Origin of the sequence: Phenylobacterium sp. LjRoot97, assembly GCF_964254345.1 — a bacterium.
Lineage (GTDB): Bacteria > Pseudomonadota > Alphaproteobacteria > Caulobacterales > Caulobacteraceae > Phenylobacterium.
This window is the reverse complement of record NZ_CAXUTH020000001.1, coordinates 54303-163797: the sequence shown is the minus strand read 5'-3', so window position 1 is coordinate 163797 and position 109495 is coordinate 54303. Positions and strand designations below refer to the sequence as shown.

The window sequence follows — 109495 nt, the reverse complement described above, 5'->3', positions numbered from 1 at the left end:
GACATCCAGGACGAAAAAGGCGCGATGCTCGAGAAGCGCTTCCCCGGCAAAGTCGCCTACGCCCACTGCGACGTCACCAGCGAAGCCGAGATCGAAGCCGCGCTGCAGAAGGCCAAGACCGAGTTCGGCGGCCTCGACATCCTGTTCAACAACGCCGGCATCTCCGACCGCATGACCTCGATCGGCGAGATCACCGCCGACGGCTGGAGCTGGATCTTCGACATCCTGGTGCGCGGCCCGGCGCTGGGCATGAAGCACGCCGTGCCGCTGATGCTGGAGCGCGGCGGCGGCTCGATCGTCAACACCGCTTCGATCGCGGGCCTGCAGGCCGGCTTCGGCCCCATCGCCTATTCGACCGCCAAGGCCGGCGTCATCCACATGAGCCGCGTGGCCGCCGCGCAGCTGTCGCCGCAGAAGATCCGCGTCAACGCCATCTGCCCCGGCCTGATCGCCACCTCGATCTTCGGCGCCTCGTTCGGTCTGCCGCGCGAGGTCGCCGACCAGATGGCCGCCCGCGTCGCCGAGAACGCCGCCGCAGCCCAGCCGGTGCCGAAGGCCGGCCTCCCGGACGATATCGCCCAGGCCGCGCTCTACCTCGCCTCCGACGCCGCCGCCTTCGTGTCCGGCACCCACATCGTGGTCGACGGCGGCATCACCGTCGGCGGCCGCCACTCGTGGGACGCCGCCATGGTCTCGCCGTTCGCCACCATCCTGGGCGACCTGACGCCGCCGGCGCAGTCTTGAGCGAGAGCGCCGGAAAGCCGCGTCTGGACCACAACGTCGAGGGGGCCCTCTGGATGGTCGCCTCGGCGCTCGGCTTCACGGCCATGACCACCCTGATCAAGTATCTGGGCGACGACTATCCGGCCGCCCTACAGACCTTCTATCGGCAGCTGGCCGGCTTCATCGTGCTGCTGCCGATCATCCTCAAGCGCCGCGGCGCGGCATTCGCCACCACGCGGCCGGGCATTCTGATCTTCCGCTCGGCCGCCGGCACCCTGGGGATGATCCTGTCGTTCTACGCCTTCCAGAAGATGCCGTTGGCCGACGCCAACGCGCTCTCCTTCACCCGCACGCTCTGGCTGGTGCCGCTGGCCGCCCTGGTGGTTCGCGAGACGGTCGGGCCGTTGCGCATCGGCGCGGCCGTCGTCGGGTTCATCGGCGTGCTGATCATGCTGCGCCCTGGCGCGGGCGGCGAGTTCGCCATCGGCTGGCCCGCGGCGGCCATGCTGGCCTCGTCCTTCCTGTTCGCCCTGACGATCACCGGCATGAAGGTGATGACCCGCGACCATTCGCCCACCGTGCTGCTGGTCTGGGCCGCGACGCTCGGCTTGGTCATGGGCATCCCTGGCGCCTTCTTCACTTGGCGCTGGCCCGAGCCCTTCGACCTGCTGCTGCTCGGCGCCATGGGCGTGCTCGGGACCATCACCCAGGGCTGCTACATCAAGGGCATGGCGATCGGCGACGCCGCGGCGATGGCGCCGATCGACTACATCCGCCTGGTGTTCACGGTGATCGTCGGGGTGACCCTGTTCCACGAGATCCCGACCATCTGGACCATCGCCGGGGCCGGGGTTGTCGTCGCCTCGACCCTGCTGATCACCTGGCGGGAGGCCGCGTTGAACCGGGCAGCCCGCAAGGCCAGCGCCGGACACGAGACCGCGGGCTAGTCCTCCTGGCGCTTCATGCGCTCGAGGATCTCCAGGGCCTCAGCCTTGTGCCTGGGCTTCAGGTGGCGGCCGACGACGGCCAGCAGGGCGGCGAACACCGCCGCGTCGTCGGTGAATCCCACCACCGCCAACACATCTGGGATCGCGTCAGTGGGCAGCACGAAGTAGGCGAGCCCCGCCATCATCATCGCCCGGGCCGCGGTCGGGGTCGCCGGATCCCTGGCGCAGAACCACACCGACAGGGCGTCGCCGGCGAATGGGATCTTGGCCGCCACCCGCCGGATCTTCGGCCAGAAGCCGCGGGCCACGCGGCGTTCATTGACCCGCGCCACGGCCGGGGTGAGCGCCCGCGAGGGGTCGAGGGCCTGCTGGGCGTCGAAAGCCTCGCCGTTGACGTGGGGTGACGCTTTTGAGTCCGCGCTCATCGGGCTAAAGCCTCGGATAACGAGATCCTATTAGACGTGAACGGGAGCCAAGCGTCCATGAAACTCGATTCCTCCATCGCTGCGGTCGTCACCGGCGGCGCCTCCGGCCTCGGCGAGGCCACCGTCCGCGCCCTCGCCGCCCAAGGCGTCAAGTGCGCCATCTTCGACATGAACGAAGCCAAGGGCGAAGCCGTCGCCAAGGAAGTGGGCGGCGTGTTCTGCAAGGTCAATGTGACCTCCGAGGAAGAAGTCGACGCGGCCTTCGCCAAGGCCCGCGCCGCGCACGGCCAGGAGCGCATCCTGGTCAACTGCGCCGGCACCGGCAACGCGATCAAGACCGCCAGCCGCGACAAGCAGACCGGCGAGGCCAAGCACTTCCCGCTCGACGCCTTCAACCTGATCATCCAGATCAACCTGGTCGGCACCTTCCGCTGCATCGCCAAGTCGGCGAAGGGCATGCTGGATCTCGAGCCGATCGACGGCGAGCGCGGCGCGATCGTCAACACCGCCTCGGTCGCGGCCGAGGACGGCCAGATGGGCCAGGCGGCCTATTCGGCCTCCAAGGGCGGCGTGGTCGGCATGACCCTGCCCATCGCCCGCGACCTGTCGGGCGACGGCATCCGCGTGAACACCATCCTGCCGGGCATCTTCAACACCCCGCTGATGAACGCCGCCCCGCCGCAGGTGAAGGAAGCCCTGGCCCAGTCGGTGCCGTTCCCCAAGCGCCTCGGCAGCGCCGAGGACTACGCGTCGCTGGCTCTGGAAATGATCACCAACGGCTACTTCAACGGCGAGGACGTCCGCCTCGACGGCGCCATCCGCATGGCGCCCCGCTAAGGGACCTGGCGAGGGCCGCCCGACCCGGCGGCCCTCGTGACTTTTCAGTGACGCTTTACCTCGCGGCCATTTAGGCGTTCCGTATCGCCTGAACTTCGTGGGGGGCTTAGAAAGCGCCATGATGGGTCGATGGGCGCAGCGGTTCGCCACTGCGATGGAGCGCCCTGTCCTCGCCTATGGAGCTGCGCTCGGCGCCGTCGCCGCCGCCGCCCTGCTGCGCGCCGCCACCGGCGCGGTGATGGCCCAACCGCCCAACTACATGACCTTCTATCCGGCCGTGCTGTTCGCCACCCTGGTGGCCGGCGCACGCGGGGGCTTGGCCGCGACGCTGGTCAGCGCCCTCCTGGTCGCCGCTCTCTGGCTCGATGCCCAGCAGGGCGTGTTCACCGCCATATTCATCGCCACCGCCGCCGCGACGGTGCTGATCGGCCGCGCGATCCGCACCGCGGTCCTGCGCGGCGTCGAAGCCGAGGAGCGCTTCCGCATCTTCCAGGAACAGGCGCGCGAGGGCTTCGTCATCGTCGAACCCGTGCGCGACCAGGGGCGGATCGTCGACTTCCGCTGCTCCTACGCCAACCCGGCCGCCGAGAAGATGTCCCGGGCCGGCGCCCGCGGGCTGAAGGGCCGCCGGATCAGGGAGGTGCTGCCCGACGACAACGGCCGTCTGATGTTCGATCGCCTGGAGGCGCTCTACCACGCAGGCGGTTCGGACGACGTCGAGGTGCGCCGGGTCATCGGCGGCAAACCGCTGTTCATCCGATCCAGCGGCGTGAGGCTGCCCGACGGGCTGGCCGTGTCATTCCGCGACGTCACCGGTCAGCGACAGTCCGAGCAGGCCCTGCGAACCGGCGAAGCGCGGGTCCGCGCCCTGCTCGACAGCCTGCCCCAGCTGATCTGGTCGACCCGCGGCGACGGCTATTGCGACTATCTCAGCCCGCAATGGATCGAGTTCACCGGCGTGCCGGCCGAGGGCCATTTCGACACCGGCTGGCAGAATTCGATCCATCCCGAAGATCGCGACGCGGTCTCCCAGGCCTGGATCCAGGCGGTGAACGGGGGGCTGCCCTACGACGTCGAGTATCGATTGCGGCGGTACGACGGGGTCTGGCGTTGGATGACCGCCCGCGCGTCGGCCGTGCGCGGCGACGACGGCCGCGTCACCCGCTGGTTCGGCACCAGCAGCGACATCACCGAGGTGGTGCAGGCCCGCACCGAGCTCGAGGAACGCGTCGCCGTCCGCTCGCGCGAGCTGGAGCGCAGCCTGGCCGAGCGCGCCGAGACTGAGGCGGCCCTGGCGCAGGCCCAGCGGCTGGAGACCGTGGGACGGCTGACCGGCGGCGTCGCCCACGACTTCAACAACCTGCTGACCGTCGTCATCGGCGGCCTGGACATGATCTTGCAGCACCCGGATGACCGCTCACGGGTCGCCCGGCTGGCCGAGGCCGCGCTCGCCGCCGGCCGGCGCGGCGAGCAGCTGGTGCGCCAGCTGATGGCCTTCTCGCGCCGCCAGGAACTGAAGCTGGAGCTCGTCGACGTGCCTGGCCTGATCGAGCAGATCGAGCCGCTGGTGCGCCGCGCTATCGGCGAAGACCTCAATCTGACCATCCGCCACGACGGCGCAGTCGGACTGAGCCGGCTCGATCCAGCCCAGTTCGAGGCGGCGCTGCTCAATCTCGTGGTCAACGCCGCCGACGCCGCGCCGCCGCAGGGAGGCGACATCGAGATCGCCCTGCAGCAGCGGCGACTGGCCGACGGCGAGGTCGCCGGCGCGGCGGCGGGGGACTATGTGAGCGTGGCGGTGTCCGACAACGGCGCCGGCATGGCGCCAGATATCCTCGCGCGGGCGTTCGAGCCATTCTTCACCACCAAGGACGTCGGCAAGGGCACCGGGCTAGGCCTCGCCCAGGTCTATGGGTTCATCAAGCAGGTGGGCGGGGCGGCGGCGATCTCTTCCTCCATCGGGTTCGGCACCACCGTCACCCTCTACCTCCCGGCGGCCAAGGCCGAAGCGGCGAGTCAAACCGTGAAGCCGGCGCCCAACGAGGGTGAATGGGCCCGCGGGGCCCGCGTTCTGCTGGTCGAGGACGACGCCGCCGTGCGGGCGGTGACGGAGAGCCTGCTCATCGATTTCGGGTGCCGGGTCGAGGGGGCGCCGGACGGGCCGACCGCGCTTGGCCGGCTGCAGTCGGGCGAACGGTTCGACCTGCTGATCTCGGACATCGTCATGCCGGGCGGCATGAGCGGAGTCGAACTGGCCCGCGCCGCGCGCGCGCGCGATGCGCGGCTGCCGATCGTCCTGACCAGCGGCTATGCCGGCGAGCGGCTTGGCGAGGGGGCCGAGGCCCTGGCCTGGCCGTTGCTGCGCAAGCCCTTCCGCGCCGAGCAGTTGAGCATGGCGGTGCGCGAGGCGCTCGAGCGCGGCCCGGTCGAAGCCTAGGCGTCAGCGGCGGACTCGACGCCGTCCTTGCGCAGGGTCCGGACCTGGAACGTGCCCGCCGGCGACGGCCGCAGGATCGCCTGCTCGGGCCGAGAAAGGTTGAGCCAGGCCATGCCGTCGGAGGGCGCGAGGGTGACGATCTGGCGGTCGTGATACGGCGCAACGTCTGAACCCGGCGCCGTGGTCAGCAGGCTGAAGCAGCCGTCCTTGACGACCCCGGCGATCCAGAACCAGGGCTCGCCGGCCATGGTGAAGAGGTGGCGGTCCTTGAGCTTCACCCCCGCGGCGGGCGCCGTGTATTCGATGAAGCCGTCGGCCAGCGCCAACACCCGGTCGCTGCGCGAGAAATCCCGCCCTTCCGAGCGGAAGTTGAACACCGGCGCGCCGCGCGGACCCGGCCACGCCCAGGTCATCATCGTCCCCTCAAGGCCGCTGTCGCCGCCGCGGACGACGAAGGCGCTGTCGCGAATGCGGATCGCAGGCTGGGCGTCGAGCATGTTGGGGATCCGCCCGTCCTGCCATTTGAACAGCGGCAGGCCCCGCCGGTCGAACTCCTCGATCGCGTCCTTGAGCAGCTTGTGGCGCTGGAACTCGTTGCACATGGCGCCAGCCTAGCGCGCTGATCGCAAACGAAAAGGGCGGCCGCGTCGCCGCGGCCGCCCTTCCCGATTTTGGTCCGACTGGAAGCCTTAGGCTTCTTCAGAGGCGGCCGGCTCGTCCTTCTTGGACAGATCTTCGCCGGTCTCCTGGTCGACGACCTTCATGGAGAGGCGGGTCTTGCCGCGGTCGTCGAAGCCCAGGAGCTTGACCTTCACGGCTTGGCCTTCCTGCAGCACGTCGCCGACCTTGGCGACGCGGTCGCTGGAGATCTGCGAGACGTGCACCAGGCCGTCCTTGGCGCCGAAGAAGTTCACGAAGGCGCCGAAGTCGACGATCTTGACGACCTTGCCGGTGTAGATGGCGCCGATTTCCGGCTCCGAGGCGATCGACTTGATCCACTCGCGGGCGGCATCGATCTTGTCCTGGTCAGCGGCCGCGATCTTGATGGTGCCGTCGTCGCCGATGTCGACCTTGGCGCCGGTCTTTTCCACGATCTCGCGGATGACCTTGCCGCCCGAACCGATGACTTCACGGATCTTGTCGACCGCGATCTTCATGGTTTCGATCTTCGGGGCGAACTCGCCCAGCTCGGCGCGCGGGGCTTCCATGGCCTTGGCCATTTCGTCGAGGATGTGCTTGCGGCCACCCTTCGCCTGCTCCAGCGCCTGCTTCATGATCGCTTCGGTGATGCCGGCGATCTTGATGTCCATCTGGAGCGAGGTGATGCCGTCCTCGGTGCCCGCGACCTTGAAGTCCATGTCGCCCAGGTGATCTTCGTCACCCAGGATGTCCGACAGGACCGCGAAGCCGTCCGATTCCAGGATCAGGCCCATGGCGATGCCGGAGACCGGCTTCTTCAGCGGAACGCCCGCGTCCATCAGAGCCAGCGACGAGCCGCAGACCGAGGCCATCGAGGACGAGCCGTTCGACTCGAAGATCTCGGAGACCAGGCGGATGGTGTAGGGGAACTCTTCGGTCTTCGGCAGCATCGGGCGGATCGCCCGCCAGGCCAGCTTGCCGTGACCGACTTCGCGGCGGCCCGGAGCGCCCATGCGGCCCGTCTCCCCGACCGAGAACGGCGGGAAGTTATAGTGCAGCATGAACTTCTCGTAGTACTTGCCTTCCAGCGCGTCGATCAGCTGCTCGTCGTCGCCGGTGCCCAGGGTGGCGACCACCAGGGCCTGGGTTTCCCCACGCGTGAACAGAGCCGAACCGTGAGCGCGCGGCAGCACGCCGACTTCCGAGACGATCTGGCGAACCTTGTCGACGGTGCGGCCGTCGATGCGGATGCCCGTGTCCAGGATGTTGCGACGAACGACGTCGGCTTCCAGTTCCTTGAACACGCCGCCCAGCTTGGCCGGGTCAACGCCGGTCGGGTTGGCGTCGGACTTGGCGAACTTTTCGGTCGCCTTGGCCTTCGCGGCCGAGACGGCGTCGTGACGCTGGCCCTTGGCGACGATCTTATAGGCCGCGGCCAGGTCCTTGCCGATCAGCTTCTTGACGTCGGCCTTGATGGCGTCGGTGTCGTCCGGGGTGAACTCGAAGGGTTCCTTGGCCGAGTGCTCGGCCAGTTCGATGATCGCGTCGATCACCGGCTGGATGCCGGCATGGGCGAACATCACGCCCTTCAGGACCTCATCTTCGCTGAGCTCCTGGATTTCAGATTCCACCATCATGACCGCGTCGCTGGTCGAGGCGACGACGAGGTCCATCGAGGACTCCTTCATCTCGTCGAGCGTCGGGTTCAGGACGTACTCGCCATTGACCAGGCCGACGCGCGCAGCGCCGATCGGGCCCATGAACGGGGCGCCGGAAATCACCAGGGCGGCCGAGGCGGCGACCAGGGCGACGATGTCCGGATCATTTTCCAGGTCATGCGCCAGCACGGTGGTGACGACCTGGACTTCGTTCTTGAAGCCCTTGACGAACAGCGGGCGGATCGGACGGTCGATCAGGCGCGAAGTCAGGGTTTCCTTCTGGCTCGGCGCGCCTTCGCGACGGGGGAAGGAGCCGGGGATCTTGCCCGCGGCGTAGAATTTTTCTTGGTAGTTGACGGTCAGCGGGAAGAAGTCCTGCCCCGGCTTCGCGCTCTTGGCGAAGACGGCGGTGGCCAGAACCATGGTCTCGCCATAGGTAGCCAGGACCGCGCCGTCAGCTTGACGGGCCATGCGGCCGGTTTCGAGGGTCAGCGTCTTGCCGCCCCACTCGATGGTCTTGCGCTTGATATCGAACATGTTTGCTTCTTTCTCATCCCGCGGGCGTATTCCCAACGGGGGCGGACAGGGTCGGGGTTCCGAAATCCTCTCCAAACGATCAGGCGATGAGGATTGCTGTGGAACCCTCGGCGTGTAGCGGGCGCCCCTGACTTGGACCACCCGGATCGCCGCTTTGTTCCCTTCGGCCTGTCGCGAAGGAAGCGGCGCAGTAGATATGACCTGATACGCAAAGCCCCCGGTTTCCCGGGGGCTGACCTCTCGGTCCTTAGCGGCGCAGGCCCAGCTTTTCGATCAGCGCCTGATAGCGGCCCTCGTCGGACTTCTTCAGGTGGTCGAGCAGCGAACGACGCGCAGAGACCAGCTTCAGCAGGCCGCGACGCGAGTGGTTGTCTTTCTTGTGGGTCTTGAAGTGCTCGGTGAGGTTGGAGATCCGCTCAGAGTAGATCGCCACCTGCACTTCAGCGCTTCCGGTGTCACCGGCCGAACGGCCGTGGGTCTTGATGAGCTCAGCTTTGCGCTCGAGAGTAATCGACATCGGCTAGTCTCCGCTCTTTTCCAGATGAAAGACCCGCGAAGGCTCGAGCTTGCCCGCACGCATCTCGCAGAGCGCCACCACGACCCCGTCCGACATGGCTGAAACGGTTCGAGTCCCGGGGCTTAACCGGGCCTTCAGCGCTTCGACCTGTCGGGGAACGAGAACGATCGGCCGTCCCTGCTTCAACTTGAAAGCGTCTTCGGCGGTCACGGCCAGCTCCGGGATGTCGTCCAGGGCGGTCTCGACCGGAAGCAATGCCTCCAAGCAGCCGGCCTTATGGCTCAAATCTTCCAACAATTCCAGCGTTATCGCCGAGTCCTCGCTGAACGGGCCGACACGGGTGCGCCGCAGAGCGCTGACGTGGGCGCAAGCCCCCAGCCGCTCGGCGATGTCGCGGACGATGGCCCGGACATAGGTGCCCTTGCCGCACTCGACCGCGATCTCGATGTGGTCGACGTCGGGGACGTCGATCACCCGCGCGTCGTAGATCGAGACTTCGCGCGCCTTGAGCTCGACCGTCTCGCCGGCGCGGGCCAGATCGTAGGCCCGCTCGCCGTCGACCTTCACGGCCGAGAAGGCCGGCGGGACCTGCTGAATGTCGCCGATGAACTCCGGCAACACCGCTGCGACCTGCTCGGGAGTCGGACGCACGTCGGAGGTCGCGGTCGTCGCGCCCTCGCGGTCGAAGCTGGCGGTCGTGCGGCCCCACTCGATCGTGAAGCGGTAGGCCTTGTCGGCGTCCATCAGGAACGAAACGGTCTTGGTCGCTTCGCCCAGGGCGATCGGCAGGATGCCCGTGGCCAGCGGATCGAGCGTGCCGGCATGTCCGGCCTTCTGGGCATTGAAGATCCGGCGCACGCGCCCGACGGCCTGGGTCGACCCCAAGTCGTACGACTTGTCGAGGTTGACCCAGCCGGAGATGGCGTCGCCCTTCTTGCGACGCGCCATCAGTCTTCGTCCTTCCAGGAATCCGACGGCGGCTGCGGCGTCAGGTCCTGGGCGACGCGCGGATCGTCGAACAGACGGCCAATGCGGGCCGCTTCGTCGAAGCTCTCGTCGTGCAGGAACTTCAGGTCCGGCGTAAACTTCATGTCGATCAACCGCCCCAGACGCCCGCGCAGGAACTTGGCGTGGCGGTTCAGCGCCTTGACCACGTCGCCGGCATGTTCGCCGCCGAGCGGTTCGATGAAGCAGACCGCATGGCGCAGGTCGGGGCTCATCCGGATCTCGGTCACGGTGACCGAGACGCCGACGAGCGCCTCATCGTTGAAGTCCTCCTCCCGGAGGATATCGACCAGGGCGTGGCGCATCAGTTCGCCGGCGCGAAGCTGGCGCTGGGAGGGGCCCGCCGGGGCGGCGCGACCCTTGGGGGAAGAGCGTTTCATGGACTTGCCTCTAACGACCTGGCGCGCGGATCGGACGCGGCGGCTCAGGAGAAGGGCGCGCTTCTAGGCGCGCGAGGTCAAGAAGTCCAGGCCTTAGCCCGCGCCGGTCCGCTCCCTGAAGAACGCAATGACGCGGGCCTCGGCCTCCTTGGTAGGCCCGTCTTCGGCCAAATTGATGGTCAGCACCGAGTGCGGGTGCTTCAGGCCGCCGGGCACGGCGTGCTTCGGATCGATCTCGATCGCCTCGAACTTTTCGCCGAACTCGCGCTTGTAGCTGTCGAACCGGGCGTCGGGCACGAAAGGGTCGCCATGGAAGCGCAGGCCGATCATCGACAGTCCCTCCTCGTCGAACCGCTTGCGCGCGCAGCTGACCTCGGCCGGTGAAGCGCCGATCCCGGCGGCGCGCTCCGGCTTGCTGGCGCCCAATGGCAAAGATGGCTGCGAGAGCACCGGGGCGACGACCGACGGCTCGGTCATCATCGCCAGGGCGAAGCCGCCGGTGAAGCACATGCCGACCGCCCCGACGCCCTTTCCGCCGCACTCGGCGTGGGCTTTGCGCGACAGCGCCTTCAGCCACTCGACGATCGGGCTCGACTTGTCGGACGCCCAGACGTTGAACTCGCGCCGGATGCAGATACCGCCCAGCATGGTCAGGGCGCTGAGCGGGTGGCTGGCCGGCCGTCCCGGCTCGCCGAAAAGGTGCGGGCAATAGACGGTCATGCCGGCCGCCGCGACGCGGTCGGCGAACCGAATGACCAGCGGATGCAGGCCCGGCATCTCGTGGATGACGACGACCGCGGGCCCCGAACCGCGCTTGTAGACGTTGCGCCTCCAGCGCCCGTCGTCGAAGGCGAACTTCTCGTACTGAGCCAGCGCGGCTTCGTGACCCATCGCACCCTCCCCTAACGCCGTTCGGCGGGAAGCTTAGCCCTAACGGGCCTTGGTGCGCAGCATGGAAAGATCGCCCTCGAAGCCGGACAGGCGCCAGGTCCCCTGCTCCTCGGTGAAGGTCAGCAGGCACGGGCCGTCCTTCTTGCGCGGCACGCAGACCTGGCCCTCGCCGACCGTCTTGAGCTGGCCGCCGATCACCATCGGGCCGGGCAGCGGCTTGGCCGCGTCGTAGCCGTAGTAGGCGGCGACCGAGCGGAACACGTTCGGCTGGAGCAGGGCCTCGCCGGCCAGGTCCGCCAAGGTCGGAGCGATCAGCGCGCCGAGGGCGGCCAAGCCGTCGTTCGCCCCTGACTTGCGCGTCTCGGCCATCATCCGGGTTTCGATCTGCCGCTTGAGCGCGGGGCGATCAATATGGGCCTCAAAAGCCGCCTTGTCGTTGTCGCGGATCGAAACCAGCAGGGCATGAACGTCAGCCGCGGCGTCGTAGCGTTGCGCGGTGGCGCAGGCCGAAAGGGTAAGCGCGGCCAGCGCCAGGATCAGTACTCTCATCAGGGGGTCGCCATGTGTTGGGTGTAGCGCAGCATGTCGGTGTCGTATCCCAGGGCCTTCACCCGCGCCAACAGCGCGTTGCGTTCGGCCTCCGACGGCCTTGGATCGCGGGTCAGCAACCAGAGGAAGCGGCCCGAGCCCTCCCCGACGATCGCCCACTTGTAGTCGTCGTCGCGGTCGAGCACCCAATAGTTGGTCAGCAGAGCGGGGCCAAAGAATGACACCTTGAACTTGGCCCCCAATCGGTCGCCCGCTGGCCGCGCCTTACCCTCGGACACCTTGACCGGACCACGAACAGAGTCCTTGCGGCAGCTGTTCTTCACCGACACTTCGCCCCCGGGCCGCACGGCGTATTCCGCGGTTACCGCCTCGCAGCCGTGTTCGAAGCGGTTCTCGTAGCGGGCGAACTCGTACCAGAGCCCGAGATAGCGGCTCAGTTCGACCGGCTTGGCAGGCTCGGGAACCTCATTGTTGCCGACCGGACCTCCAGCGCAGGCGGCGATGACCAACGCGCCGAGGGCGGCGGCGAGAAACGGACGCATGGCGGCTCCTGGGTTACGCCTCAGTTGGAATGCCCGCCGCCGCGAATGGCTCCGAACGCAAAAGGCCCCCGGTTTCCCGGGGGCCTGATGACTTGGATGCGGCGTGGCCTAGAGGCTGCGCGCGACCTCTTCGAGGTTGAAGCACTCGATGACGTCGCCTTCCTTGATGTCCTGGAAGCCCTCGAAGAACATCCCGCACTCGACGCCCGAGCCCACTTCGGCGACTTCATCCTTGAAGCGCTTGAGGGTCCGCAGGGTGCCCAGTTCCAGGACGACGATGTCTTCGCGGATGATCCGGACGCGAGCGCCGCGGCGAACCACGCCCTCGGTGACCCGGCAACCGGCGACACGGCCCACCTTGGTGATATCGAACACCTGCAGGACCCGCGCGTTGCCCAGGAAGGTTTCGCGTTGTTCCGGCGCCAGCATGCCCGAGAGCACGCCTTTGATGTCGTCGATCAGGTCGTAGATGATCGCGTAGTAGCGGATCTCGACGCCTTCACGTTCGGCCAGCGCCTGCGCCTGCTTGGAGGCGCGGACATTGAAGCCGATGACCGGCGCGCCCGATCCCTTGGCCAGCATGACGTCGCTTTCGCTGATCGCGCCTGCGCCCTGGAGGATGATCCGCGCGCGGACCTCGTCGGTGGCCAGCTTGTCCAGCGAACCGACGATGGCTTCGGCCGACCCCTGCACGTCCGCCTTGATGATGACCGGCAGCTCCGAGATCTTCTTGTCCTGAAGCTTGGCCATGAAGTCGGCCATGGTGACGCCGCCAGCGACCGGCGAACCGGCCTTCTCGCGCTTCACGCGGGTCCGATACTCGGTGAGCTCACGGGCGCGAGCTTCGTTTTCCACGACCGCGAAGGGCTCACCCGGGCCGGGCGTACCGTCGAGGCCGAGGATCTCCACCGGCACGGACGGGCCGGCCGAGTCCAGCTGCTCGTCGCGTTCGTTCAGCAGGGCGCGAACCCGGCCGAAGTTGGCGCCGGCCACGACGATGTCGCCGCGCTTCAAGGTGCCGCGCTTGACCAGCACGGTCGAAACCGCTCCGCGGCCGCGATCGAGCTTGGCCTCGATGACCGTGCCGTCCGCGGTGCGGTCCGGGTTGGCCTTCAGGTCCATCATTTCGGCCTGCACCAGGATCGCCTCGATGAGGTTCTCCAGGCCAGTCTTCTTCAGGGCCGAGACTTCGATGATCTGGGTGTCGCCACCAAGGCTTTCGACGACGATCTCGTGCTGCAGCAGCTCGTTGATCACCCGCTGCGGATTGGCGTCGGGCTTATCCATCTTGTTGATGGCCACGATGATCGGAGCGCCGGCCGCCTTGGCGTGCTGGATGGCTTCGGCCGTCTGCGGCATGACGCCGTCGTCAGCCGCCACGACCAGGACCACGATGTCGGTGACGTCGGCGCCGCGGGCCCGCATCGCCGAGAAGGCGGCGTGGCCAGGGGTGTCGAGGAAGGTCACCGCTTGGCCGTCGGCCAGACGCACCTGATAGGCGCCGATATGCTGGGTGATCCCGCCATGTTCGCCGCCGGCGACGTCGGCCGAACGCAGGGCGTCCAGCAGCGAGGTCTTGCCGTGGTCGACGTGGCCCATGACCGCCACGACCGGCGGGCGCGGAACCAGGTTGTCGTCGATATCCTCTTCGCCGATGAAGCCTTCTTCGACGTCGGCTTCCGAGACGCGCCTCACGGTATGGCCGAACTCGGTGGCCACCAGCTCGGCGGTGTCGTTGTCGATGACGTCGTTGATCTTCAGCATCACGCCCTGACGCATCAGGAACTTGATGATCTCGACGCCGCGGGTCGCCATCCGGTTGGCGAGTTCCGCCACGGTGATGACGTCCGGGATGACCACTTCGCGCGCGGCGCGGGCCTGTTCCTGGCCGCCGCCCTTGCGCTTTTCACGTTCACGTTCGCGCGCCCGGCGGACCGAGGCCAGCGAACGCATCCGTTCGACGGCGCCCTCATCGTCACCGGCCACGGCCTGGATGGTGAGACGGCCTTCACGGCGCTGAGCGGCGCCCTTCACACGGCTGATCGCCTTGTTCGGGGCGTTCGCGGCGGCCTTGCGGCGCGTATCCTCGTCGTCGTCGGGCCGGCGACCGGCTTCCCCAGGTCGGGGCGCCTGGCGAGCGGCGCGCTGGATTTCCGGCGTAGCCGGCGGGGCGTTCGGAGCCGCGCCGCGCGGCGGGCGCGGACCGCCGGGACGGTCGCCCGGACGACCGCCGCCCGGCGCCGGACGCGGCGCGAGGGCGGAGTAGCGGACGGGTTCGCCGCTCGGACGCGGACGATCACCCTGCGGACGATCACCATGCGGCGGACGATCACCCTGCGGGCGATTGCCTTGCGGACGGTCGCCCTGCGGGCGCGGGCCGCGGTCGTCGCGCGGCGGACGCGGAGCGTCGGCGCGTGGGGCCCGCTGGCCGAAGTTCATGTTCTCGTAGCGGCCCGGCGCGCGCTCCGGACGATAGGTCGTCGTCGTCGGACGATCGTCGCGACGCTCGCGGGAGGGTTCGTAGGTGCGGGTCTGACCCGGCGCGCCGCGATGGCTGTCCGAACGCGGACCATCCGAGCGCTGCCCCTCATGACGCGGACCTTCGTGGCGCGGCGCTTCGGAGCGCGGAGCCTCCGAGCGAGCGACGGGGGCCTGAGGCGCCGGCGGCGTGGGCGCTGGCGGGGGCGCTGGGGTCGGAGCCGGGGTCGGCGCAGCAGGCGCTTCGGCGCGGGGCGCTTCCGGAGCCGGCGCCGCAGGCGGGGCGACCGGCGCGGGCGCTTCGACAGGCTTCGCGGCGGCGGCGGCGGCCGCAGCGGCCGCGGCGCGGGCCGCTTCGGCTTCGTCGCGAGCGCGGTCCTCACGGGCGCGCTGCTCGGCGGCCTGGCGAGCCTGATGCTCGCGCGCCAGCTCGATGGCGCGCTGACGGGCGCGTTGTTCGTCGGCCGACAAGCCCGAACCGTCGTTCGACGATCCGCCCTGCGACGGACGCGGCGAGGAAGGTTGCGGCGAGTAGGCGCGCTTCTCGGCCGAGGACGGGGCAGCAAGGTTCCCCGCCGGCGCGGCATGCGTGCGCTGGCGCTTGGTCTCCACGACCACAGTCTTGGAGCGACCGTGGCTGAAGCTCTGCTTCACCGTGCCCGCGCTGACCGATCCAGCCCCACGGGGCTTGAGGGTCAGGGGAGCTCGCCCGCCAGGGGCCCGGCCGTTGTCGTTCTCGTCGCTCATGCGCTCGCTTTACATATCAGCCGGGACGGTCCCGACCACGGACATTCCAATAGCTCTAGGCGCGCGAAACCGGTTCAGGTTCCGCCCGCCTCAGGAGGCTTTTCCTCGCGCCAACTCTCTGGAAGGAGCGGGCGGAAGCCAGATAGTCTCCGGACGTCTTTCGTCCAGCGATCGGCGCCGCGCCCCGCAAGGAAGGTGGTGTGTATCACATTCTCGGCCCCCAAGGCCAAACCCAATTCCTCAGCGTCGAAGAGTCCGCAAAGCTGCGGCGGTTTGGGTGACTTGCGGGCCACATTCAGGATCTTGCGGCGGCCGTCCGCGGCGCCGTCGGACGCCTCGATCAACCACGCGGCCTTGCCTGCGTTCAGGGTCGAAGCGACCTTCTCGAACCCGGAGATAAGCTCGCCAGCCCGTTTCGCAAGCCCAAGGCCATCCAGGATTCGGCGCCGCAGGAGGGATTCGACCTGATCGGCAAGATCCGCCGGCGGAGCGAGCTTGGCCTTGGCGGCGCGGGAAAATGCCCCCTTCTTCACCGCCGTCTCGACCGACACACGGTCGGCGGCGACCCAGAGTCCGCGCCCTGGCAGCTTGCGCGCCAGATCCGGAACCACAAGGCCGCCAGGACCGGCGACGAACCGGACGAGCGCGGCCTCGTCCATCACCTGGCCCGAGACGATGTCCCGCCGTTCCCGCGCGGCCTGCGCGAGAGTCCGCGGGGCCGCCGTCCCGGCCGTGATGCAAGTGGACGCGCTCACCTGGGCTTAGGCCTCCGGAGTTTCTTCGGCTTGGACGTCGCCTTCGACTTCGGCCTCGGCAACCTCGGCGTCCGCGTCGGCTTCGTCGACGTACTCTTCTTCGATTTCCGGCTCAGGCGGGACCTCGACCCAGCCCATGGCGATGCGCGCGCGCATGATCAGGGCCTCGGCCTCGGCGGCGTCGAGGTTGAAGCTCTCGAGAATGCCCGGCTCGCGCACGCGCTCGCCGTCGCGGTTTTCGAACCAGCCGCGCAGGTCGTCCGGGATCAGGCCAGCCAGATCCTCGACGTTCTTCACGTCGCCCTCGCCCAGCGCCACCGCCATCGGCAGGGTGACGCCCTCGATCTCGAGCAGGCCGTCCTCGACGCCCAGAGCGTTGCGCTTGGCGTCGTACTCGGCCGCGATCTTCTCCAGGAACTCGCGGGCGCGGGTCTGGATTTCGTCGGCGGTGTCTTCATCGAAGCCCTCGATCGCCGCGACTTCCGACGCGTCGACATAGGCCACGTCCTCGACCGAGGCGAAGCCTTCGGTGACCAGCAGCTGGGCGATGACCTCATCGACGTCCAGGGCTTCCTGGAACAGCGCGGTGCGCTCAGTGAACTCACGCTGACGGCGCTCGCTCTCCTGGCTTTCGGTCATGATGTCGATCTGCCAGCCGGTCAGCTGGCTCGCGAGACGAACGTTCTGGCCGCGACGGCCGATGGCCAGCGACAGCTGTTCGTCCGGCACCACCACTTCGACGCGCTCGTCCTCCTCGTCCATGACGACCTTGGAGACTTCCGCCGGAGCCAGGCCGTTGACGATGAAGGTCGCCTCGTCCGGGCTCCACTGGATGATGTCGATCTTTTCGCCCTGCAGCTCGGCCACCACCGCCTGCACGCGCGAACCGCGCATACCGACGCAGGCGCCGACCGGGTCGATCGAGGAGTCGTTCGACACCACGGCCATCTTGGCGCGCGAACCCGGGTCACGGGCGACGGCGCGGATCTCGATGACGCCGTCGTAGACTTCCGGCACCTCCTGCGCGAACAGCTTGGCCATGAAGCCGCCGTGGGCGCGCGACAGCAGGATCTGCGGGCCCTTGGTCTCGCGGCGGACGTCGTAGATGTAGCAGCGGATCCGGTCGCCGATGTTGAAGTTCTCGCGCGGGATCGACTGGTCGCGGCGCATGATGCCTTCGCCGCGACCCAGGTCGACGACGGTGTTGCCGTACTCGACGCGCTTGACCACGCCGTTGACGATCTCGCCGACGCGATCCTTGAACTCTTCGTACTGACGCTCGCGCTCGGCTTCGCGGACCTTGCCGGTCACGACCTGGCGGGCCATCTGGGTCTGGACGCGGCCGAACTCGAACGGCGGCAGGATTTCTTCGTAGATCTTGCCGACGAAGGCGTCCTTGTCGCCGCGCAGGGCGTCAGCCAGGCGACGCACGCCGACCGGCTCTTCCGGAATGCCGTCCTCGGATTCGAACACCGCCTCGTCGTCGATGACCGTGATCACGCGCTTGACCGTCGTCTCGCCGGTCTTGGGGTCGATGCGCACGCGGATGTCGTGCTCGGCGCCGTACCGGGCGCGCGCGCCCTTCTGGATCGCTTCCTCGATCGCCTCGATCACGACTTCCTTGTCGATCGACTTCTCGCGGGCCACGGCCTCGGCGATCTGCAACAACTCAAGCCGGTTGGCGGAAATGCCGGTCAGGCTCATCGGTTTGCGTCCTCTTACTCAGGGGTGTCTTGGTCGGCCTCGGAGCTCAGGCGGGCGGCTCGCTCGTTCGCGCCGCGCTTCATGAGTTCGTCGGTCAGGATGAGTTTAGCGTCCACGATCCAGTCGAACGGGATCATGGCGGTGGATTCTTCGCCTTCGAGGTCGATGCCGATGGCGTCGCCCTCGACGCCAGCCAGCACGCCGCGGAACCGCTTGCGGCCTTCGGCGACGCGGTCGAGTTCGATCCGCGCCTCGAAGCCGTCGTAGTTCTCGAAATCCTTGAGCCGGGTCAGCGGCCGGTCGACGCCGGGCGAGGAGACCTCCAGCGTATACTCGCCGGCGATCGGATCGGCGGCGTCCATCACCTCGGAGATCGCACGCGACAGCCGGGCGCAGTCCTCGACGACCATTTCGCCCTCAGGCGTCTCGGCCATGATCTGCAGCCGGCGGGTTTCCTCCCCGCCCATCAGGCGCAGGCGGACGATCTCGTAGCCTGCAGCCTCCGCGACGGGGTCGAGGAGCTCCAGGAGCCGACGGTCTTCAGCGGTCTTGCCACGCATAAGCTTGGCTGCTCTCCGGCAACAAAAAAGCGGCCGGGCCGAAGCCTGCCGCTCGTATGCGCTATCCAGCGCTAACGGACGATGTAGCGCCTATATAGCGCGCGGCCATTGCTTTGTCAGCCCCTAGCCGCACAGGCCCCAATTCGGCGCTTTTACAGTTTTTCGGGCGGCAATCAGCGCGCGGCCCCTTTTCGCCGGGACCTGAATGGTCCACAGACGGCGCCCTCAACTCTTGTGTCGCCAAGGTCCTTCCTTCCTATGGACATCTCCAAGATCCCCACGGGCGTTAACCCGCCCTACGACGTCAACGCCATCATCGAGATCCCGCAGGGCGGTGAGCCGGTGAAGTACGAACTCGACAAGGACAGCGGGGCCATCATGGTCGACCGCTTCCTCCACACCGCGATGTACTATCCGGGCAACTACGGCTTCATCCCGCACACCCTGTCGGACGACGGCGACCCGATGGACGTGCTGGTCGTCGGCCCCACCCCCGTGGTTCCGGGCGCGGTGATCCGCGTGCGGCCGATCGGGACGCTGATGATGGTCGACGAGGCGGGCGGCGACGAGAAGATCCTCGCGGTGCCGGTCGACAAGCTGCACCCGTTCTATGCGGGCGTGGATTCCTGGCGCGGCCTGCCGGCCATCCTGACCGAGCAAATCGCCCACTTCTTCCAACATTACAAAGACTTGGAGAAGGGCAAGAGCGTCGAGATCGTGCGCTGGGCCGACCCGGAAGAGACCGGCGACCTGATCCGCCAGGGCATCGAGCGCGCCAAGGCGGCGGGCAAGGGCCAGCCAGGAACGTGACGATAGGGGCCGCCGTCGGCAGGTTTCGACGGCGGCCTTCCAACTACCTTCTGATGAAGTCGAAGAAGACCGGCTCGCAATCGCCCAGCCGCTTTTCTTCGTACCGCGTGGTGATGTGGTCGGCGGGCGCGACGCGCCAGTCGTCCGCCTTCTGCGCCGGCCAGTCGAAATCCGGCGAGGCCAGGATCCGCTCCAGCGCCCAATCGGCATAGCCCGCCACGTCGGTGGCGAAGCGCAGGCGGCCGCCCGACCTCAGCACCCGGGCCAACTCCACGACCATTTCCGTCTGTACGATCCGGCGCTTGTGATGGCGCGCCTTGGGCCAGGGGTCCGGGAACAGGATGAACACCCGATCGAGGCTGGCGTCGGGCAGCCGGGCGGCCAGCTCGCGGGCGTCGCCATCGTGGATGCGGACGTTCTTCAAATCCTGCTCGGCCACGTGCCGCACGGCGCTGGCCACGCCGTTGAGGAACGGCTCGCAGCCGACGATCAGCACGTCGGGCGCGCGGGCGGCCTGGCTGGCCATGTGCTCCCCGCCGCCGAAGCCGATCTCCAGCCACGCCTCGCGGGCGCCGGCCAGAAGCGTTCGCGGGTCGAACGGCCCCTCAGGCGGCCGCAGCGCGGGCAGCAGGTCTTCGACCAGGGCGGCCTGGCGCGGCTTGATCGGCCGCGACTTGATCCGGCCGTAGGACCGCATCAGCGGGTGTTGGTTGTCTTCCATGCGCGCGCTCTACAACGACGAAGGCCGCCGCGCGAGTGCGCGACGGCCTTCGGATATTCCAAACCCGATGTGGATCAGGCCAGGCTCTTCAGCTGGTCGACCAGATCGGTCTTTTCCCACGAGAAGCCGCCCTCGTTGTCCGGCTGGCGGCCGAAGTGGCCGTAGGCGGAGGTGCGGGCGTAGATCGGACGGTTCAGGCCGAGATGCTCGCGGATGGCGCGCGGCGTGGCGCCGCCGATCATCTGCGGCAGGGCCAGCTCCAGCTTCGCCGGATCGACCTGGCCGGTGCCGTGCAGGTCGACATAGAACGACAGCGGGTCGGAGACGCCGATCGCGTAGCTGATCTGGATGGTGCACTTGCGCGCCAGGCCGGCGGCCACAACGTTCTTGGCCAGATAGCGGCAGGCGTACGCGGCCGAGCGGTCGACCTTGGTCGGATCCTTGCCGGAGAACGCGCCGCCGCCGTGCGGAGCCGCGCCGCCGTAGGTGTCGACGATGATCTTGCGGCCGGTGAGGCCGGCGTCGCCGTCCGGGCCGCCGATCAGGAAGCGGCCGGTCGGGTTGACGTGCCACTTGGTCTTCTTGGTGACCAGGCCGCTCGGCAGGACGCTCTCGACGTACGGCTTGATGGCCGCGGCCAGGCGCTTCGAATTGACGGTGTGGTCGCCGATCTTCTTCTTGTGCTGGGTCGAGACGACGATCTTCAGGATCTCGACCGGACGGCCGTCCTGATAGAGCAGCGTGACCTGGCTCTTGGCGTCCGGCTCAAGGAAATCGGCCTCGCCCGAGTGACGGACCTCGGCCAGCTTGTGCAGAATGTCGTGCGAGAACTGCAGGGTGGCCGGCATCAGCGACGGGGTTTCGTCGCAGGCGTAGCCGAACATGATCCCCTGGTCGCCCGCGCCCTCTTCCTTCTTCTCGGTCGAGTCGACGCCGACGGCGATGTCGGCGGACTGCGGGTGCAGGAAGTTGGCGAACTTGGCCTTTTCCCAGTGGAAGCCCTTCTGGGCGTAGCCGATGTCCTTCACCGCGGCGCGGACCTTGGGCTCCAGGCCGGCCAGGATCTCCTTGGTCATGGCCTTGTTCTCGGCCTTGGAGGCGCCCGGCTTGCCGGCGCGGACTTCACCGGCCAGCACGATGCGGTTGGTGGTCACGAGGGTCTCGCAGGCCACCCGGGCCTCGGGCTCCACCGACAGGAAGGCGTCGACCACCGTGTCGGAAATACGGTCGGCGACCTTGTCAGGATGGCCTTCGGACACGCTTTCGCTGGTGAAGATGTAGGAGGAACGGCTCAAGAGGTAGCTCCGGTAACGGGCAGGCCGCGGCGCAGGGCGGCCCCATTTGGACGTCGCCGGAACCTATAAGGAAATCTTTATATCCCGCAAGCCGCGTCGCTCGACACGCGATAGCTGGTCGCGGGCCAAGAGCCAGCCCGACCCGCGCCGGATTGACGAGCTCGGAGCGTGTCGGCCAGCCCTTTCACAGGCCGGCGGCGCGGTTGATGGCCGCCCCGACGCTCGAATAGTCACCGTCAAAGTGATGTCCGCCGCCGAGCTTGATCGGACGGATCAGGCCCGCGGGGAAACTCGGGCAGGCGGCGTCCTGCTCCTGATCCCCGTACAGGCAGACGATCGGCAATCCCTTCAGCCTGGCGAGGGTCGGCGCGATGGGATAGGCCGTCGGACCGTTCTGGTTCAGCCAGTCGGTCGGATGGAACTCCAGCTCCCCGTCGCTATCGAGACCCAGCAGGGCCACGAGGCGGACGTGGGCGCGCAGGTCTGCCGGCAACTGGGCGACGATTGCAGGCAAGGCGTCCGCACCGAACGAGTAGCCAGCCAGGACGACCTTCGTCTTGCCCCAGGCCGTCATGTAGTGCTCGAGCACCGCTGCAAGATCGGACGCCGCCTCGGCGGGCGTGCGGCGAGTCCAGAAGTAGCGCAGCGAGTCATACCCCACGACCGGTACGCCGACCGTGCCGAAGCCGCTGGCCAGGCCCTTGTCGATGCCCGCCCAGCCGCCGTCGCCCGAGTAGAACACCGCCATGGTGTCGCCCCGCCCCGCGGCCGGGAGCTCCACCAGCGGCAATGCGGCCAGCCTTGCCCCCGCCGCCGCCTGCGGTCGCGCCGCCGGCGGATAGAACGAGGCGAAGGCCTGCGCGAATTGCGGCGCCCAGTTGGCGGGGACCGAATAGCCGTGCCCCACTTTCGGCAGGTCGATCACCCGAGCGTTGGCGGTCTGGGCGATAAAGGCATGGGTCGCCGCCGGCAGGCAGGTCAGATCCTGGCCGCCTTGCATGGCGACGAACGGCGTCGTCAGCTTCCGCGAGGGCCCGTAGATGAAGCCCAACTTGGCGTCGATCGTGTGAGTGAGGCCGCCGTCGCCTGCCGCCAACGGCTTTACGGTCTTCAGGTCGGGGCAGAACCCGAGCCCGATCGCGCCCTGGAATATGCCGGAGGGCGCCTGCGCAGCCGTGCCGTAGGCAAGGGTGGCGCCCGACGAGTAGCCGACCACCACCGGACGATGATAGCGGGCGAAGCCCAGCGACTTCTGGACGGCCTGAGACAGGCTGGAGAAGTCGCCCGCGGGGTAGATCGCTGCTCCCTTCGCCGCCTGGGCCGTCCGCAGGTAGTGGCGGATATCGACCCCCACCACCGTGGCGTCCATGCCCGCCAGCTGACGCGCCATGTCGACCACGCCCAGGTTCCAACCGCCGTCGCCGGAAATGAAGACGACGAAGCGGTCCGGCTCGCGGCCGGTCTTGTAGATGGTCACCGGGCCGGCCGCGCCGAAGCTATAGGCCGTTTCGGCGAGCTTGGGCGCGCCGCCCCCGCTCGCGGCCTGGAGCGCCTGAGACAAACCGGGCGCGGGTCCGGGCCTGGCGCCGACGGCCGCAGCCGATCCGACGGTGAGCGCGACGACCGCCGCGCCGGCGACAAACGCACTCGACCAGCTCATGGCGGGTCTCCCGATTTCCGCGCGGCGGCAGCCGCGCGTCATCCTTGTGCCACGCCAGCCCCTAAGCGGCCTCGCCGCCGCCTTACGGGTTTGTGAGGCGAGGCGGCCGGGCGATCAGCCGCGTCACGTCGACGATCGCAGCCGCGATGCTGGCGGGCGGCGCGGCCAGATACCGGGGGGTCCACACGGGGTCGAACTTGGCCTTGAACGCCCACAGGCCCTCGAACCCGTAGAACCGGTTTCCGCGCCTCGCGAACTCCGCGCCGATCCGATGCCAGAGAGGGGCCAGGCGATGATCGGCCAGCCCGGACAGCGGCGCCATGCCGAGGTTGAACCACTTGAAGCCCTGAGCCTGGGCCCAGCCGATCATCTCCACGAACATGAAGTCCATCACCCCATGCGCAGCCCCTGGCAGGTGCCGCATCAGGTCGACCGACGCCTCTTCCCGTCCCCCTGTCCAGACATTCGCGAAACCGACGATCCGGCCCTCCATCCGGACCAGAGCGATGGGCTCGCGGCGCAGCAGTTCGGGGTCGAAGCTGCCGAGCGAATACCCCTTCTCCTGGCCGCCGTGTTCCAACAGCCAGGCGTCGGAAATGACCTGCAGTTCCCGCAGCAAGTCGTCGGCGACAGGCGGCTGGACGATCTCGAAACTCAGCCCCTCCCGCACCGCCTTGGCGTGGGTCTGGCGCAGGTTCCGGCGCCGCCCGCCGGCCAGACTGAAATCCGACAGCTGCACGCGGGCCTCTTCGCCCATCTTCAGCAACGACAGCCCGAGATCCAGATAGTCGGTCAGCCAAGCGGGACTGGCGTGATAGATCACCACGCGCGCGTCGGCGCCGTCCGCCATCTCCTTGAAGCGCCACAACAGCTTGCGGGCGGCCTCGCGATCGCCGACCGGATCGCCCATGGCGATGAGGCTCCGCCCTTCTGCGCCGTACATGATGAAGGCGCTGTCGTCCTCGGATCGAAGCAGCGCCTTATCGCCGGTCAGAGCCAGGCGGGCGGTGGTGTCCGGCGAGGCCTCGACCAGCGGACGGATCGCCGCCAACTGGGCCGCGTCGGCGAGGTCGGCGCGCGGGCCGCCGGCGCGAGCGAGCGTCCACGACCCCACCGCCAGCAACGCCGCGCCAAGGAAGGCCAGGCTGCGCAGGAACCGCGAAGGATCGGCGTGATATCCGACCTGGGCCCAAAGCCGCCCCTCGTAGGGGGTGTCGTCATAAACCCAGGCCCCGAGCGCGGCCGCGCCGAAAACCACCGCAAGAACGCCGAACACCCACCAGGGCGCCAGGTGATCGCCGCGCCAGGCGCCGCGGCGGGGGAAGCTGTCACGGGAGAGCAGCAAGCCGGCCGCCAGCGCCGCAGCGCTGATCGCCGGCCCGATGTCCAAGCCCCGCAGCAAGGCGGTGGAGGCTCCAACAAGGGCCGCCGCCGCAGCGATCCAGACCGCCCGGGCGCGCCGGCGGAACAGCCCCAGGGAGGCGCCCATCAGCACCAGTCCCGAAACCAGGGACAGCAGGTGGCTGGTCTCCAACACCCCGAGCGGCACCGTATCGCGCAGCACCGCCAGCCGGTCGGGCGCGATGCGCCCGACCGCCGTGAGGATCAGGACGGCGCCCAGGGCGAAGGCGGCCGCGGCCGAGACGGGGGCGGCGACAGCCCGCCAGACGGCGATGGGCCGAGCCAACTTGAACCCCGGCGCCATTCCGTGCGCGGCCAACATCGCGCCGGCGACCACCAACGGCCCGATGTAGTAGATCAGCCGATAGCCCAGGAAGGCGGCCGTCAGCGATGCCCGCGACACCGTCGGCAGCATGGCCAGCATTATGCCTTCGAAGACGCCGGCCCCGCCGGGGACGCTCGACACCAAGCCGGCCACCGTCGCCGCCACATAAGCCCCGATGAACGTGGGGAACCCGACGCCGGTGTCCGGCAGCAGCGCCCAGACGACTGCGGCGGTGACCGCGTTGTCGACCAGGCCGAGCAGGACCTGCCAGATCGCCATGACCGGCGTGGGCAGCGACATGTCCCGCCCGGCGATCCGCACCCGTCCGCGAACGACGCCGCAGGCGAGCACGTAGCCGACGACGACCGCCAGCAAGGCGATCCCGAGCACTCGCCCCAGAAGCGGATGCAGGTTCAGAGCCGCGATCGGCAGGTCGGGCCGGCTGACCAGGGTCAGGCCCGCCAGCACGACGATGCCCAGGCCGAACGACACCGAACAGAACACGCTGGTCTGCCCCACCATCGCCAGGGTCGCGCCGTGCCGCCCATAGAGGCGCGCGCGCACCGCTCCGCCGACCAGCAGCGCAAAGCCGATGGTGTGGGCGAAGGCGTTGGCGCAGAACGATCCCATCAATACGGTTCGGAAAGGCACCTGGGCTCCCGCCCACCGCAGCCCAACCCATTCCATGGCCGCCAACAGAGCGTAGCTGGACAGGGCGAACCCCGCCGCGGCGGCCAGCCGGCCCGGGCCCCAATCGACGATCTCGGCGGTGACCTGCGCCACGGTGAGGCCGTGCAACTCGCGCCAGAGGATCACCGCCGCGACGGCCAACAGCGCGACCGGCGCCAGGCGCGGTCCCCAATGTCTGACGTGGCTCATCATAGGCCGAGCTTCCGGCCTCGCGTCGGCGATCACAAGAGCCATGGTTCTCGCCCCGGGATTAACCCCAGGATCAAGCTGATCGCTCAGGCCCGCCGGATCCTGACCCGCAGCCTACAGATTTCTCAGTCGGCGATCCGACCGCCGCGCGAGGCGTTTGGCGAACATCATCGTTGCGGAGATCCCCTCATGCTGATCGCTGCGCTCGCGGCCGCGCTCGTCACCGCCGCCCCGCCCGCGCCGCCGACGTCCGACGCCTTCGCCTCGGCCGAGTTCGGCGTCGTTCACGTGCTGGCGCCGTCGAGAGCGCAAGGCCTCGCGTTGGTCCTCTCGGGCGACGGCGGCTGGAAGCCGGAGGAGGCCAGCGGCCGGACCGCCGAAGCCCTTGCCGGCCGAGACCTGCTGGCCGTCGGCATCGACGTGAACCAGGTCTTCGCCGCGATGGGGCGTCCTGACGCTCCCTACGATCTCGGCGCGGCGCTGGCGCGCCTGTCCGACGAGGCGAAAGCCCGCTACGCCGTCACCGGACCGGTCACGCTGTCAGGCTACTCGGCCGGGGCGACGTTGGCTTACGCGGCCTTCGCCCAGAGCCCGCCGGGACGCTTCTCAAACCTTCTGACCGAAGGCTTTTGCCCGGACCAAACGAGTCCGCGACCGGTTGGAGACGGCTCAGGCCACACGATCGCTTACCGCAAGCACGCCGTCCCCGGATGGATCTATCGTCCAGCGCCGACGCCGGGCCGCTGGGCGCTGATCGAGGGCGCCCGTGAGCACCCGTGCCGGGGCGGCGACGTCGCCGGCTTTGCGCGCGCCGTCCCTGACGCCCGCCTTTGGATCGTCAAGGGCCTAAGCCATGGCTTCGGCCCGCCAGCCGCGTTGACGCCGAGTCTCGACCGGGCGGCGGCCTGGATCGCGGCGACGGGCTGACGTCGCCGGATCAGTCTTCGAGCAGCGAGGGGTCTTCTTCGACCATGGCGCGAACCAGGTCGAGGATGCGGCGTCGCACACGCGGCGGGGTGATCCGTGGGAAGGCGCTGGCCAGTTCGACGCCCTCGGGCGTCAGGAGGAACGCCTGCAGATGAGCCTGACCGCCGGGCGAGCCGTCGGCGCCGATGGTCGCGGTGTCGGCGAGGCCTTCGAAGAAGTAGGCGGTGGAGGTCTCGAGCGCGCGAGCCATCTCGTAGAGCTTGGAGGCCGACACCCGGTTGGCCGCCCGCTCGTACTTCTGGACCTGCTGGAAGGTCAGGCCGATGGCCTCGGCGAGCTTCTCCTGACTGACCCCTAATTCCTTGCGACGAAGTCTGATGCGGAGACCGACATGCACGTCGATCGGGTTTGGTACGCTGTCGAGGTCCTTGGACATGGGCTCACCCTAAACGAGCCTCCACTGACGCGTCAAAAACCTGACCAACTCGTCAATTGCGCTCTATTCGCCGATCTAACTGTCGAATTCCGACCATGGCCAGCGAAAGGAGCAACATCATGGCGAAGCCTGCTTCGCTGATGAAACTGTAGATTGTCCGAGCCCGTGGAGCGGGCAACCGAGCGTCGATTACACCCGATTTTCCGAGTCCCAACTCAGCGTCCGGAACGATCCGGCCCTGGGCGTCGATGACCGCCGAGACGCCGGTCGGCGTCGCCCGGATAATCGGCAGGCCGCTCTCGATGGCGCGGTAGCTGGCGATGTTCAGATGCTGCCACGGACCGCTCGTCGCCCCGAACCAGGCGTCGTTGGAGACGTTCAGCAGCCACTGCGGCCGCACGCCGGCGCGGGCGGCGGCGTTCTCGGCGAAACGCGGGAACAGCGCCTCATAGCAGATCAGCGGCTGCAGCGGCGGCAGGCCCTGGGGCGAGATCGGCCTCGGCGGCGGGCCGGCGGTGAAGTCCTCGGGCATGTGCACCAGGCTTCTGATGCCCAGCCTGGTCGCCAGATCGCCGAAGGGCAGGAACTCGCCGAACGGCACCAGCCGATGCTTGTCGTAGACGCCGGTGACCTTGAGACCGTCGGGCAGGCCGCGCAGGGCGACGAGGCTGTTGAAGTAGTCGGCCCGGCCCTGGGCGTCGAACTGCACGCGGTTGGCGCCGAGCAGCAGGGTCTGGCCCGGCGCGACCGCCTGGCCGAAACGCGGCAGGTAGGGGCTGCCGGGGGCCAGCAGGTCGTCGATCACCGCCGGCAGCGCGCCCTCGGGCCAGACGATGATCTCAGGGGTCGGGTCGCCAGGCTTGCCGCGTGACAGCGTGACATAGGCGTCGACGATGGCGTCGAGGTTCTCCGGCTTCCACTTGTCCTTCTGGTCGATGTCGGCCTGGACGATGCGCACCAGCGGCGCGTCGGGTCGGGCCGCCGGCGCGCTGGAGAGGCGCGTCATGCCGAACGCGAACATTCCCGCCAGCGCCAGGACCGCCAGCGCCGGAGCGGCGAAGCGGCGGCGCGGCGAACCGGCGTCGAGCACCAGAGCGAAGCTGGCGGCGATCGCCACCGTCAGCCAGCTGAGGCCGTAGGGTCCGACCACCGAGGCGAACTGCGAGATCGCGCCGCCGGCGGTCCAGGTCTCGCCCGGGAGATTCCAGGGAAAGCCGGTGAAGATGTGCGAACGGACCCATTCGAGCAGGGCCAGGGCGCCGGCGAACACCAGCACCCGGCCAGGGCCGCGGACGTCGGCGAGCCTATAGAGCAGCGCCGCCAGCCCCCAGAACAGCGCCAGCCCCCCGGCCATCAGCAGCAGGGCGAACGGGGCCATCCAGCCATGGGCGGCGGCGTCGACCAGGAACGCCTCGGTGATCCACCAGACCCCGACCGCGAAGTAGCCGACCCCGGCCAGCCAGCCGCGGAAGAAGGCCGAGCGGCGCGGCCGCGGGCCGGTCGTCTCCACCATCCGCATCAGCAGCGCATAGCCGAGCAGGCCGGGCAGCAGGCCGAACGGCGGATGGGCGAGCCCGGCCGCGACGCCGGCGACGAGCGCCAGCAGCCGCGCGAGCCAGGGAGACGGGGTTTTCAGATCAGACCTCTTCGCCGGACGGCGCCGTCACCGGCGCGAACCGCACCCGCTTTACACGCCGGGCGTCGGAATCCAGCACCTGGATTTCGAAGCCGGCCGGGTGGGCGATGACCTCGCCGCGTTGCGGCACGCGCCCGGCCAGGGCCGAGACCAGGCCGCCGACGGTGTCGATCTCCTCGTCCAGTTCGCCGGGGGCCAGATGCTCGCCGAGCGCGGCCTCCAGCTTTTCCAGCGGCGCGCGGGCGTCGACCTCATAGACCCCGCCGGCGCGCGGCGTGATGGATGAGACGGTCGCCTCGTCGTGCTCGTCGTCGATGTCGCCGACCACCGCCTCGACCAGGTCCTCCATGGTCACCAGGCCGTCGGTGCCGCCGAACTCGTCGATGACCATGGCCATGTGGGTGCGTTCGGCCTGCATGCGCAGCAGCAGGTCGGCGGCGCGCATCGAGCCGGGCACGTAGAGCGCGTCGCGGCGCAGCTTCTGGAGCACCAGGTCCGAAGGGCCCGGGCGACGGCCGCGCCCGGCCAGCAAGCGGAAGATGTCCTTGACGTGGATCACCCCGACCGGGTCGTCCAGCGTCTCGCGGTAGATCGGCATCCGGCTGTGCTCGGACTCGGCGAACAGCTCGACGACCTCGGCGAAAGGGGTGGAAAGCTCGACCGCGACGATGTCGACGCGGGGCGTCATCACGTCGGAGACCCGGAGGGTCTGAAAGGCGGCCGCCTGCTCTACGAGGCCGTTCGGACCCGAAATGGGGCCCGGCGGCGGCGCTTCGGCCCGGCCGGCGCGAAGTTTGCGAAAGAACGCCCGAATCCCCCGGCTTCGACTAGGGGGTTCGGGCGGACTGGATATCCCGTCCGAAGAGTTAGCCATGGTCTCCCTGCTCAGCCGCGTAGGGGTCTGGAACCCCGAGCCCGGCCAGGATGACGCGCTCTAGGCCTTCCATGTGTTCGGCCTCGGCGTCGGTCTCGTGATCGTATCCTAAAAGATGCAGCACGCCATGCGCCACCAGATGCTGCAGGTGGTGCGCGAGCGGCTTACCCTGTTCGCTCGCCTCGCGGGCGCAGACCCCGAACGCCAGGGCGATGTCGCCGAGATGTCCCTCAGGGTTTTCCGGGGCCGGAAACGACAGGACGTTGGTCGCGTAGTCCTTGCCGCGGAAGCGGGCGTTGAGGTCGCGCACGCTCTCGTCGTCGGTCAGCAGGATGGTCACCGCGTCGCCGTCGAATTCGGTCTGCCGCAAGGCCGCCGCGGCGGCGGCCTGGACGAGATCCTGCGCCTGCGGAGCGGCGGCGACCCAGGCCTCGTCCTCGATCTCGACGTCGATCAAATCGCGCGTCCGCTCTTGGCCGCGTCGGCGTCGTAGGCGCGAACGATGCGTTCGACCATCGGGTGACGCACGATGTCCTCGGCCGTGAAGCGGTTGACCCCGACGCCCTCGACGCCCTCCAGCAGGCCGACCGCGTGAGCCAGGCCGGAGTCGGCGGCGTTGACGAGGTCGATCTGGCTGGGGTCGCCGGTGACCGCCATGCGCGAGCCCTCGCCGATGCGGGTAAGGACCATCTTCATCTGCAGGCGGGTGGTGTTCTGCGCCTCGTCGATGATGATGAAGGCGTGGCTGAGCGTGCGGCCGCGCAGGAAGGCGATCGGCGCGACCTCGATCTCGCCCTTCTCCCGGCGTCGGCGCAGCTGTTCAGCGCCGAGAATGTCGGTCAGCGCCTCCCAGACCGGCGCCATGTAGGGATCGACCTTCTCGTTCATGTCGCCGGGCAGGAAGCCGAGCCGCTCGCCCGCCTCCACCGCCGGGCGGCTGACGATCAGGCGATCGACCTCGCCGCGCAGCAGCAGGCCTGCGCCGTGGGCGACGGCGAGGAAGGTCTTGCCGGTGCCGGCCGGGCCGAGACCGAAGACCAGGTCGCACTTGGTGAGAGCGTCGAGATAGCGCGCCTGGCCGGGGGTGCGCGGCGCCACCTGGCCGCGGCGGCCGCTGGGCAGGCCGCCGGCCGGCGCCTTGCCGGTCCCCGCGCGCGCATTGCCGATGGCGACCCGCACGTCGGCCTCGGTGACCTCGCGGCCGGAGTCGGCCTGGGCGGCCAGGGCGGAGACGACCTGCTTGGCGCCGGCGCGCGACTTGGCGTCGCCGTCGATGGAGACCCCACCGCCCGGCGTTTCCATCAGCACGTTGAAGGCGTCTTCGATCAGCGCCGCGTGACGGCTGGCGGGGCCAGCCACCGCGCGGGCGGCGTCGTCTGAAAGCGGGATGTACTCAGGCCGGCTCACGCGGTCTCCATCTCGAGCACGCCGCCCAGGCTCATCTTGTGGGCGGTCTCGATGCGCACCGGCACGATCTGGCCGATCAGGCGCTCAGGGCCCTCGACGTGGACGGCCTGAAGGTAAGGGCTTCGGCCCGACAGCTGGCCAGGATGGCGACCAAGCTTTTCGAACAGCACCGGCAGCACCTTGCCGACCTGGGCGGCGTTGAAGGCGCGCTGCTGCTCGTCGATCAGGGCGTTGAGGCGCGCCAGGCGCTCCTCCTTGACCGCCTCGTCCACCTGGCCCGGCAGGGCGGCGGCCGGCGTGCCGGGACGGCGCGAGTACTTGAAGGTGAACGAGGCGGCGTAACCCACCTCGCGCACCAGGCTGAGGGTCGCCTCGAAGTCGGCGTCGCGCTCGCCCGGGAAGCCGACGATGAAGTCGCCGGACATCGCGATGTCCGGCCGCGCGGCGCGGATCTTCTCGACCAGGCGCAGATAGCTCTCGGCCGTGTGGGCGCGGTTCATCGCCTTGAGGATCTTGTCCGATCCCGCCTGCACCGGCAGGTGCAGATAGGGCATCAGCTGCGGCAGCTCGGCGTGCGCCTCGATCAGCGCCTCGTCCATGTCGGCCGGGTGGCTGGTGGTGTAGCGGATGCGGTCCAGGCCCTCGATCTTCGCCAGCTGGCGCGCCAGGCCGGCAAGACCGCCCTCCCCGGCATAGGCGTTGACGTTCTGGCCGAGCAGGGTGACCTCGCGCACGCCCTTGGCGGCCAGGTCGCGGGCCTCGGCCAGGACGGTTTCGACCGGCCGCGACCACTCGCCGCCGCGGGTGTAGGGCACGACGCAGAAGGTGCAGAACTTGTCGCAGCCTTCCTGCACGGTCAGGAACGCGGTCACGCCCTCGGGATTGCGCTCGACCGGCAGGGCGTCGAACTTTTCGTCGGCCGCGAAGTCGGCGGCCAGGCGCTCGCCGCGAGCGCGGTGGGCGCGAGCGATCAGCTCGGGCAGCTGGTGATAGGCCTGCGGGCCGACCACGAGGTCGACGGCCGGCTGGCGCAGCATGATCTGCTCGCCCTCGGCCTGAGCCACGCAGCCGGCCACGGCGATGGTCATCTTGCCGCCGGCCTGGGCGCGCGCCAGCTTCATTTGCTTGATGTAGCCGAGCTCGGAATAGACCTTCTCGGTGGCCTTCTCGCGGATATGGCAGGTGTTGAGGACGACGAGATCGGCGTCTTCCGGGGTCGAGGTGACGCCATAGCCCAGCGGCGCCAGCACGTCGGCCATGCGCTCGCTGTCATAGACGTTCATCTGACAGCCGTAGGTCTTGATGAAGAGGCGCTTGGTGGGCGCAGAACCGGTCATGCCGGGGTTATGGGGTTGCGAGCGGCCCCACGCAAGTTTTCCACCTGACGCGGGGACGGCGCGAACCGCGCCTCAGTCCTCGATCGGCACGCCGTAGAGTTCGAGCCGGTGGTCGACCAGCTTGTAGCCGAGCTTGCGGGCGATGGCCTCCTGCAGCGCCTCGATCTCCTCGTCGACGAACTCCACGACCTTGCCGGTCTTCATGTCGATCAGGTGGTCGTGGTGGACCTCGGTGGCTTCCTCGTAACGCGAGCGGCCGTCGCGGAAGTCGTGCCGGGCGATGATGCCGGCTTCCTCGAACAGACGCACCGTGCGGTAGACGGTGGCGATCGAGATGTGCGGGTCGACCTCGTGCGCACGGCGGTACAGCTCTTCCACATCGGGGTGGTCATGTGCGGCCGACAGCACGCGCGCGATGACGCGACGCTGCTCGGTCATTCGCATGCCCTTCTCGACGCAGAGGCTTTCGATCCGATCCACGACAGTCTCCTCGGTATTCAACTCGCCACAAGGATAGGGCGACTAGGCCTCGCGGCCAAGGTCGAGACGCATAACAACCGCGTCGGCCGCTCCTGCGGCGCCGCGATCGTAGTAGCCACGGCGCAATCCGGCCCGTTCGAAGCCGGCGGCGTCATACAAACCGAGGGCCGGCAGGTTGTCGTGCGCGACCTCCAGGAACATGACGTCGGCCCCGGCCATGCGCGCCGCGCCGGCCGCGGCGTCGACCAGGGCGCGGGCGAGGCCGCGGCGGCGGGCGCCCGGATCGACCGCCAGCGTCAAGATCTCTGCCTCGCCGGCGACGGCGCGGCAGAGGATGAAGGCCAGCGGGGTCTCGTTCTCGACCAGCAGGGCGAAGCCGCCCGGCCCGTCCAGCAGCTCGGCGATCTCGGCGGCGGACCAGGCATGGTCGAAGGCGACGGCGTGAATCTGCGCCAGGGCCTGCGCCTCGTGCCCCCAGGCGCCGCGAAGTTTCATTCGGACAGGCTCTTGCCGCCGGGCAGCTTGGCGTCCGGCGCGCGCAGATAGAGCGGGCGCGGCGGGACCGGGCTGCGGCTCGCGCCGAGCGCGGCGACGGCGGCCGGGTCGGCATGGTCGAGCGTAATCGCGCGGGCCGAGGGCCGCATCTCGGCGAGCAGCGCCGCGCCGGTCCCGACCAGGATGTCAGGGGCCAGTTCGGCGACCCGCGCGGCGGCGGTCTCGATCGGCAGGGCGTCCGGAGCGCTGACAGCTGCGCCGTCGGCGAAGGCCTGCAGGTAGACCTGGCCGCGCTTGGCGTCGAGCACGGCGATCACCCGGCCCTTGTGGGGTTGGGCGAGGGCCTCCAGCGAGCCGACGCCGACGGCCGGAACGCCAAGCGCAGCCGACAGGCCCTTGGCGAAGGCGAGACCCACGCGCAGGCCGGTGAACGAGCCGGGGCCGACGGTGACGGCGATGCGGTCCAGTTGGTCGAAGCCGACGCCAGCCTCGGCCATGATCTCGGCGACCAACGGCGCCAGGCGCTCCTGGTGGCCGCGGCTCATCGGCTCGATTCGGCCGGCCAGCACCGCGCCGTCGCGAACCACCGCCGCCGAACAGGCGAACAGGCAGGTGTCGAGCGCCAGGATCATCACGGCTGGCTCGGGCTCCAGCAGGACGCCAGGCGACGCAGGCCCGCGTCGATCCAGCCGGCCATCGGCGAGCCGCCCTCGCCACGCACCTCAAGCTGCACCGGATAGGGCGAGGTCGCGAAGCGCGCGTCCTCGGCCCAGAGCAGATAGCTGTCGGCGTTGGCCGAAGCGGCGGCCGGCGGCGGCTTGATCCCGATGCCCGGAACCTCGATGCGCGGGACCGGAAGTTTCTCCAGCCCGGCCACGGCGGTGGTCAGGGCGGGGCAGGTCCGCGCCGCCGCCCAGCTGATGACGGCGCCCTCGCCATCGCGGGTCTCGACCCGGCGGGCGATGGTCTGCCCCTCACGCAGGTAGAGCGAAACGCCGGTGACGCTGCGGTCGGCGCGGTAGACGGCGAAGGCGCCCCACGGGCGCACGCCCTCGAGCGAGACGCCCTTGAGCACCGGCCAGTCGTCGTCGCTGGCGGCGGCGGGCGCGGCCAGCGCGGCGGCCCCGGCCAGCGCCAGGATCAAGGTCCGGATCGCCCCCACGCGGTTCGCCCTACAGCGTCTGCTCGACGCGGGTGACCTCGGGCACATAGTGCTTGAGCATGTTCTCGACCCCGGCCTTGAGCGTGGCCGACGACGACGGGCAGCCCGAGCAGGCGCCGCGCATGTGCAGCCAGACCACGCCGGTGTCGGCGTCGAAGCGGTTGAACAGGATGTCGCCACCGTCCTGGGCCACGGCCGGGCGGATGCGGGTGTCGAGCAGGTCCTTGATCTCGGCGACCACCTGGGCGGTCTCGCCCTCATAGACCGCCTCGTCATGACCGCCGGCCTCGGCGGCGCTCTCGACGAACAGCGGCCGGCCCGAGGTGAAGTGGTCCATGATCGCCGCCAGCACCGGCGCCTTCAGCAGCGGCCAGTCATGGTCCGGGTCCTTGCCGACGGTCACGAAGTCGGACCCGAAGAACACCCGGGTGACGCCCTCGATGTCGAACAGCTCGGCCGCCAGCGGCGAGACCTGGGCCTCGTCCATGTCCCGGAAATCGCGCGAACCCTCGGCGAGGACCTCGCGGCCGGGGAGGAACTTCAGAACCTCGGGGTTCGGGGTGGCTTCGGTCTGGATGAACATGCGCCAGATGTGGCGCTTTGGACGTCGAATCGCAAGCGTGGCGGAACGTCAGGCCAGATCGGCGATCTCGTCGTCGGTGAGGTCGCCGGGCACCACCGTCACCGGCAGCTTGCGGGTTCCCCACTTCACGCCGTCCTTGGCGATGGACGAGACGAGCGGGCCCGGGCCGCGGCCCCCGACCGAGGCGGCGAGGACCAGGATCTTGATGTCCGGGTCCTCGGAGATGACCTTGCGCAGCGCCTGGCGGGTGCTTTCGGCGTGCATGATGATGAACTCGGGCGGCATGCCGGTCTCGGCGATGACGAACTCGGCCATCTTGTGCAGGACGGCCTCGGCCTCCTCGCGGGCCTGGCGCTCGATCTCCTCGCGCACGCCGCTCCAGTGCTCGAACACCGCCGGCTCGATGACCCGCAGCAACGCCACGTGACCCCCGGTCGAGCGCGCGCGCCGGCAGGCGAAGCGCAGGGCGGCCTGGAACTCCGGACTGTCGTCGGCGATGACGAGGAACTTGCGTTGGCTCATGGCGCGGACGGTGGCCTGCGTGGGGGTTCTGCGCAAGCCGCCTTCAGCGGTAGGGTTTCAGCCGACGCCGATCAGGCGCCCCAGAAGCCGACGATCTTGCGAACCTCGGCCAGGGTCGGGGCGGCGGCGGCGCGGGCGCGCTCGGCGCCGGCCGCCAGGACGCGGTCGATCTCGGCCGGGTCGGCCATCAGGCGTCGCATCTCGTCGCCGACCGGCCCGAGCTTGGCGACCGCGAGATCGGCGAGCTTGGGCTTGAAGGCGCCGAAGCCCTGGCCGGCGAACTCGGCGAGCACTTGCGCCGAGGTGCGACCGTCGAGTGCGGCGTAGATGCCGACCAGGTTTTCAGCCTCCGGCCGCGCCTTCAGCTCTTCGAGGGTTTCCGGCAGCGGTTCCGGGTCGGTCTTCGCCTTGCGGAGCTTCTGGGCGATGACGTCGGCGTCGTCGAGCAGGTTGAGCCGCGAGTTGTCCGACGGATCGGACTTGCTCATCTTGGCCGCACCGTCGCGCAGCGACATGATCCGCGCGCCCGGCCCCTGGGTCATGGCGTCGGGCAGCGGGAAATAGCCCGGGACCTCGAAGTCGTGGTTGAACTTCGCGGCCACGTCGCGGGTCAGCTCGAGATGCTGGCGCTGGTCGTCGCCGACCGGCACCTGGGTCGCCTTGTAGAGCAAGATGTCGGCGGCCTGCAGCACCGGGTAGGTGTAGAGGCCGACGCTCGAGCGCTCCTTGTGCTTGCCCGACTTCTCCTTGAACTGGGTCATCCGGTCGAGCCAACCGAGGCGAGCGACGCAGTTGAAGATCCAGGCCAGCTCGGCGTGCTCCGGCACCGCCGACTGCGGGAAGATGGTCGCGACCTTGGGATCGAGGCCGGAGGCGAGGTAGGCGGCGGTGATCTCGCGCACCTGGCCGGCCAGCAGCTTCGGATCCTGCCACACGGTGATGGCGTGCATGTCGGCGACGAAGATGAAGGTCTCCACCTCGTGCTGGAGGCGGGCGAACTTCACCAGCGCGCCGAGATAGTTGCCGAGGTGCAGGGCGCCGGACGGCTGGACGCCGGACAGCACGCGTTGGGGACCCGTGTAGGCGGGGGGAGCTTGGTCAGTCATGGGATCGGCTTCCAAAGGAAGTGGACAGGCAGGCGCGCAGGATCGCGCCGGGAAAGGCGGGGATCAGGCGCTACGCCATCGCCACGTGTTTTGTCCGCTAGCCATGGCTCAGCGAATAAGGCCTGAGGGCCGTGACCGCAAGCCCGTCAGAGGTCGGCCGAAACCGCCGCGTCGCCCGGGCGCCGCCGCAGGGCGGTCCTGATCTCGCTGGGGGTGATGCCGCGGAAGGCCAGCAGCAGCAGGCCATAGACCGCCACCCCGACGGCGGCGACCGCGAGCACGGCGATCTCCTTGGCCCCGAGGCCGACGAAGTGGAAGCCGCGCAGCGGCGCCTCCAGCCAGTCGCGCTCGTGCGAGGCGAAGGCCAGCAGGGCGCCGAACGCGGCGCTGGCCGCGACGATGCGGCCGATGCGGCTCCAGGCGGCCTTGGTCGGCGAATAATCGCCGCGCTTGGCCAGCAGCAGCACCATCTGGGCGACATTGATCCAGGCCGCGGCGCTGGTCGCCGCGGCGATGCCCTTGACCCCGATGACCTGGAACAGCGCCAGGCCGAGCACGATGTTCACCGCCACCGAGATCAGACCGAAGCGCATCGGCGCCTTGGTGTCGGCGCGCGCGAAGAAGGCCGGCTGCAGCACCCGGGCGAGCACGAAGGCCGGCACGCCCCAGCCGTAGTTGAGCAGGATCCAGCCGGTCTGGCGGGCGTCCTCGATCGTGAAGGCGCCGCGGGTGAACAGGCCGTCGATCAGGAAGAACGGCATCGCGATCAGGGCCGCGGCGGCCGGCGCGGTCAGGGCCAGCGAGAAGATCACCGCCTGGTCGGTGGCGGCCTGGGCGTCGTCATGGTCCTTGGCCTGGATGGCGCTGGAGAGCCGCGGCAGCAGGGCGACGCTGACCGCCACGCCGATCAGGCCGAGCGGCAGCTGGTAGAGCCGGGCGGCGACCTCGGTCCAGGCGCGGCCTCCGGCGACTTGAGAGGCCAGGATGCCGGAGATGAAGATGTTGATCTGCACGGCGCTGGCGGCGATCGCCCCAGGCACGGCGAGCGCGATCAGGGCCTTGATCTCGGGCGTCAGCGAGGGCCAGCGCAGGCGGATGTGGGCGCCGCACTTGCGCGCGCCCCACCACAGCAGCGCGGCCTGGAACACGCCGGCGATCGGAATGGCGATGGAGGCGGCGTAGGCGGCCAGGATCGGATCGTCCTGTGGGATCACCGCGATCAGCATCACCAGGTTGAGGATGGTCGGGAAGATGCCGGTGATGATGAACCGGCGGTGGGCGTTGAGCACGCCCGACAGCAGCGCCCCGATCGCCATGCACGGCAGATACGGCATGCTGATCTGGGTCAGCACGATGGCGAGCTTGAACTTGGCCGGATCCGAGGCGTAGCCCGGATTGATCACGTACATCAGCCACGGCATGGCCAGCTGCGCGGCCAAGGTGATGGCGATGGTGGCGGCCGCCAGGGTGGCCAGCGCGTCGGAGGCGATGCGATCGGCCTCGGCCTGGCCTTCGCCGGTCAGGGTCTTGGTGTAGGACGGGATGAAGGCCGAGGAGAACGCGCCCTCGGCGAAGATCCGCCGGAACAGGTTCGGGAAGGCCAGGGCGGTGTAGTAGGCGTCGGCGGCGATGGTCGCGCTGGCGCCCAGCCGCGCGGTCAGCACCAGATCCCGCGCCAATCCCATGAACCTGCTGATCAGGGTCAGGCCCGACAGCAGCAGGGAGGAGCGGATCAGTCCGCTCTTGGCGGCAGGAGTGGCGGCTGCGGTCACGGGGCTTGGTGTGCGCTTATGCGGCCGCACCGGTCAAGCCGCCCCGTCAGCGCGCGACGCTAGCGCGCGCCTTCTGCAGGTTGGCGCGTGGTTTCGGCGCCGCGGCCTCGACCTCCTCCAGGGCCGCCATCAGATGGGACTTGAGCGCCGCCATCCGCTTGGGATCGGTGAGCTTCCCGCCGTCGCGCTCGATCACGTAGAAGGCGTCGACCGCCCGCTCGCCGTAGCCGTCGATGTGGGCCGAGAGGATCGACAGCCCGGCGTCGGCGAGGTTGCGGGCCAGCGCCACCAGCAGGCCGGGCCGGTCGCGGCCGGACGCCTCGACGACGGTCGAGACCTCGGAGGCCTCGTTGTCGAGCATCACCGTCGGGGTGATGGTGAACGCCGCCGCGCGACCAAAGTCGGTCACCCGGCGCGGTTCGGACTTGGTCAGCTCGCCGCGGCCGGCCGCCGCCAGCGCGTCGGCCAGCTTGGTCAGGGAGCGCGGATTGTCGGCGCCGTAGGCCGCGCCGGTCGCATCCTGCACATAGAAGACGTCGAGCGCCTGGCCCTGGCGGGACGTGAACACCCGCGCCCCGACGATGTTGGCGCCGGCGGCGGTGACCGCGGCGGCGAGGTCGACGAACAGGCGCGAGCGGTCGGGGGCGGCGATGACCACCTCGGAAGCATTGAGGCCGGCGCGGATGTGGCCTTCGGCGGCCGCGCCGCTGTCGGCCGCGCGGCGGGCGAGGCTGGCGTGGACCAGGATCTCGGCGTCGGAGAACGAGGTGAAGTAGGCGTCTTCCATCGCCTGCACCCAGTCGGTGGCGGCCGGATCGGCCGTGATCAGGCGCACGCGCGCGTCGTAGGCGGCGTTCTCGTGATAGCGGCGGATGGCGGCGGCGGCGTCGGAGCCGCGACCGCCGCGGAACACCGCTTCGGTGGCGCCATAGAGCTCGCGCATCAGCTGGCCCTTCCAGCCGTTCCAGACCCCCGGCCCGACGGCGCGGATGTCGGCGACGGTCAGCACCAGCAGCAGGCGCAGCCGCTCGGGCGTCTCCACGATGCGGGCGAAGTCGGCGACGGTGCGCGGGTCGGAGACGTCGCGCTTCTGGGCGTAGTCGCTCATCACCAGGTGATGCTCGACCAGCCAGGCGACCATCTCGATGCGCTTGCGGTCGAGGCCCAGGCGTTCGCAGGCCGAGCGCGCGGCGCGGGCCCCGGCCTTTTCCTGGCCCCCCGCCCCGCCCTTGCCGGTGTCGTGCAGCAGCATGGCCAGGAACAGCGCCTCGCGGTCGTCGATCAGCGGCATGACCGCGGTCGACAGCGGGTGGTCCTCGGCGAAGCGGCCGTTGGCGATGTCGGCGATGACGCCGACGGCCCGCAGGGTGTGTTCGTCCACGGTGTACGAGTGGTACATGTTGAACTGCATCTGGGCGACGATGCGGCCCCACTCCGGGATGAACCGGCCGAGCACGTCGGCGTCGTTCATCATCGACAGCGCCCGCTGCGGATCGCGGCCATGCGCCAGGATGTCGAGGAACACCTTGGCCGCGGCGGGGTCGCGACGGACCTTGGACCCGATGATGCTGGCGCAGCGGCTGGCGGCGGTGAAGGCGTCCGGATGGAGGTCGAGATCGCGCTGGTCGGCCAGCCGGAACAGCCGCAGCAGGTTGACCGGATCGGCCTCGAACACCTGCGGCCCGTCGACGTTCAGGCGACCGCCCTCCTCGTGGAAGCCGGGATCCAGCTTCTTGCGCTTGGCCCGGCCGCGGCCGGGGATCAGCCGCGACAGACCCTTGGGCTGCTGCTTGATCTGCTCGGCCTCGAGCTTGGCGGCGAACACCCGGGTCAGGGCGCCGACCTCCTTGGCGATCAGGAAGTAGCGGCGCATGAACCGCTCGACCGCCGGCGCATCGCCACGGTCGCCATAGCCCATCCGGCGGGCGATCTCGGGCTGCAGGTCGAAGGTCAGCCGCTCTTCCGGGCGGCCGGTGGCGAAATGCAGGTGGGAGCGCACCGCCCAGAGGAAGTCGAACGCCTTGATGAAGGCGGAGACCTCCTTGCGATCGAACATGTCCAGCTGGACGAAGCCGTCGACGTGGCTGACCGGGTGCAGGTACTGGGCGATCCAGAACAGGGTGTTGAGGTCGCGCAGCCCCCCCTTGCCTTCCTTGACGTTCGGCTCGACCAGGTAGCGGCTGGCGCCGGCCCGCTCCTGGCGGATGTCGCGCTCCTTGAGCTTGGCGGCGACGAACTGGGCGGCGGTGCCCTTGACCACCTCGGCGCGGAACCTCTGGACCAGCTCCTCGGCCAGGGCGGCGTCGCCGCTGAGCTGGCGCGCCTCCAGGATCGAGGTGCGGATCGTGTAGTCCTCGCGGCTGAGCTTCAGGCACTCCTCGACTGTCCGCGAGGCGTGGCCGACTTTGAAGCCGAGGTCCCAGAGCGCGTAGAGCATGTACTCGATCACGCTCTCGGTGTGGGCGGTCTGCTTGTAGGGGCGCAGGAACAGCAGATCGAGGTCGGAGAACGGGGCGAGCGTGCCGCGGCCGTAGCCGCCGACCGCCATCAGCGCCAAGCGTTCGCCCTCGGTCGGGTTGCGGGCCCGGAACACGTGGACGGTGGTGAAGTCGTAGAGCGCGGTGACCACCTCGTCGGTCACGCCCGACAGCAGCCGTGCGGTCTCGATGCCGCCGGCGCCGTTCTCCAGCCGCTCCTTGGCGATCATCCGGCCGCGGAACAGGGCCTGCTTGAGGATGTCGAGCGCCCGGCGGCGCTGTTCCTGTTCGTCGCCGGCGGCGTCGAGGGCGGCGGCGGAGAGCTGGGCGCGCAGGCGCACGCCGTCGACGACGTATTCCAGGCGGGTGGGTCGAAGGCGAGGCGGCATAGCGTCGATATAGTCACTTCCGGAAGCTGCGGCATCCTCTCCTCTGAGCCGGGCCGCGACCAGGGCAAACCGAAACCGGCGGCGCAGCGCCGAGAAGACCGATGGCGCCTGAAAATCGTCCCGACCGCAGGTAGAGCGACGTCTCAAGCTTCAGTTTGCAGACTTCGTCGCTAGGACTTGGGCTGATTGGGAAACTGCTTACCCATCCTTAACCACGGCCGCCCAAGGACTGCGGCAGCGGCTTATGGTGGAGTGGATTATGACGGGTAAGAGCCTGGACGGGCGCCTGGAGTTCATGCAGGTGACGCCGCAGACCCGCAAGACGCTGCGAGCGGCGCAACCGCTGATCTCCGAGAAGCTGCCCGGCGCGCTCGACCACTTCTACGCCCAGGTCCGGGCGACGCCTGAGACCAAGGTGCACTTCCGCGACGACGGCCACATCACCAAGGCCCAGAACGCCCAGCTGCGCCATTGGCAGGGCATCGCCTCGGGCGAGTTCACCACCGACTACGCCAAGTCGGTCCAGACCATCGGCGCCGTGCACGCCCGCATCGGACTGGAGCCGCGCTGGTACATCGGCGGCTACGCGCTGGTGCTGGAACAGCTGGTCCGCGCCGTGGTCGCCGAGAAGGGCGCCAAGGGCTTCGGCGCCAAGGCCAAGAACGCCGAACTGGCCGAGACGCTGTCGGCGCTGATCAAGGGCGCCATGCTCGACATGAGCCTGGTGCTGGACGTCTATTTCGAGGCCGCCGAGGCCGACCGCGCCAAGGCAGAGGCCGAGAAGGCCCGCTCGGCCGCCGAACAGGCGACCGTAGTCCGCAGCCTGGCCGCGGCGCTGTCGGGCCTGGCTCGCGGCGACCTGACCAGCCGCATCGAAACCCCGCTGTCGGGCGACTACGCCCAGCTGCGCGACGACTTCAACGGCGCGGTCGGCGAACTGCACGGCGCGATCGCCGCGGTGGTCGATTCCGTGTCGGCGGTGACCGCTACGGTCGGCCAGATGAAGAGCTCGGGCGACGACCTCGCGCGCCGCACCGAGAACCAGGCCGCCAGCCTGGAGGAGACCGCCGCCGCGGTCGAAGAGATCACCGTCACCGTGCAGCGCGCCGCCGAGACCGCGCGCCAGACGTCCGGCGCCGTCGCCGACGCCCGCAAGGAAGCCGAGACCAGCGCCCCGGTCGTCGAGGCCGCGATCTCGGCCATGGGCCAGATCGAGGACAGCTCCAAGCAGATCAGCCAGATCATCGGCGTGATCGACGAGATCGCCTTCCAGACCAACCTCCTGGCGCTCAACGCCGGCGTCGAGGCGGCCCGCGCCGGCGAAGCTGGCAAGGGCTTCGCGGTCGTCGCCTCGGAAGTGCGGGCGCTGGCCCAGCGCTCGGCCGACGCCGCCAAGGAGATCAAGGCCCTGATCAGCGCTTCGAGCGAACAGGTCAGCCAGGGCGTCAATCTGGTCGGCGAGACCGGCGAGGCCCTGGGCCGCATCGTCGGCCGGGTCAGCGAAGTTCACGGCCTGGTCGCCGACATCTCCAGCTCGACCCAGGAGCAGGCCATCGGCCTCGGCCAAGTCAACAGCGCCGTCAACGAGATGGACCGCGTCACCCAGCAGAACGCCGGCATGGTGCTGGAGACCGCCAACGCCGCCGCCGACCTGGCGCGCGAGGCCCAGAACCTGTCGCAGCTGATCGGCCGCTTCCGGCTGGCGACCGGCGCCTCGGCCGCCGCCCGCCGCGCCGCCTAGGCCCGCGCCATCAGATCGGCCAGCCGCTCGCGGCCGGTCCAGAGCGCCGCCCTCCAGCCGCGCGCCTGGGCCGCCTCCACGTTGGCGGCCTTGTCGTCGATGAAGAACAGGTCCCCGGGCGCATAGTTGGTGCGCGCCTCGATCGCCGCATAGAACCCGTCGGCCGGCTTGGCGTGGCCGAGGTCGGCCGCGTAGTGGATGGCGTCGAAGCGATCCTTCAGCCCCATCTCGTTCCAGAGATAGGCGGCGCGCTCGTGCTCCTGCACGGTCGCCAGGTGCAGCGCGTATCCCTGGGCGCCGAGTGCGGCGAGTTGGTCCAGCAGGTCATGGTCCAGGTGACTGTCGTTCTCGAACCAGTAGGCGCACAGCTGGTCGCAGGTCAGGTGCGGCGCGATCTCGGCGAGCACCGGCGCCAGACGCTCGCGCAGGACGGCGCGGCCGTGCACCACATCGTCGAAATGCGGCGCGAAGAACGCCTCCTGCAGCCGCGCCTTGGAGAGCCCCAGGTCGCGCTCCAGATGGACGGCCCAACCGGCGGGGTCGGGATGGACGACGATGACGCCGTCCACATCGACCATCAGCGCCTTCACCGCATCAGTTCCTTCAGCCGATAGAGCGCGGCCATCGCCTCGCGCGGGCTCATGCCGTCGAGGTCGAGGGTCTGGAGCTGCGCCTCGACCTCGCTCGGTCCGAACGCGGGCGCCTCCGGCTCGGCCGCATGGGCGGCGAACAGCGGCAGGTCTTCCAGGTGCGCGGGCGCGCCGGCCTCGCGTTCCAGCCGATCAAGGACTTCACGCGCACGGACCACCACCGCCGGCGGCACGCCGGCCAGCTTAGCGACCTGCACGCCATAGGAACGGTCGGCGGGACCAGGACCAGCCTCGTGCAGGAAGATCAGGTCGCCGTTCCACTCCTTGGCCTTAAGCGACAGGTTGGAGACGTGGGCCAGCCGGTCCTCGAGCACCGCCAGCTCATGATAGTGGGTCGCGAACAGGCCGCGGCAGCGGTTGGTCTCGTGCAGCGCCTCGGCGCAGGCCCAGGCGATGGCCAGGCCGTCATAGGTGGCCGTGCCGCGGCCGATCTCGTCGAGGATGACCAGCGAGCGCGGCGTCGCCTGGGTGAGGATGGCGGCGGTCTCGACCATCTCGGCCATGAAGGTCGACCGGCCGCGGGCCAGGTCGTCGCCGGCCCCGACGCGGCTGAACAGCCGGTCGACGACGCCGATCCGCAAGGCCTTGGCCGGCACATAGCAGCCGGCCTGGGCCAGCACCGCCAGCAAGGCGTTCTGGCGCAGGAAGGTCGACTTACCGGCCATGTTCGGCCCGGTGACGATCGACAGCCGCGCGGCCGCCGCGCCGGCCCCGTCGAGCGCGCAGTCGTTGGGGGTGTAGGGGTCGCCGGCCCGCTTGACCGCGGCCTCGACCACCGGGTGGCGGGCGGCCTGGGCCTCGAACACGGTCGAGCGGTCGACCACCGGCCGCGCGGCGCCGACATCGTCGGCCCACTCGGCCAGCCCCGCCGCGACGTCGAGCCGCGCCGCGCCCTCGGCGGCCGCCTGGATGGCCTTGGCGATGCGGATCGCCGCCTCGCGCCAGGCCTCGAAGGTGGCGACCTCCATGGCCAGGGCGCGCTCGGCGGCCTGGGCGATGCGGGCGTCCAGTTCGGCCAGCTCGACGGTGGTGAAGCGGACCTGGTTGGCCAGGGTCTGGCGGTGGATGAAGGTGGTGTTGAGCGGCGCGCTCATCAAAGGCTCTGCTGCCTTGGCTGTGGCCTCGACGAAATAGCCGAGCACGGCGTTGTGGCGGATCTTCAGCGCCACACCGCTTTCGGCGGCCAGCCTGGCCTCGAGCTGCAGGATCACCTTGCGGCTGTCATCGCGCAGGGCGCGGGCCTGGTCGAGCTCGGCGCGGACCCCGGCGGCCACGAAGCCGCCGTCGCGGGCCTGGGCCGGCAGGTCCTCGCCCAGGCCTTCGGCCAGCATGCGGCGGAAATCGGCCAGTTCGAGATCGGTGGTCGGATGCAGCGCCGCCAGGGCGCCGGCGATCTCGGCCGGGGCCGGATCCAGCGGCTCGGGCGCGGCGAACAGGCCGAAGATCGCCTCGCCGCCCGCCAGGCCGGCCTTCAGCGAGCCGAGGTCGCGCGGGCCGCCGCGGCCGAGCGCCAGCCGCGACAACGCGCGGGCCATGTCGCCCATGCCGCGCAGCTGATCGCGCAGCTTGGCGCGCAACGGGCGGCGCTCGCAGAACCATTCGATGGCGTCGAGGCGCGCATCGATGGCGGCCGGGTCCAGCAGCGGCCGGGCCAGCCGCGAGGCCAGCAGGCGCGCGCCAGGCGCGGTGATGGTGCGATCGATGGCGCCGAGCAACGAGCCGTCGCGCGAGCCGGAGGTCGACTTCTCGATCTCCAGGCTCGATCGCGTGGCCGGATCGATGGCCATGACGTCGGCCTCGCCCGCCCGTCGCGGGGCGGTCAACGCCGGCAGCTTGCCGGCCTGGGTGGTCTCCAGATGCGCGGCGATCAGGCCCAGGGCCGAGATCTCGGCGCCAGTCAGCTCGCCGAAGCCGTCGAGGGTCTCGACGCCATAGAGCCGCTTGAGCCGCGCCTCCGAGGCCGAGGGCTCGGACAGCGCCGAGGGCATCGGCTGGATCAGGCCGCCGGCCGACTTGAACGTCGACGTCAGCGTCTCGTCGGCGAACAGGCGGTCAGGGACCAGGGTCTCGGACGGGCCGAGCGCGGCCAGGGCCGAGGCCAGGCTGTCACGCGACAGCGCCATGCACTCCACCTCGCCGGTGGAAAGCTCGACGCTGGCCACCGCCGCGGCGCCGGCGCGGACGGCGACGGCGGCCAACCGGTTGGCCCCGCGGGCGTCGAGCAGGCCGTCCTCGGTGAGGGTGCCCGGGGTGACGACACGCACGACGTCGCGGCGCACGATGGATTTCGAACCGCGCTTCTTGGCCTCGGCCGGGTCCTCGGTCTGTTCGCAAAGCGCGACCTTGAAGCCGGAGCGGACCAGCTTGGCGAGATAGGCCTCGGCTGCATGCACCGGCACCCCGCACATCGGGATGGGCGCGCCGCCGTGATTGCCGCGCGCAGTCAGGGTGATGCTAAGCGCCGCAGCGGCCTTCTCGGCGTCCTCGAAGAACAGCTCGTAGAAGTCGCCCATGCGGAAGAACACCAGCGCGTCGGGCTGGCGGGCCTTGGCCTCGAAGAATTGGGCCATGACCGGCGTGGCGCCGGTCGGATCGGGAATGGCGGAGGTCGGGGCGTTCATGGGTCAGCGGAAGCTAATGGCGCCCGCGCGATCCGTCAGCCCCTGACAGCCGCGTGAGGCCCCTTGAACCAGGGCCTGCGACTTCCAAGCTGTGGCTAAGTGAGGAGCCGCACTTGCCGCACGTGATCTTTCCCGCCGGACCGGACGACGCCGAGGACCTGGCGCGCGTGCACATCACCGCCTGGCGCGAGACCTATCAGGGGCTGCTGCCGGACTCCTACCTCGCGCGCATGTCCGTGCCGGTCTATGCGCGGCGCTTCCGCGCCGGACTGCTGCGTCCGGCCGAGAGGGAGGCGACGCTGGTCGCCGCCGACCGGTCGCGGCTGGTCGGCTACGCCTCCGGCGGGCCCTCGCGGTCGCAGCGGCCGGGAGAAGCCGAGGTGATGACGCTCTACGTGCTGAAGGCGGCGCAGGGGCAAGGTCTTGGCCGTGAGCTGATGGTTGGCATGGCGCGGGTGTTCGCGGCCAACGGCGCGACCAGCCTGATGCTGTCGGTGCTTCGCGACAACATTCCCGCCCGGCAGTTCTACGAGCATCTCGGCGGGTTGGCCGACGCGCCGCGGCGCGAACCCGGCCCGGGCGGCGTCACCCACGAGGTCAGCTATCGCTGGCCCGACATCCGCAGCCTGACCGGCGGCTAGGCGGCCAGCTTCGCCACGACCGCGCGCGCCATCGCCGCGACCACGCGCTGGGCCGCCTCCACCGACAGCCCCTGGTCCTCGCGCAGGCGACGCCAAACGTCGAAGCTGAGCGCCAGGTCGAGGGCTTCCAGCAGATCGCCGTCGACCGGCGCGACGCCTTCGAGATGGCGCAGCAACAGTTCACGCTGCCGCGCGACGAAGGCTTGGTGGCCGGCGGTCAGGCTGGGCGAGCGGGAACGGTTGGCGTCGGCGAAGGCCTTGGGCCGGGCGAGCTTTTCGAACACCACGGCGCGGCGCGCGACCAGCTGGTCGAGACGCTCGGCCAGGGTTCCGCGGATCGGCTCGTCGTAGATCGGGCCAGGCGCTCGTCCATGACCTGCTGCAGGCCGCGGTGCAGGCCCTCGACGTCGTTGAACAGCCGGAAGACCGTGCGCACCCCGACCCCGGCGCGAACCGCCACGGCCTCGGCCGAGGGTTGCACCTCGCCGGCCTGGATCAGGTCGACCATCGCCTCGAGGATGCGCGCGCGGCTGGCGACGGCGCGCTCGCGGCGGCCGTCCCGTTTCTCAATGGCTTCGACTGTGACGCTCATCTGCCGTTGATAGCCCGAGCGGGACGCCAGCGCGACGGGGTCAGCCGCCGGTGACGTCGTCCCAGAACTGTTTGGCCTTGCCGATGAAGTTGGCCGACTTCGGATGCTGCTGCTCGCCGCAGATCTCGACGAACTCGCGCATCAGCTCCTTCTGGCGGGCAGTGAGCTTGGTCGGGGTCTCGACAAACAGCTCGACCACCAGGTCGCCGCGGTCGCGCGAGCGCAGCGACGGCATCCCCTTGCCCTTCAGCCGCACGGTGCGGCCGGTCTGGGCGCCTTCCGGCACCTTGACCTCGATGCGGCATGCGCCGTCGCAGTTGTCGCCGCCCATCAGGCACGGGGCCTCGATCTCGCCGCCCAGCGCCGCCACCGCCATCGGCACCGGCACCGTGCAGAGCAGGTCCAGGCCGTCGCGGTCGAAGAGGTCGTGCGGACGCACCGACAGGAAGATGTAGAGATCGCCGCGCGGCCCGCCGCGCGCCCCGGCGTCGCCCTCGCCCGCGAGGCGAATGCGCGCGCCATCGTCGACGCCGGCCGGAATGCGGACCTGCAGGGTGCGCTGCTTGCGCACCTGACCGTGGCCGCTGCAGTCCTCGCAGGGGTCGAGCACCAGGCGGCCGGAGCCGCCGCAACGCGGACAGGCGCGCTCGATCGAGAAGAAGCCTTGGCTGGCGCGCACGCGGCCCGCGCCGCCGCAACCGCCGCAGACAGTCGGACTGGTGCCCGGACGCGCGCCCGAGCCGTCGCAAGTCTCGCAGTTGATCGAGGCCGGCACGGTGATCTCGACCTCGGAGCCGGCGTAGGCCTGCTCCAGCGTGATCTCCAGATCGTAACGCAGGTCCTGGCCGCGGGCCGGGCCCGAGCGCTGGCGGCCGCGGCCGCCGAACATGTCGCCGAAGACGTCGCCGAACACCTCGTTGAAGATGTCGTTCACGTCGTGGAACTGGGCGCCGCCCCCGCCGCCCGCAGCGCCGTTGACGCCGGCATGGCCGAACCGGTCGTAGGCCGCGCGCTTCTGGGGATCAGAGAGGACCGAATAGGCCTCGTTGATCTCCTTGAACCGGCCGGCCGCTTCCTCGCACCCGCCATTGCGGTCGGGGTGGTGTTCCATGGCGAGCTTACGGAACGAAGACTTGAGCGCAGCTTCGTCCGCGCTCCGTTCCACGCCGAGGATCTCGTAATAATCCCGCATGCTATGTCAGAGGTTCAAATTGATCTGAGAATTGAGGTGGGATGATCCCCGCCCGACTGCAAGGCTTATTCCAAACCGGAGCAGACGGAGATTTCCACTGGGGGCGCCCGAACCGATGGCGGTCGTCTCGCAGAATTTGCGGATGACCGCCATCGGGCGGAACGTCACGCCGACTTCTTGTCGTCGTCGGAGACTTCTTCGAACTCGGCGTCGACCACATCGTCGGCCGCCGCGCCGCCCTCGGGCTGCTCTTCCGAACCGCCTTGCTGGGCCGCATACATCGCCTCGCCCAGCTTCATCGAAGCCTGGATGAGGGTCTGGGTCTTCGCCGCGATCGCCTCGGCGTCGTCGCCTTCCAGCTCCGACTTCACATCGGCCAGCGCGGTTTCGATGGCTTCCTTGTCGGCGCCCTGGATCTTATCGCCGTGCTCGGCCAGGGCCTTCTCGGTGGAGTGCACCACCGCCTCGGCCTGGTTCTTCGCCTCGACGGCCGCCTTGCGCTTTTCGTCGTCGGCTTTGTTGGCCTCGGCTTCCTTGACCATGTTGTCGATGTCCGCGTCCGAGAGGCCGCCATTGGCCTGGATGCGGATCGACTGCTCCTTGCTGGTCGCCTTGTCGCGCGCCGACACGTTGACGATGCCGTTGGCGTCGATGTCGAAGGTGACCTCGACCTGCGGCACGCCACGCGGGGCCGGCGGGATGCCGACCAGGTCGAACTGACCCAGCATCTTGTTGTCGTGCGCCATCGGGCGTTCACCCTGGAACACGCGGATGGTCACGGCCGACTGGTTGTCGTCAGCGGTCGAGAAGGTCTGCGAGCGCTTGGTCGGGATCGTGGTGTTGCGTTCGATCAGCGGGGTGAACACGCCGCCCAGGGTTTCGATGCCCAGGGTCAGCGGGGTCACGTCCAGCAGCAGCACGTCCTTGACGTCGCCCTGCAGAACGCCGGCCTGCACCGCCGCGCCGAGCGCGACGACTTCGTCCGGGTTCACGCCCTTGTGGGGCTCGCGACCGAAGAACTCCTTCACGGTCTCGACGACCTTGGGCATGCGGGTCATGCCGCCGACCAGGATCACTTCGTCGATGTCGGTCTTCTTCAGACCGGCGTCCTTCAGCGCCTGCTCGCAGGGGCCGACGGTGCGGGCGACCAGGTCTTCGACCAGGGCTTCCAGCTTCGCGCGGCTCAGCTTGATGTTCAGGTGCAGCGGGCCCGACGCGTTCATCGAGATGAAGGGCAGGTTGACCTCGTACTGGGTGACCGAGGACAGTTCCTTCTTGGCCTTTTCGCCTTCTTCCTTCAGGCGCTGCAGGGCCAGCTTGTCGTTCCGCAGATCGACGCCGGTTTCCTTTTTGAACTCGTCGGCGAGGTACTCGACGATACGCATGTCGAAGTCTTCACCACCGAGGAAGGTGTCGCCGTTGGTGGCCTTCACCTCGAACACGCCGTCGCCGATCTCGAGGATCGAGACGTCGAAGGTGCCGCCGCCGAGGTCGTAGACGGCGATCTTCTTGCCGTCGTTCTTCTCGAGGCCGTAGGCGAGCGCCGCGGCGGTCGGTTCGTTGATGATGCGCAGGACTTCCAGGCCGGCGATCTTGCCGGCGTCCTTGGTCGCCTGACGCTGGGCGTCGTTGAAGTAGGCCGGGACGGTGATGACCGCCTTCTCGACCTTCTCGCCGAGGTGCTGCTCGGCGGCTTCCTTCATCTTCTGCAGGATGAAGGCCGAGATCTGCTGGGGCGAGTAATCCTTGCCGTGGGCCTTCACCCAGGCGTCGCCGTTCGGACCCTTGACGATGTCGTAGGGCACCATGCCCTTGTCCTTCTCCACCAGCGGATCGTTGTACTGGCGACCGATCAGACGCTTGATGGCGAACAGGGTGTTGGACGGGTTGGTGACAGCCTGGCGCTTGGCCGGCTGGCCGACGAGGCGCTCGCCGTCGTCGAGAATGGCGACGACCGACGGGGTGGTGCGCACGCCCTCGGCGTTCTCGATCACTTTCGGCGCTTTGCCGTCCATGATGGCCACGCACGAATTGGTCGTGCCCAGGTCGATGCCGATGATCTTGCTCATATCGAGTCTTGCTCGCTCCTGAATGGCGGACGCCGGTTTGAGGGCCTTCGTTTGAAGCACCCCGGTTCTTCTCGGCATCCCCGGTTCGAATAAGGGCTCGGCCGGTTAACCCATGGGGCAACCAGCGTCGAGTCGCGATATGGGATCACATGCACCCGCCGCAAGTGCGCAATGACCCTAGATCGTGCGGGGTCTTCCCCCGAGCGGCTCGGGCCAAGCCTCTAAAATCCCTGCATAAGCTGTGCTGTCGTAAGGCGCGGCGCCGCCGCCGGCGGCCAGATAGGCGTGCTGGACGACCATCGCCTGCTGCTCGATGTTGAGTTGAGAAAATGACCGGCCGTCCGCCAAATCATATGCATAGGCGGCCCGGCCGTCGCCGGCGCGGAGCTTGGCGAAGGGCAGGAAAACCCCGTGCTGCGCCTGCCAGACGTGCACCAGTTCGTGCACCAGGACCGAGCGCAACCAGAGCGGGGCGGTCGAAAAGTCGGCCAGGGCCGAAGCCGCCGGCCACACCACCAGTCCGGCCGACGGGACGAAAGGTCGCGGCCAGACCGGCAGGCTGAGAATTCTGACACGGTCCGGGTCGAGACCTGCGCCGAACACCTGCGCGCACAGGTGGTGCTCGCCGGCTGTGAGCCGGCGCGCCCGCAGGGGCGGCATGCACAGGTCGCTGGCGGCGCGGGACGTCATTGCGCCTATATGAGCACCAATGAGCCTTTCGACGACCAGTGGATTTCGCCTGCTGCCCGGCCGGCTGTCGCCCGCCGCCCAGGCCGAACTGCTGGACGCGGTGACCGCGGGCCTGGGCGACGCGCCGCTGGTCCACCAGGCGACGCCCAGCGGCAAGCCGATGAGCGTGGCGATGAGCAGCTTCGGCGATCTCGGCTGGACGACCGACGCCAGGGGCTATCGTTACGAGCCGCGGCACCCGACCACCGGCAGGTTCTGGCCGCCGATCCCCACAATCCTGACGGATCTCTGGCGCGAGCTCGCCGACCCGGAGGTTCCGCCCGACGCCTGCCTGATCAACTTTTATAACGCGCAGGCGAAGATGGGCCTGCACCAGGACAAGGACGAGGCCGACTTCCGGTTTCCGGTGCTCTCGGTGTCGCTCGGCGACACGGCCGTATTCCGCATCGGCGGCCTCAAGCGCGGCGATCCGACGACCTCCGTGCGGCTGTCGTCAGGCGACGTCTGCCTGCTGGCCGGCGAGGCGCGGCTCTATCACCACGGGATCGACCGCATCCTGCCGGGATCGTCGCGGCTGGTGCCGGGCGGCGGGCGGTTCAACCTGACCCTGCGGCGGGCGGCGGCGAGCTAGTAGGGCGGCTGCTCGGGCGGCGGCGTGAGGCCGTCGATCAGGTCGCCGACGCGATCTTCCTCGGGCGGCGGCGTGGTCGGGGCCTTCGGCGCCGGCGCGGCCTTGAGCTCGGGCGCCTTTTCGACCGGAAGCGGCGTCTGCTCGGTCGGCTCGGCGGGCATTTCCTCTTCCTTCTTGGGCTCGGGGGCCAGTTCGGAAGGGGTCAGCACCAGGTCCTCGAGCGGCTGGGCGTCGCTGGCCTGGATCGGCGCGCCGCCGCCAGCCGCCTCGCCGGGCAGCCTCGCGCGTTCCGGAGCGCCGCGCACGCCGAGAATGAACCCGCCCACGGCGCAGAGGCCGAGGATGACGGCGACGAACCGCAGGACGCTTCGAGGCATGCTCCACATGCGGCGAACCTAGATGGGCTTGGCCAAAACGGAAACGGGATTTTGCGGGTACGGCCGCGCTTACGGCCGGGCTTGGTAAACGCCTCTTAACCCTCGTCCGGGCAAACAGGGGGTTACTGAAATCAGGAGCTTGGAATGGCGCGGGCGGCGCGAAAGACGGGTGTCGAGCTGGGGATGCACATCGCCGGTCTGGCCTGGTCGCATCCGGCGACGGCGCGGCTGCGCGGCGGCATCGTCGCGGCGGCCGGCCTCGCCCTGATCATCGCCCTGGCGACCTACAACGCCGCCGATCCGAGCCTGAACGCCGCCTCGGCCCTGTCGCCGACCAACGCCCTGGGCGCGCCCGGGGCGACCGCCGCGGATGTCGGCATCCAGTCGCTGGGCCTGGCCGCCGGCGTCGGCGCCCTGTTGATGGTGGTGTTCGGCCTCGGCCGCGCCACCACCCCGCAACCGGACCTGACCCGCCGCAAGGTGCGCCTGCGGGCCGCGATCGGCCTGCTCGGCGTGATGGCGCTGGCCGGCCTGCTGAGCGCGCCGCCGGCCCCGGCCGCCTGGCCGCTAGCCAAGGGCCTCGGCGGCTTCTGGGGCGACGGGCTGTTGCACGCCATCGCCGGCCTGTTCGCCTACGCCCACATTCCCGGCGGCGTGCTGATCGCCGCGCTGCTGCTGCTCGCCGGCGCGGCGGCCGGGCTCGGCTTCGCCATCGGCGTGCGCCGCTCTGAGCTGACCGCCAGCATCGAGTGGGTCCGTGCGACCCTGCAGCAGATGCGCGAGGAGCCCGCCCAGCCGGCCAAGCCCGCCCGCGCCCCGGCCGCGCGCCGCGCGAAGGCCGCAGAGCCGGCGGCGCCGGCTGCGGCGCAGCGCCAGGCTCCCGCCGCCCCCGCGGTCGAACCCGCCGCTTACGCCCAGGACGACGACGAGATCGACGACACCGTCGCCAGCCCGGTGGCCATCAAGCAACCGAAGCCGGCCCCCAAGGACTCCGGCCGCGAGCAGCGCGAGGCCCAGGGCGCGTTCGACTTCGTCAAGACCAACGGCTTCGCCCTGCCCGAGCTGGCCATGCTGGCCAAGCCCAAGCCGCGCGCCTCGATGTTCGACGAAGGCGCCCTTCGCCAGAACGCCCAGCTGCTGGAAAGCGTGCTGGCCGAGTTCGGCGTGCGCGGCACGATCGACCAGATCCGCCCGGGTCCGGTGGTCACCCTCTACGAACTGGTGCCCGCGGCCGGCGTGAAGTCCGCGCGGGTCGTGGCCCTGGCCGACGACATCGCCCGCTCGATGTCGGTCGCCGCCTGCCGGGTCAGCGTCGTGCCCGGCCGCAACGCCATCGGCATCGAGCTGCCCAATGCGCGGCGCGAGACCGTCTATCTGCGCGACCTGCTGGCCAGCGCCGAGTACGAGCGCTCGACCCAGGCCCTGCCGATGGCGCTGGGCGAGAACATCGGCGGCGAGCCCTACATCGCCGACCTGTCGAAGATGCCCCACCTGCTGATCGCCGGCACCACCGGCTCGGGCAAGTCGGTCGGCGTCAACGCGATGATCCTGTCGATCCTGTACCGGCTGCCGCCGGACCAGTGCCGGTTCATCATGATCGACCCGAAGATGCTGGAACTGAGCGTCTATGACGGCATCCCGCACCTGCTGGCCCCGGTCGTCACCGACCCGAAGAAGGCCATCGTCGCGCTGAAGTGGACCGTCCGCGAGATGGAGGACCGCTACCGACTGATGTCGAAGATCGGGGTGCGCAACGTCGCCTCGTACAACGAGCGCGCCAAGGAGGCGGCCGCCAAGGGCGAGCACTTCGAGCGCACGGTGCAGACCGGCTTCGACGACAGCGGCCGGCCGATCTACGAGAGCGAGCGGATCGACCCCAAGCCGATGCCCTACCTGGTGGTGGTCATCGACGAGGTCGCCGACCTGATGCTGGTCGCCGGCAAGGACGTCGAAGGCGCAGTGCAGCGCCTGGCGCAGATGGCCCGCGCCGCCGGCATCCACCTGGTCATGGCCACGCAGCGCCCGTCGGTCGACGTCATCACCGGCACCATCAAGGCCAACTTCCCGACCCGGATCTCCTTCCAGGTCACCTCGAAGATCGACAGCCGCACCATCCTGGGCGAGCAGGGGGGCGAACAGCTGCTGGGCCAGGGTGACATGCTCTACATGGCCGGCGGCGGCCGCATCACCCGCCTGCACGGCCCGTTCGTCTCCGACGAGGAGGTCGAGGCGGTGGCCAAGTTCCTGCGCGCCCAGGGCGAGCCGCAGTACCTTGAAGACATCACCGCCGGCGGCGAAGAGGACGGCGAGGACGGCGGCGGCTTCGGCGACGAGGGCGGCGGCTCCGGCGACGACCTCTACGACCGCGCCGTGGCCGTGGTCACCCGCGACCGCAAGGCCTCGACCAGCTACGTCCAGCGCCGGCTGCAGATCGGCTACAACCGCGCCGCCTCGCTGATCGAGCGGATGGAGAACGAAGGCGTGGTCAGCCCCGCCAACCACGCCGGCAAGCGCGAGGTGCTGGTCGGCGCGGCTCCGTAGGCCTCCAATTCCTCCCCCGCTGGGGGAGGTGGCGTGCGCAGCGCGACGGAGGGGGCCTGCTGAGTCAGTTGTCCCCCTCAGTCAGCCATTCGGCTGACAGCTCCCCCAGCGGGGGAGCAATTGGGAAAACTTCTAGCCCACCGCCGCCGCGACCGCTGCGCCGAGCTCGCCGGGGAACACCCCGCTCATGCCCTCGATGGCGGTGTTGGTCAGGGCCACCACCGTGGTCTCGCGATCCGGCACGATCTGCCAGGAGTGGCCGTAGACCCCGCCCCACAGCACCGTGCCCTGGCGCAGCGGCGAGCCGGCGACGGCCGGATCCTTCAAGACCGCGCCGGCGTAGCCGAAGCCCCAGCCGGGCCCGTGGGTGGTGACCACCAGCTCGCCGATCTGGTTGCTGAGCATCGCAGCGGCCGAGGCCGACGAGAGGATCGGCCCGCCGCCGGTGCGCACGGCCTCGAGCAACTTCAGGACGTCGCCGGCCGTCCCGACCATGCCGGCGCCGCCCGATGGGAACGACGCGGGCCGCGTCGCGCGGGCCGGCGAGTAGCGGATGCCCGAGAGCTCGAAGAACGGCGAGACGTCCGGCTCCTGCATCGGGCGCGGCGGTTGGCCGTCGATATAAGGGGTCGCGAGTTGGTCGGCGCTGGCGACGTAGAAGCCGCTGGCGTCCATGCCCAGTGGGCGCAGGATCAGTTCGTCGATCAGCTGCGGCAGCGGCTTGCCGGCCGCCTGCTCCATGGCCGCGCCCAGTACGTCGAGGCTGACCGAATAGTTCCAGGCCGCGCCCGGCGGGAAGAACAGCTCGATCTGGCGGAGCCGCGCGAGATTGTCGGCCATGCTGCGGTCGGGCAGGTCGAGGCCGTCGGAGACCCCGGCCGCCAGGTACGGACCGCCGTCCGGCTGCAGGAAGCCGTAACTGAGCCCGCTGGTGTGGGTGAGCAACTGGCCGATGGCGATCTCGGCGGGCGCGCCCCCGGGACCGTTCGGCCGGAAGTCCGGCAGCCAGCGGCTGACCGGCGCGTCGAGAGCCAGCTCGCCGCGCTCGGCCATCGCCAGGGCGGCGGCGGCGACGATGGGCTTGGTGACCGAGGCCAGGCGGAAGACGGTGTCCTGCGTCATCGGCAGACCGCGCTCGCGGTCCGCATCGCCGGCGGCGCGGGCGTAGACGAGGTCGCCGCCGCGGGCGACCAGCACCGCCGTGCCGACGATCCGTCGATCGGCCAGCGCCCGGTCGATGACGTCGTCGAGGCTGGCGTCGAGGCTTTGGGTCATGGCGCGCTCCATCCGGTTTCCAAATCAGATGGACGGCGGAGCTTGCTGCGCAAGCCTGTCGTGGCGTCAGCCTCCAGCCCTGAGGCAAAGAAAAGGCCGGAGCGGCGAACCGCTCCGGCCTGATCCGTAGCTTTCTTGAGCGCCGGCGCTATTCGGCGGCCTGCGCCTGGACGCCGAGGCGGCGGCTGAGCGCGGCGTGCTGGTCCCAGAGCTCGGCCGGCAGCCGGTCGCCGAACTTCTTGTAGAATTCGGGGATCAGCGCGGCTTCCTCGGCCCAGACCTCGGCGTCGACCGAGAGCAGGGTTTCGAGGGCTGCGTCGGCGATGGTCACGCCGTCGAGGTCCAGCGACTCCTTGCTCGGCACGCGGCCGATCGGGGTGTCGACGGCGGCGGCGTCGCCTTCCAAGCGGCCGAAGATCCACTTCAGCACGCGGGCGTTCTCGCCGTAGCCCGGCCACAGGAACTTGCCGTCGGCGCCCTTGCGGAACCAGTTGACGAAGTAGATGCGCGGCAGCTTGGCGGCGTCGGCGTTGGCGCCGACCTTCAGCCAGTGGCCGAAGTAGTCGCCCATGTTGTAGCCGCAGAACGGCAGCATCGCGAACGGGTCGCGGCGCAGCTCGCCGACCTTGTTCTCAGCCGCAGCGGTGCCTTCCGAGGCGACGTTGGCGGCCAGGAACACGCCGTGCTCCCAGTCGAAAGCCTCGGTCACCAGCGGCACGGCGCTGGCGCGGCGGCCGCCGAACAGGATGGCCGAGATCGGCACGCCGGCCGGATCGTCCCACTCGTCGGCGATCACCGGGCACTGGTCGGCCGGCACGGCGAAGCGCGCGTTCGGGTGCGCGGCGGGCTCGCCCATCTCGGGCGACCAGGCGCGGCCCTTCCAGTCGATGAGGCCTTCCGGCGGCTCGTCGGTCAGGCCTTCCCACCAGACGTCGCCGTCGGCGGTCAGGGCCACGTTGGTGAAGACGGTGTTGGCGTGCAGGGCGTCGACCGCGTTCTTGTTGGTCGCGTTGCCGGTGCCCGGCGCGACGCCGAAGAAGCCGGCCTCCGGATTGATCGCATAAAGGCGGCCGTCTTCGCCGAAGCGCATCCAGCAGATGTCGTCGCCGACGGTCTCAGCCTTCCAGCCGGGGATCGTCGGCTGCAGCATCGCCATGTTGGTCTTGCCGCAGGCGCTCGGGAAGGCGGCGGCGACATAGCGCACCGCGCCCTGCGGCGAGGTCAGCTTGAGGATCAGCATGTGCTCGGCCAGCCAACCCTCGTCGCGGGCCATCACCGAGGCGATGCGCAAGGCGTAGCACTTCTTGCCGAGCAGAGCGTTGCCGCCGTAGCCCGAGCCGTAGGACCAGATCTCACGGCTCTCGGGGAAGTGGACGATGTACTTCTCTTCGTTGCAGGGCCACGGCACGTCGGCCTGGCCTGCTTCCAGCGGCGCGCCGACGGTGTGCAGGGCCGGCACGAAGAAGCCGTCGTCGCCGAGCATGTCGAGGGCGCCCTGGCCCATCCGGGTCATGACCCGCATCGAGATGGCGACATAGGCGCTGTCGGTGATCTCGACGCCCAGGGCGGAGATCTTCGAACCGAGCGGGCCCATGCAGAACGGCACGACGTACATGGTGCGGCCGCGCATGGCGCCCTTGAACAGGCCCTGCAGCTTGGTCCGCATTTCCTGCGGGTCGAGCCAGTTGTTGGTCGGACCGGCGTCGGACGGGTCCTCCGAGCAGATGAAGGTCCGGCTCTCGACCCGGGCGACGTCGCGCGGATCGGAGGCGGCGTAGAAGCTGTTTGGCCGCTTTTCCGCGTTGAGCGGCTGGAGGGTGCCCGACTTCACCAGTTCGGCGGTCAGGGCGTTCCACTCCGCATCGGAGCCGTCGCACCAATGAACCCGGTCGGGCTGGGTGAGTTCAGCGACTTCACGTACCCAGGCCAGGAGTCCGGCATGTTTGGTCGGGGCCTCGTCGAGACCCGGAATGGCCAAGCCCATCAGGCTGCGCCCCTTATGTTACCCACGCGTCATGCCAGCCGCGGAAGCCCTCTGGCGGGGTCTCTCAGACGGCCGACGGCCCGGTGATATGTACGATTTTTGACGCGCACAAGCTTGCTGCACTGCGGAATCGCCCCTGAGGGGGTGAAACGCCGCCCATCCGGGGTAAGTTTTTGCTCACGTTCGCGTGGGACGGCGCCCGTGCAGGTCGAGCGAACAGGGGGAGGCGACGATGAGCTCCAGACAGATCCAGTGGGCGCTGGCCAGCGTGTTCTTCGTGCTGGGGGGCTGGTGCCTGGTCTCGCCGTCCAGCGTCATGGCCCTGACGATCACCCCGCAGTACCGCTCGGACGACTTCATCGCCTTGTTCGCCATCGGTTGCTTCGGGGCGCAGGCGATCCTGGCCGGCCTGTTCGCGGCGTTCTCGCGGTTCACGAAGGCGACGTTCCTGGCCTATGGCGTCGCGCTGCTGCCGTTCTTCGTCTTCAACTACTGGTTCTATGTGGTGACCCCGGTGCTGACGCTGGTCGGGCTGCTCGACGCCGTCGGCAATGTGATCATGCTGGGCCTGTGCGTCGCCGGCTGGCGAACGGCGCCGCGCAACTAAGCGCCAGCTTCGCCGTTCTTGCGCCCTATTGAGGCCCACGGCGCCGTATAGAGGTCGCCGAAACCGGAGTTCGCCCTCGCATGACCCGACTGACCCGCCGCGCCCTGGCGCTGGGCCTAGCCGCCCTGCCCCTCCCCGCCCTCGCACAGCGCGCGCCCGCCGCGCCGCTGTCGGCTGCGGACAAGGCGCTGGTCGACCGCGCCGCGGCCTATCTCGAGGGCTTGACCGAGGCCAAGGGACGGTTCGTGCAGACCGACGCCCGCGGGACGATGACCCAGGGCTCGCTCTACCTGAAGCGCCCGGGCAAGGCCCGGTTCGAATACGACAAGCCCTCCGGCCTGCTGGTGGTGTCCGACGGCGGCAACGTCTCGATCGCGGACTCGCGGCTGAAGACCTTCGACGCCTATCCGCTGATGGCCACGCCGCTGTCGATCTTCCTGGCCCGGCAGATCCGTCTCGATCGCGGGATCAACGTGACCCGCGTGGCGCGGCTGGCCGACGGCTTTTCGCTCACCGCGCGGGACGGCAAGAAGCAGGCCGAGGGGCAGATCACCCTCACCTTCTCCGACAATCCGCTGGCGCTGGTCGGCTGGACGGTCACGGACGCTCAAGGCGCGTCCACGCGCATTCGCCTGACCAGCCTGACCAAGACCAGCGGCCTGGCGCCGTCGTTGTTCGTGCTGAAGGATCCGCGGCCGAAGAACGTCGGCCGTTCCAAAATGTGACACATTCACAACAGGCAATATGCCGCGTGATTTTTGATTGACTTTTTCTCGTCGTCAGTGGCATTAATGACACTATTGGGGCTGCGCGATCGCGACCCCTTTCCGTGCCGGACCCTATCCCCTCCCGGCGGCGGCATGAGAGACACACTTTACGCCCGGGCTTCTCCAGTGCCCGGGCGTTTCTTTTTGCCCGAACCCCCTTAGACATCGCCCCATGCGCCTTCGCCTCTCCACCTGGAACGTCAACTCCGTGCGCCTGCGGGCCGAGCAAGTGGCCCGCTTCGTCGACGAGCAGGCCCCCGACGTGCTCTGCATGCAGGAGATCAAGTGCCAGGAAGGCGAGTTTCCGCGCGCCGCCTTCGAGGCCGTCGGCCTGCCGCACATCAAGATCGCCGGTCAGAAGGGCTGGCACGGCGTGGCCATCGCCTCGCGACTGCCGATCGAGGACGCCGCGCCGCTGGACGTCTGCCGCGAGAAGCACGCCCGCTGCGTCGGCGGCAAGGTGGCCGGGGTCGAGATCCAGAACTTCTACATCCCAGCCGGCGGCGACATTCCCGACCGCGAGCTCAATCCGAAGTTCGACCACAAGCTCGACTTCTTCGAGAAGTTGACCGCCGAGATGTCGCGCCGCGATCCGAAAGCGCCGCTGGCCATCGTCGGCGACCTGAACGTCGCGCCGGGCGAATTCGACGTCTGGAGCCACAAGCAGATGTCGAAGATCGTCAGCCACACGCCGATCGAGCTCGAGGCCTTCGCCAAGCTGAAAGCCAGCCTCGACTTCATCGACCTGCCGCGCGAGGCGATCCCCGACCCCGAGAAGCTGTTCTCGTGGTGGAGCTACCGCGCCGCCGACTTCCGCAAGTCGAACCGCGGGCTGCGGCTGGACCACATCCTGGTGACGCCCGGCCTGAAGGATGCGGCGTTCCACACCGGCAAGGCCGCCTCGCGGGTGCATGACGACGTGCGCGAGTGGGTGCGGCCCAGCGACCACGCGCCGGTCAGCGCCGACTTCGCCGTCTAGAACTTCGGCGCAACCTTCGGGATCACGCAGGTCGGCACGCCGTCGCGCGTGGCGACGCTCGCCGGCCGGCCGACGCCGGGCGCGAAATAGAAGGCGCCTTTGTCGGTGGTCACCACGACCAGCGCCGGACCGCTGAACTGGCAGACCGGGACGAAGTCGTTCCCCGCCCCGCCGGCCTTGACGATGCTGCAGTCGGCGTGGCCGTAGCGGCGCTCATAGCGGATGTCGTTGGTGATGAAGGCGTGCTGGGCCTTGGCGCCGCGCGCCTCGTACTCGGCCTTGGTCAGCACCGCGCACGGCTCGCCCTCCAGCGCCCCGGCCGGCAGGCTGGCGGTGGATTGCTCGATGATCGTCGCCCGGCGGAAATGGGACCCGACCGCCAGGACGATCACGCCCACCACCACCGCGCCGATCAGCATCAGCGGAAAGGCGCGTGCGATCGTCCATTTCTTCTTCGCCACGCCGCGCCCCCGAAACGCTGCCTTACGGAGCCAACCGATAGCCGCCGGCCTCGGTCAGCAGCAAGCGGGCGTTGCCGGGATCGGGCTCGATCTTCTGGCGCAGGCGATAGACGTGGGTTTCCAGGGTGTGGGTGGTGACGCCGGCGTTGTAGCCCCAGACCTCGGCCAGCAGCTCCTCGCGCGAGACCGGCTTTTCGCCGGCGCGGTAGAGGTACTTGAGGATGTTGGTCTCTTTCTCGGTGAGCCGGATCTTCTTCTGGTTGGCGTCGACCAGCATCTTCGCCGAGGGGCGGAACTCGTAGGCGCCGAGATGGAACACCGCGCCTTCGGACTGTTCGGCGCTGCGCAGCTGGGCGCGGATGCGGGCCAGCAAAACCTGGAACTTGAAGGGCTTGGTCACATAGTCGTTGGCGCCGGCTTCCAGGCCGGAGATCTGGTCGTCGTCGGCGGCGGCCGCGGTCAGCATGATGATCGGGGCGACGACGCCCTTCTCGCGCATCTGACGGCAGGCCTCGCGGCCGTTCATATCCGGCAGATCCACGTCCAAGAGTATGAGGTCGGGTCGGTTCTCGATCGCCGCCTTCACCCCATCGCCGGCGGTCGCCGCCTCGATGGCCGAGAAGTCCTCGGAGAGTTGGAGCTGTTCGGCGATCGCGCCGCGGAGTTCTTCGTTGTCGTCGACGACGAGCAAGGTCTTGCGTTGAGCCATGAGGCCGAACATGCACCGTATCGTGCGAAAGAGCCAACCGCGGGAGTTCCCTTAAGTCATGATCTTCACGGCGTTGTCAGATGGAAGCTTCCGCCTGGACGGCCGCACGACGCGTTGCGCCCTGGGAAAAGGCGGGGTGATCGCCGCCGCCGACAAGCGCGAGGGCGACGGCAAGTCGCCGCTCGGGACCTGGGCGATCCGCCGGGTGCTGTTCCGCCCCGACAAGGGCGGGCCGCCACAGACGCGGCTGCCGACCAAGGCGCTGGAGCGCGACGACGGCTGGTGCGACGCGCCGGGTGATCCCGCCTACAATCGCGCGGTCAAGCTGCCGCATCCGGCCAGCGCCGAGCAGATGTGGCGCGAGGACGACGTCTACGACCTGATCTGCATCCTGGCGCACAACGACGACCCGCCGGTCCCGGGGCTGGGCTCGGCGATCTTCATGCACCTGGCCCGGCCCGGTTACGAGCCGACCGAGGGCTGCGTGGCGCTGTCGCGCGAGGACATGCTGGAACTGCTGTCGCTGGCCAAGCTCGGCGACGCGGTGGCGATCGAGCCGGCCTAGCCGCGGGCCCCGAACAGCGCCGAACCGACCCGCACGCTGGTGGCGCCGAAGCGGATAGCGGTCTCGAAGTCGTCGCTCATGCCCATGGACAGCTTCGACACCCCGTTGCGGGCCGCGATCTTGGCCAGCAGCGCGAAGTGCGGGCCCGGCGGCTCGGCGGCCGGCGGAATGCACATCAGGCCCTCGATCTGCAGGCCGTAGGTCGCGCGGCAGGCGGCGATGAAGGCGTCGGCCTCGCCCGGCGCGACGCCGGCCTTCTGCGGCTCCTCGCCGGTGTTGACCTGGATGTAGAGCCGCGGCGTGCGGCCCTGCTTCTGGATTTCGTCGGCCAGGGCGCGGGCCAGCTTCTCGCGGTCGAGGCTCTCGATCACCTCGAAGAACGCCACCGCCTCCTTGGCCTTGTTCGACTGCAGCGGCCCGATCAGCCGCAGTTCGAGCGCCTCCTGGCGGCCGGTCCAGCGCTCCATCGCTTCTTGCACCCGGTTCTCGCCGAACACCGACTGGCCGGCCGCCAGGATCGGCGCCACGCTCTCCCAGGGCTGCTGCTTGGAGACCGCCACCAGGGTGACGTCGGCCGCCGCCCGGCCGGACGCCTTCGCCGCGCGCGCGATCCGGGCTAGGACGTCGGTGAGGGCGGGAGGAACGGTCATCGCGGCGAACTTCTGGACAGTGACGAGGGCGGCCCAAGCCATAGGTCGCCGCGCGGCCGGGCGAAACCCCCCGCTGCCGCCGCTGCTGTTCTTCACCGATCCGGCCCGCACCCCCGACATCGAGGCCGCCGCCCGCCGGCTGCCGCGCGGATCGGCGATCGTCTACCGCGCGTTCGGCGCCCCGGACGCCGAGGCGCGCGCGCGGCGGCTGAAGCAGATCGCGGCCGAGCGCGGCCTGACGTTGCTGATCGGCGCCGACGCCGGCCTGGCCGCTCGGGTCGGGGCCCACGGCGTCCACCTGCCAGAACGAATGGCGGCGCGCGCCCGGCGCCTGAGGCGCCCAGGCTGGATCGTCACCGCGGCGGCGCACAGCCTCCCGGCGGCGCGGCAGGGACTGGCGGCGGGCGTCGACGCGGTGGTGGTGTCGGCGATCTTTCCGTCAAGCAGCCCCTCGGCCGGACCGCCGATCGGGCCGTTGCGGCTGGCGCGCCTGGTCCGCGCCGCAGGCGGGCCGGTCTATGCGCTAGGCGGGATCAACGACAAAACAGCCCGTCGGCTGCTGCCTGCGGGCCTGGTCGGTCTGGCGGCCGTGGAGGCCCTTAGAACTTGAAGGCGGTCTCGAGCCGGACGCGCGGCGCGGATTCCTGAGGCTCGGTCTTCTTGTAGGCCGGCGCTTCCTTTTCGCCGAGGGCGACAGCGCCGCCGACCCGAAGGCTCGGCGTCACGCGGAAGTAGGCCCCCGCCTCGACGTCGTTCCACTGCGTGTCGCGCTCGCCCCGTTGTTCGAGGTTGAGCGTGACCCCCCAGCGCCCCTTGCGCGTATCCCACTTCAGCGACTTGTTCCCTTGCGGGGTCGTGGAGGCTTCGCTGCGCACGGTGAAATCGGCGGTCTTGCCCTTCGCGCCCGGCGCGGCGGCCGTCTGGGCATGCGCCGCCGAAGCGCCGCTCGCGAGGAGCGCCGCGCCGATCAACGAAATGACCAACCGCTTGGACATGACTACCTATATGGCCCCTTAGCCCCGAACACGCCACTTAGAGACGTGACCGTTGAGCCGATTAAAGTCCTGGGCGACGTCAGGTCAACCGACTCTCGGGGGCCTCTGCACACTCCGCAGGCAGATCGTCGGCGCCTGTGGCGGCTGGGACACGCGATTCCTGTTTGGCGGTTCCACGGGCGTTGTTATAGAGGGCGCGGCTGCGTGGGGGCGGCGCCGCGGCGCGAACCGATCGCGGAAGAACGACTAGGAGCCGATATATGCCGTTTGTGCGCGGTGAGTTGATGCGTGGCGTGACGACCGGAGCCTTGGTGCTGAGCCTCACGGCGCTGGCCGCGTGCTCGAGCGGCGGTCCGCGGACCTTCCAGACCCAGGAGCCTGGCGGCTTCAACATGTTTGGCCTTGGCGGCGGCAAGAAGTCCGCTCCGGCCAATGCGAACCAGCCCGCGATCGGGGTGAACGGCTATCTGTGGCGAGCGACGCTGGACACCCTGTCCTTCATGCCGCTGGCCTCGGCCGACCCGTATGGCGGCGTGGTGATCACGGACTGGTACGTGAACCCGGAAAAGCCGGACGAGCGCTTCAAGTGCACCGTCTACATCCTGGACTCGCGCCTGCGCGCCGACGGCCTGAACGTGGCCGTCTTCAAGCAGGTCAAGGATGCGACCGGGAACTGGACCGACGCGCCGTCGGCCGGCCAGACCGAGACCGACCTGGAAAATGCGATCCTTACCAAGGCGCGGCAGCTTCGGCTGTCGAACATCGGCTAAGGCCCGCTACGGGGCGCATTCAGCAAGGGTGGAAACCGGTTCGGATGCGCTCCCTCCCAAGGGCCAGCGCTTTCCGCCGCTGGCCGTCACCTATCGAAGTCTGAAGAGCGCCCCCCATGGCCCGCTACAATCCGAAAGAGACCGAGCCGAAGTGGCGTAAGGCCTGGGCCGACGCCGACGTGTTCAAGGCCGGTCCCCCGACTCCGGGCGTGCCGAAGTACTACGCCCTGGAGATGTTCCCCTATCCGTCGGGGCGCCTGCACATGGGCCATGTGCGCAACTATTCGCTGGGCGACGTCGTGGCCCGCTACAAGCGCGCCCGCGGCTTCAACGTGCTGCACCCGATGGGCTGGGACGCCTTCGGCCTGCCGGCCGAGAACGCGGCCATGGAGCGCGGCGTCGATCCGCGCGGCTGGACCTACGACAACATCGCCAAGATGCGGGCGGAGCTGAAGGAGCTGGGCCTGTCGATCGACTGGTCGCGCGAATTCGCGACTTGCGACGCGGCCTACTACGGCAAGCAGCAGGACTGGTTCCTGGACCTGTGGAAGCGCGGCCTGGTCTACCGCAAGGAAAGCATCGTCAACTGGGACCCGGTCGACCAGACCGTGCTGGCCAACGAACAGGTGGTCGACGGCCGCGGTTGGCGCTCGGGCGCGGTGGTCGAGAAGCGTAAGTTGAACCAGTGGTTCCTGCGCATCACCGACTATGCCGAGGAACTGATCGAGGGGCTGAAGACCCTGGACCGCTGGCCCGACAAGGTCCGGCTGATGCAGGAAAACTGGATCGGCCGCTCCAAGGGCCTGAAGTTCAGCTTCGGCTGGGCCGGCGAGGCGCCCAAGGGCTTCGAGGCCGGCCTGGAGGTCTACACCACCCGCCCCGACACCCTGTACGGCGCCGGCTTCGTCGGCATCGCCCCGGACCATCCGCTGGCCGAGCAGCTGGCCGCCGACCCGAAGGTCGCGGCCTTCATCGCCGAATGCCGCAAGGGCGGCGCGTCGGAGGCCGAGATCGAGACCGCCGAGAAGATCGGCTTCGACACCGGCCTGACGGTCGCCCACCCGTTCGACCCGACCTGGCGTCTGCCGGTCTGGATCGCGAACTTCATCCTGATGGATTACGGCACCGGGGCGATCTTCGGCTGCCCGGCGCACGACCAGCGCGACCTGGACTTCGCCCGCAAGTACGGCCTGCCGGTGAAGCCGGTGGTGCTGCCGCCCGGTGAGGATCCCGCTAACTTCGCCATCGGCGACGAGGCCTACACCGGCCCAGGGACCATCTTCCATTCCGACTTCATGGACGGCATGGAGATCGAACCGGCCAAGGCTGCGGCGATCGGCCGGATCGAGGCCCAGAACCAGGGCAAGGGCGCGACCGTGTTCCGCCTGCGCGACTGGGGCGTGGCCCGCCAGCGCGGCTGGGGCTGCCCGATCCCGGTCGTCCACTGCGCCAAATGCGGTGTGGTCCCGCTGCCCAAGGACCAGCTGCCGGTCGTGCTGCCTGACGACATGGACTTCTCCAAGCCGGGCAACGCCCTGGCCCGCCATCCGACCTGGAAGAACGCCAGCTGCCCGCAGTGCGGCGGCGAGGCGACGCGCGAAACCGACACGCTGGACACCTTCGTCGACAGCTCCTGGTACTTCGCCCGCTTCACCGACACCGAAGCGGCCGAGCCGATCAATAAGGCGGCGGCCGACTACTGGCTGCCCGTCGACCAGTATGTCGGCGGCATTGAGCACGCGGTGCTGCACCTGCTGTACGCCCGCTTCGTGACCCGCGCCCTGGGCGACGAGGGCATGCTGAGCGTGCGCGAGCCGTTCGCCGGCCTGTTCACCCAGGGGATGGTCACCCACGAAACCTATCGCCGCGCCCAGAGCGGCGAATGGGTCGAGCCCAAGGAAGTCGAGATCCTGGCCGAGGACGGCAAGCGCCGCGCCCGCAGCCTGGAGACCGGCGAAGACGTGGTCATCGGCGACATCGAGAAGATGTCGAAGTCCAAGCGCAACACCGTCGCGCCGGAAGAGATCTTCGAGGTCTACGGCGTCGACGCCGCCCGCCTGTTCGTGCTGTCCGACAGCCCGCCCGAGCGCGACACCCAATGGTCGGCCGCCGGCGTCGACGGCGCCTGGCGGTTCGTGAACCGCGTCTGGAACGAGTTCGACAGCCAGCCTGCCGGCCCCGCGCCCGCGCCCTCGCCCGACCCCAAGGCCGACGAACTGCGCGCCTTCACGCACCGCACGATCAAGGCGGTGACTGAGGCGGTGGAGACCTTCCGGTTCAATTCGGGCATCGCGCGGATGTACGAATTCCTCAACAAACTCAAGGAATTCCCCGCCGATAAAGCGACCCCGCCGGTGCTGGCCGCACGTCAGGAAGCGCTGTCGGCGTTCGCGCGGCTGATCTCACCCTTCACCCCGCACCTGGCCGAAGAGGCCTGGGCGCGGATCGGCGGCGAAGGCATGGTCGTCGCCGCGCCTTGGCCGGCGTTCGACGCCGCCCTGACCCAGGACGCGGTCAAGGTCCTGCCGGTGCAGGTGAACGGCAAGCGGCGGGGCGAGATTTCGGTCGCCGCCGGCCTCGAACCGGCCGATGTTGAGAAGATCGTGCTTGACGATCCGGAGATCGCGCGGCGCCTTGAGGGCCTGGCGATCAAGAAGGTGATCGTCGTGAAGGACCGCATCGTCAACATCGTGGCCGGATGACCTGCATGAACCGCGTCGTTGCTTTCGCCCTCATCTCGGTCGGGGCCCTGTCCCTGGCCGGCTGCGGGTTCACGCCGCTCTATGGCGACCCGGCGGTGACGGCGCAGCTGCACTCGGTGCAGGTGTCCACCCCGCCCGGCCGCACCGGCCAGCTGATCCGCGAGCACCTCGACGACGCCCTGGCCAACGCCAAGGGAACGCCGAAGTACCGGATGGACCTGGCGCTGTCGGAGACCCGCTACCCGCGCGGCCTGCGGGTCGACAACGTCGCCACCCGCTACGAGTACGTTCTGACCGCCAACTACACCGTGGTGTCGGTCGCCTCCGGCTCGCCGGTGAAGAAGGGCTCGACCCGGGCCCAGGTCACCTATGACAGCGCCGACCAGCCCTACGCCTCGATCACCGCCCAGCAGGACGCCCAGGACCGGGCCGCCGCCGAGTGCGCGCGACTGATCCAGCTCGAGCTTGCCGCCTGGCTGGCGACGCAGGGAAAATCGTAAGGATTTCAAGGCCGTGATCCTATCCAAGCGGCCTGACATCGAACGGTTTCTGGCCCGGCCGGAACCGCCGATCCGGGTCGCCGTGATCTATGGCCGCGACAGCGGCGTGGTCCGCGACCGCGGCCTGCAGCTGGCCCGCAAGATCGTCCCCAACCTCGACGACCCGTTCGACGTCGCCCTGCTGACCGACGGCGACCTGGATTCCGACGGCGCCCGGCTGGAGGGCGAACTGGCAGCGCAGTCGCTGATGGGCGGCCGGCGGCTGGTGCGCCTGCGGTTCGCCACCGAGAAGGCCGCGCTCGACAAGCAGGTGGCCGAAACGCTGGTCGCCCACGCGGAAGGCAAGCTGAACCCCGACGCGTTCTTCATCGTCGAAGCCGGCAACCTCGGCCGCGACTCCGCCCTGCGCAAGGCTGCGGAGAAGGCGTCCGACGCCGTCGCCATCCCTTGCTACGAAGACGAGCCCGGCGACGTCGCCCGCCTGGTGCGCGAGCTGCTCTCTCAGGACGGCGTCGGCCTCGACGCCCAAGCCCTGCAGCTGTTCGTTGGACGGCTGCCGAAGGAGCGCGGCGTCGCCCGCCAGGAGATCGAGCGGCTGGCCCTGTACCTGGAGCCCGGCAGCGGCCGCACGGCCGCCCCGCGCGATCTGGAGGACTTCCTGGGCGTGGAGCCGGAGGCCTCGCTGTCCGACGCGGCGGCCGATGCGTTCGGCGGCAAATTGGCCGAGGCTCAGGCCGGTCTGCGACGCGCCGCCGCCGAGGGCGAGGCCGGAGCCGCCGCGATCCGCGCGATCAGCATGTACCTCGGGCGGATGCGCCGCACGCTGACGCTCGCCAAGAACGGCGCCGGCCTGCAGGAAGCGGCCAAGGCATCCGGCGTGTTCTGGAAGCAGGAACGCGAGTTCCTGCGTCAGGCCCGCAGCTGGTCGCTGGCCGAACTCGACAAGCTGCAGCCAGAGGTGCTGGCCGCCGACAAGGCGGTCAAGACCGCCGGCTCACCCGACAGCCTGATCGCCGAGCGCCTGGCCCTGACCATCGCCGGCCGGGCGAGACGGCTGGGCCTCTAAAAGTCCAACTTTGAAACCGTCGCTGTCGCGCAGGGAGCGCCGGCGCGCCGTACTCCTGGACGCCCGCTTCGCCAGGACGCGAATTCTGAAATCGCACCCTTTGAAATCAATGACTTAGCGATCAGCCTCGCGCTGTCAGTTTCCGGCAGAGCTCGTCGAGCTGTTCGAGCGTCGCGTACTTGATCCGCAGCTCGCCGACACCGCCCTTGTCGAGCACTTCGACGTCGAGACCGAGCGCGTCGGAGAGGTCGACCTCAAGCGCCTGGGTGTCGGTGTCCTTGGCGGGCTTCCGAGAGGCCGACTTCGGCCGGCTGGCCGCCGGCGCGCCGCCGCGGGCGAGGGCCTCGGCCTCGCGGACCGACAATCCGCCGGCGATGATCTTCTCGGCCAGTGCGACCGGATCGTCGGCCGTGAGGATCGCCCGCGCGTGGCCGGCCGACAGCTTGCCCTCCAGCACGAAGTTGCGGACCGGCTCCGGCAGGTTCATCAGCCGCAGGGTGTTGGCCACGTGGCTTCGGCTCTTGCCGATGCTTTCGGCCACTTCTTCCTGGGTGCGGCCGAACTTCTCGATCAGCTGCTGGTAGGCCGCGCCCTCTTCGATCGGGTTGAGGTTGGCGCGCTGGACGTTCTCGATGACGCCGATCTCGAGCACCTGGACGTCGTCCAGCTCGCGGACCAGCACCGGCATGACACGCAGCCCGGCCTTCTGGCTGGCGCGCCAGCGGCGTTCGCCGGCGACGATCTCCCACTCGCCCGGCAAGCCCGGCGCCGGCCGCACCAGGATCGGCTGCAGCACGCCCTTCTCGCGGATCGAGCCGGCCAGTTCGTCGACCTCGGCCTCGGTGAACACCCAACGCGGCTGGTGCACGTTGCGATGGATCAGCTCGATCGGGATCTCCCGGACGCCGGAGATCTCGTCGGCAGGCGCGCCGGCCACGACCTTGGCTTCGTCGACATCGCCCAACAGGGCCGACAGGCCGCGGCCCAGTCCACGCTTCTCGACCATCATGTCCCCCTAGGCCGCCGCCTGCGCGCGGCGATTGCGCTCGCGCAGCACCACTTCACGCGCCAGTTTCAGATAGGCCTGCGAGCCCGAGCACTTCAGATCATAGACCAGCACCGGCTTGCCATAGCTCGGGGCCTCGGAAACCCGCACGTTGCGCGGGATCACCGTGTTGTAGACCGTCTCGCCAAAGTGGCCGCGGACGTCGCGGGCGACCTGTTCCGACAGGCTGTTGCGGCGGTCGTACATGGTCAGCACCACGCCCTGGATCTCCAGGTTCGGGTTCAGGCTGCCGCGGACCAGGTCGACCGTGCGCAGCAGCTGCGTCAGGCCTTCCAGGGCGAAGAACTCGCACTGCAGCGGCACCAGCACCGCGTCGGAGGCGGCCATGGCGTTGACCGTGAGCAGGTTCAGCGACGGCGGGCAGTCGATCAGGACGTAGGTGTACTCGCCCTCGGCGCGGATCGGATCCAGGGCGTCGCGCAGCTTGAACGAACGGCGGGCCTGTTGGCCCAGCTCCAGCTCGACCCCCGACAAATCGGGATCGGCGGCGACGAGGTCCAGGCCCGGCAGCACGGTGTTGACCACCGCCGCCGAGATCGGCTGCTCGCCCATCAGCACGTCGTAGAGCGTGACCTTGCGCTGGGCGCGGCCGACCCCGAGCCCGGTCGAGGCGTTGCCCTGCGGGTCGGAATCGATCAGCAGCACCTTTTCGCCGACGGCGGCGAGCGCGGTGCCGAGGTTGATGGCCGTGGTGGTCTTGCCCACCCCGCCCTTCTGGTTGGCGACCACCAGGACGCGCAGACCTCGATTAGCTTTTCCGGCCACGGCCGAGCCTCCTCACACGCACGATCCGGCCTCTGGCGTCGCTCAAGCTCGGCGACACGTCCGCCTCGAAATCCCAGGTCTTCGCCGCGTCTTCGAGTTCGGACGCAACCTCCTGCCCCTTCAGGAACAGCGCCTGCGCGCCTCGCTTGAAGTAGGGCTGGGCGTACCCCATCAGTCGCGACAGTGGGGCGCAAGCCCGCGCCGTCACGATATCCACAGTCAGCGACAAGTCTTCCGCACGTGAATTGTGAACCGTCGCCGGCAGCTGCAATCCGCTCACCACCTCGTTCAGGAAGCGGCAGCGTTTGGTCAGGCTGTCGACCAGATGCACGTGAAAGCCTGGCCGGTCTTTTTCCATGATCGCCAACACGATGCCCGGAAGTCCTGCGCCGGTGCCGAGATCGGCCCAGGTCAGCGCCTCGGGCGCCAGGGGCAGGATCTGGGCCGAGTCCCACGCATGCCGCGACCAGAACGTGTCGAGCGTGGCCGGCCCGATCAGGTTCATCTTCTCGTTCCACTCGGCCAGGTATGACCGGTAGCGCTCGAGGTCGGCGATGGCCTGGGGGCCGGCGTTTGTTACAGCGGCGAAGCTGGCCGCGTCGTTCACATCCATGGTCATGCGATCAGGCCGCGCGACGGCGAACATGGGCCAGCAGGGCGGTCAGCGCGCCGGGGGTCACGCCCTCGATCCGCGCGGCCTGGCCGAGGGTCAGCGGCCGGACGGTCGTGAGCTTTTCGCGCACCTCGTTGGAGAGCCCGCCGACGCCGGCATAGTCGAGGTCGGCCGGCAGGCGCAGGTTCTCGTCGCGGCGAAACGCTGCGGCGTCAGCAGCTTGCCGGTCGAGGTAGCCGGCGTAGGCGGCGTCGATCTCGAGCTGCTCGCGGCAGTCGGCCGACCACGCACCGGCCTCGGGGAAGATCCGGGCCAGGTCGTCGAAGCTGATCGTCGGGTAGGCCAGCAGCTGTACGAAGTTGCGGACGACGCCGTCGGCCTTCACCGGCAGGCCGGCCTTCTGGGCCATGTTCGGGGACAGGGTCAACTGCCCTGCCCGCTCGCGCGCGTGGGTCAGTTCGGCGGCCTTGGCGCGGTATGACGTTTCACGTGAAACACCGACCACGCCCAAGGCCATACCGCGTTCGGTCAGCCGCTGGTCGGCGTTGTCGGCGCGCAGCGTCAGCCGGAACTCGGCGCGGCTCGTGAACATCCGATAGGGCTCGGTGACGCCGCGTGTGGTCAGGTCGTCGATCAGAACGCCGATATAGGCCTCGTCGCGACCGAAGGCGGCGGCGTCCTGGCCCGAGGCGGCGCGGGCGGCGTTGAGCCCGGCGACCAGCCCCTGGGCCCCCGCCTCCTCGTAGCCCGTGGTGCCGTTGATCTGGCCGGCCAGATAGAGGCCCGGCAGCTTCTTCACTTCCAGGGTCGGATAGAGCTCGCGCGGATCGACGTAATCGTACTCGATCGCGTAGCCGTAGCGCCTGACCTTGACGTTCTCGAGCCCTGGGATCGTGCGCAGGAACAGGTCCTGCGTCTCGGTCGAGACCGAGGTAGAGATGCCATTCGGATAGACGGTGTCGTCGTCCAGGCCCTCGGGCTCGAGGAAGATCTGGTGGCTGTCCTTGTCGCCGAAGCGGACGACCTTGTCCTCGATCGACGGGCAATAGCGCGGCCCGCGGCCGTTGATGCGGCCGCCATAGACCGCCGACTCGGTCAGCCGGTCGGCGATGATCTGGTGGGTCTGGGAGTTGGTGTAGGTCACGCCGCAGGCGATCTGCGGCACGGTGATCTTGTCGGTCAGGAACGAGAACGGGACCGGCTCGTCGTCGGCCGCCTGCATCTCCAGCCCGTCCCAGGCGATGGTCGATCCGTCGAGCCGCGCCGGCGTGCCGGTCTTCAGGCGACCCATGGTCAGGCCTGAGGCGTAGAGACGGTCCGAGAGCCCGATGGCCGGGGCGTCGCCGACCCGGCCGGCCGGGATGCGGGTCTCGCCCTGATGGATCAGGCCCTTGAGGAAGGTCCCGGTGGTCAGCACCACGCGGCCGGCGCGGTACTCGGTCCCGGTCGCGCCGACCACGCCCTGGACGACGCCGTCCACGACGATCAGGTCCTCGACCGCCTCGGCCATGACGGTGAGGTTCGGGGTCGCAGCGAGCTCGGCCTGCATCGCCTGGCGATAGAGCTTGCGGTCGATCTGGCTGCGCGGGCCGCGGACCGCCGCGCCCTTGGAGCGGTTGAGCATGCGGAACTGGATGCCGGACAGGTCGGCCATGCGCCCCATCAGGCCGTCGAGGGCGTCGATCTCGCGGACCAGGTGGCCCTTGCCCAGGCCGCCGATGGCCGGGTTGCAGCTCATCTCGCCGATGGTCTCGAGCTTGTGGGTCAGCAGCAGGGTCTTGGCGCCGACGCGCGCGGAAGCCGCGGCGGCTTCGCAGCCGGCGTGCCCTCCCCCGATGATGATGACGTCCCAGGCGCTCAAGCGGACCTCCACGGAAGACGCCCCCGGAAGGCCGGGGGCGCTATGGGCAGCTATATAGCGAACAAGGGGCGGTTTTTCACCCCGGATTCCGTCGGCCGGCGCATGGGTGTTTCACGTGAAACAGTCGGGAGGGGAGCCGGCGTTTCACGTGAAACAGCGGCTACTTGCCGATGCAGAAGCTGGAGAACACCCGGTCGAGCACGTCTTCAGGGTCGATGCGGCCGGTGATCCGGTCCAGGGCGCGGCCGGCCAGCCGTACGTCTTCGGCGGCGAGTTCGAGATCGTCCTCCAGCGCCAGGGCGCGATGGAGCCGCTCAAGCGCTTCGGAGAGCAGCTCCCGGTGACGCAGGCGCGTCGCCGTCGGCAACTCGGCGCCCGCCAGGGCGTCGACGACGCGCTGTTCGAGGGCCCTCACCAGCGAGGAGATATCGTCAGGTTTCCAGGCGCTGAGCCTAACAACCTCAACATTGAGCGCCCGAGCCTCGACCAGCGCATGGCCCGTCTCGGCCCCCTGCCCGAGGTCGGCCTTGTTGATCAGGCAGAGGTCGTGCGGATGCAGGGCCGGCACGGTGGCGGCCGCGTCGCTGGCCCCGTCCACCACCCAGATCCGCAGGTCGGCGTCGTCCGCCCAGGCCCGCGCTCGGCGCACGCCCTCGGCCTCGATCTCGTCGTGGGTGTCGCGCAGGCCGGCGGTGTCGGCGAGCAGCGCCTTGTAGCCGGCCAGCCGCATCGGCACCTCGATCACGTCACGGGTTGTGCCCGGCGTGGCGGTGACGATCGCCGCTTCGCGACCGGCCAGGGCGTTGAGGATCGTGCTCTTGCCCGCGTTCGGCGCGCCGACCAGCGCGATCCGAAAGCCCTCGCGAACCCGCTCGCCGCGTTTCACGTCGGCGACGGCGTGCTCCAGGTCGCCGATCAACGCCGTCAGCGCCGGGCGGGCGCGGGCGGCGACATCGGCCGGAACCTCCTCATCTGGAAAGTCGACCGCAGCCTCGAACATGGCCAGCGCTTCGATCAGGCCGTCCCGCCAGCGGGTCTGCGCCTGGCCGAGCGCCCCGCCCAGCTGGTCGAGCGCCTGGCGGCGTTGGGCCTCGGTCTCGGCCTCGATCAGATCGGCGACGCCCTCGGCCTGGGCCAGGTCGAGCTTGCCGTTCTCGAACGCGCGGCGGGTGAACTCGCCCGGCTCGGCCAGGCGCAGCCCCTGGGCGGCGATCGCCTCAAGCAGGTTGGCGACCACGGCCGGCCCGCCATGCACGTGAAATTCGGCGGCGTCTTCGCCGGTGTAGCTGGAGGGCCCCTCGAACCACAGGACCAGGGCCTGGTCGATCGCCCGCCCCTGCCCGTCCCGCAGGGTCCGCAGCGCCGCCTCGCGCCGACGGGGAAGCTTGCCGGCCAAGGCCTTCAGCGCCGCCCCGGTCGCTGGGCCGGACAGGCGTACGACCGCGACCGCCGATCGCCCGGCGGCGGTGGCGGGCGCAAAAATGGTGTCGGTCATTTGGAGCGCGTGGCGCCCATGCCGACATCAACCGCGGCGTTCATCAGGTTGCGGAACTGCTCCTGAGCCCCGACCCCGAACGCCGTCCAGTTCTTGATCAGCTCGTCCGGCGACAGCATGGCCATGTTCGCGGTCATGCGCTTCTGCATCTCTTCGACGAGTTTGTCGTTGAGACCAGACACGTCCGGCAGGCCGAGGAAGGCGCGCGCCTCCTGGGGCGAGCAGTCGATTTCAATCGTCATCTTCATTCGGATAACTCTACAGCCGACGTGATGCTTGACCACATTGTTATGAGCCTAGCCCGGGCGACGGCGCCACCTCCAGCCTGCCCTTGGGCAAGGCTACTCGTAAAAGTGAGCGTGCGGTGAGCGCGCGAACCGGTATCCACATGCGGCGGCGCCGCGCATAGGCGCCGCACAGCTATTCAGACGGGAGTTACCGATGGGTGAGACCACCACCATCAAGACCGACGACGGCCAGTTCGCCGCCTATGTGGCGCGACCGAGCAATCCGAAGGCGCCGGCCATTGTGGTCATCCAAGAGATCTTCGGCGTGAACGCGGTGATGCGCGGCGTCTGCGACGAGCTGGCGGCGGCCGGCTTCCTGGCGGTTTGCCCGGACCTGTTCTGGCGGATCGAGCCCGGCATCGACATCACCGACCAGTCCGAGGCCGAGTGGAAGAAGGCGTTCGAGCTCTACAACGCGTTCGACGTCGACGCCGGGGTGAAGGACATCGCCGCCACCATCGACCACGTGCGGGCCCTGCCCGAGGTCAACGGCAAGGTCGGCGCGGTGGGCTTCTGCCTGGGCGGGCTGCTGGCCTATCTCACCGCCACCCGTACCGACGCGGACGCCTCGGTCGCCTACTACGGCGTCGGCATCGAGAAGCACCTGGCCGAGAGCGAGAAGCAGGCCCACCCGCTGCTGATGCACATCGCCGAGGAAGATCAGTTCGTGCCGAAGGAGGCCCAGGCCCTGATCCTCGCGCAACTGAAGAACCACCCGCAGGTCGAGATCTTCACCTATCCCGGCCGCGACCACGCCTTCGCCCGCCAGGGGGGCGAGCACTACGACGACGCCGACGCCAAGCTGGCCGGCGGCCGCTCCCTCGCCTTCTTCCAACAGCACCTCGCCTAAGGTCCCGGCCATGAAAGCCATCCAGTTCGAAACCACCGGGGGCCCCGAGGTCCTGGGCGTCGTCGAGATCCCGGCGCCGGTCGCCGGACCGGGCCAGGTCCTGGTCAAGCAGCAGGCGATCGGCATCAACTTCATCGACACCTACCATCGCTCGGGCCTCTACCCGGTGAAGCTGCCGTCGCGGCTCGGCATGGAAGGCGCCGGGGTGGTGGAAGCGGTCGGCGACGGCGTGACCCGCTTCAAGGCCGGCGACCTGATCGCCTACGCCTCCGGGCCGCTCGGCGCCTATGCCGAATATCATGCGGTGGCGGCCGATCGGGCCGTCGCCCTGCCCGCCGGGGTCAGCGCCCAGGTCGGGGCCGCGGCCATGCTGAAGGGCATGACCGCCGAGTTCCTGATCCGCCGCTGCTACCCGGTGAAGGCGGGCGAGACGATCCTGGTGCACGCCGCGGCCGGCGGCGTCGGCTCCATCCTTGTCCAGTGGGCCAAGCACATCGGCGCCACCGTGATCGCCACCGCCGGCTCGGCGGAGAAGGCGGCGCGCGCGACCTCGCTGGGCGCCGACCACGTCATCCTCTATCGCGACGAGGATGTGGCCGCGCGGGTCCGCGAGATCACCGGCGGGGCCGGCGTGCCGGTCGCCTACGACTCCGTGGGCGCCGCGACCTTCGAAGGCACGCTCAAGAGCCTGGCGCGGCGCGGGCTGTTCGTCAGCTTCGGCAATGCGTCGGGTCCGGTCCCGCCGTTCGCCCCGGCCCGGCTGCAGCAGTCCGGCTCGCTGTTCTTCACCCGGCCGACCATGGGCGACTATCTGGTCACCACGGCCGAGCTGGACGAGAGCGCGGCCGCGCTGTTCGGGGTCATCGCCTCCGGCGCGGTGAAGATCGACATCGGCCAGACGTTCAAGCTGGAAGAAGCGCAACGCGCGCATGAGGCGCTGGAAGGCCGCGAGACGGTCGGGGCGAGCTTGCTGATCCCGTGACGCAGGGCAGTTCCTCCCCTTCTGGGGGAGGTGGATCGATGCGCAGCATCGAGACGGAGGGGGCTACGGACTCAGCAAACCCCCTCAGTCAGCCTGTCGGCTGACAGCTCCCCCAGCGGGGGAGCAATTAGGGGCGTTCGACGGAAGAGCGTTCCACGTGAAACACGTTTAAGATCAAGATCTTAGCGAAAAACAAAGGGGCCCGCGTCACCGCGAGCCCCTTTTTCGTGTCGGCTAAGGCTGGAGGCCTTAGGTGTTCATCGACTGGAAGAAGTCGTCGTTGTTCTTGGACTGGCGGAGCTTGTCGAGCAGGAACTCGATCGCGTCCTGGGCGCCCATCGGGGTGATGATCCGGCGCAGGATGAACGACTTCTGCAGGTGCTCCTTCGGCGTGATGAGGTCTTCCTTCCGGGTGCCCGACTTGATGACGTCGACGGCGGGGTAGATCCGCTTGTCGGCGACCTTGCGGTCCAGAATGATTTCCGAGTTACCGGTGCCCTTGAACTCTTCGAAGATGACTTCGTCCATCCGGCTGCCGGTGTCGATCAGGGCGGTGGCGATGATGGTCAGCGAGCCGCCTTCTTCGATGTTCCGGGCGGCGCCGAAGAAGCGCTTCGGGCGCTGCAGGGCGTTGGCGTCGACACCGCCGGTCAGCACCTTGCCGGACGACGGCACCACGGTGTTGTAGGCGCGGCCGAGACGGGTGACCGAGTCCAGCAGGATGACGACGTCGCGCTTGTGCTCGACCAGGCGCTTGGCCTTCTCGATGACCATTTCGGCGACCTGCACGTGGCGGGTGGCCGGTTCGTCGAAGGTCGAGGAGACGACTTCACCCCGCACGGTGCGGCGCATGTCGGTCACTTCTTCCGGGCGCTCGTCGATCAGCAGGACGATCAGATAGCACTCGGGGTGGTTGGTCTCGATCGACTTGGCGATGTTCTGCAGCATCACCGTCTTACCGACCCGCGGCGGGGCGGTGATCAGGCAGCGCTGGCCCTTGCCGAGCGGGGCGACGATGTCGATGACCCGGCCGGTGCGGTCCTTCAGGGTCGGGTCCTGGATTTCCATGTTCAGACGCTGATCCGGATAGAGCGGCGTCAGGTTGTCGAACAGGACCTTGTGGCGGACGTTCTCGGGGTTCTCGAAATTGATCTGCTCGACGCTGACCAGGGCGAAATAGCGCTCGCCTTCGCGCGGCGAGCGGATGACGCCCTCGACGGTGTCGCCGGTGCGCAGGCCGAACTTCCGGATCTGCGAAGGGCTGACATAGATGTCGTCCGGGCCGGACAGGTAGTTGGCTTCCGGGCTGCGCAGATAGCCGAAGCCGTCCTGGACGACCTCGAGCGTGCCGGAGCCGGAGATCTGCACGCCTTCCTCGGCCAGGGCCTTGAGGATCGCGAACATCATGTCCTGCTTGCGCATGGAGTTCGCGTTTTCGATCTCCAGGGTCTCGGCGAAGGACAGCAGGTCGGCGGGCGACTTGTCCTTCAGCTCCTGGAGCGACATGCGGGTGAGGCCCATGGCGGCGATCGCCTGGGCGACCTCCGAGGGGCCTTCGTCGTCTTCGTCTTCGGTTTCGGCGCCGGCCTCGACCTGGGCGCTTTCCAGCACCGGGGTTTCAGTGGTCTCGGCGGCTTCGACCGGGGTTTCCTCGGTCGGGGCGTTGGTGTCTTCGCTCATGATATAACTCTGAAATAGTCCCCGGCGGGGCCGAACGGACTTCGGGCGCCGGGGGAATCGGACATGGCGCGGGGGCGCGCCGATGAATTTTTCTAGGACCGGGCCGCGGCGGCTGATGTTCAGCGCGCGGCGCACGGGAAAAGGCGGGGCGTGGCTTCGCGGCGCGACTCCACGTGCGGTCAGCGGAACCACATGCCGGGCGGCGGGTCAAGCGCGGCCTGGGATCGCGGGCTCCTCGTTCCTCCACCCTTGGGGGAGGCGGCTCACCGCTGTGAGGCGAGACGGAGGGGGCCTGCTGACGCCGTCGTCCCCCTCACCCGGCCATTCGGCCGGGAGCTCCCCCAGAGGGGGCGCAATGCGTAAGTAGGATCAGCGCTGGCCGAATTGAAGGGTGACGGCGAGGACGGCGACCACCGCGGCCAGGAACGGCAGCTCATTGGTGGCGCGCCAGAACTTCGCCGACTTCGGACGCTGGCCGGCCAGGAACTTCTTGTAGGAGCCGGCCAGGAAGCCGTGCCAGCCGGAGATGAACAGCACCGCGGCCACCTTCACGATCATCCACGGCTGCAGCAGGAAGCCCCAGCCCTCGCCGACCGCATAGACGTGGTAGAGGATCAGGCTGACGCCCAGCACCCAGACGATGATCATCGACGGATTGATGATGATCTTCAGGAGCTTGCGCTCCCAGACCAGGAAGTGCTTGTCGAACTCGCTGCCCGGAGGCGCGGTCTCGGTGTGGTAGGCGTAGAGCCGCGGCAGGTACATCATGCCGGACATCCAGGCGATCACCGCGATGATGTGCAGGCCGCGCAGCAGGTCGAAATGGTTCATCGCAGGCTCCCCCTAGCCGACTCTACAGGCGCATTTGCCATAGGCGGACGGACAGCGCCACGTCCCGAACGGCGCCGGCGTCGCCCCGCGCTCTAGCGCTTCCAGGGTCCCGGCCGCCAGGGCATCGATCAATGCGCCGTCCACGGTCGGGGTCGGGGCGCGCAGATAGGGCGCGCAGCCGAGGGTCCGGGCCAGCTCCGCGTACTCGTGGTCGAGCTCGACCAGCGTCTCGACGTGCTCAGAGACGAAGGCGATCGGGCTGACCAGCACGCCCTTGCCGTCGGCCGCGGCCTGGCGGATCGCGTCGTCGGTGGAGGGGCCGATCCATTTCAACCGGCCGACCCGGCTCTGGTAGCAGACGCTCCAGTCCGGGAGCTCCGGCAGCAGGGCGGCGACGGCCTGGGCGGTGGCCTCGACCTGGGCCTGGTAGGGATCGCCGGCCTGGATGATCTTTTCCGGCAGCCCGTGGGCCGAGAACAGCAGCCGCACATTGTCCGGCCGGCCCGCCTTCAGCCAGGTCTGGCTGATCGCGCGGGCATGGGCTTCGACCAGGCCCTGGGCGGTCGGATAGCAGCAGACCGCGTGGCTGGCGCCTGGGCCGCGGTAGGCGCGGGCCCAGTCCTTCAACGACGAGGCGCTCGTCGTGGTCGAGAACTGCGGATAGAGCGGCAGCAGCACCAGCTCGTCCGGACCGAAGGCGGCGACTTCGCGCGCCGTCTCGTCGGCGAACGGCTTCCAGTAGCGCATGGAGATGAAGACCCGGATCTCCAGATCCGGCCGCGCCGCGGCCAGGGCGGCCTGCAGGGCGTCGGCCTGGCGGCGCGTCTCGGGCAGCAGCGGCGAGGCGCCGCCCATGATCGCGTAGTTGGCCTTGGCGGTTTCCTCGCGGCCGGACGCGATCATCCGGGCCAGCGGCAGGCGGACGATCCCCGGCAGGGTGATGATCGCCGGGTCGCTGAACAGGTTGGTGAGGAACGGTTTCACCGCCTCGGGGCCGTCAGGTCCTCCGAGGTTGAAGAGGACGACGGCCAGCTTGGTCATTTGCCTGTCACCCTGCGGATCGTGCGATCGATGTGCTCGATCGGCGTGTCGGGCATCACCCCGTGGCCGAGATTGAAGATGTAGGGGCCGCCGTTCCACTGCTCGATCAGGGCGTCGACCCGCGCATCGAGGGCTGGGCCGCCGGCGCGCAGCAGCAGGTTGTCGAGCGCGCCCTGGATGGTCTTGCCGCCGGCCTGGATCTGTTGGCCGAGCACGGCGGTCGCCTGGGTGTCGAGGGCGACGGCCTGGACCGGTACCTTGGCGGCGTAGGTGGCGACTTGGGCGCCGGCCCCGCGCGGGAAGCCGATGAACGGCGTGTCGATCCCCGCGGCGCGGACCTTCTCGATGATCGCGGTGTGCGGGCGGATGACGATGCGTTCGAACATGTCCTCCGACAGGCTTTCCGCCCAGCTCTCGAACAGCTTCAGCACCTGGGCGCCGCTCTTGGCCTGCATGACCAGGTAGCGGGCGGTCGACTCGACCAGCACGTCCAGCAGGGCGTCGAGCTTCTCGGGGTTCTGGTAGGCGAAAGCGCGGGCGGCTTCGCGCTGCGAGCCGCGGCCCTCGATCATGTAGGTGGCGACGGTCCAGGGCGCGCCGGCGAAGCCGATCAGGGCCCGTTCCGGCTCGAGCTCGGCGCGGACGCGGCTCAGGGTTTCCCCGATCGCCGACAGCCGGCCGGTGGAGGCCTCGATCTGGTCGGCCAGGGCTTCGATCGGCGGCAGTTCGCCGAGCCGCGGGCCTTCGCCGGCCTCGAACCAGACGTCCTGGCCCAGCGCCCGCGGGATCAGCAGGATGTCGGCGAACACGATGGCCGCGTCCAGCGGGAAGCGGCGCATCGGCTGCAGCGTCGCCTCGGCGGCCATTTCCGGATTGTGGCAGAAGGCGATGAAGTCCCCGGCCCGGGTCCGCAGCTCGCGGTATTCCGGCAGGGAGCGGCCCGCCTGGCGCATGAACCAGACCGGCGGCCGATCGAGGGTTTCGCCCGCGAGCGCCCGCAGGAGGCGCGGTTTTGAACTTTCCGACATGGCCGTCGTTAAACCGACTTCGGACGAAAGGCTCAACCCCGCCTGCCCTTCTTCTTCATATCTAAGATTCTTAAATAGGAAGTGGAGTTAGAGGTTGGCCCTTGGAGAAGTGGGGACAACTTCGTCCGGCCATACCGCGCCAACCCCTTTTCAACAAGGCGATCGCGCACTTTCCAACATGGTTAAGCCATACCTGTGAGTCACGGGGAAAACCGCTAAACCCCAACTGGCGTTTACCTTTCGTTAAAGGGTTAACAGGGAGTTAACGATGACGAACGGGAGTCATCAAAACCGTCCTGGAAACCCACCCTGTTCATTCTTTTTTAACCAACGGAGCCGTGGACGAGACGGGCGCAAACCCGGGGGGTTTTCCCGTCCGTGCACATGTCGGCCGACGGCGCGGCGACTCTTCCCCAAAACGGTCCGGCTTCGTTAAGAAGGTTTCGACTCTTTCGTCCCCAGCTTTGCGATCCCCGCCCTGCAGATTCCCCTTTACGCGCCGGCAAAGGCTCCATGACCCGCTTTGCGACTTACTTCCACGTCCACCTGGTCTCGGACTCCACCGGCGAGACGCTGAACGCGATGGCGCGGGCGGTGTGCGCCCGGTTCGAGAACGTGCTGCCGATCGAGCACATCTACGCGCTGGTGCGCTCGCCGCGGCAGCTGGAGCGGGCGCTGACCGACATCGAGGAAGCGCCGGGCGTGGTGATCCACACCATCGTCGACGACCAGCTGCGCACGGCGCTGGAAGAAGGCGTGCGGCGGCTGGACATGCCGTGCATCGCCGCGCTCGACCCGCTGGTCTCCTCGCTGCAGCGCTATCTGGGCGCCTCGATCAGCCGGCGGGTCGGCGTGCAGCACGCGCTGGACAACGACTATTTCAACCGCATGGACGCGCTGAACTACGCGATCGGCCATGACGACGGCCAGGGCGGCCAGGACCTGGAGCAGGCCGACGTGGTGCTGGTCGGCGTCTCGCGGACCTCGAAGACCCCGACCTGCATCTACCTGGCCCACCGCGGGGTGCGGGCGGCGAACGTGCCGTTGGTGCCGACCCGGCCGCCGCCGGAGAAGCTGTTCGACCTGAAGAACACCTTGGTGGTCGGTTTGACGATCTCGCCCGACCGGCTGATCCAGATCCGCCGCAACCGGCTGCTGAGCCTCAAGGAAGATCGGGAAAGCAGCTATATCGACATCGAGGCGGTGCGCGAGGAGACGGTGAAGGCCCGGCGGCTCTATGAGCGCCAGGGCTGGCCGGTGATCGACGTCACCCGGCGCAGCGTCGAGGAAACCGCCGCAGCGGTGCTGAACCTGCTGCACGGCGGCCATGGCCAGGTCGAGGTGCTGGGCTGATGAGCAACGCGATCATTCTGGCCTCGAAGAGCGCCGCCCGCCGCGCGGTGCTGACCGGGGCCGGCGTGCCGTTCGAGGTGGCGGTGGCCGGCGTCGACGAGGACGCGGTCAAGACCTCGATGCTGGCGCAGGGCGCGAGCCCGCGCGACGTCGCCGACGCCCTGGCCGAGATCAAGGCCGTGAAGATCTCCGCCGGCCGGGCCGGCTTCGTGATCGGCTCGGACCAGACCCTGGAGTTCGAGGGCAAGCTCTACGACAAGGCTGAGAGCCTGGAGGCCGCGCGCGAGCGGCTGGCGACCATGCGCGGCAAGCCGCACAAGCTGCACTCGGCGGTGGTGGTGGCCAAGGACGGCGCGCCGATCTGGCGCGAGATCGTCTCGGCGACCCTGACCATGCGCGACTTCTCGGACGCGTTCCTGGACGAGTACCTGGCGCTCGAGGGCGAGGAGATGCTGGGGTCGGTCGGCTGCTATCGGCTGGAAGGGCCCGGCGCGCAGCTGTTCTCGAAGATCGAAGGCGACTATTTCGCGATCCTCGGCCTGCCGCTGATGGGCCTGCTGGACCTTTTCCGGCGCCATGGCGTGCTGACCCCATGAGCATCTCCGGCGCGACCAGGGTCGCCGGCGTGGTCGGCCGGCCGATCGCCCACTCGATGAGCCCGATCCTGCACAACGCCTGGCTGGCGGCGGCGGGGATCGACGGGGTCTATGCGCCGTTCTCCACCGAGCCGGGCCGGTTCACCGCCTTCGCCGAGTCCCTGCGCGGCGGCACGGTGGCCGGCCTCAACGTCACCTTGCCGTTCAAGGGCGAGGCGCTGGCCCTGGCCGACGAGGTCAGCTTCCGGGCGCGGAGCGCCGACGCCGCCAACGTGCTGGTGTTCCGCGAGGACGGCACGATCTTCGCCGACAACACCGACGGGCTTGGCATGCTGCGCGCGTTCGCCGAGCAGGCGCCGGGCTTTGATCCCGCATCAGGGCCGGTGGCGATCCTGGGCGCTGGCGGTGCGGCCCGCGGCGCGGCGGCCGCCTTTGTCGAGGCCGGCTGCCCGGAGGTCCGCATCGTCAACCGCACCCTGGCCAAGGCGCAGGAGATCGCCCAGCCGCTGGGCGCCAAGGCGCTGCCGCTCAGCGAGGCGGCCGCCGCGTTCGACGGCGTGATCGCGGTGGTCAACGCCACCTCGGCCGGACTGTCGGGATCCGCAGCGCTCGAGGTTCCGCTGGAGGCGACCCCGGCGAGCGCGGTGATCATGGACATGGTCTACAAGCCGCTGAAGACCCCGTTCCTGGCGCAGGCCGAGGGGCTGGGCCGGCGGACGGTCGACGGGCTCGCCATGCTGATCGGCCAGGCAGTCCCGAGTTTCGAGTATTTCTACGGTCAGCCGCCGCCGGGCGATGTCGACGTGCGGAGCCTGGCGATCAAGGCGTTGGGGCTGTGACCCCAGGTTCGGCATCGCCGGGCTTGTCCCGGCGATCCATAAGCACGAAACCTGCACGCAAGCCCGAGACACGGAGTCTATGGGTGGCCGGCACAAGAGGCCGGCCATGACGAACAGAGTTGGAGGGGCGACCATGCTCATCATCGGCCTGACCGGCTCCATCGGCATGGGCAAGTCCACGACCGCCAAGATGTTCCGCGAGGCGGGCATCCCGGTCTATGACGCCGACGCGGCGGTGGCCGACCTTTATGAAAAGGGCGGCGCGGCGGTCGCGCCGCTGGAGGCGGCGTTTCCGGGCGTGACCAAGGACGGCGCCGTCGACCGCGAGGCCCTGCGCCAACGGGTGCTGGGGAACGACGAGGCGATGGCCAAGCTGAACTCGGTGGTCCATCCGCTGGTCGGCGCCGACCGGGTGCATTTCTTCAAGGCGGCCGAGGACGCCCAGGCCGACATGGTCGTGCTGGACATCCCGCTGCTCTACGAGACCGGCGGCCACGCCAACATGGACGCGGTGGTGGTGGTCTCCGCCCCCGAGAGCCAGCAGCGCGAACGGGTGCTGGCCCGGCCGGGCATGACCGCCGAGCGCCTGGACGCCATTCTGTCGCGCCAGATGCATGACGCCGAGAAGCGGGCCCGCGCCCACTTCATCGTCGACACCGGCCGCGGCCTGGAACCGGCCCGCGAAATGGTGACCGAGATCATCGCCGTCATGCGCGATCCGCAGCGACGTCCGCAGAGCGCGCGCAAGACCGCGCCCTGATCCTTCGTAGAAGGACCCTTTTCAACGGTTTGGCCGAAGTCGTCCAAAGCTAAAGGGTCCTCGCGACAAGGCGCCGGGTTGAAGCTCGGCACGAAGCAGCCGAAGTAGTTCGCATGGCGCGTGAGATCGTTCTCGACACCGAAACCACCGGCTTCGAGCCGCACCTCGGCCACAAGCTGGTCGAACTGGCCTGCCTCGAGATCGAGGATTACCTGCCGACCGGACGCAGCTTCCACGTCTATATCGACCCGGAGCGCGACATGCCGCCCGAGGCCGAGAAGGTGCACGGGCTGTCGGCGAACTTCCTGCGCGGCAAGCCGAAGTTCCGCGACAAGGAGATCCACCAGGACTTCCTGGACTTCGTCGGCGACGCCCCGATCATCGCCCACAACGCCACCTTCGACCGCACCTTCGTGAACTACGAGCTGGAGGGTCTCGGCCTCGCCGGCATTCCCGAAGAGCGCTGGATCGACACCCTGGCCCTGGCGCGCAAGCGCTTCCCGGGCATGCACAACTCCCTCGACGCGCTCTGCAAGCGCTTCAAGATCTCGCTCTCCGAGCGCGAGAAGCACGGGGCGCTCATCGACGCCCGGCTGCTGGCCGCGGTCTATCTCGAGTTGAAGGGCGGCCGCGCCCTGACGCTGGAGCTGACCACCCGCGAAATGGCCGCCCACGCCGTCGCGGTCGCCAAGGCCGCCGCCTATGGCGCGCGCCCGCGCCCCCTGCCCTTCCGCTCGACCGACGCCGAGCGCGAGCTGCACGCCAAGTTCGTGCGCGAGGTCGTGAAGAGCGACGAGCTCTGGGGCAAGTTCGGGCTCTAAGTCCGAAGCCTCAGATCCACCGTTCGTCGGCCGTGAAGTCGACGGTGAGCCAGTAGCCGGGATTGAGCCCGCCCATCGCCAGGGCGATTTCGCGGCGGATGGTGTCGAGCTGGTCGAAGCTCATGGTCGTCTGGCCGGTCGGGGCGACGAAGCCGATCTCGATGAACTGCTGACGGCCCGAGCGAACCACGTGGGAGCTGTAGCTGGAAAAGCCGTAGCGGGCGGCGACTTCAGCGGCGAGTTCCTGGACCTGCTGATCGAGCGCGCTCGGGGCGATCATCAGGATGTCCTGGCTGGCCCGCCATAGGGTCAGGGCCGGGAACGGGACCAGGCAGACCGCGACAATCACCAGGATCATCGGATCGACATAGGGCGTCATCCACTCTGCGCCGCTGCCGGTCAGCGCCTTGCCGATCAGGAAGCTGAGGCAAAGTCCGGCGCTGAGCACGCCGCCCATGAGCCAGGAGCGGGAATCGACGTCGAGCATCTGGGAGCTCAGATGGCGGGCCGAGCTGCGCACATAAGCGAACATGCCGAAGCTGAGCACGCTGCTGAGCCCGGCATAGACCGCGCCAAGGCCGAACTGCACGTAGCGGCCGCCGGCCAGCAGGCCGTTGAGTCCGTCGAGAAAGGCGTAGACGCAGGCGAAGCTGAGCACGAGCCCGTTGAGCAGGGCCAGCATCGGCTCCAGGTGCCAGTAGCCGTACTGGAACCGGCGGTCGTCGCCACGCGCGATCAGCCGCACGGTCAGCAGGGCGATGGCGGTCATCGCCGCGTCGATCAGGTCGTAGAACCCATCGAAGGTCACCGACTTCGACCCCAGCCAGAGCCCGAAGCCGATGCTGGCGACGGCGAAGACGATCGTGGTGGCCATCGAGGTCGCGAGCAGCCGCTCTTCCCTGGCCGAAGGATGTGGGCCGGAAGGACGTGGCGTGGTCGACGACGGCGTCATGCGGCAAGCGCACCTGAAGGCTCAACCCAGGCCAGGAAAACCCATCGGCGGGCCGGCGTCGAGAACGAAGCGCTTGTCGAAGACCGATGTTACGCCATAGCCTGAGCCCATGAGCTTCGTGCGCGCCCTGCTCTCGTCCGTAACCGCCCCCGATCCGGGGACGAGGACGCGCGCCTAGACCTTCCGCGCCACCGATCCCCGCAAACTTGCGGATGGATCGGCGCGCTCTCCATCCGCACCCGATGGAGAAAGACATGCAGACCCGACCGACATACGACTGGTGGTACGACGACGCCCGCCACGTCGGCCTCGATTTCGAGGACGAGCACGAGGTCGCCACCTATGACGCGCGCCAGGGCGGCTCGGCCGAGCGCGACCGCGCATTACTGATCGACCTCGGCCTCGCGCCGCACATGACCATGGCCGACATCGGCTGCGGCACCGGCATTCTGGCGCGGGAAGCAGCGCGCATGTGCCGCTCGGTGGTCGCGATCGACGTGTCGGCGGCGATGCTGGCGGCGGCGAAGTCCCGGGCCGACGGCCTGGACAATCTCAGCTTCCAGCGCGCCGGCTTCCTGTCGTTCGACGCCGCGCCGGCGAGCTTCGACCTGGTCACCGCCAGGAACGCCCTGCACCACCTGCCCGATTTCTGGAAGGCCATGGCGCTGATGCGGATCTTCACGGCGCTGAAGCCGGGCGGCCGGCTCTATCTGCGCGACGTGATGTTCGCCGCGCCGCCGGGCGAACTGGCCCAGGCGGCCGAGGACTGGATCGTCTGGCTCAGCGAGAACACCGGCTATTCGCGGGCCGAGGGCGCCTGCCACATCCGCGAGGAGTATTCGACCTTCGCCTGGGCGGTCGAGCGGATGCTGACCGACGCCGGCTATCTGATCGTCGAGCAGGTGCAGGACGGAGTGTACGGGACCTTCCTGGCGCAGCGGCCGGAGGCCTAGAGCTGCTTCTCGCGCTGGCGGGGCTCGGCGGCGCGGGCGCGGCTGTCGCGGACGGCGTCGTCGAACACCGCGGCGGCGGCGTCGTTCGGCGCGCGCACCCGCCGCGTGTCGGCGGGCTGCGGCGTGGGCGAGAGGTTGAGCGCGCGCAGCGCGTGGTCTCCCTCGCGGCCGAAGAGGTTGCGCAGCCGCACGTCCATCTGCGGCGAAGCGTTGTCGACCCCGGCCGCCAGCAACGCCTCGTGGACCGCCCAGGTGTAGGCGGCGTGCATGGACGAGGGATGGCGCGAGGATTCCAGCGTCGGCCAGACGATGAGTTCGAAGTCGAGGCCGTCGCCGCCGAAGCCGGTCAGCCACACCTGGGTCTTGCGGTGGTCGGCGTCCGGCAAGGTGAACGGCAGCGCCCGCGCCGCCGCCAGCACCACGTCGCGCACCAGGGCCTTGTCGGCCAGCTCGGTGACGGAGAAGGCGACGTGGATGCGGCGGGATTCCTCGTTGTAGGTCCAGTTGACCACCTCGCTCTGCATCAGCTTCGAGTTGGGGATCACCACATTGACCGCGTCGTTGGTGCGCAGCCGGGTGGCGCGGGCGCCGATCTCGACGATTTCGCCGCGCAGTCCGCTTTCGAGCTCGACGAAGTCGCCGACCTGGATGGACGGGTCGAAGATCAGCACCAGGCCGGCGACGAACTCCTTGACCACGCCCTGCAGCCCCAGGCCGACCCCGACCCCGGTGGCGCCGGCGAAGATCGTGAAGGAGCTGAGGTTGAGCCCGAGGGTGGCCAGGCCCGCCAGCAGGCCGACCACCAGCAGCGCATAACCGGCGACCTGCTCGAAGATGTAGATCAGCGGCGAACCAAGCTTGGCGCGCTGGCGCACGCGGTCGAGCCCGGCTCGCATCAGCCGAACGAGAGCATAGGCGACGGCGACGATGAGCACCGCGACCAGCACGCGCCCGGCGAAATGCAGCCAGGCTCCGGAAGCCAGCCAGTGGTGGATCGTGGCGAGGGAAGGATTTGAGGCCATCTTGCGCTCCCGCATCGAGGAGGCCCGATGAAGGCGCAGAAGCTTCGGACTGAACATTCGGCGAAACCCTGGGCTCGCCGGCGGCGCTTGCGCCGGGCCTGACCACCGCCTAGCTAGGAGCTTCCTCGAACCGGGACGGGACCCATGACCGAGTCCGCAAGCAGGTAGGCCGCAACAACACCCCTCGTTGTTGCGGCGGTCGACACCCCAGCTCCAGAGCCAAGGCTGACTGCCGCCAATCTCCCGATTTGAGTGGATGCAAAGTCATGCCTGGTTCCAAAGCCAGACCCTGGGACTATTCCCTTCCCGCCGCGCTGATGCTGCTGGCGCCGTTCGACGTCCTCGCCTCGCTGGCCATGGACATCTACCTGCCGGTCGTTCCCGACATGCCCGGCCAGCTTTCGACGACGCCGGCCGTCGTCCAACTGACCCTCAGTCTCTACATGGCCGTGCTCGGCCTGGGCCAAGTCGCCTTCGGGCCGCTGTCGGATCGGCTGGGCCGCCGCCCGGTGCTGCTGGGCGGGGCGGGGCTGTTCGTCGGCGCAAGCCTGGGCCTGGCCCTGGCCGACGCCGGGCCGGCGTTCGTCGCCTGGCGGGTGTTGCAGGCGGCGGGCGCTTCGGCGGCCCTGGTCGCGACCTTCGCCACGGTGCGCGACGTCTATGCCGAGCGGCCTGAAGCCGCGAGCATCTACGGCCTGCTCGGCGCGATCCTGTCGTTCGTGCCGGCGCTGGGGCCGATCGCCGGCGCGCTGATCGCCCACGGGTTCGGGTGGCGGGCGATCTTTCTCGTCCTGGCCGGGCTGATGGCGGGGGCCGCCATCCACGCCGTCCGCCGCTGGCCTGAGACGCGGCCAGCGGTCGGTTCCGGCGACCGCCCGTCGCTCGCGGCGATCCTGCGCAGCTACGATTTCTGGACCTATACGCTCGGGTTCAGCGCCGCGATGGGCGCGTTCTTCGTGTTCTTCTCGACCGCGCCGCGAATCCTGATCGGCCAGGCCGGTCTCTCGCAGCTGGCCTTCAGCCTCGCCTTCGCCTCGGCGGCGGGGGTGATGATCGTCACCTCGCGGTTTGTGGGACGAGCCGTCGCGCGCTGGGGAACGGCCGGAAGCCTGGCGCGCGGCATGGGCTTGCTGATCGCCGGAGCCGTGCTGCTGGCGGCCGGCCAGGTCTGGGCCGAGCCGTCGGTCTGGACGCTGCTGGCGCCGATGTGGGTGATGGCCGTCGGGATGGTGCTGGCCGTCGCGGTCTGCGCCAACGGGGCGCTGGCGGCGTTCGGCGGCGCGGCCGGGACGGCGGTGGCGCTCTACTTCGCGATCGAAAGCGTGATCGTCGGCGTACTGGGCACGGCCGCGGTGGTCTGGCTGGACGGCGACACGGCCTGGCCGCTGGCGGCGTTCGCGGCCGCGATGGCGTTGCTGGTCTTGGGGCTGCTCATCGCCAAGCCGCCGCGGCGCCCGGCCTAGATCGGCCTGCGAGGGGGATGGCGCGAGCCGTCCCCCTGCAAGATCGTCGCCTTAGGCGTTGCCGATGGTCTCGCCGCCCAGGCCCTGGGCCTTGCGCGCGGCGTAGACGCCGGCGAAGTCGATCGGGTCGAGCATGAAGGGCGGGAAGCCGCCGTCCGAGGTCACCGACGCGATGATCTGGCGGGCGAACGGGAACATGAAGCGCGGGCACTCGACCAGCAGGACCGGCTCGAGGTCTTCCTGGCTGACGCCCGAAATCTGGAACACGCCGCCATAGAGCAGCTCGACGTGGAACACCGGGCCGTCTTCGCGCTCGGCGCGGGCCGACAGCTTCAGGTCGACTTCGAACAGACCGTCCTCGCGGCCGCGGGCGTTCATTTCGACGCCCATTTCGATCTGCGGCTGGGTGGCGTTCTGGGCGCGGAGGGTCTCCGGCGCGCGGGGATTTTCGAACGACAGGTCGCGGATGAACTGGGCGAGGATGCGGATGCCGGGCTCGGGGGCGCCCGCACCGTTGGTCTCGGGGCCGGCGGCGTCGGTATCGGTCATATTCGGGAAAATCCGGTTGGTGGACGCGCATTCACGTCCTGTTGTGGCCTGGGCTGCTATCATGCGCCCTATGCCATGGCAACGTCGCCCCTGACGTGGGCGTTACGCTGTCCTATATTGAAGATTACGTTCGTCTCGTGAGCCTGAAGAATTGCAAGTCCTCGAACTGATCATTTTCGCCGGTCTGGCCGCTGTGGTGCTGTACCAGCTCTATGCCGTGCTGGGTCGGCGCGTCGGCCGTCAGCCTGAGGACACGCCTGCGGCGGACTCGGTGGCGCCGGGCGCGCGCCAGGCGCCGGCGATGGACCAGATCGACGACGGCGTCGACCTGACCGGCCTGCCGGCGATCAAGCATCGCGACCCCTCGTTCGACCTGTCGCGCTTCCTCGGCGGGGCCAAGGGCGCCTACGAGATGGTGGTGCGCGCCTTCGCCGGCGGCGACCGCGAAACCCTGCGCAATCTGCTGGCCCCCAATGTGCTGGCCAGTTTCGAGAGCGCGATCGACGAGCGCGAGGCCCAGGGCCGCAGCGAGTCCGTCGAGTTCCTGCACCCGCCGCGCGCCGACATGGAACGCGCCGACCTGCACGGCGACGCGGCGCAGATCACGGTCCGCTTCCTGGCCGAATTCCGCAGCCGCACCAAGGGCCCGGAAGGCGAAGGCGTGGACGACAAGCGCACCGCCGAACTGTGGACCTTCGAGCGCAATCTGAAGAGCCGCGACCCCAACTGGCTGCTCGTCAACGTGGCCGCCGCCGAAGCTTAAGCAGAGCGAAAACCGAACGGCGGCAAGGGTTTGTTAACCCTTACGCCGTTTTCCCGCCCTCAACGCAGGACTATGAAGGGGAGCTGGCGCATGACGTGCGCCGGGCGCTCGTCCCTTCGGTTCGAGCGGGCGGCGGGCCGATCGCCGCGACTTCGACGACAGCGCTGGGGGCGACCTTGAACATCCGACATGCAAGCCGTCTTGTTCCGGCCCTGCTGCTGACCCTCTTGGTCGCGGCGTGCGCCACGCCCAAGCCGCCGGCGCCGGGCCCCGGCCCGCAGCCGCCGCGGCCGACCCCGACCCAGCCGCCGCAGCCGACGCCGCCGGCCGGCCGGCCCGAGAGCTTCGCCGAGGTGCCCGGCTGGGCGCAGGACGATCACACCGCCGGCTATGAGGCGTTCCGCACCACCTGCGGCGTGTCGCGCGATCCGGCGCTGGGCGAGATCTGCCGCCGGGCGCGGGCCGTCGGGCCGCTGGACGGATCGCAGGCGCGCAGCTTCCTGGAAGAGAACTTCCGGCCCGAACTGCTGGTCGGCGACGGCGTGCTGACCGCCTACTTCTCACCCGAATACGAGGCGCGCGAGCGGCCGAGCGTCGAGTTCTCGGCCCCGGTGCGGCCCAAGCCCGAGGACCTGGTCGGCACCGGCGTCGGCGGCAAGTCGGCGCAGAAGCGCGGCAATGGCGGCCAGCTCGGCCCCTATCCGGACCGCGCCGAGATCGAAAAGGCCAGCGCCGGGCCGGTGCTGGCCTGGATGCGGCCCGAGGACCTGTTCTTCCTGCAGATCCAGGGCTCGGGGGTGCTGACCTTCGAGAGCGGCCGCCGCGCCAAGGCGGTGTTCGCCGCCACCAACGGCAAGACGTTCCAGGGGATCGCCAATCCGATGCGCGACCGCGGGCTGCTGGCCGCCAACAACACCTCCGGCGAGGCGATCCGAAGCTGGCTGGCCGACAACCGCGGCCCGCGCGCCGACGAGATCATGCGGCTGAACCCGCGCTACGTATTCTTCACCCTGGCCGCCGACGACGGCCGCCAGCCGGTGGGCGCGGCCGGCATCCCGCTGCCGCCCGGCCGCTCGATCGCCGTGGACACCGGGCTCAACGCCCTGGGCGGGCTCTACTTCATCGAGGGCGTCGCCCCGACCCTGTCGGGCGCCTTCCCGGCCTATCGCCGCACGGTGATGGCGCTGGACGCCGGCGGCGCGATCAAGGGGCCGGTTCGCGCCGACCTCTATCTCGGCATCGGTTCGCAGGCTGGCGCCGAGGCCGGCCGTGTGCGCCATACTCTGCGCATGCACCGTCTGGTCCCGAAGGTCGGCCCCTATCGATGAAACGGCCCATCCGCCCTGACGAGCAGAAGCTCTGGGCGATGGTGGCGGCCACCGTCCACCCGCATCCGGGCCGTCCGGCGACGCCTGCGCCGCCGCGGGCCGAGCCGGCGATCCCGGAACTGAAGGCCAAGGGCCGGGTGATCGATCCGGCCGCCCGCCTGCCGCTGTCCGAAATCATGCCGCCCCTGCGCGCGCCGTTGCGCGGCGAGACGGAGGGCATCGAGCCGCGCCGCAAGCACCGGATCGCCAAGGAGCGCGAGCCGATCGGCGCGCGCATCGACCTGCACGGCATGGACCAGCAGCGCGCCAAGGCGGCGCTGGAGGCGTTCGTGCTGCGGGCCTGGGACGAGGGCTATCGCGCGGTGCTGGTGATCACCGGCAAGGGGACGCTGGGCGACGGCGTGCTGCGCCGCCGCGCGCCCGAATGGCTGGGCGGCATGGCCCTGCGCGGGGTGGTGGCCGGCATCTCGGAAGCCCACCGCCGGCACGGCGGCGAGGGCGCGCTCTATGTGGCGCTGAAGCGCAAGCCGAGGGCCTAGCGGTCACAACTGCGTATGGCCCCTGGAAATCCTGAGCCCGGCGCACGATATGCGCGCGGATAATTACAAAGGAAACGCTGTTTTGACCTCCCGACTTCCGAAGATCTTCGCCGTCAGCGGCCTGTCGCTGGCCATGGGGCTGGCGCTCGTGACCGAGGCGGACGCCCGTCGCGGAGGCAGCTTCGGCAGCCGCGGGGCCCGCACCCACCAGGCGGCGCCGCCCACCCAGACCTCGCCGACCCAGACCGCGCCGGTGCAGCGTTCGATGACCGAGCGCCAGCCGGGCGCGCCGACCACGGCGCCGGCCCGTCCGAACGCCGCCAATCCGGCCGCCGCGCCGAAGCCCGGCCTGTTCGGCAATCCGCTGGTCCGCGGCCTGATGCTGGGCGGCCTGATCGGCCTGCTGCTGGGCCATGGTTTCGGCGCCGGCATGGCCGGAATGCTGGGCGGCCTGCTGCAGATCGCGGCGATCGCCCTGGTGGCGATGCTGGCGTTCCGCTTCTTCGCCTCGCGCCGCAAGCCGGCTCAGGCCGCGGCGGCCAGCAACAACGCGGCCTTCCGCTCGCCCTTCGAGATGCAGCAGCCGGCGCAGCCGGCCGCCGCGCCGCAGAGCTATGCGCCGCCGGCCGATCTCGGCCAGGACTTCGCGGTGACCGGCGCTGACCGCGAGACCTTCGAAAAGCTGCTGCGCGAAATCCAGGAAGCTTTCGGCCGCGAGGACTACGCCGCGATCCGCGAGCGCACGACGCCGGAGATCATGGGCTACCTGGCCGAGGAACTGGGCCAGAACGCCACCGCCGGCCGCCGCAACGAGGTCCGCGACGTGAAAATGCTGGAAGGCGACGTCGCCGAAGCCTGGCGCGAGGGCCCGGTCGACTACGCCACCGCCGCCCTGCGCTATACGAGCGTCGACGTGATGGTCGACCGCCAGACCGGCGCGGTCGTCGAGGGCGACGCCGATCGCCCGACCGAGACCACCGAACTCTGGACCTTCGTGCGCCATCCCAACGAGGGCTGGAAGCTGTCGGCGATCCAGGAAGCCTGAGGCTGATCTTGACGGCGCGCTTATGCGGCGCGCCGTCATCCGCCATCGAACCCTGACGGGACTTTGCGCCAGATTTGACGCCAGGCCGGCTCATCCGCCGGCCGCGTCAATGAGGCGACCATGTCCGCGGCGTTCCCCCGGCCGACCATCGGCCTTTCCCAACTGCTCATCGAAGCCGGCCTCGACGCCGGCAGCGCCATCCGGGTGACCGGACCCGGCGCCCTGCCCGCCCTGCTCTGGCTGTGCCGGCGCGGCTACGAGAACGTCGGCTGCCTACAGGCCGGCGTGCGCGCCCCCGCCGGCGAGGCCGACGCCCTGCTGGCCGCCCACACCGCCAGCGGCGAGTGGCTGGAGGGCCTGCTCGACGCCGGCCCGCACGTGCAGCCGGGCGGCGTGGTGATCGTCCAGACCCGGCCCAGCGTCGGCGGCGCGGCCGCGGCGCGGATCTTCCACCGCCATGGCTTCGACCTGGTGCGCCGGCTGCCGGGCGTTCACCGCGACGTGCTGGTGGCGCGCCGCGCGTCCCCGCTGCAACGGGCGGCCTGAGCCATGGAGCGCCTGGCTCTGGGCGTCGCCTGCCCGCTGAACTGGGGGCCGTTGAGACGGCGGGTCGCAGCGTTTCGCGACCAAGCCCCCGAGGTTGAGGTCGTGATCGAGGACCTGGACGACGAGGACGTCGCCGCCCGGCTGGCTGGCGGCGGCGTCGATCTGGCGGTCGCGCTGCACGAGGCCGGCGCGCCGGGCTGGCGCTCGACGCCGCTGTGGTCCGAGCCGCTCCTGGCGTTCATGGCCGAGAGCTCGCCGTTGGCCGCCGCCAACGCCGTCTCGCCCGGCGAGCTGCGCGATGAGCGGCTGCTGATGGCGGGAAGAGGCGCCGGCGACCGGGCCTTGCAGCGGGCGATCGTCCGCGCGCTGGGCGGGGCGCCGAACTTCGTCCACTACGCGGTCCAGCGCGACAACCTGCTGGACCTGACGGCGCTGGGGTTCGGGGTGACGCTGGCCGGCGCCTCGTCGCTCGGCGCCGCCTATCCGGGCGTCTGCGCCCGGCCCCTGGAGAGCGAAGCCGGCTGGCTGACCTATTGCGGCTTCTGGGCGCCGGCGAATGAGCGCCCTGCGTTGCGGCAGTTCCTGGAGGCCGGCCGTGCGTAGGGTTCGGCGCCGACCCGAGCGGACGGACCTGGCGACGGGCCTCGGCGCGGCGGCGATGCTGGTGCTGCTGATCGGCGCGCTGGTCGTGGCCGTGGCCGCCGACCCCGCCGCGCCGGCGACGATGGGAGCGGTTGCGCCGCTCACCCGTTAAATGGGCTGGAGGATCCGCTCATGGCCAAGCCCGTCGTCGTCACCATCCCGCACGAACTCGGCAAGGCCGAGGCGCGCCAACGCATCGAGGACGGCGTCGGCAAGCTGATCCATCAGTTCGGCGAAGGCGTGAAGCTGACCCGAACCTGGGAGGGCGACCGCCTTTCGTTCGCCGCCAAGATCGTCGGTCAGGCCGTGGCCGGCCGGCTCGACGTCGCCGAGGACGCGGTGCGCATGGAGGTCGACCTGCCGCCGTTCTTCGCGATGATCGCCGACAAGGTGAAGGGCCGCCTCAAGAAGGAAGGCCAACTCATGCTTGAGAAGAAGTAGAGGCGAACGGCGCCATCAGCCGCGGCGATCGGCGCACCAGTTCGACGATCAGCACCATGTAGATCGCCAGCACCGCCTCGATGATCGTGTCGTCGAGGCCGCCGGAAACCTCCGGGTCGTCGGGCAGCATGGGCGCGTGGAAGAAGGCGATCATCAGGTTGGTCGCGACGTGGGCCCCGATCGCGAACTCCAGGCCGCCGAGCCGCAGCGCCGCCCAGGCGAACGCCGCGCCGGCCAGGGCACGCGCGGCCAGGGCGCCGGGATCGAACTCGAGGTGGGCCAGAGCGAAGGCCGCGGCGTTGACGGCGATCAGCACCCAGACATTGCGGGTGAAGGCCGCGGTCTGCTGCAGCAGGTAACCGCGGAACACCGCCTCCTCCGCCGTCGCGGCGACGAACAGGCCGGCGACCACCGCCAGCGCATAGAACACCTTCAGCGCCAGGCTCGAATTGGGGGCGAATATCGGGGTCTGATACTCGCCAGGGTTCATCAGCCAGTCGGCGAACATCAGCACGCCGACGCCGATCACGGTCAGCGCCGCGCCGGCCAGCAGCAGCCGCCAACGGAAGTGCGGCGCGGCGGTCATCCAGGTCGAGATCGGGCGGCCGAACACGTAACGGGCCGCCAGCATCACCGCCAAGGCCATCGCCCCGAGCCCGACCCCGAGCTGCAGGACATAGATGGCCGAGCGCTGCAGCCGGGGCCCGCCCGTGTCTTCGAACATGGCGCCGCCGGTGAGCGTTCCGAGCACGATCGCAAACAGCAGCGACAGCAGCATCACCGCCGCCGGCGTCGCCGCGGCCATGGCGGCGACCCGCGGCCAGCGGCGGTCGCGTTCGGTTACAGCCTGCAGAAATGGAAAGGGAGCGAGCACCTGCCGACTATGCTCCTGCGGAGGCGCTTGCGCCATCGGCGCGAGTAGCGTGCAGGTGTAGCTTCGAAGCTGTTTCCAGGACAAATTCACCCATAGGGTGAATTTTGCCTTGACCGAACGGCATGGAGACCGACGTTGTGTCACCGATGCTTGGGCTGGGTGACCTTAATCTGCGCGAGAGACTCGCGCCGGACGTGCCCACTTGGGTGACCGAGTGGGTCTGCGCCAGCGCATGCGCGGCGTTGGCCGGCCTGTTGCGGGCGCTGATTTCGCTGGTCGTCGTCGCGCCGCCCTACGTCTTCCTCTATCCGCTGGTGCTGCTGGCGACGCTGCTGGCCGGGTGGCGCTCGGGGATCTACAGCCTGACCATCATCCTGCTCGGCGTCTGGTACGTGGTGCTGCACCCGGCTCGATTTGGTCCGCTGACCGCCGGCGAGGGCGCGGCGCTGGTGCTCAACGCGCTAAGCGGCCTGGCGGTGATCGCCGTCGCCCAGGCGTTCCGCACGTCATACCGGGTCGCCGAGGCCGAGCGCGCGGCCAAGCTCGAGGTCCGCGACCTGCTGCTGCGGGAGCTGAACCATCGGGTAAAGAACAATTTCCAGATGGTCGAGAGCCTGCTGGACATGCAGCGGCGGCGGGCGCCTGCGGCGAGCACCGAGCAGGCCCTGGCCGATGCGCTGCGCCGGGTGCACTCGATGGCCCAGGCCCACGCCAACCTTTACTCGCCCGACGAGGCCGGCGACGCGATCGATCTCGGCGCCTATCTGGGCGATCTGTGCGAAAACCTGTCGGACAGCCTGCTGCTGAGCGGCGACGTGCGGCTGGACAGCTGGCTGACCTCCTGCCCTTGCGATCGCGATCGGGCGGTGGCGGTGGGGTTGGTGGTCAACGAGCTGGTCACCAACGCCGCCAAGTACGCCTTCCCGGCCGGGCGCTCCGGCCGCATCCTGGTCTCCCTCAAGCAGATCGAGGTCGGCTGCGAGCTGACGGTCGCCGACAACGGCGTGGGCATGTCGCCCGAGGCCGAGATCAACAGCCGCGGGCTCGGCCGCAAACTGGTCGAGGGGTTCGCGCGCCAGACCGGCGGCACCCTGACCCGCGGAGACGGACCGGGCGTCAGCCACACCTTGGTGTTGCCGCACTAAGCCAAATGCAAAGTTGGCGAGAACCTTCACCGTAGTTATTCGTTAACGGCGCCAGGGAGGACGTCCATGACGCTGCGCCGTGACCTGAACCCGATGCCGGACGACGTGCGCCAGGCGCTGGAATTCCGCAGCCTGGTCGACGCCTACGAGGCCCGTCCCCCCTTCCAGCGCAACGATTACCTCGGCTGGATCACCCGCGCCCGCAAGCCTGAGACCCGCGAGAAGCGGCTGATCCAGATGCTCGACGAGCTCGAGGACGGCGATATCTATATGAAGATGCGCTGGAGCCCGGCATCCTGAGCCGACGGTGTTTTGAGTCCGCAGGCCCCCTCCGTCTCGATGCTACGCATCGATCCACCTCCCCCAGAGGGGGAGGAATTAGGTGGGGCGGGACGCCTTCTCGGCGAGGCCCGAGGTTCCTTCGCGGGCCTCGAGCTTGGCGGCGACGTCGTCGAGGCTGACGCCGGCGCGGGCCAGCAGCACCAGCCAGTGATAGATCAGATCTGCGCTCTCGGCGGCCAGGCCGTCCCGGTCGTCCTGGGCGGCGGCGATCACCGCTTCGACGGCTTCCTCGCCGAACTTCTTGGCGGCCCGCTCGACGCCTTCGCTGAGCAGCTTGGCGGTGTAGGAGCTGGCCGGATCGGCGCCCTTGCGGGCCTCGATGGTCGCAGCCAGCCGCTCGAAGGTGTCGGAGAAGCGGCTCATGCGGCCTCCGTGATGCGGACCGGAATGTGGGCCTTGGCCATCTCGCGCTTCACTTCGGCGACGGAAACCTCGCCGAAGTGGAAGATCGAGGCGGCGAGGACCGCGTCGGCGCCGCCCTTGGTGACGGCGTCGACCATGTGCTGGGCGTTGCCGGCCCCGCCCGAGGCGATGACCGGGACGTTGACCGCGCTGGTCACCGCCTTCAGCAGGTCGAGGTCGTAGCCGGTCTTGGCGCCGTCGCGGTCCATGGAGGTGAGCAGGATCTCCCCTGCCCCGCGCTTGACCGCGCCCGCGGCGTACTCGACCACGTCAAGGCCGGTGTCGGTGCGTCCGCCATAGGTGAAGACCTTCCAGCCGTCGGCGGTGCGCTTGGCGTCGATGGCGACGACCACGGCCTGCGAGCCGAAGGCGTCGGCGCAGGCGCTGATCAGGTCGGGGTTCTCGACCGCGGCTGTGTTGACGCTGATCTTGTCGGCGCCGGCCAGCAGCAGCCGGCGGGCGTCCTCGACCTGGCGGATGCCGCCGCCGACGCTGAGCGGCATGAAGCAGACGTCGGCGGTGCGGGCGATGACGTCGAGGATCGCGCCGCGCCGCTCGTGGCTGGCCGTGATGTCGAGGAACATCAGCTCGTCGGCGCCGGCCGCGTCATAGGCGGTGGCCTGTTCGACCGGATCGCCGGCGTCGCGCAGCGAGACGAAGTTCACGCCCTTCACCACGCGGCCGTCCTTGACGTCCAGGCACGGAATGACGCGGACTTTGAGCATCAGGCGGCGACCTTCAGGGCTTCCGCCGGATTGATCGCGCCGTTGTAGAGCGCGCGGCCGAGCACCGCGCCGGCGATCGGCACGCCCTTGCGGGCCTTGATCTTGACGATGTCGTCGATGGTGGCCAAGCCGCCGGCGGCGATGACCGGGATGGCCACCGCGTCGGCGATGGCCCCGAAGGCCTCGACGTTGAAGCCCATGACGGTGCCGTCGCGGTCGATGTCGGTGATGATCAGGGCGCCGACGCCAGCGTCCTCGAAGCGCTTGGCGACGGTGACGGCGTCGAGGTCGGAGCTCTCGGTCCAGCCCTGAGTCGCGACCTTGCCGGCGCGGACGTCGACGGAGACGGCGATCTGTTCGGGCCAGAGACGGGCGGCCTCGCGGACGATCTCGGGCTCGGTCACCGCGACTGTGCCGAGGATGACGCGCGACACGCCGGCTTCGATCCAGCGCTCGACGTCCTTCAGGCTGCGGATGCCGCCGCCGAGCTGGACCGGGATCGAGACCGCTTCGAGGATCGCCTCGACGGCCTTTTCATTGACCGCCTTGCCCTGCACCGCGCCGTTCAGGTCGACGACGTGGACCCAGTGGAAGCCGGCCTCGACGAAGCTGGCGGCCTGGGCGGCGGGCGAGGTGTTGAACACCGTGGCGGTGTCGAGGTCGCCGTGCAGGACACGGACGCACTGGCCGTCTTTGAGATCGATGGCCGGATAGAGGATCACGGTCGCCACTCCAGGAAACGCGCCAACAGGGCAAGGCCGGCGCTTTGCGACTTTTCAGGGTGAAATTGTACGCCCGCGACGTGGCCCTTGGCGACGGCGGCGGGAAATTTGCCGCCATGGTCGACATAGGCGGCGACGTCGGCGGGATCGTTCGGGAAGAAGGCGAACGAATGGGTGAAGTACATGGGGGCCTCGCCGACGCCGGCGATCGGCGCGGGGCCGTGCGGGTCGATCAGGGTGTTCCAGCCCATGTGCGGGATCTTGGCGGCCGGGTCGGTCGGCTCCACGCGGCGGACGTCGCCCGGGATCCAGCCGAGGCCGGGGGTCTCGCCGAACTCCAGGCCGCGGGTGGCCAGCAGCTGCATGCCGACGCAGACGCCGAGGAACGGACGGCCCTTGACCTGGACCGCCTCGGTCATGGCTTCGATGAGGCCGGGACGCTCGGACAGGGCCTTCATGCACGCGGCGAAGGCGCCGACGCCGGGCAGCACCACCCGGTCGGCGGCGGCCACGGTTTCGGGATCGCTGGTCACGACGATCTGGCTCGTTCCCGCCGCAGCGCGGACGAGGGCCTTTTCGGCCGAGCGCAGGTTGCCCGACCCGTAGTCGATCAGGGCGACGCTCTGCATAGGGTTAGTCTCTTTTCATTGCCGCGCGCTCGGACGCAAAACCGGTGGCCACTTTTGCTGAGCGCGCTTTAGAGGACGCCCTTGGTCGACGGGGCGCGACCATGGGTCTTGGGGTCGAGTTCGACGGCGACGCGCAGGGCGCGGCCCAGGGCCTTGAAGCCGCTTTCGGCGATGTGGTGGCTGTTGTCGCCGTAGAGCGTTTCCAGGTGCACGCAGGCGCCCAGGTTCATGGCGAAGGCCTGGTGGAATTCCTTGAACAGCTCGGTGTCGAACTCGCCGATCTTCGGGGTCTTGAACGCGACCTTCCAGATCAGATACGGGCGATTGCAGAGGTCGAGAGCGCAGCGGGTCAGCGTCTCGTCCATCGGGACGTAGGCGTGGCCGAAGCGGTAGATGCCCTTGAAGCCGTCCAGCGCCTGGCGGATCGCCTGACCGATGACGATGCCGGTGTCTTCCACGGTGTGGTGGAAGTCGATGTGCAGGTCACCCTTGGTGCGGACATAGAGGTCGATGCCGCTGAAACGCGCGAGACCGTCCAGCATGTGGTCGAAGAAACCGATGCCGGTCTCGACATCAGCAACGCCCGAGCCGTCCAGATCCACGCGAACGGTGATCTGGGTCTCCTTGGTGTTGCGGACCACTTCCGCGGTGCGGGCCATCCGTTAGAGTCCTTTCGAAGCCGCGAGGTCCTTGAGGCTGACCAGGGGCCGCGGGCCATAGTGCGAGATCACCTCGGCCGCCGCCAGCGATCCGAGCTGGCCGCAGACATTGAGCGGCCGGCCGGTGGCGAGGCCGTACATGAACCCGGCTGCGTATTGGTCGCCCGCGCCCGTCGTGTCCATGACTTTCTCGACCGGGAAGGCCGAAACCTCGAAGGTCTCGCCGCCGGCGGCGATCACCGAACCCTGGGCGCTGCGGGTGACGGCGGCGATCTTGACCTTCGAGCGCAGCGCATCGACCGCGGCGTCGAAGTCGTCGGTCTGGAACAGCGAGGTCACTTCGGTGGCGTTGGCGAACACCAGGTCGACCTGGGTCTCCAGGAAGCCGAGCAGGGCCGCGCGGTGGCGCTCGACCACGAAGCCGTCCGACAGGGTGATGGCGATCATCCGGCCGGCGGCGCGGGCCAGGCCCGCGGCCTTGGCGAAGGCGCGGCGGGCGGCCTCGGCGTCGAACAGGTAGCCTTCCAGGTAGACGATCTTGGCCGCCTCGATGACCGCGGCGTCGATGTCGTCGGAGGCGAACTCGGTCGAGGCGCCCAGGAAGGTCGACATGGTCCGCTCGCCGTCGGGCGTGACGTTGATCATCGACACGGCGGTGGCCTTGCCGTCGAGCAGCGGCGGGGTGTCGAAGTGGGCGCCGATGGCGCGCATGTCGTGGGTGAAGACCTTGCCGAGCTGGTCGTCGGCGACCTTGCCGAGGAAGGCGCCGCGGCCGCCGAACGAGGCCAGGCCCGCGACGGTGTTGGCGGCCGAGCCGCCGGAGGCCTCGACCCCGGCCTGCATGGCGGCGTAGATCGCCGCGCTGCGCTGCTCGTCGACCAGCATCATGGCGCCCTTGTCCATGCCTTGCTGGGTCAGGAAGTCGTCGCTCGCCGGGGCGATCACGTCGACGATGGCGTTGCCGATGGCGGCGACGTCGTAGAGCTCGGTCATGCGGGGAAGGTCGGCTTTCGCTGAAATCAGGCCTCGCCTCCTACAGGGAAAGGCGTTTGGGGGCAACGCGCGGGCGCATCGAGGGCAACCGGGTCTGGTCCTGTGAGTTCATCCTGGGCAACCGGAGGACCGCAATGTCGATACTGAAGCGCGACAAACCCAAGACCAGCGGCCAGGCGATCGGCTCGGGCGCCGCAGCGGCGGACGCCGCCGTCGAGGGCCGCCCGCAGATGGCCGATCACAAGAGCGAAGCGCCGCACGCCCGGCCCGCCGAACGGCCGCTGGCCGAGAACGAAAAGCACGACCAGCTGGCGGAAAAGCAGAAGGACGCCGAGGACCGGCAGGAAGCCCTGCTGGACGAGGGCCTGGAAGAAAGCTTCCCGAGCAGCGACCCGGTGAGCGTCAAGCGCATCACCTGACCGGTCAGTAGGGGATCTCAGACCAGTCCGCCGGGGTGGGCTCCACCGCGGCGGGCTGGTCGTCGACGTCGGTGGCCATGGCGTTGCGGCGCACGGGTCCGAAGGCGTCGCGCAGCGGGGCGGGCGGCTGCGGCTCCTCGACATAGAGCGGCGGCGGCAGGGCCGGGAACCAGGCGAACTCGAGGTCGGGCAGACCGCGGTGGGCGCCGGTCATGAAATCGCGCCAGATGTGGGCCGGAACCTGGCCGCCGGTGATGCGGGCGGTCGGCCGGCTGTCGTCGTTGCCGACCCAGACCGCGCACAGCCAGTCGGGCGTGAAGCCGACGAACCAGGCGTCGCGGTGGTCCTGGCTGGTGCCGGTCTTGGCCGCGGCCAGCCGCCCGAACGCGCCTTCCCGTCCGGTGCCGGCGAGGATCACGCCGCGCATCATCTGCACCATCTGGGCGGCCTGATAGGTCGGGTAGACCGGAACCGCGGCGCTCGGCGGCCGAATGAAGAGCAGCTTGCCGCGGGCGTCGGTGATCTTGGACACCAGGTAGGGCGAGGTCTTGCCGCCGCCGGTCTGCAGCACCTGGTAGGCCCCGGCCAGCTCCAGCGGGGTGACCTCGTAGGCGCCGAGCGCGATCGAGCCGCCGGGGTGCTCGGGGATGCCGGTCAGGCCGAAGCGGCGGGCGAGGGCGCTCACCTCGCCGAGGCCGGCTTCACGGGCCAGCCGCACGGCGACCGTGTTGATCGACAGCTGCAGGGCGCGCTGCACCGAGACTTGGCCGTGATAGCCGCCGCCATAATTGCCAGGGGTCCAGCCGCCGATGCGGATCGGCGCGTCCTGGCGCCAGTCCATCGGCCGCACGCCGTGGTCGAGCGCCGCGGCCCAGACGATCGGCTTGAAGGCCGAGCCCGGCTGCCGGCGCGCCTGGGTGACCCGGTTGAACGGGCTGGCGGCGTGGTTGACCCCGCCGATCATGGCGCGGATCGCCCCGTCCGGGGTCAGGGCCACCAGCGCCGCCTGGCGGGCGCCGCGGCGATAGCCCTCGCGGGCCATGGTGCGGCGGACGATGTGGCCGGCGATCGCCTGGGCCTTGGGGTCGACGGTCAGCTGGATGACGAGGTCCGGCGTCGCGCCGCCCAGGCGCTGGCGGGCCTCGGCGGCGGCGGCGTCGAACACCCAGGCCATGTCGCCCTCGCCGTCGGCGGCCAGCCGGGCGAGGGGCGGGGGCGGCCCGGCGGCGGTGCGCGCGGCCAGGGAGGGGTCGATCCAGTCCATGTCGCCCAGGCGGCGCAGCACGACCTGGCCGCGGGCCCACGCCGCCTCCGGAGCGTTGGCGGGCGACAGCCGCGAGGGCGCGCGGGGCAGGGCGGCGAGCACGGCGGCCTCGGCCAGGGTGAGGTCCTGCGGGGCCTTGCCGAAATAGGTCTCGGCCGCCGCCGACAGTCCGTAGGCGCGGCCGCCGAAGTAGATCCGGTTCAAATAGAGTTCGAGCAGCTCGTCCTTGCTCATCATCCGCTCGAGCTGGGCGGCGAGCAGCACCTCCTGGACCTTGCGGCGCAGGGTCTGGTCGGGGGTCAGGAACAGGTTGCGGGCCAGTTGCTGGCTGATCGTCGAGCCGCCCTCGACCACGCCGCCGGCCCGGACATTGACGCTGAGCGCGCGCAGCACGCCGCGCAGATCCATGGCCCCGTGCTGGTAGAAACGGCGATCCTCGATGGCCAGGAACGCCAGGGGCACGTGCTGCGGCATCTGCGAGAGGCGCGCGGGCGGACCGTGGCGCGGGCCGCGGCGGCCGACCACCTCGCCGTCGGGGCCGAGGAAGGTCAGGCCGGGCGGGCGGCCCATCGACCAGAGCGCCTCCTTGTCAGGGACGACCGGCAGGTCCTGCAGGAAGGCGCGGTCGAAGGCGAACCAGCCGCCGAGCCCGAGATTGACGAGGATCACCACCGTCAGGACGGCCGCACGCCAATTCACCCGCGGCAGGCGCGGGCGCGGTCGTCGTCCTGAGATGGGTTCAGTCGGGGGCGGCACCCCCCGATCATTGCAAGCCGTGCGCCAGGAGTCTCGCCGTGCACGGAGGAAGGGGAGCGGGCCGGCTGGAGGAAGGGGGCCGGCCCGCGCTCGTCAGGCCGCGCCGATAAGCGCGATCACCGCGGGGGAGGCGATCACAGCGACAGCGAAGACGAGGATGATGTCGCGCAGCACGTCGGTGCGCGAAAATTCAATCGATTGAGGATATGTGCAGGTCACGGGGAGGCTCCTACAGCGTCGGACGCCCGCATTTTCGCAGTTATGCTGCGCTGCGACAAACGAGCTTAGAGCCAGTCAGATGACTTCAGATCAATTGGCGTCGACGAGGCCGTCGGCCAGGGCCTGCTCCAGCAGCCAGCTGCGGAAGCGGCGGATGTTGGGCTGGTCGGCCTTTTCCGGCAGCGACAGCACCCAGTGGCTGAAGGGGCTGGGCAGCGACAGGTCGAAGGGCTGCACAAGCCGGCCGTTGGCCAGGTCGTCGATCACCATGGCCTTGTGCGCGAAGGCCAAGCCCCGGTCGGAGAGCGCCGCCTCGACCGCCAGGTAGGTGTTGGAGAAGCGCGGTCCCGGATTGGGATCGACCCGGTCGGCCCCGGCGGCGGTCAGCCAGTCCGCCCAGTCGGGCTCCTCAGGCAGCATCAGCACGTCATGCAGCAGGGTCACGCCGCGCAGGTCGTTGGGATGGTTGAAGGGGCCGTACTTCTCGACCAGCCCGGGGCTGCACACCGGCGTCATCAGGGTGTCGAACAGGTGGGTGACGTGCAGGCCGGGGTAGGGCCCACGGCCAAGCCGGATGGCCACGTCGATGTTCTCGCGCGCCAGGTCGACCGCATGGTCGGAGGCGGCGACCAGGATCTGCACTTCCGGGTAGCGGCGCTGGAAGTCGTGCAGCCGCGGCACCAGCCAGCGGGCGGCCAGCGAATGCAGCACCGTCACCACCAACGGCGCATCGCGCTTGGAGCGCACCGCGTCCACCGCCGACTGGATAGTCGAGAGGCCTTGGCGCACGCCGACCGACAGCTGTTCGCCGGCCGCGGTCAGCCGCACCGCGCGGTTGAAGCGGTCGAACAGCCGGGTCTCGAGCTCCGCCTCCAGCCCCTTGATGTGCCGGGAGACCGCCCCGGGCGTGATCGCCAGTTCGTCCGCCGCGCTGAGGAAGCTGCCGTGGCGGGCGCAGGCTTCGAAGACCCGCAGGGCGTTGAGCGGCAGATGGTTGGCCATGGCGTCACGCGGCGCGGCTGAACAGGATCTTCGACGGGCAGAGATCGGCCACCTGGCACTCCTCGCACTTCGGCCGGCGGGCGACGCAGGTGTAGCGGCCGTGCAGGATCAACCAGTGGTGCGCGCGGGTCAGGTAGGGTGCCGGAACCAGGGCCATGAGATCGGCCTCGACCTGGTCGGGGGTCTTGCCGGACGACAGCTTCAGCCGGTGGGCGACGCGGAAGACGTGGGTGTCGACGGCGATGGCCGGTTCCACGCCCAGTTCGTTCAGCACGACGCTCGCGGTCTTCCGCCCGACGCCGGGCAGGGCCATCAGGTCGTCGCGGTTCAGCGGCACCTCGCCGCCGTGCTGCTCGACGATGATCCTGGCCGCGGCGATGACGTTCTTGGCCTTGGTGCGGAAGAGGCCGATCGAGTTGATGTACGGGATCAGCCCTTCCTCGCCGAGCGCCAGCATGTCCTCGGGGGTGTGGGCGACCGGGAACAGCTTGGCGGTCGCCTTGTTGACCCCGACGTCGGTGGCCTGGGCCGACAGGGCCACCGCTACGACCAGGGTGTAGGGGCTGTCGTAGTGCAGCTCGGTGCGCGGATCGTCGCTCAGCGACTCGAACCGGTGGAACAGTTCCTCGACGCGGGCTTTCTCCGCGGGCGAGACGCGCTTCTTGGTGACGGGCTTGGCCATGGCGGGGCGAACATCGCCCGGCCGGGCCGCCGCGCCAAGGGGGGCGGGCTTTTCGCGTCCGTTTTCGGCTTCCTGGGTGCGCGGCGGGGGGCGTAACCGGTTTCCACTTCCGCCTGCCGCACACTAGACTGCGTCCCCGATGGATGGCCTCGTCTATATGGACGCCGTGATCACCCCCAACCGATCGCTGTCGCAGCGGGGGTTCGTGGTGCTGATCGGCATCGTCACGCTGTTCAACTGCGTGGCGGCCGGCGTGTTTCTGTCGATGGGCGCCACCTTCGTGCCGGTGTTCCTCGGGCTGGACGTGCTGGCCGTGATCGCCGCCTTCGCCGCCAGCTACGCCGCCGCCAAGAAGATCGAGCGGGTGCTGGTCACCGCGCGCGAGGTGCGGGTGGTGCGCGAGACGCCGAAGTCCACCGAAGTGATCTGGGAAAGCCCGACCGCCTTCACCCGGGTGGCGCTGGAGATCGACGAGGACGACGTCGTCCATGGGGTGCGGGTCGCGATGTCGGGCCGTCACGCCTCGGTGGCGCAGGCGCTGAGCCCGGTCGAGCGCGCCGATTTCGCCCGCGCCCTGGAGCGGGCGATCTACGACGCGCGGCGGGGGTAGCGCGCTTCTGCTTGCCTGATAGCTGCAGGCGCAGCGTTTGAGCCGGATGCTCCTTACAGATGCTCCCCTTTTGGGGGAGCTGTCAGCGTAGCTGACTGAGGGGGACTTTGATGCTGTCGCGTTGAGAGCAGTCCCCCTCCGTCGCGCTTCGCGCGCCACCTCCCCCAAGAGGGGAGGATCTGCTGCCTGGCGGCTGCAACGCCCGTTCCTCTCGGGGCCGCTACCGCAGGCCTTTCATCTCCATGCCCTTGACGATGATCAGCTTGGCGAGGTTCGCGCCCGGCACCACGAAGTTCAGCGTCTCGGCCCCGACGTCGAGCAGGAAGCGCGGCTCCAGCGCCTTGCCCAGGTACTCCTCGAAGGTCGCGCCGCCGACGCGGGCCTCGCCGGTGACGGCGTCGAACTCGACGACCGCCTCCTTGTCGGCGCGGCGATAGCGGAAGGCGTGGATCGGCCGGTAGTAGAGGTCGACCGCCTCGACCCGCACCAGCTCCTCGGTGACGGTGTCGGCGTCGATCTTGCCGATGGCCGCGGCCACGACGTCGCGGACGACCATCGAAGCCTTGGCCTGGGGCGGCACGACGACCATGCCCTCGGCGGTGGCCTTGGCCAGGGTTTCGGCGTCGGTTTCGACCGCATCGTGCTGCAGGTAGGCGGCCAGGCCGGGGGTGACCTGCTTGCTCAGGCCGTCGACGAACACCTCGCGGCGGGCCTCTTCGCGGCAGGATTCCAGACCGTCGAGCAGGAACTTGCCGTTGACGGCGTCGAACGCCTTGCCGTCGAGGGTAACCTGGCGGACCTCGGGCCCGACCGCCACGGCATAGCTGCGCCGGCGCTCGTAGGCCGTGGCCGTGGAGACCGCGACGCGCCAGAACGGCTGCAGCCGCCGCTCGCGATAGATGACCGCGAAGTCGTCGTCCTTGGGCTGGCTGAACAAGCCGGTGACCCGGGCCAGGGCGCCGAACGCCTCCAGCCGCTTGGCCCAGGCGCGGCCCTCGGCGTGCTCCAGACTGAAGCGGTCGGCGATGCGGAAGATGCGCTCTTCGGCGAGTTCGACCTGCATGCGGGGCCCTCCCTGCGGCGTCGCCGGGATTGAGGGCCCAAGCCAGCGACCGGGCAAGGGGGTCAAGTCCTTGCCCGGCCTAGGGAAAACCCTGGGTCAGAGGATGAAGCGGCTGAGGTCGGTGTTCTGGGCCAAGCCCCCGACCCGTTCCTTCACATAGGCCGCATCGATGCTGACCGTTTCGCCGTCGCGGTCCGACGCGGTGTAGCTGATCTCCTCCAGCACCTTCTCCAGCACCGTCTGCAGCCGGCGGGCGCCGATGTTCTCGACGCTGCCGTTGACCGTCACCGCGGCGTCGGCCAGGGCGTCGATGGCGTCCTCGGTGAACTTCAGGGTCACGCCCTCGGTGGCGAGCAGAGCCTGATGCTGGCGGATCAGGTTGGCCTCCGGCTCGGTCAGGATGCGGCGGAAGTCGTCGCGGGTCAGGGCCTTCAGCTCGACGCGGATCGGCAGGCGGCCCTGCAGTTCCGGCAGCAGGTCCGAGGGCTTGGCGACGTGGAACGCGCCCGAGGCGATGAACAGGATGTGGTCGGTCTTCACCGGGCCGTACTTGGTCGAGACGGTGGTGCCCTCGATCAGCGGCAGCAGGTCGCGCTGCACGCCTTCGCGGCTGACGTCGGCGCCGGCGCGGTCGCGGTTGGAGGCGACCTTGTCGATCTCGTCCAGGAAGACGATGCCGTTGTTCTCGGCCAGCTCCAGGGCTTCCTGGGTCAGGGCCTCCTGGTCGAGCAGCTTGTCGCTTTCCTCGGCGATCAGCGGCGCATGGGCGCCGGCGACGGTGGTCTTGTGGGTCTTGGTGCGGCCGCCGAAGGCCTTGCCCATCATCTCGCCGAGATTGAGCATGCCCATCTGGGCGCCGGGCTGGCCGGGGATGTCGAACATCGGCATGCCGCCGCCGGTGTCCTGCAGCGTCAGCTCGACTTCCTTGTCGTTCAGCTCGCCGGCCCGCAGCTTCTTGCGGAAGCTGTCGCGGGCGGCGGTGGAGCCGGGACCGGTGAGGGCGTCGAGGATGCGCTCCTCGGCGGCGGCCTCGGCGCGGGCCCGCACGGCGGCGCGGCGCTTGTCGCGGACCATGGCC

112 protein-coding genes (2 of these 112 only partly in view) are annotated in these 109495 nt (G+C 69.4%); 40 read left to right on the top strand and 72 right to left on the bottom strand.

Annotated features, from left to right (window positions below; all coding sequences use genetic code 11):
- Together ACSQ2H_RS00825 and ACSQ2H_RS00820 are read left to right on the top strand one after the other, a co-directional pair.
- A protein-coding gene (locus ACSQ2H_RS00825) for an SDR family NAD(P)-dependent oxidoreductase (protein ID WP_436059589.1) crosses the window boundary here: on the top strand, positions 1–744 show its 3' portion. It extends 111 nt beyond the left edge of the window; only the last 744 of its 855 coding nucleotides appear in the window; the start codon falls outside the window, past its left edge; its stop codon occupies positions 742–744.
- 53 nt (positions 745–797) lie between these two features.
- A complete protein-coding gene (locus tag ACSQ2H_RS00820; RefSeq protein WP_436063524.1) occupies positions 798–1670 on the top strand; it encodes a DMT family transporter in 873 nt (290 codons plus the stop codon).
- Here the strand turns inward: ACSQ2H_RS00820 and ACSQ2H_RS00815 are convergent.
- On the bottom strand, positions 1667–2095 hold the full coding sequence (locus ACSQ2H_RS00815) for a YkvA family protein (protein ID WP_436059588.1): 429 nt from the start codon (positions 2093–2095) through the stop codon (positions 1667–1669). The two genes, ACSQ2H_RS00820 and ACSQ2H_RS00815, sit on opposite strands and share 4 nt — an antisense overlap.
- A gap of 57 nt (positions 2096–2152) precedes the next feature.
- Here ACSQ2H_RS00815 and ACSQ2H_RS00810 point away from each other — a divergent pair, with 57 nt between their 5' ends.
- Both ACSQ2H_RS00810 and ACSQ2H_RS00805 read left to right on the top strand, forming a co-directional pair.
- Positions 2153–2932 (top strand): SDR family NAD(P)-dependent oxidoreductase, encoded by a 780-nt coding sequence (locus tag ACSQ2H_RS00810; RefSeq protein WP_056023883.1) that lies wholly within the window; start codon positions 2153–2155, stop codon positions 2930–2932.
- Positions 2933–3050: 118 nt separating this feature from the next.
- Positions 3051–5369 (top strand): PAS domain-containing protein, encoded by a 2319-nt coding sequence (locus ACSQ2H_RS00805; RefSeq protein WP_436059587.1) that lies wholly within the window; start codon positions 3051–3053, stop codon positions 5367–5369.
- On the opposite strand, the gene ACSQ2H_RS00800 is transcribed toward ACSQ2H_RS00805, so the two are convergent.
- The 12 genes from ACSQ2H_RS00800 to rimP form a co-directional block, all read right to left on the bottom strand.
- The gene (locus ACSQ2H_RS00800; protein ID WP_436059586.1) at positions 5366–5971 is read right to left on the bottom strand and encodes an SOS response-associated peptidase family protein; all 606 of its coding nucleotides are present in this window, start codon (positions 5969–5971) and stop codon (positions 5366–5368) included. The genes ACSQ2H_RS00805 and ACSQ2H_RS00800 overlap by 4 nt on opposite strands.
- 87 nt (positions 5972–6058) lie before the next feature.
- Positions 6059–8203, bottom strand: a complete 2145-nt coding sequence (pnp, locus tag ACSQ2H_RS00795; protein WP_436059585.1) for a polyribonucleotide nucleotidyltransferase — start codon at positions 8201–8203, stop codon at positions 6059–6061.
- Positions 8204–8450: 247 nt separating this feature from the next.
- Complete coding sequence (rpsO, locus tag ACSQ2H_RS00790) at positions 8451–8720, bottom strand: 30S ribosomal protein S15 (RefSeq protein WP_056023895.1); 270 nt, start codon at positions 8718–8720, stop codon at positions 8451–8453.
- 3 nt (positions 8721–8723) lie between these two features.
- Positions 8724–9668 (bottom strand): tRNA pseudouridine(55) synthase TruB, encoded by a 945-nt coding sequence (truB, locus tag ACSQ2H_RS00785; protein WP_436059584.1) that lies wholly within the window; start codon positions 9666–9668, stop codon positions 8724–8726.
- Positions 9668–10105 (bottom strand): 30S ribosome-binding factor RbfA, encoded by a 438-nt coding sequence (gene rbfA, locus ACSQ2H_RS00780; protein ID WP_436059583.1) that lies wholly within the window; start codon positions 10103–10105, stop codon positions 9668–9670. Before rbfA ends, truB begins: the two co-directional genes overlap by 1 nt.
- Before the next feature lie 93 nt (positions 10106–10198).
- On the bottom strand, positions 10199–10996 hold the full coding sequence (locus ACSQ2H_RS00775; protein WP_436059582.1) for a dienelactone hydrolase family protein: 798 nt from the start codon (positions 10994–10996) through the stop codon (positions 10199–10201).
- A gap of 39 nt (positions 10997–11035) precedes the next feature.
- The gene (locus tag ACSQ2H_RS00770) at positions 11036–11545 is read right to left on the bottom strand and encodes a DUF2939 domain-containing protein (protein ID WP_436059581.1); all 510 of its coding nucleotides are present in this window, start codon (positions 11543–11545) and stop codon (positions 11036–11038) included.
- A complete protein-coding gene (locus tag ACSQ2H_RS00765; RefSeq protein WP_436059580.1) occupies positions 11545–12087 on the bottom strand; it encodes a lipocalin family protein in 543 nt (180 codons plus the stop codon). The genes ACSQ2H_RS00770 and ACSQ2H_RS00765 overlap by 1 nt, the downstream gene beginning before the upstream one ends.
- A gap of 108 nt (positions 12088–12195) precedes the next feature.
- Positions 12196–15312 (bottom strand): translation initiation factor IF-2, encoded by a 3117-nt coding sequence (gene infB, locus ACSQ2H_RS00760; RefSeq protein WP_436059579.1) that lies wholly within the window; start codon positions 15310–15312, stop codon positions 12196–12198.
- Between the two features lie 74 nt (positions 15313–15386).
- Positions 15387–16049: an RNA-binding protein gene (locus tag ACSQ2H_RS00755; protein ID WP_436063523.1), complete on the bottom strand. Its 663-nt coding sequence runs from the start codon at positions 16047–16049 to the stop codon at positions 15387–15389.
- Between the two features lie 24 nt (positions 16050–16073).
- The gene (gene nusA / locus ACSQ2H_RS00750; protein WP_436059578.1) at positions 16074–17771 is read right to left on the bottom strand and encodes a transcription termination factor NusA; all 1698 of its coding nucleotides are present in this window, start codon (positions 17769–17771) and stop codon (positions 16074–16076) included.
- A gap of 14 nt (positions 17772–17785) precedes the next feature.
- Complete coding sequence (rimP, locus tag ACSQ2H_RS00745; RefSeq protein WP_436059577.1) at positions 17786–18331, bottom strand: ribosome maturation factor RimP; 546 nt, start codon at positions 18329–18331, stop codon at positions 17786–17788.
- A gap of 258 nt (positions 18332–18589) precedes the next feature.
- Between rimP and ppa the strand changes: the two genes are divergently transcribed.
- A complete protein-coding gene (gene ppa, locus ACSQ2H_RS00740) occupies positions 18590–19141 on the top strand; it encodes an inorganic diphosphatase (protein WP_183775334.1) in 552 nt (183 codons plus the stop codon).
- Positions 19142–19184: 43 nt separating this feature from the next.
- On the opposite strand, the gene trmB is transcribed toward ppa, so the two are convergent.
- From trmB to mprF, 4 genes are all read right to left on the bottom strand, one after another.
- On the bottom strand, positions 19185–19862 hold the full coding sequence (trmB, locus tag ACSQ2H_RS00735; protein ID WP_436059576.1) for a tRNA (guanosine(46)-N7)-methyltransferase TrmB: 678 nt from the start codon (positions 19860–19862) through the stop codon (positions 19185–19187).
- Between the two features lie 74 nt (positions 19863–19936).
- Positions 19937–21157, bottom strand: a complete 1221-nt coding sequence (gene metK, locus ACSQ2H_RS00730) for a methionine adenosyltransferase (protein WP_436059575.1) — start codon at positions 21155–21157, stop codon at positions 19937–19939.
- A gap of 184 nt (positions 21158–21341) precedes the next feature.
- Entirely contained in the window at positions 21342–22817 is a 1476-nt protein-coding gene (locus ACSQ2H_RS00725) for an AcvB/VirJ family lysyl-phosphatidylglycerol hydrolase (RefSeq protein ID WP_436059574.1), read from the bottom strand.
- Positions 22818–22899: 82 nt separating this feature from the next.
- Entirely contained in the window at positions 22900–25422 is a 2523-nt protein-coding gene (gene mprF / locus ACSQ2H_RS00720) for a bifunctional lysylphosphatidylglycerol flippase/synthetase MprF (RefSeq protein WP_436059573.1), read from the bottom strand.
- A 189-nt stretch (positions 25423–25611) separates the two neighbouring features.
- On the opposite strand from mprF, the gene ACSQ2H_RS00715 reads away from it, so the two are divergent.
- A complete protein-coding gene (locus ACSQ2H_RS00715; protein WP_436059572.1) occupies positions 25612–26349 on the top strand; it encodes an AcvB/VirJ family lysyl-phosphatidylglycerol hydrolase in 738 nt (245 codons plus the stop codon).
- A 10-nt stretch (positions 26350–26359) separates the two neighbouring features.
- On the opposite strand, the gene ACSQ2H_RS00710 is transcribed toward ACSQ2H_RS00715, so the two are convergent.
- The 15 genes from ACSQ2H_RS00710 to ACSQ2H_RS00640 form a co-directional block, all read right to left on the bottom strand.
- The gene (locus tag ACSQ2H_RS00710; protein ID WP_436059571.1) at positions 26360–26785 is read right to left on the bottom strand and encodes a helix-turn-helix domain-containing protein; all 426 of its coding nucleotides are present in this window, start codon (positions 26783–26785) and stop codon (positions 26360–26362) included.
- Between the two features lie 52 nt (positions 26786–26837).
- Positions 26838–28388, bottom strand: coding sequence for an apolipoprotein N-acyltransferase (gene lnt, locus ACSQ2H_RS00705; protein WP_436063522.1), 1551 nt, complete (start codon positions 28386–28388; stop codon positions 26838–26840).
- A 34-nt stretch (positions 28389–28422) separates the two neighbouring features.
- Positions 28423–29295: a hemolysin family protein gene (locus tag ACSQ2H_RS00700; protein ID WP_436059570.1), complete on the bottom strand. Its 873-nt coding sequence runs from the start codon at positions 29293–29295 to the stop codon at positions 28423–28425.
- A complete protein-coding gene (gene ybeY / locus ACSQ2H_RS00695; RefSeq protein WP_436059569.1) occupies positions 29288–29752 on the bottom strand; it encodes an rRNA maturation RNase YbeY in 465 nt (154 codons plus the stop codon). Before ybeY ends, ACSQ2H_RS00700 begins: the two co-directional genes overlap by 8 nt.
- The gene (locus ACSQ2H_RS00690; RefSeq protein ID WP_436059568.1) at positions 29749–30702 is read right to left on the bottom strand and encodes a PhoH family protein; all 954 of its coding nucleotides are present in this window, start codon (positions 30700–30702) and stop codon (positions 29749–29751) included. The genes ybeY and ACSQ2H_RS00690 overlap by 4 nt, the downstream gene beginning before the upstream one ends.
- Positions 30699–32039: a tRNA (N6-isopentenyl adenosine(37)-C2)-methylthiotransferase MiaB gene (miaB, locus tag ACSQ2H_RS00685; RefSeq protein WP_436059567.1), complete on the bottom strand. Its 1341-nt coding sequence runs from the start codon at positions 32037–32039 to the stop codon at positions 30699–30701. Before miaB ends, ACSQ2H_RS00690 begins: the two co-directional genes overlap by 4 nt.
- 72 nt (positions 32040–32111) lie before the next feature.
- Positions 32112–32519, bottom strand: coding sequence for a Fur family transcriptional regulator (locus ACSQ2H_RS00680; protein ID WP_436059566.1), 408 nt, complete (start codon positions 32517–32519; stop codon positions 32112–32114).
- A gap of 42 nt (positions 32520–32561) precedes the next feature.
- Positions 32562–33014: a GNAT family N-acetyltransferase gene (locus ACSQ2H_RS00675; RefSeq protein ID WP_436059565.1), complete on the bottom strand. Its 453-nt coding sequence runs from the start codon at positions 33012–33014 to the stop codon at positions 32562–32564.
- Positions 33011–33646, bottom strand: a complete 636-nt coding sequence (tsaB, locus tag ACSQ2H_RS00670; protein WP_436059564.1) for a tRNA (adenosine(37)-N6)-threonylcarbamoyltransferase complex dimerization subunit type 1 TsaB — start codon at positions 33644–33646, stop codon at positions 33011–33013. The genes ACSQ2H_RS00675 and tsaB overlap by 4 nt, the downstream gene beginning before the upstream one ends.
- The gene (locus ACSQ2H_RS00665; RefSeq protein ID WP_436059563.1) at positions 33646–34176 is read right to left on the bottom strand and encodes a hypothetical protein; all 531 of its coding nucleotides are present in this window, start codon (positions 34174–34176) and stop codon (positions 33646–33648) included. The genes tsaB and ACSQ2H_RS00665 overlap by 1 nt, the downstream gene beginning before the upstream one ends.
- A gap of 10 nt (positions 34177–34186) precedes the next feature.
- Positions 34187–34759, bottom strand: coding sequence for a NifU family protein (locus ACSQ2H_RS00660; RefSeq protein ID WP_436059562.1), 573 nt, complete (start codon positions 34757–34759; stop codon positions 34187–34189).
- Between the two features lie 48 nt (positions 34760–34807).
- On the bottom strand, positions 34808–35317 hold the full coding sequence (locus tag ACSQ2H_RS00655; RefSeq protein ID WP_436059561.1) for a universal stress protein: 510 nt from the start codon (positions 35315–35317) through the stop codon (positions 34808–34810).
- 35 nt (positions 35318–35352) lie between these two features.
- Entirely contained in the window at positions 35353–36387 is a 1035-nt protein-coding gene (gene trpS / locus ACSQ2H_RS00650; protein ID WP_436059560.1) for a tryptophan--tRNA ligase, read from the bottom strand.
- A 146-nt stretch (positions 36388–36533) separates the two neighbouring features.
- On the bottom strand, positions 36534–38159 hold the full coding sequence (murJ, locus tag ACSQ2H_RS00645; protein WP_436059559.1) for a murein biosynthesis integral membrane protein MurJ: 1626 nt from the start codon (positions 38157–38159) through the stop codon (positions 36534–36536).
- Between the two features lie 46 nt (positions 38160–38205).
- Positions 38206–41025, bottom strand: coding sequence for a [protein-PII] uridylyltransferase (locus ACSQ2H_RS00640; protein WP_436059558.1), 2820 nt, complete (start codon positions 41023–41025; stop codon positions 38206–38208).
- A 259-nt stretch (positions 41026–41284) separates the two neighbouring features.
- On the opposite strand from ACSQ2H_RS00640, the gene ACSQ2H_RS00635 reads away from it, so the two are divergent.
- On the top strand, positions 41285–42766 hold the full coding sequence (locus ACSQ2H_RS00635; RefSeq protein WP_436059557.1) for a methyl-accepting chemotaxis protein: 1482 nt from the start codon (positions 41285–41287) through the stop codon (positions 42764–42766).
- On the opposite strand, the gene ACSQ2H_RS00630 is transcribed toward ACSQ2H_RS00635, so the two are convergent.
- Positions 42763–43356 carry an HAD family hydrolase gene (locus ACSQ2H_RS00630; RefSeq protein ID WP_436059556.1) on the bottom strand — a complete coding sequence of 198 codons (594 nt, stop codon included), beginning with the start codon at positions 43354–43356 and terminating at the stop codon, positions 42763–42765. The genes ACSQ2H_RS00635 and ACSQ2H_RS00630 overlap by 4 nt on opposite strands.
- Positions 43353–46037, bottom strand: coding sequence for a DNA mismatch repair protein MutS (gene mutS, locus ACSQ2H_RS00625; protein WP_436059555.1), 2685 nt, complete (start codon positions 46035–46037; stop codon positions 43353–43355). The genes ACSQ2H_RS00630 and mutS overlap by 4 nt, the downstream gene beginning before the upstream one ends.
- Positions 46038–46159: 122 nt before the next feature.
- Here mutS and ACSQ2H_RS00620 point away from each other — a divergent pair, with 122 nt between their 5' ends.
- On the top strand, positions 46160–46678 hold the full coding sequence (locus ACSQ2H_RS00620; RefSeq protein WP_436063521.1) for an N-acetyltransferase family protein: 519 nt from the start codon (positions 46160–46162) through the stop codon (positions 46676–46678).
- Here ACSQ2H_RS00620 and ACSQ2H_RS00615 read toward each other — a convergent pair.
- The 5 genes from ACSQ2H_RS00615 to ACSQ2H_RS00595 all read right to left on the bottom strand — a co-directional run bounded on the left by ACSQ2H_RS00615 (position 46675) and on the right by ACSQ2H_RS00595 (position 51221).
- Positions 46675–46854, bottom strand: a complete 180-nt coding sequence (locus ACSQ2H_RS00615) for a hypothetical protein (RefSeq protein ID WP_436059554.1) — start codon at positions 46852–46854, stop codon at positions 46675–46677. The two genes, ACSQ2H_RS00620 and ACSQ2H_RS00615, sit on opposite strands and share 4 nt — an antisense overlap.
- Positions 46855–46895: 41 nt before the next feature.
- Positions 46896–47270, bottom strand: a complete 375-nt coding sequence (locus tag ACSQ2H_RS00610) for a hypothetical protein (RefSeq protein ID WP_436059553.1) — start codon at positions 47268–47270, stop codon at positions 46896–46898.
- 40 nt (positions 47271–47310) lie between these two features.
- A complete protein-coding gene (dnaJ, locus tag ACSQ2H_RS00605) occupies positions 47311–48462 on the bottom strand; it encodes a molecular chaperone DnaJ (protein WP_436059552.1) in 1152 nt (383 codons plus the stop codon).
- A gap of 164 nt (positions 48463–48626) precedes the next feature.
- Positions 48627–50531 carry a molecular chaperone DnaK gene (gene dnaK / locus ACSQ2H_RS00600; RefSeq protein WP_436059551.1) on the bottom strand — a complete coding sequence of 635 codons (1905 nt, stop codon included), beginning with the start codon at positions 50529–50531 and terminating at the stop codon, positions 48627–48629.
- Positions 50532–50708: 177 nt separating this feature from the next.
- Positions 50709–51221: a hypothetical protein gene (locus tag ACSQ2H_RS00595; RefSeq protein ID WP_436059550.1), complete on the bottom strand. Its 513-nt coding sequence runs from the start codon at positions 51219–51221 to the stop codon at positions 50709–50711.
- Positions 51222–51240: 19 nt separating this feature from the next.
- Here ACSQ2H_RS00595 and ACSQ2H_RS00590 point away from each other — a divergent pair, with 19 nt between their 5' ends.
- Complete coding sequence (locus ACSQ2H_RS00590) at positions 51241–51852, top strand: alpha-ketoglutarate-dependent dioxygenase AlkB (protein ID WP_436059549.1); 612 nt, start codon at positions 51241–51243, stop codon at positions 51850–51852.
- Here the strand turns inward: ACSQ2H_RS00590 and ACSQ2H_RS00585 are convergent.
- Positions 51849–52229 (bottom strand): hypothetical protein, encoded by a 381-nt coding sequence (locus ACSQ2H_RS00585; RefSeq protein ID WP_436059548.1) that lies wholly within the window; start codon positions 52227–52229, stop codon positions 51849–51851. The genes ACSQ2H_RS00590 and ACSQ2H_RS00585 overlap by 4 nt on opposite strands.
- A 144-nt stretch (positions 52230–52373) precedes the next feature.
- Here ACSQ2H_RS00585 and ACSQ2H_RS00580 point away from each other — a divergent pair, with 144 nt between their 5' ends.
- Complete coding sequence (locus tag ACSQ2H_RS00580) at positions 52374–54770, top strand: DNA translocase FtsK 4TM domain-containing protein (RefSeq protein ID WP_436059547.1); 2397 nt, start codon at positions 52374–52376, stop codon at positions 54768–54770.
- Between the two features lie 132 nt (positions 54771–54902).
- On the opposite strand, the gene ACSQ2H_RS00575 is transcribed toward ACSQ2H_RS00580, so the two are convergent.
- The gene (locus ACSQ2H_RS00575) at positions 54903–56045 is read right to left on the bottom strand and encodes a serine hydrolase domain-containing protein (protein ID WP_436059546.1); all 1143 of its coding nucleotides are present in this window, start codon (positions 56043–56045) and stop codon (positions 54903–54905) included.
- Between the two features lie 148 nt (positions 56046–56193).
- The gene (locus ACSQ2H_RS00570) at positions 56194–58029 is read right to left on the bottom strand and encodes a phosphoenolpyruvate carboxykinase (GTP) (protein ID WP_436059545.1); all 1836 of its coding nucleotides are present in this window, start codon (positions 58027–58029) and stop codon (positions 56194–56196) included.
- A gap of 232 nt (positions 58030–58261) precedes the next feature.
- Between ACSQ2H_RS00570 and ACSQ2H_RS00565 the strand changes: the two genes are divergently transcribed.
- The 3 genes from ACSQ2H_RS00565 (at position 58262) to ACSQ2H_RS00555 (ending at position 60382) form a co-directional block, all read left to right on the top strand.
- Positions 58262–58636: a hypothetical protein gene (locus ACSQ2H_RS00565; RefSeq protein WP_436059544.1), complete on the top strand. Its 375-nt coding sequence runs from the start codon at positions 58262–58264 to the stop codon at positions 58634–58636.
- An 80-nt stretch (positions 58637–58716) separates the two neighbouring features.
- Positions 58717–59361 (top strand): LolA family protein, encoded by a 645-nt coding sequence (locus tag ACSQ2H_RS00560; protein WP_436059543.1) that lies wholly within the window; start codon positions 58717–58719, stop codon positions 59359–59361.
- Between the two features lie 214 nt (positions 59362–59575).
- Positions 59576–60382 (top strand): exodeoxyribonuclease III, encoded by an 807-nt coding sequence (locus tag ACSQ2H_RS00555; RefSeq protein ID WP_436059542.1) that lies wholly within the window; start codon positions 59576–59578, stop codon positions 60380–60382.
- On the opposite strand, the gene ACSQ2H_RS00550 is transcribed toward ACSQ2H_RS00555, so the two are convergent.
- On the bottom strand, positions 60379–60843 hold the full coding sequence (locus tag ACSQ2H_RS00550; protein WP_436059541.1) for a hypothetical protein: 465 nt from the start codon (positions 60841–60843) through the stop codon (positions 60379–60381). The two genes, ACSQ2H_RS00555 and ACSQ2H_RS00550, sit on opposite strands and share 4 nt — an antisense overlap.
- 22 nt (positions 60844–60865) lie before the next feature.
- Entirely contained in the window at positions 60866–61552 is a 687-nt protein-coding gene (locus ACSQ2H_RS00545) for a response regulator transcription factor (RefSeq protein WP_436063520.1), read from the bottom strand.
- A gap of 58 nt (positions 61553–61610) precedes the next feature.
- Between ACSQ2H_RS00545 and ACSQ2H_RS00540 the strand changes: the two genes are divergently transcribed.
- Positions 61611–62117 (top strand): L,D-transpeptidase family protein, encoded by a 507-nt coding sequence (locus tag ACSQ2H_RS00540; protein WP_436059540.1) that lies wholly within the window; start codon positions 61611–61613, stop codon positions 62115–62117.
- On the opposite strand, the gene ACSQ2H_RS00535 is transcribed toward ACSQ2H_RS00540, so the two are convergent.
- On the bottom strand, positions 62114–62767 hold the full coding sequence (locus ACSQ2H_RS00535; protein WP_436059539.1) for a YggS family pyridoxal phosphate-dependent enzyme: 654 nt from the start codon (positions 62765–62767) through the stop codon (positions 62114–62116). The genes ACSQ2H_RS00540 and ACSQ2H_RS00535 overlap by 4 nt on opposite strands.
- Positions 62768–62786: 19 nt before the next feature.
- Between ACSQ2H_RS00535 and ACSQ2H_RS00530 the strand changes: the two genes are divergently transcribed.
- Positions 62787–63377 (top strand): thiamine phosphate synthase, encoded by a 591-nt coding sequence (locus ACSQ2H_RS00530; protein ID WP_436059538.1) that lies wholly within the window; start codon positions 62787–62789, stop codon positions 63375–63377.
- On the opposite strand, the gene ACSQ2H_RS00525 is transcribed toward ACSQ2H_RS00530, so the two are convergent.
- The gene (locus ACSQ2H_RS00525; protein WP_436059537.1) at positions 63367–63738 is read right to left on the bottom strand and encodes an NtrZ family periplasmic regulatory protein; all 372 of its coding nucleotides are present in this window, start codon (positions 63736–63738) and stop codon (positions 63367–63369) included. The two genes, ACSQ2H_RS00530 and ACSQ2H_RS00525, sit on opposite strands and share 11 nt — an antisense overlap.
- Positions 63739–64022: 284 nt before the next feature.
- Here ACSQ2H_RS00525 and ACSQ2H_RS00520 point away from each other — a divergent pair, with 284 nt between their 5' ends.
- The 4 genes from ACSQ2H_RS00520 to holA all read left to right on the top strand — a co-directional run bounded on the left by ACSQ2H_RS00520 (position 64023) and on the right by holA (position 68800).
- Complete coding sequence (locus ACSQ2H_RS00520) at positions 64023–64532, top strand: DUF3576 domain-containing protein (RefSeq protein WP_436059536.1); 510 nt, start codon at positions 64023–64025, stop codon at positions 64530–64532.
- A gap of 116 nt (positions 64533–64648) precedes the next feature.
- Entirely contained in the window at positions 64649–67234 is a 2586-nt protein-coding gene (gene leuS / locus ACSQ2H_RS00515; protein ID WP_436059535.1) for a leucine--tRNA ligase, read from the top strand.
- A 5-nt stretch (positions 67235–67239) separates the two neighbouring features.
- On the top strand, positions 67240–67734 hold the full coding sequence (gene lptE / locus ACSQ2H_RS00510; protein ID WP_436059534.1) for an LPS assembly lipoprotein LptE: 495 nt from the start codon (positions 67240–67242) through the stop codon (positions 67732–67734).
- A gap of 13 nt (positions 67735–67747) precedes the next feature.
- The gene (gene holA, locus ACSQ2H_RS00505) at positions 67748–68800 is read left to right on the top strand and encodes a DNA polymerase III subunit delta (RefSeq protein ID WP_436059533.1); all 1053 of its coding nucleotides are present in this window, start codon (positions 67748–67750) and stop codon (positions 68798–68800) included.
- Positions 68801–68921: 121 nt separating this feature from the next.
- On the opposite strand, the gene ACSQ2H_RS00500 is transcribed toward holA, so the two are convergent.
- From ACSQ2H_RS00500 to ACSQ2H_RS00475, 6 genes are all read right to left on the bottom strand, one after another.
- Positions 68922–69809, bottom strand: coding sequence for a ParB/RepB/Spo0J family partition protein (locus tag ACSQ2H_RS00500; RefSeq protein WP_436059532.1), 888 nt, complete (start codon positions 69807–69809; stop codon positions 68922–68924).
- Positions 69810–69815: 6 nt separating this feature from the next.
- Positions 69816–70607, bottom strand: coding sequence for a ParA family protein (locus ACSQ2H_RS00495; protein ID WP_436063519.1), 792 nt, complete (start codon positions 70605–70607; stop codon positions 69816–69818).
- Positions 70608–70614: 7 nt separating this feature from the next.
- Positions 70615–71250, bottom strand: coding sequence for a 16S rRNA (guanine(527)-N(7))-methyltransferase RsmG (gene rsmG / locus ACSQ2H_RS00490; protein WP_436059531.1), 636 nt, complete (start codon positions 71248–71250; stop codon positions 70615–70617).
- 4 nt (positions 71251–71254) lie between these two features.
- Positions 71255–73105 carry a tRNA uridine-5-carboxymethylaminomethyl(34) synthesis enzyme MnmG gene (mnmG, locus tag ACSQ2H_RS00485; protein WP_436059530.1) on the bottom strand — a complete coding sequence of 617 codons (1851 nt, stop codon included), beginning with the start codon at positions 73103–73105 and terminating at the stop codon, positions 71255–71257.
- A gap of 160 nt (positions 73106–73265) precedes the next feature.
- Positions 73266–74600, bottom strand: coding sequence for a tRNA uridine-5-carboxymethylaminomethyl(34) synthesis GTPase MnmE (gene mnmE, locus ACSQ2H_RS00480; protein WP_436059529.1), 1335 nt, complete (start codon positions 74598–74600; stop codon positions 73266–73268).
- On the bottom strand, positions 74597–74848 hold the full coding sequence (locus ACSQ2H_RS00475) for a DUF6489 family protein (protein WP_436059528.1): 252 nt from the start codon (positions 74846–74848) through the stop codon (positions 74597–74599). The genes mnmE and ACSQ2H_RS00475 overlap by 4 nt, the downstream gene beginning before the upstream one ends.
- A gap of 193 nt (positions 74849–75041) precedes the next feature.
- Between ACSQ2H_RS00475 and ACSQ2H_RS00470 the strand changes: the two genes are divergently transcribed.
- Positions 75042–75737, top strand: coding sequence for a dienelactone hydrolase family protein (locus ACSQ2H_RS00470; RefSeq protein WP_436059527.1), 696 nt, complete (start codon positions 75042–75044; stop codon positions 75735–75737).
- Positions 75738–75747: 10 nt separating this feature from the next.
- Positions 75748–76719 carry a quinone oxidoreductase family protein gene (locus ACSQ2H_RS00465; RefSeq protein ID WP_436059526.1) on the top strand — a complete coding sequence of 324 codons (972 nt, stop codon included), beginning with the start codon at positions 75748–75750 and terminating at the stop codon, positions 76717–76719.
- Between the two features lie 249 nt (positions 76720–76968).
- On the opposite strand, the gene rho is transcribed toward ACSQ2H_RS00465, so the two are convergent.
- The 4 genes from rho to hemE form a co-directional block, all read right to left on the bottom strand.
- A complete protein-coding gene (gene rho / locus ACSQ2H_RS00460; protein ID WP_436059525.1) occupies positions 76969–78399 on the bottom strand; it encodes a transcription termination factor Rho in 1431 nt (476 codons plus the stop codon).
- Positions 78400–78768: 369 nt separating this feature from the next.
- Positions 78769–79230 (bottom strand): CopD family protein, encoded by a 462-nt coding sequence (locus ACSQ2H_RS00455; RefSeq protein WP_436059524.1) that lies wholly within the window; start codon positions 79228–79230, stop codon positions 78769–78771.
- Between the two features lie 12 nt (positions 79231–79242).
- Positions 79243–80271, bottom strand: coding sequence for a ferrochelatase (hemH, locus tag ACSQ2H_RS00450; protein WP_436059523.1), 1029 nt, complete (start codon positions 80269–80271; stop codon positions 79243–79245).
- Positions 80268–81299 carry a uroporphyrinogen decarboxylase gene (gene hemE / locus ACSQ2H_RS00445; protein ID WP_436059522.1) on the bottom strand — a complete coding sequence of 344 codons (1032 nt, stop codon included), beginning with the start codon at positions 81297–81299 and terminating at the stop codon, positions 80268–80270. The genes hemH and hemE overlap by 4 nt, the downstream gene beginning before the upstream one ends.
- 513 nt (positions 81300–81812) lie before the next feature.
- Here hemE and ACSQ2H_RS00440 point away from each other — a divergent pair.
- The 5 genes from ACSQ2H_RS00440 (at position 81813) to dnaQ (ending at position 85668) form a co-directional block, all read left to right on the top strand.
- Positions 81813–82652 carry a pyruvate, water dikinase regulatory protein gene (locus ACSQ2H_RS00440; RefSeq protein WP_267230979.1) on the top strand — a complete coding sequence of 280 codons (840 nt, stop codon included), beginning with the start codon at positions 81813–81815 and terminating at the stop codon, positions 82650–82652.
- On the top strand, positions 82652–83248 hold the full coding sequence (locus ACSQ2H_RS00435) for a Maf family protein (RefSeq protein WP_436059521.1): 597 nt from the start codon (positions 82652–82654) through the stop codon (positions 83246–83248). The genes ACSQ2H_RS00440 and ACSQ2H_RS00435 overlap by 1 nt, the downstream gene beginning before the upstream one ends.
- Positions 83245–84087, top strand: coding sequence for a shikimate dehydrogenase (aroE, locus tag ACSQ2H_RS00430; RefSeq protein WP_436059520.1), 843 nt, complete (start codon positions 83245–83247; stop codon positions 84085–84087). The genes ACSQ2H_RS00435 and aroE overlap by 4 nt, the downstream gene beginning before the upstream one ends.
- Before the next feature lie 133 nt (positions 84088–84220).
- Complete coding sequence (coaE, locus tag ACSQ2H_RS00425; protein WP_436063518.1) at positions 84221–84847, top strand: dephospho-CoA kinase; 627 nt, start codon at positions 84221–84223, stop codon at positions 84845–84847.
- A gap of 113 nt (positions 84848–84960) precedes the next feature.
- Entirely contained in the window at positions 84961–85668 is a 708-nt protein-coding gene (gene dnaQ, locus ACSQ2H_RS00420; protein WP_436059519.1) for a DNA polymerase III subunit epsilon, read from the top strand.
- Between the two features lie 10 nt (positions 85669–85678).
- On the opposite strand, the gene ACSQ2H_RS00415 is transcribed toward dnaQ, so the two are convergent.
- Positions 85679–86542 carry a cation diffusion facilitator family transporter gene (locus ACSQ2H_RS00415; protein WP_436059518.1) on the bottom strand — a complete coding sequence of 288 codons (864 nt, stop codon included), beginning with the start codon at positions 86540–86542 and terminating at the stop codon, positions 85679–85681.
- Positions 86543–86874: 332 nt separating this feature from the next.
- Here ACSQ2H_RS00415 and ACSQ2H_RS00410 point away from each other — a divergent pair, with 332 nt between their 5' ends.
- Complete coding sequence (locus tag ACSQ2H_RS00410; protein ID WP_436059517.1) at positions 86875–87573, top strand: class I SAM-dependent methyltransferase; 699 nt, start codon at positions 86875–86877, stop codon at positions 87571–87573.
- Here ACSQ2H_RS00410 and ACSQ2H_RS00405 read toward each other — a convergent pair.
- Positions 87570–88595 carry a mechanosensitive ion channel family protein gene (locus ACSQ2H_RS00405; RefSeq protein WP_436059516.1) on the bottom strand — a complete coding sequence of 342 codons (1026 nt, stop codon included), beginning with the start codon at positions 88593–88595 and terminating at the stop codon, positions 87570–87572. The two genes, ACSQ2H_RS00410 and ACSQ2H_RS00405, sit on opposite strands and share 4 nt — an antisense overlap.
- 266 nt (positions 88596–88861) lie before the next feature.
- Between ACSQ2H_RS00405 and cml the strand changes: the two genes are divergently transcribed.
- A complete protein-coding gene (gene cml / locus ACSQ2H_RS00400) occupies positions 88862–90058 on the top strand; it encodes a CmlA/FloR family chloramphenicol efflux MFS transporter (protein ID WP_436059515.1) in 1197 nt (398 codons plus the stop codon).
- Between the two features lie 51 nt (positions 90059–90109).
- On the opposite strand, the gene secB is transcribed toward cml, so the two are convergent.
- Complete coding sequence (gene secB / locus ACSQ2H_RS00395) at positions 90110–90607, bottom strand: protein-export chaperone SecB (RefSeq protein ID WP_293407491.1); 498 nt, start codon at positions 90605–90607, stop codon at positions 90110–90112.
- A gap of 151 nt (positions 90608–90758) precedes the next feature.
- Between secB and timA the strand changes: the two genes are divergently transcribed.
- The 8 genes from timA to ACSQ2H_RS00355 all read left to right on the top strand — a co-directional run bounded on the left by timA (position 90759) and on the right by ACSQ2H_RS00355 (position 95911).
- Positions 90759–91370: a TIM44-related membrane protein TimA gene (gene timA, locus ACSQ2H_RS00390; RefSeq protein WP_436059514.1), complete on the top strand. Its 612-nt coding sequence runs from the start codon at positions 90759–90761 to the stop codon at positions 91368–91370.
- 176 nt (positions 91371–91546) lie between these two features.
- Positions 91547–92698: an MltA domain-containing protein gene (locus ACSQ2H_RS00385; protein WP_436059513.1), complete on the top strand. Its 1152-nt coding sequence runs from the start codon at positions 91547–91549 to the stop codon at positions 92696–92698.
- Complete coding sequence (locus tag ACSQ2H_RS00380; protein ID WP_436059512.1) at positions 92695–93237, top strand: Smr/MutS family protein; 543 nt, start codon at positions 92695–92697, stop codon at positions 93235–93237. The genes ACSQ2H_RS00385 and ACSQ2H_RS00380 overlap by 4 nt, the downstream gene beginning before the upstream one ends.
- Before the next feature lie 82 nt (positions 93238–93319).
- Positions 93320–94282, top strand: coding sequence for a Tim44 domain-containing protein (locus ACSQ2H_RS00375; protein ID WP_436059511.1), 963 nt, complete (start codon positions 93320–93322; stop codon positions 94280–94282).
- A 120-nt stretch (positions 94283–94402) separates the two neighbouring features.
- On the top strand, positions 94403–94828 hold the full coding sequence (locus ACSQ2H_RS00370) for a hypothetical protein (RefSeq protein ID WP_436059510.1): 426 nt from the start codon (positions 94403–94405) through the stop codon (positions 94826–94828).
- A 3-nt stretch (positions 94829–94831) separates the two neighbouring features.
- Positions 94832–95431: a LysR family substrate-binding domain-containing protein gene (locus ACSQ2H_RS00365; protein WP_436059509.1), complete on the top strand. Its 600-nt coding sequence runs from the start codon at positions 94832–94834 to the stop codon at positions 95429–95431.
- The gene (locus ACSQ2H_RS00360; protein ID WP_436059508.1) at positions 95424–95582 is read left to right on the top strand and encodes a hypothetical protein; all 159 of its coding nucleotides are present in this window, start codon (positions 95424–95426) and stop codon (positions 95580–95582) included. The genes ACSQ2H_RS00365 and ACSQ2H_RS00360 overlap by 8 nt, the downstream gene beginning before the upstream one ends.
- A gap of 20 nt (positions 95583–95602) precedes the next feature.
- A complete protein-coding gene (locus tag ACSQ2H_RS00355) occupies positions 95603–95911 on the top strand; it encodes a polyhydroxyalkanoic acid system family protein (protein ID WP_436059507.1) in 309 nt (102 codons plus the stop codon).
- On the opposite strand, the gene ACSQ2H_RS00350 is transcribed toward ACSQ2H_RS00355, so the two are convergent.
- A complete protein-coding gene (locus ACSQ2H_RS00350; protein WP_436059506.1) occupies positions 95892–96785 on the bottom strand; it encodes a CPBP family glutamic-type intramembrane protease in 894 nt (297 codons plus the stop codon). The genes ACSQ2H_RS00355 and ACSQ2H_RS00350 overlap by 20 nt on opposite strands.
- Before the next feature lie 146 nt (positions 96786–96931).
- Here ACSQ2H_RS00350 and ACSQ2H_RS00345 point away from each other — a divergent pair, with 146 nt between their 5' ends.
- Together ACSQ2H_RS00345 and ACSQ2H_RS00340 are read left to right on the top strand one after the other, a co-directional pair.
- The gene (locus tag ACSQ2H_RS00345) at positions 96932–97930 is read left to right on the top strand and encodes a sensor histidine kinase (protein ID WP_436063517.1); all 999 of its coding nucleotides are present in this window, start codon (positions 96932–96934) and stop codon (positions 97928–97930) included.
- Positions 97931–97996: 66 nt separating this feature from the next.
- A complete protein-coding gene (locus tag ACSQ2H_RS00340) occupies positions 97997–98230 on the top strand; it encodes a YdeI/OmpD-associated family protein (RefSeq protein WP_436059505.1) in 234 nt (77 codons plus the stop codon).
- Between the two features lie 78 nt (positions 98231–98308).
- Here the strand turns inward: ACSQ2H_RS00340 and ACSQ2H_RS00335 are convergent, their stop codons facing one another.
- From ACSQ2H_RS00335 to ACSQ2H_RS00310, 6 genes are all read right to left on the bottom strand, one after another.
- Positions 98309–98635 (bottom strand): phosphoribosyl-ATP diphosphatase, encoded by a 327-nt coding sequence (locus ACSQ2H_RS00335; protein ID WP_436059504.1) that lies wholly within the window; start codon positions 98633–98635, stop codon positions 98309–98311.
- The gene (hisF, locus tag ACSQ2H_RS00330; protein ID WP_436059503.1) at positions 98632–99399 is read right to left on the bottom strand and encodes an imidazole glycerol phosphate synthase subunit HisF; all 768 of its coding nucleotides are present in this window, start codon (positions 99397–99399) and stop codon (positions 98632–98634) included. The genes ACSQ2H_RS00335 and hisF overlap by 4 nt, the downstream gene beginning before the upstream one ends.
- Positions 99399–100121, bottom strand: coding sequence for a 1-(5-phosphoribosyl)-5-[(5-phosphoribosylamino)methylideneamino]imidazole-4-carboxamide isomerase (gene hisA / locus ACSQ2H_RS00325; RefSeq protein ID WP_436059502.1), 723 nt, complete (start codon positions 100119–100121; stop codon positions 99399–99401). The genes hisF and hisA overlap by 1 nt, the downstream gene beginning before the upstream one ends.
- Entirely contained in the window at positions 100118–100750 is a 633-nt protein-coding gene (hisH, locus tag ACSQ2H_RS00320) for an imidazole glycerol phosphate synthase subunit HisH (protein WP_436059501.1), read from the bottom strand. The genes hisA and hisH overlap by 4 nt, the downstream gene beginning before the upstream one ends.
- Positions 100751–100818: 68 nt before the next feature.
- On the bottom strand, positions 100819–101409 hold the full coding sequence (hisB, locus tag ACSQ2H_RS00315) for an imidazoleglycerol-phosphate dehydratase HisB (protein ID WP_436059500.1): 591 nt from the start codon (positions 101407–101409) through the stop codon (positions 100819–100821).
- A 3-nt stretch (positions 101410–101412) separates the two neighbouring features.
- The gene (locus ACSQ2H_RS00310; RefSeq protein ID WP_436059499.1) at positions 101413–102402 is read right to left on the bottom strand and encodes an adenosine kinase; all 990 of its coding nucleotides are present in this window, start codon (positions 102400–102402) and stop codon (positions 101413–101415) included.
- Between the two features lie 134 nt (positions 102403–102536).
- On the opposite strand from ACSQ2H_RS00310, the gene ACSQ2H_RS00305 reads away from it, so the two are divergent.
- Positions 102537–102821: a hypothetical protein gene (locus ACSQ2H_RS00305; RefSeq protein ID WP_436059498.1), complete on the top strand. Its 285-nt coding sequence runs from the start codon at positions 102537–102539 to the stop codon at positions 102819–102821.
- Between the two features lie 4 nt (positions 102822–102825).
- Here the strand turns inward: ACSQ2H_RS00305 and ACSQ2H_RS00300 are convergent, their stop codons facing one another.
- From ACSQ2H_RS00300 to nth, 4 genes are all read right to left on the bottom strand, one after another.
- A complete protein-coding gene (locus ACSQ2H_RS00300) occupies positions 102826–104784 on the bottom strand; it encodes a transglycosylase domain-containing protein (RefSeq protein WP_436059497.1) in 1959 nt (652 codons plus the stop codon).
- A gap of 150 nt (positions 104785–104934) precedes the next feature.
- The gene (locus tag ACSQ2H_RS00295; protein ID WP_267230951.1) at positions 104935–105060 is read right to left on the bottom strand and encodes a hypothetical protein; all 126 of its coding nucleotides are present in this window, start codon (positions 105058–105060) and stop codon (positions 104935–104937) included.
- Positions 105061–105150: 90 nt separating this feature from the next.
- Positions 105151–106062 carry a transcriptional regulator GcvA gene (gcvA, locus tag ACSQ2H_RS00290; protein WP_436059496.1) on the bottom strand — a complete coding sequence of 304 codons (912 nt, stop codon included), beginning with the start codon at positions 106060–106062 and terminating at the stop codon, positions 105151–105153.
- 4 nt (positions 106063–106066) lie between these two features.
- Entirely contained in the window at positions 106067–106744 is a 678-nt protein-coding gene (nth, locus tag ACSQ2H_RS00285; protein ID WP_436059495.1) for an endonuclease III, read from the bottom strand.
- A gap of 139 nt (positions 106745–106883) precedes the next feature.
- Between nth and ACSQ2H_RS00280 the strand changes: the two genes are divergently transcribed.
- Positions 106884–107354, top strand: coding sequence for a DUF2244 domain-containing protein (locus ACSQ2H_RS00280; protein WP_436059494.1), 471 nt, complete (start codon positions 106884–106886; stop codon positions 107352–107354).
- A 220-nt stretch (positions 107355–107574) separates the two neighbouring features.
- On the opposite strand, the gene ACSQ2H_RS00275 is transcribed toward ACSQ2H_RS00280, so the two are convergent.
- Complete coding sequence (locus ACSQ2H_RS00275; protein WP_436059493.1) at positions 107575–108417, bottom strand: hypothetical protein; 843 nt, start codon at positions 108415–108417, stop codon at positions 107575–107577.
- 96 nt (positions 108418–108513) lie between these two features.
- On the bottom strand, positions 108514–109495 hold the 3' portion of the coding sequence (gene hslU, locus ACSQ2H_RS00270) for an ATP-dependent protease ATPase subunit HslU (RefSeq protein WP_436059492.1). Its footprint extends 323 nt past the window's final position; the window shows 982 of its 1305 coding nt (coding positions 324–1305); its start codon lies beyond the right edge, outside the window; it ends in the stop codon at positions 108514–108516.

Coding starts and splice junctions, on each gene's coding strand:
- hemE (WP_436059522.1), bottom strand. CDS start 81,299: ATGTCGGAAAGTTCAAAACCGCGCCTCCTGCGGGCGCTCGCGGGCGAA.
- aroE (WP_436059520.1), top strand. CDS start 83,245: ATGAGCATCTCCGGCGCGACCAGGGTCGCCGGCGTGGTCGGCCGGCCG.
- ACSQ2H_RS00675 (WP_436059565.1), bottom strand. CDS start 33,014: ATGAAACTTCGCGGCGCCTGGGGGCACGAGGCGCAGGCCCTGGCGCAG.
- ACSQ2H_RS00805 (WP_436059587.1), top strand. CDS start 3,051: ATGATGGGTCGATGGGCGCAGCGGTTCGCCACTGCGATGGAGCGCCCT.
- ACSQ2H_RS00345 (WP_436063517.1), top strand. CDS start 96,932: ATGCTTGGGCTGGGTGACCTTAATCTGCGCGAGAGACTCGCGCCGGAC.
- rsmG (WP_436059531.1), bottom strand. CDS start 71,250: ATGACCATGGATGTGAACGACGCGGCCAGCTTCGCCGCTGTAACAAAC.
- rpsO (WP_056023895.1), bottom strand. CDS start 8,720: ATGTCGATTACTCTCGAGCGCAAAGCTGAGCTCATCAAGACCCACGGC.
- rho (WP_436059525.1), bottom strand. CDS start 78,399: ATGAGCGAAGACACCAACGCCCCGACCGAGGAAACCCCGGTCGAAGCC.
- miaB (WP_436059567.1), bottom strand. CDS start 32,039: ATGACCGGTTCTGCGCCCACCAAGCGCCTCTTCATCAAGACCTACGGC.
- ACSQ2H_RS00535 (WP_436059539.1), bottom strand. CDS start 62,767: ATGACCGTTCCTCCCGCCCTCACCGACGTCCTAGCCCGGATCGCGCGC.
- ACSQ2H_RS00355 (WP_436059507.1), top strand. CDS start 95,603: ATGGCCAAGCCCGTCGTCGTCACCATCCCGCACGAACTCGGCAAGGCC.
- gcvA (WP_436059496.1), bottom strand. CDS start 106,062: ATGGCCAACCATCTGCCGCTCAACGCCCTGCGGGTCTTCGAAGCCTGC.
- ACSQ2H_RS00820 (WP_436063524.1), top strand. CDS start 798: ATGGTCGCCTCGGCGCTCGGCTTCACGGCCATGACCACCCTGATCAAG.
- ACSQ2H_RS00725 (WP_436059574.1), bottom strand. CDS start 22,817: ATGAGCTGGTCGAGTGCGTTTGTCGCCGGCGCGGCGGTCGTCGCGCTC.
- ACSQ2H_RS00540 (WP_436059540.1), top strand. CDS start 61,611: ATGATCTTCACGGCGTTGTCAGATGGAAGCTTCCGCCTGGACGGCCGC.
- ACSQ2H_RS00410 (WP_436059517.1), top strand. CDS start 86,875: ATGCAGACCCGACCGACATACGACTGGTGGTACGACGACGCCCGCCAC.
- ACSQ2H_RS00370 (WP_436059510.1), top strand. CDS start 94,403: ATGTCCGCGGCGTTCCCCCGGCCGACCATCGGCCTTTCCCAACTGCTC.
- trpS (WP_436059560.1), bottom strand. CDS start 36,387: ATGACTGACCAAGCTCCCCCCGCCTACACGGGTCCCCAACGCGTGCTG.
- dnaQ (WP_436059519.1), top strand. CDS start 84,961: ATGGCGCGTGAGATCGTTCTCGACACCGAAACCACCGGCTTCGAGCCG.
- ACSQ2H_RS00565 (WP_436059544.1), top strand. CDS start 58,262: ATGAGCTCCAGACAGATCCAGTGGGCGCTGGCCAGCGTGTTCTTCGTG.
- leuS (WP_436059535.1), top strand. CDS start 64,649: ATGGCCCGCTACAATCCGAAAGAGACCGAGCCGAAGTGGCGTAAGGCC.
- coaE (WP_436063518.1), top strand. CDS start 84,221: ATGCTCATCATCGGCCTGACCGGCTCCATCGGCATGGGCAAGTCCACG.
- ACSQ2H_RS00520 (WP_436059536.1), top strand. CDS start 64,023: ATGCCGTTTGTGCGCGGTGAGTTGATGCGTGGCGTGACGACCGGAGCC.
- mnmE (WP_436059529.1), bottom strand. CDS start 74,600: ATGACCGACACCATTTTTGCGCCCGCCACCGCCGCCGGGCGATCGGCG.
- ACSQ2H_RS00715 (WP_436059572.1), top strand. CDS start 25,612: ATGCTGATCGCTGCGCTCGCGGCCGCGCTCGTCACCGCCGCCCCGCCC.
- truB (WP_436059584.1), bottom strand. CDS start 9,668: ATGGCGCGTCGCAAGAAGGGCGACGCCATCTCCGGCTGGGTCAACCTC.
- ACSQ2H_RS00365 (WP_436059509.1), top strand. CDS start 94,832: ATGGAGCGCCTGGCTCTGGGCGTCGCCTGCCCGCTGAACTGGGGGCCG.
- ACSQ2H_RS00340 (WP_436059505.1), top strand. CDS start 97,997: ATGACGCTGCGCCGTGACCTGAACCCGATGCCGGACGACGTGCGCCAG.
- ACSQ2H_RS00500 (WP_436059532.1), bottom strand. CDS start 69,809: ATGATGGTCGAGAAGCGTGGACTGGGCCGCGGCCTGTCGGCCCTGTTG.
- lptE (WP_436059534.1), top strand. CDS start 67,240: ATGAACCGCGTCGTTGCTTTCGCCCTCATCTCGGTCGGGGCCCTGTCC.
- ACSQ2H_RS00800 (WP_436059586.1), bottom strand. CDS start 5,971: ATGTGCAACGAGTTCCAGCGCCACAAGCTGCTCAAGGACGCGATCGAG.
- mprF (WP_436059573.1), bottom strand. CDS start 25,422: ATGAGCCACGTCAGACATTGGGGACCGCGCCTGGCGCCGGTCGCGCTG.
- ACSQ2H_RS00810 (WP_056023883.1), top strand. CDS start 2,153: ATGAAACTCGATTCCTCCATCGCTGCGGTCGTCACCGGCGGCGCCTCC.
- pnp (WP_436059585.1), bottom strand. CDS start 8,203: ATGTTCGATATCAAGCGCAAGACCATCGAGTGGGGCGGCAAGACGCTG.
- ACSQ2H_RS00310 (WP_436059499.1), bottom strand. CDS start 102,402: ATGACCGAGCTCTACGACGTCGCCGCCATCGGCAACGCCATCGTCGAC.
- nusA (WP_436059578.1), bottom strand. CDS start 17,771: ATGAGCCTGACCGGCATTTCCGCCAACCGGCTTGAGTTGTTGCAGATC.
- ACSQ2H_RS00775 (WP_436059582.1), bottom strand. CDS start 10,996: ATGGGTCACGAAGCCGCGCTGGCTCAGTACGAGAAGTTCGCCTTCGAC.
- ACSQ2H_RS00560 (WP_436059543.1), top strand. CDS start 58,717: ATGACCCGACTGACCCGCCGCGCCCTGGCGCTGGGCCTAGCCGCCCTG.
- ACSQ2H_RS00280 (WP_436059494.1), top strand. CDS start 106,884: ATGGATGGCCTCGTCTATATGGACGCCGTGATCACCCCCAACCGATCG.
- ACSQ2H_RS00570 (WP_436059545.1), bottom strand. CDS start 58,029: ATGGGCTTGGCCATTCCGGGTCTCGACGAGGCCCCGACCAAACATGCC.
- ACSQ2H_RS00275 (WP_436059493.1), bottom strand. CDS start 108,417: ATGCAGGTCGAACTCGCCGAAGAGCGCATCTTCCGCATCGCCGACCGC.
- ACSQ2H_RS00555 (WP_436059542.1), top strand. CDS start 59,576: ATGCGCCTTCGCCTCTCCACCTGGAACGTCAACTCCGTGCGCCTGCGG.
- nth (WP_436059495.1), bottom strand. CDS start 106,744: ATGGCCAAGCCCGTCACCAAGAAGCGCGTCTCGCCCGCGGAGAAAGCC.
- ACSQ2H_RS00405 (WP_436059516.1), bottom strand. CDS start 88,595: ATGGCCTCAAATCCTTCCCTCGCCACGATCCACCACTGGCTGGCTTCC.
- ACSQ2H_RS00335 (WP_436059504.1), bottom strand. CDS start 98,635: ATGAGCCGCTTCTCCGACACCTTCGAGCGGCTGGCTGCGACCATCGAG.
- ACSQ2H_RS00435 (WP_436059521.1), top strand. CDS start 82,652: ATGAGCAACGCGATCATTCTGGCCTCGAAGAGCGCCGCCCGCCGCGCG.
- ACSQ2H_RS00465 (WP_436059526.1), top strand. CDS start 75,748: ATGAAAGCCATCCAGTTCGAAACCACCGGGGGCCCCGAGGTCCTGGGC.
- trmB (WP_436059576.1), bottom strand. CDS start 19,862: ATGGAAGACAACCAACACCCGCTGATGCGGTCCTACGGCCGGATCAAG.
- ACSQ2H_RS00700 (WP_436059570.1), bottom strand. CDS start 29,295: ATGGCTAACTCTTCGGACGGGATATCCAGTCCGCCCGAACCCCCTAGT.
- ACSQ2H_RS00595 (WP_436059550.1), bottom strand. CDS start 51,221: ATGACGTCCCGCGCCGCCAGCGACCTGTGCATGCCGCCCCTGCGGGCG.
- hisB (WP_436059500.1), bottom strand. CDS start 101,409: ATGGCCCGCACCGCGGAAGTGGTCCGCAACACCAAGGAGACCCAGATC.
- ACSQ2H_RS00455 (WP_436059524.1), bottom strand. CDS start 79,230: ATGAACCATTTCGACCTGCTGCGCGGCCTGCACATCATCGCGGTGATC.
- ACSQ2H_RS00305 (WP_436059498.1), top strand. CDS start 102,537: ATGTCGATACTGAAGCGCGACAAACCCAAGACCAGCGGCCAGGCGATC.
- ACSQ2H_RS00770 (WP_436059581.1), bottom strand. CDS start 11,545: ATGAGAGTACTGATCCTGGCGCTGGCCGCGCTTACCCTTTCGGCCTGC.
- ACSQ2H_RS00610 (WP_436059553.1), bottom strand. CDS start 47,270: ATGAGCGTCACAGTCGAAGCCATTGAGAAACGGGACGGCCGCCGCGAG.
- hisH (WP_436059501.1), bottom strand. CDS start 100,750: ATGCAGAGCGTCGCCCTGATCGACTACGGGTCGGGCAACCTGCGCTCG.
- ACSQ2H_RS00415 (WP_436059518.1), bottom strand. CDS start 86,542: ATGGCCACCACGATCGTCTTCGCCGTCGCCAGCATCGGCTTCGGGCTC.
- ACSQ2H_RS00590 (WP_436059549.1), top strand. CDS start 51,241: ATGAGCCTTTCGACGACCAGTGGATTTCGCCTGCTGCCCGGCCGGCTG.
- ACSQ2H_RS00475 (WP_436059528.1), bottom strand. CDS start 74,848: ATGAAGATGACGATTGAAATCGACTGCTCGCCCCAGGAGGCGCGCGCC.
- rbfA (WP_436059583.1), bottom strand. CDS start 10,105: ATGAAACGCTCTTCCCCCAAGGGTCGCGCCGCCCCGGCGGGCCCCTCC.
- dnaJ (WP_436059552.1), bottom strand. CDS start 48,462: ATGCGGGATTATTACGAGATCCTCGGCGTGGAACGGAGCGCGGACGAA.
- mutS (WP_436059555.1), bottom strand. CDS start 46,037: ATGAACGCCCCGACCTCCGCCATTCCCGATCCGACCGGCGCCACGCCG.
- ACSQ2H_RS00765 (WP_436059580.1), bottom strand. CDS start 12,087: ATGCGTCCGTTTCTCGCCGCCGCCCTCGGCGCGTTGGTCATCGCCGCC.
- dnaK (WP_436059551.1), bottom strand. CDS start 50,531: ATGAGCAAGATCATCGGCATCGACCTGGGCACGACCAATTCGTGCGTG.
- ACSQ2H_RS00470 (WP_436059527.1), top strand. CDS start 75,042: ATGGGTGAGACCACCACCATCAAGACCGACGACGGCCAGTTCGCCGCC.
- ACSQ2H_RS00545 (WP_436063520.1), bottom strand. CDS start 61,552: ATGGCTCAACGCAAGACCTTGCTCGTCGTCGACGACAACGAAGAACTC.
- ACSQ2H_RS00710 (WP_436059571.1), bottom strand. CDS start 26,785: ATGTCCAAGGACCTCGACAGCGTACCAAACCCGATCGACGTGCATGTC.
- ACSQ2H_RS00635 (WP_436059557.1), top strand. CDS start 41,285: ATGACGGGTAAGAGCCTGGACGGGCGCCTGGAGTTCATGCAGGTGACG.
- ACSQ2H_RS00575 (WP_436059546.1), bottom strand. CDS start 56,045: ATGACCCAAAGCCTCGACGCCAGCCTCGACGACGTCATCGACCGGGCG.
- ACSQ2H_RS00640 (WP_436059558.1), bottom strand. CDS start 41,025: ATGCCGCCTCGCCTTCGACCCACCCGCCTGGAATACGTCGTCGACGGC.
- ppa (WP_183775334.1), top strand. CDS start 18,590: ATGGACATCTCCAAGATCCCCACGGGCGTTAACCCGCCCTACGACGTC.
- ACSQ2H_RS00660 (WP_436059562.1), bottom strand. CDS start 34,759: ATGTTCATCCAGACCGAAGCCACCCCGAACCCCGAGGTTCTGAAGTTC.
- ACSQ2H_RS00815 (WP_436059588.1), bottom strand. CDS start 2,095: ATGAGCGCGGACTCAAAAGCGTCACCCCACGTCAACGGCGAGGCTTTC.
- hisF (WP_436059503.1), bottom strand. CDS start 99,399: ATGCTCAAAGTCCGCGTCATTCCGTGCCTGGACGTCAAGGACGGCCGC.
- infB (WP_436059579.1), bottom strand. CDS start 15,312: ATGAGCGACGAGAACGACAACGGCCGGGCCCCTGGCGGGCGAGCTCCC.
- tsaB (WP_436059564.1), bottom strand. CDS start 33,646: ATGATCCTGGCGCTCGACACCTGCCTGTTCGCCTGTTCGGCGGCGGTG.
- ACSQ2H_RS00380 (WP_436059512.1), top strand. CDS start 92,695: ATGAAACGGCCCATCCGCCCTGACGAGCAGAAGCTCTGGGCGATGGTG.
- rimP (WP_436059577.1), bottom strand. CDS start 18,331: ATGCGTGGCAAGACCGCTGAAGACCGTCGGCTCCTGGAGCTCCTCGAC.
- ACSQ2H_RS00440 (WP_267230979.1), top strand. CDS start 81,813: ATGACCCGCTTTGCGACTTACTTCCACGTCCACCTGGTCTCGGACTCC.
- cml (WP_436059515.1), top strand. CDS start 88,862: ATGCCTGGTTCCAAAGCCAGACCCTGGGACTATTCCCTTCCCGCCGCG.
- secB (WP_293407491.1), bottom strand. CDS start 90,607: ATGACCGATACCGACGCCGCCGGCCCCGAGACCAACGGTGCGGGCGCC.
- ACSQ2H_RS00585 (WP_436059548.1), bottom strand. CDS start 52,229: ATGCCTCGAAGCGTCCTGCGGTTCGTCGCCGTCATCCTCGGCCTCTGC.
- ACSQ2H_RS00580 (WP_436059547.1), top strand. CDS start 52,374: ATGGCGCGGGCGGCGCGAAAGACGGGTGTCGAGCTGGGGATGCACATC.
- hemH (WP_436059523.1), bottom strand. CDS start 80,271: ATGACCAAGCTGGCCGTCGTCCTCTTCAACCTCGGAGGACCTGACGGC.